Source organism: Rhizorhabdus sp. P4_G6, assembly GCF_056401045.1.
Genome location: NZ_JBFUKC010000003.1, coordinates 168,111 through 277,367 on the forward strand (window position 1 = coordinate 168,111; position 109,257 = coordinate 277,367).

Annotated in this window: 113 protein-coding genes, 1 tRNA gene and 1 pseudogene (2 of these 115 running past the window's edge); 57 read left to right on the forward strand and 58 right to left on the reverse strand. The window is 64.3% G+C overall.

Annotated features, from left to right (window positions below; all coding sequences use genetic code 11):
- Together AC1DPF_RS04935 and moaA are read right to left on the reverse strand one after the other, a co-directional pair.
- Positions 1-622 carry the 5' portion of an NAD kinase gene (locus AC1DPF_RS04935; RefSeq protein WP_477871085.1) on the reverse strand. The gene continues 152 nt to the left of window position 1, outside the view, so only the first 622 of its 774 coding nucleotides appear in the window; it begins with the start codon at positions 620-622; the stop codon falls past the left edge of the window.
- Complete coding sequence (gene moaA, locus AC1DPF_RS04940; protein WP_477871420.1) at positions 619-1,644, reverse strand: GTP 3',8-cyclase MoaA; 1,026 nt, start codon at positions 1,642-1,644, stop codon at positions 619-621. Before moaA ends, AC1DPF_RS04935 begins: the two co-directional genes overlap by 4 nt.
- A 215-nt stretch (positions 1,645-1,859) precedes the next feature.
- Here moaA and AC1DPF_RS04945 point away from each other — a divergent pair, with 215 nt between their 5' ends.
- The gene (locus AC1DPF_RS04945; RefSeq protein WP_477960037.1) at positions 1,860-3,944 is read left to right on the forward strand and encodes a putative bifunctional diguanylate cyclase/phosphodiesterase; all 2,085 of its coding nucleotides are present in this window, start codon (positions 1,860-1,862) and stop codon (positions 3,942-3,944) included.
- Positions 3,945-3,983: 39 nt separating this feature from the next.
- On the opposite strand, the gene mfd is transcribed toward AC1DPF_RS04945, so the two are convergent.
- Both mfd and AC1DPF_RS04955 read right to left on the reverse strand, forming a co-directional pair.
- Positions 3,984-7,475 carry a transcription-repair coupling factor gene (mfd, locus tag AC1DPF_RS04950; RefSeq protein WP_477960039.1) on the reverse strand — a complete coding sequence of 1,164 codons (3,492 nt, stop codon included), beginning with the start codon at positions 7,473-7,475 and terminating at the stop codon, positions 3,984-3,986.
- A gap of 115 nt (positions 7,476-7,590) precedes the next feature.
- Positions 7,591-7,857: an FAD assembly factor SdhE gene (locus AC1DPF_RS04955; RefSeq protein ID WP_477871079.1), complete on the reverse strand. Its 267-nt coding sequence runs from the start codon at positions 7,855-7,857 to the stop codon at positions 7,591-7,593.
- An 82-nt stretch (positions 7,858-7,939) separates the two neighbouring features.
- Here AC1DPF_RS04955 and recG point away from each other — a divergent pair, with 82 nt between their 5' ends.
- A complete protein-coding gene (gene recG, locus AC1DPF_RS04960) occupies positions 7,940-10,000 on the forward strand; it encodes an ATP-dependent DNA helicase RecG (protein WP_477960179.1) in 2,061 nt (686 codons plus the stop codon).
- Positions 10,001-10,110: 110 nt separating this feature from the next.
- Entirely contained in the window at positions 10,111-10,731 is a 621-nt protein-coding gene (locus tag AC1DPF_RS04965) for a class I SAM-dependent methyltransferase (RefSeq protein WP_477960041.1), read from the forward strand.
- A gap of 114 nt (positions 10,732-10,845) precedes the next feature.
- Here AC1DPF_RS04965 and AC1DPF_RS04970 read toward each other — a convergent pair whose 3' ends face one another.
- The 3 genes from AC1DPF_RS04970 to tyrS form a co-directional block, all read right to left on the reverse strand.
- Positions 10,846-11,208 (reverse strand): PilZ domain-containing protein, encoded by a 363-nt coding sequence (locus AC1DPF_RS04970; RefSeq protein ID WP_477871075.1) that lies wholly within the window; start codon positions 11,206-11,208, stop codon positions 10,846-10,848.
- A 287-nt stretch (positions 11,209-11,495) separates the two neighbouring features.
- On the reverse strand, positions 11,496-11,639 hold the full coding sequence (locus AC1DPF_RS04975; RefSeq protein ID WP_477960043.1) for a hypothetical protein: 144 nt from the start codon (positions 11,637-11,639) through the stop codon (positions 11,496-11,498).
- Between the two features lie 27 nt (positions 11,640-11,666).
- Positions 11,667-12,896: a tyrosine--tRNA ligase gene (gene tyrS / locus AC1DPF_RS04980; RefSeq protein ID WP_477960181.1), complete on the reverse strand. Its 1,230-nt coding sequence runs from the start codon at positions 12,894-12,896 to the stop codon at positions 11,667-11,669.
- Positions 12,897-13,063: 167 nt separating this feature from the next.
- Here tyrS and AC1DPF_RS04985 point away from each other — a divergent pair, with 167 nt between their 5' ends.
- Positions 13,064-14,155: an anhydro-N-acetylmuramic acid kinase gene (locus AC1DPF_RS04985; protein WP_477960183.1), complete on the forward strand. Its 1,092-nt coding sequence runs from the start codon at positions 13,064-13,066 to the stop codon at positions 14,153-14,155.
- A gap of 24 nt (positions 14,156-14,179) precedes the next feature.
- On the opposite strand, the gene AC1DPF_RS04990 is transcribed toward AC1DPF_RS04985, so the two are convergent.
- The 3 genes from AC1DPF_RS04990 to AC1DPF_RS05000 form a co-directional block, all read right to left on the reverse strand.
- The gene (locus AC1DPF_RS04990) at positions 14,180-15,355 is read right to left on the reverse strand and encodes a vWA domain-containing protein (protein ID WP_477871069.1); all 1,176 of its coding nucleotides are present in this window, start codon (positions 15,353-15,355) and stop codon (positions 14,180-14,182) included.
- Positions 15,355-16,650, reverse strand: a complete 1,296-nt coding sequence (locus tag AC1DPF_RS04995) for an MFS transporter (RefSeq protein WP_477871068.1) — start codon at positions 16,648-16,650, stop codon at positions 15,355-15,357. The genes AC1DPF_RS04990 and AC1DPF_RS04995 overlap by 1 nt, the downstream gene beginning before the upstream one ends.
- 206 nt (positions 16,651-16,856) lie before the next feature.
- Positions 16,857-17,300, reverse strand: coding sequence for a glycine zipper 2TM domain-containing protein (locus AC1DPF_RS05000; RefSeq protein ID WP_477871066.1), 444 nt, complete (start codon positions 17,298-17,300; stop codon positions 16,857-16,859).
- Positions 17,301-17,589: 289 nt separating this feature from the next.
- Here AC1DPF_RS05000 and AC1DPF_RS05005 point away from each other — a divergent pair, with 289 nt between their 5' ends.
- On the forward strand, positions 17,590-18,204 hold the full coding sequence (locus tag AC1DPF_RS05005; protein ID WP_477871064.1) for a transglutaminase-like cysteine peptidase: 615 nt from the start codon (positions 17,590-17,592) through the stop codon (positions 18,202-18,204).
- Positions 18,205-18,438: 234 nt separating this feature from the next.
- Positions 18,439-19,452, forward strand: a complete 1,014-nt coding sequence (locus AC1DPF_RS05010) for a glycine zipper 2TM domain-containing protein (RefSeq protein WP_477960044.1) — start codon at positions 18,439-18,441, stop codon at positions 19,450-19,452.
- A gap of 390 nt (positions 19,453-19,842) precedes the next feature.
- Here the strand turns inward: AC1DPF_RS05010 and AC1DPF_RS05015 are convergent.
- Positions 19,843-20,151 (reverse strand): annotated as a pseudogene (locus tag AC1DPF_RS05015) (HGGxSTG domain-containing protein); the annotation flags it as partial.
- 233 nt (positions 20,152-20,384) lie between these two features.
- Here AC1DPF_RS05015 and AC1DPF_RS05020 point away from each other — a divergent pair.
- On the forward strand, positions 20,385-21,650 hold the full coding sequence (locus AC1DPF_RS05020; RefSeq protein WP_477871060.1) for a S1C family serine protease: 1,266 nt from the start codon (positions 20,385-20,387) through the stop codon (positions 21,648-21,650).
- A gap of 110 nt (positions 21,651-21,760) precedes the next feature.
- Here the strand turns inward: AC1DPF_RS05020 and AC1DPF_RS05025 are convergent, their stop codons facing one another.
- From AC1DPF_RS05025 to AC1DPF_RS05050, 6 genes are all read right to left on the reverse strand, one after another.
- Positions 21,761-22,072 (reverse strand): GIY-YIG nuclease family protein, encoded by a 312-nt coding sequence (locus AC1DPF_RS05025; RefSeq protein ID WP_477960046.1) that lies wholly within the window; start codon positions 22,070-22,072, stop codon positions 21,761-21,763.
- Between the two features lie 108 nt (positions 22,073-22,180).
- The gene (locus tag AC1DPF_RS05030) at positions 22,181-23,233 is read right to left on the reverse strand and encodes a ribonucleotide-diphosphate reductase subunit beta (RefSeq protein ID WP_477871054.1); all 1,053 of its coding nucleotides are present in this window, start codon (positions 23,231-23,233) and stop codon (positions 22,181-22,183) included.
- A gap of 13 nt (positions 23,234-23,246) precedes the next feature.
- Complete coding sequence (locus AC1DPF_RS05035) at positions 23,247-23,471, reverse strand: hypothetical protein (RefSeq protein WP_477871052.1); 225 nt, start codon at positions 23,469-23,471, stop codon at positions 23,247-23,249.
- Positions 23,472-24,054: 583 nt separating this feature from the next.
- A complete protein-coding gene (locus tag AC1DPF_RS05040; RefSeq protein WP_477960185.1) occupies positions 24,055-26,010 on the reverse strand; it encodes a ribonucleoside-diphosphate reductase subunit alpha in 1,956 nt (651 codons plus the stop codon).
- Between the two features lie 771 nt (positions 26,011-26,781).
- A complete protein-coding gene (locus AC1DPF_RS05045; protein WP_477960048.1) occupies positions 26,782-27,477 on the reverse strand; it encodes a hypothetical protein in 696 nt (231 codons plus the stop codon).
- Between the two features lie 87 nt (positions 27,478-27,564).
- Entirely contained in the window at positions 27,565-27,867 is a 303-nt protein-coding gene (locus AC1DPF_RS05050; protein WP_477871048.1) for a hypothetical protein, read from the reverse strand.
- Positions 27,868-28,093: 226 nt separating this feature from the next.
- On the opposite strand from AC1DPF_RS05050, the gene AC1DPF_RS05055 reads away from it, so the two are divergent.
- Positions 28,094-28,531 carry a VOC family protein gene (locus AC1DPF_RS05055; RefSeq protein WP_477871046.1) on the forward strand — a complete coding sequence of 146 codons (438 nt, stop codon included), beginning with the start codon at positions 28,094-28,096 and terminating at the stop codon, positions 28,529-28,531.
- A 40-nt stretch (positions 28,532-28,571) separates the two neighbouring features.
- On the opposite strand, the gene ppk2 is transcribed toward AC1DPF_RS05055, so the two are convergent.
- Positions 28,572-29,486: a polyphosphate kinase 2 gene (gene ppk2 / locus AC1DPF_RS05060; RefSeq protein ID WP_477960050.1), complete on the reverse strand. Its 915-nt coding sequence runs from the start codon at positions 29,484-29,486 to the stop codon at positions 28,572-28,574.
- Between the two features lie 256 nt (positions 29,487-29,742).
- Here ppk2 and AC1DPF_RS05065 point away from each other — a divergent pair, with 256 nt between their 5' ends.
- Together AC1DPF_RS05065 and AC1DPF_RS05070 are read left to right on the forward strand one after the other, a co-directional pair.
- Entirely contained in the window at positions 29,743-29,919 is a 177-nt protein-coding gene (locus AC1DPF_RS05065; RefSeq protein ID WP_477871042.1) for a hypothetical protein, read from the forward strand.
- A gap of 108 nt (positions 29,920-30,027) precedes the next feature.
- Positions 30,028-32,295, forward strand: coding sequence for a bifunctional diguanylate cyclase/phosphodiesterase (locus tag AC1DPF_RS05070; RefSeq protein WP_477960052.1), 2,268 nt, complete (start codon positions 30,028-30,030; stop codon positions 32,293-32,295).
- On the opposite strand, the gene AC1DPF_RS05075 is transcribed toward AC1DPF_RS05070, so the two are convergent.
- From AC1DPF_RS05075 to AC1DPF_RS05100, 6 genes are all read right to left on the reverse strand, one after another.
- Positions 32,292-33,521: a diaminopimelate decarboxylase gene (locus AC1DPF_RS05075; protein WP_477960054.1), complete on the reverse strand. Its 1,230-nt coding sequence runs from the start codon at positions 33,519-33,521 to the stop codon at positions 32,292-32,294. The genes AC1DPF_RS05070 and AC1DPF_RS05075 overlap by 4 nt on opposite strands.
- On the reverse strand, positions 33,511-33,639 hold the full coding sequence (locus tag AC1DPF_RS05080; RefSeq protein ID WP_477960056.1) for a hypothetical protein: 129 nt from the start codon (positions 33,637-33,639) through the stop codon (positions 33,511-33,513). The genes AC1DPF_RS05075 and AC1DPF_RS05080 overlap by 11 nt, the downstream gene beginning before the upstream one ends.
- Positions 33,640-33,929: 290 nt before the next feature.
- On the reverse strand, positions 33,930-34,586 hold the full coding sequence (locus AC1DPF_RS05085) for a response regulator (protein ID WP_477871034.1): 657 nt from the start codon (positions 34,584-34,586) through the stop codon (positions 33,930-33,932).
- Between the two features lie 328 nt (positions 34,587-34,914).
- Positions 34,915-35,067, reverse strand: a complete 153-nt coding sequence (locus AC1DPF_RS05090) for a hypothetical protein (RefSeq protein WP_477871032.1) — start codon at positions 35,065-35,067, stop codon at positions 34,915-34,917.
- 15 nt (positions 35,068-35,082) lie between these two features.
- Positions 35,083-35,817, reverse strand: a complete 735-nt coding sequence (locus tag AC1DPF_RS05095) for a TorF family putative porin (protein WP_477871030.1) — start codon at positions 35,815-35,817, stop codon at positions 35,083-35,085.
- A gap of 170 nt (positions 35,818-35,987) precedes the next feature.
- Entirely contained in the window at positions 35,988-36,665 is a 678-nt protein-coding gene (locus tag AC1DPF_RS05100) for a GntR family transcriptional regulator (protein WP_477871028.1), read from the reverse strand.
- 65 nt (positions 36,666-36,730) lie between these two features.
- Here AC1DPF_RS05100 and AC1DPF_RS05105 point away from each other — a divergent pair, with 65 nt between their 5' ends.
- From AC1DPF_RS05105 to AC1DPF_RS05115, 3 genes are read left to right on the forward strand one after another with little or no spacing between them, the layout of a single operon-like run.
- Positions 36,731-37,486: an SDR family NAD(P)-dependent oxidoreductase gene (locus tag AC1DPF_RS05105; protein ID WP_477960058.1), complete on the forward strand. Its 756-nt coding sequence runs from the start codon at positions 36,731-36,733 to the stop codon at positions 37,484-37,486.
- A 13-nt stretch (positions 37,487-37,499) separates the two neighbouring features.
- Positions 37,500-38,678 (forward strand): acyl-CoA dehydrogenase family protein, encoded by a 1,179-nt coding sequence (locus tag AC1DPF_RS05110; RefSeq protein ID WP_477871024.1) that lies wholly within the window; start codon positions 37,500-37,502, stop codon positions 38,676-38,678.
- The gene (locus AC1DPF_RS05115) at positions 38,675-39,733 is read left to right on the forward strand and encodes a phosphotransferase (RefSeq protein ID WP_477960060.1); all 1,059 of its coding nucleotides are present in this window, start codon (positions 38,675-38,677) and stop codon (positions 39,731-39,733) included. The genes AC1DPF_RS05110 and AC1DPF_RS05115 overlap by 4 nt, the downstream gene beginning before the upstream one ends.
- A gap of 83 nt (positions 39,734-39,816) precedes the next feature.
- Here the strand turns inward: AC1DPF_RS05115 and AC1DPF_RS05120 are convergent, their stop codons facing one another.
- Complete coding sequence (locus AC1DPF_RS05120; protein ID WP_477871020.1) at positions 39,817-41,073, reverse strand: DUF763 domain-containing protein; 1,257 nt, start codon at positions 41,071-41,073, stop codon at positions 39,817-39,819.
- 98 nt (positions 41,074-41,171) lie between these two features.
- Here AC1DPF_RS05120 and AC1DPF_RS05125 point away from each other — a divergent pair, with 98 nt between their 5' ends.
- Positions 41,172-41,408 (forward strand): hypothetical protein, encoded by a 237-nt coding sequence (locus tag AC1DPF_RS05125; protein WP_477871018.1) that lies wholly within the window; start codon positions 41,172-41,174, stop codon positions 41,406-41,408.
- Between the two features lie 52 nt (positions 41,409-41,460).
- On the opposite strand, the gene AC1DPF_RS05130 is transcribed toward AC1DPF_RS05125, so the two are convergent.
- On the reverse strand, positions 41,461-44,169 hold the full coding sequence (locus tag AC1DPF_RS05130) for an adenylate/guanylate cyclase domain-containing protein (RefSeq protein ID WP_477871016.1): 2,709 nt from the start codon (positions 44,167-44,169) through the stop codon (positions 41,461-41,463).
- 618 nt (positions 44,170-44,787) lie between these two features.
- Here AC1DPF_RS05130 and AC1DPF_RS05135 point away from each other — a divergent pair.
- The 6 genes from AC1DPF_RS05135 (at position 44,788) to dxs (ending at position 49,897) form a co-directional block, all read left to right on the forward strand.
- Positions 44,788-45,459 carry a trypsin-like peptidase domain-containing protein gene (locus AC1DPF_RS05135; protein ID WP_477960062.1) on the forward strand — a complete coding sequence of 224 codons (672 nt, stop codon included), beginning with the start codon at positions 44,788-44,790 and terminating at the stop codon, positions 45,457-45,459.
- A gap of 142 nt (positions 45,460-45,601) precedes the next feature.
- Positions 45,602-46,384, forward strand: coding sequence for a formate dehydrogenase accessory sulfurtransferase FdhD (gene fdhD / locus AC1DPF_RS05140; RefSeq protein ID WP_477871410.1), 783 nt, complete (start codon positions 45,602-45,604; stop codon positions 46,382-46,384).
- Positions 46,381-46,920, forward strand: coding sequence for a molybdenum cofactor guanylyltransferase (mobA, locus tag AC1DPF_RS05145; protein ID WP_477871012.1), 540 nt, complete (start codon positions 46,381-46,383; stop codon positions 46,918-46,920). Before fdhD ends, mobA begins: the two co-directional genes overlap by 4 nt.
- 102 nt (positions 46,921-47,022) lie before the next feature.
- Positions 47,023-47,391: a MerC domain-containing protein gene (locus tag AC1DPF_RS05150; protein WP_477960064.1), complete on the forward strand. Its 369-nt coding sequence runs from the start codon at positions 47,023-47,025 to the stop codon at positions 47,389-47,391.
- Positions 47,392-47,453: 62 nt separating this feature from the next.
- On the forward strand, positions 47,454-47,930 hold the full coding sequence (locus tag AC1DPF_RS05155; RefSeq protein WP_477871008.1) for a Fur family transcriptional regulator: 477 nt from the start codon (positions 47,454-47,456) through the stop codon (positions 47,928-47,930).
- A 47-nt stretch (positions 47,931-47,977) separates the two neighbouring features.
- Complete coding sequence (dxs, locus tag AC1DPF_RS05160) at positions 47,978-49,897, forward strand: 1-deoxy-D-xylulose-5-phosphate synthase (protein WP_477871006.1); 1,920 nt, start codon at positions 47,978-47,980, stop codon at positions 49,895-49,897.
- A 63-nt stretch (positions 49,898-49,960) separates the two neighbouring features.
- On the opposite strand, the gene AC1DPF_RS05165 is transcribed toward dxs, so the two are convergent.
- The 4 genes from AC1DPF_RS05165 to AC1DPF_RS05180 form a co-directional block, all read right to left on the reverse strand.
- Entirely contained in the window at positions 49,961-50,248 is a 288-nt protein-coding gene (locus AC1DPF_RS05165; protein WP_477871004.1) for a FliO/MopB family protein, read from the reverse strand.
- Positions 50,249-50,258: 10 nt separating this feature from the next.
- On the reverse strand, positions 50,259-50,576 hold the full coding sequence (gene fliN, locus AC1DPF_RS05170; protein WP_340317100.1) for a flagellar motor switch protein FliN: 318 nt from the start codon (positions 50,574-50,576) through the stop codon (positions 50,259-50,261).
- On the reverse strand, positions 50,573-51,571 hold the full coding sequence (locus AC1DPF_RS05175) for a flagellar motor switch protein FliM (RefSeq protein WP_477960065.1): 999 nt from the start codon (positions 51,569-51,571) through the stop codon (positions 50,573-50,575). The genes fliN and AC1DPF_RS05175 overlap by 4 nt, the downstream gene beginning before the upstream one ends.
- Positions 51,572-51,865: 294 nt before the next feature.
- Positions 51,866-52,645, reverse strand: a complete 780-nt coding sequence (locus AC1DPF_RS05180; protein ID WP_477871000.1) for an outer membrane protein assembly factor BamD — start codon at positions 52,643-52,645, stop codon at positions 51,866-51,868.
- Between the two features lie 87 nt (positions 52,646-52,732).
- On the opposite strand from AC1DPF_RS05180, the gene AC1DPF_RS05185 reads away from it, so the two are divergent.
- Positions 52,733-53,917 carry a glycosyltransferase gene (locus tag AC1DPF_RS05185; protein ID WP_477960067.1) on the forward strand — a complete coding sequence of 395 codons (1,185 nt, stop codon included), beginning with the start codon at positions 52,733-52,735 and terminating at the stop codon, positions 53,915-53,917.
- Positions 53,918-53,928: 11 nt separating this feature from the next.
- Here AC1DPF_RS05185 and AC1DPF_RS05190 read toward each other — a convergent pair whose 3' ends face one another.
- The 4 genes from AC1DPF_RS05190 to yajC are packed head-to-tail and all read right to left on the reverse strand — an operon-like array spanning position 53,929 to position 57,240.
- Positions 53,929-54,306: an MTH938/NDUFAF3 family protein gene (locus AC1DPF_RS05190; RefSeq protein WP_477870997.1), complete on the reverse strand. Its 378-nt coding sequence runs from the start codon at positions 54,304-54,306 to the stop codon at positions 53,929-53,931.
- A 4-nt stretch (positions 54,307-54,310) separates the two neighbouring features.
- A complete protein-coding gene (secF, locus tag AC1DPF_RS05195; protein ID WP_477870995.1) occupies positions 54,311-55,276 on the reverse strand; it encodes a protein translocase subunit SecF in 966 nt (321 codons plus the stop codon).
- Between the two features lie 13 nt (positions 55,277-55,289).
- Positions 55,290-56,891, reverse strand: a complete 1,602-nt coding sequence (gene secD, locus AC1DPF_RS05200) for a protein translocase subunit SecD (RefSeq protein ID WP_477870993.1) — start codon at positions 56,889-56,891, stop codon at positions 55,290-55,292.
- A gap of 7 nt (positions 56,892-56,898) precedes the next feature.
- The gene (gene yajC, locus AC1DPF_RS05205) at positions 56,899-57,240 is read right to left on the reverse strand and encodes a preprotein translocase subunit YajC (RefSeq protein ID WP_477870991.1); all 342 of its coding nucleotides are present in this window, start codon (positions 57,238-57,240) and stop codon (positions 56,899-56,901) included.
- A gap of 133 nt (positions 57,241-57,373) precedes the next feature.
- On the opposite strand from yajC, the gene AC1DPF_RS05210 reads away from it, so the two are divergent.
- From AC1DPF_RS05210 to AC1DPF_RS05225, 4 genes are all read left to right on the forward strand, one after another.
- Positions 57,374-57,450: transfer RNA gene (locus tag AC1DPF_RS05210), tRNA-Pro, on the forward strand.
- 224 nt (positions 57,451-57,674) lie between these two features.
- Entirely contained in the window at positions 57,675-59,498 is a 1,824-nt protein-coding gene (locus AC1DPF_RS05215) for a methyl-accepting chemotaxis protein (RefSeq protein WP_477870989.1), read from the forward strand.
- An 85-nt stretch (positions 59,499-59,583) separates the two neighbouring features.
- The gene (locus tag AC1DPF_RS05220) at positions 59,584-59,877 is read left to right on the forward strand and encodes a hypothetical protein (RefSeq protein ID WP_477870987.1); all 294 of its coding nucleotides are present in this window, start codon (positions 59,584-59,586) and stop codon (positions 59,875-59,877) included.
- 593 nt (positions 59,878-60,470) lie between these two features.
- Complete coding sequence (locus tag AC1DPF_RS05225; RefSeq protein WP_477960069.1) at positions 60,471-60,869, forward strand: PRC-barrel domain-containing protein; 399 nt, start codon at positions 60,471-60,473, stop codon at positions 60,867-60,869.
- Here the strand turns inward: AC1DPF_RS05225 and AC1DPF_RS05230 are convergent.
- The 4 genes from AC1DPF_RS05230 to AC1DPF_RS05245 form a co-directional block, all read right to left on the reverse strand.
- Positions 60,860-61,531: an aquaporin gene (locus tag AC1DPF_RS05230; RefSeq protein ID WP_477960071.1), complete on the reverse strand. Its 672-nt coding sequence runs from the start codon at positions 61,529-61,531 to the stop codon at positions 60,860-60,862. The genes AC1DPF_RS05225 and AC1DPF_RS05230 overlap by 10 nt on opposite strands.
- Positions 61,528-62,040 carry an arsenate reductase ArsC gene (locus tag AC1DPF_RS05235; protein WP_477870981.1) on the reverse strand — a complete coding sequence of 171 codons (513 nt, stop codon included), beginning with the start codon at positions 62,038-62,040 and terminating at the stop codon, positions 61,528-61,530. The genes AC1DPF_RS05230 and AC1DPF_RS05235 overlap by 4 nt, the downstream gene beginning before the upstream one ends.
- Before the next feature lie 11 nt (positions 62,041-62,051).
- Entirely contained in the window at positions 62,052-62,387 is a 336-nt protein-coding gene (locus AC1DPF_RS05240; protein ID WP_477870979.1) for an ArsR/SmtB family transcription factor, read from the reverse strand.
- Between the two features lie 99 nt (positions 62,388-62,486).
- Positions 62,487-62,831, reverse strand: coding sequence for a hypothetical protein (locus AC1DPF_RS05245; RefSeq protein ID WP_477960073.1), 345 nt, complete (start codon positions 62,829-62,831; stop codon positions 62,487-62,489).
- Positions 62,832-63,133: 302 nt separating this feature from the next.
- On the opposite strand from AC1DPF_RS05245, the gene AC1DPF_RS05250 reads away from it, so the two are divergent.
- From AC1DPF_RS05250 to AC1DPF_RS05270, 5 genes are all read left to right on the forward strand, one after another.
- Positions 63,134-63,844 carry a cistern family PEP-CTERM protein gene (locus tag AC1DPF_RS05250; protein ID WP_477960075.1) on the forward strand — a complete coding sequence of 237 codons (711 nt, stop codon included), beginning with the start codon at positions 63,134-63,136 and terminating at the stop codon, positions 63,842-63,844.
- Between the two features lie 27 nt (positions 63,845-63,871).
- Positions 63,872-64,225, forward strand: coding sequence for a DMT family protein (locus AC1DPF_RS05255; protein WP_477960077.1), 354 nt, complete (start codon positions 63,872-63,874; stop codon positions 64,223-64,225).
- Between the two features lie 62 nt (positions 64,226-64,287).
- A complete protein-coding gene (gene hslV / locus AC1DPF_RS05260; protein WP_477870971.1) occupies positions 64,288-64,839 on the forward strand; it encodes an ATP-dependent protease subunit HslV in 552 nt (183 codons plus the stop codon).
- 62 nt (positions 64,840-64,901) lie between these two features.
- Entirely contained in the window at positions 64,902-66,203 is a 1,302-nt protein-coding gene (gene hslU, locus AC1DPF_RS05265; protein ID WP_477870969.1) for an ATP-dependent protease ATPase subunit HslU, read from the forward strand.
- A gap of 14 nt (positions 66,204-66,217) precedes the next feature.
- Positions 66,218-66,580, forward strand: a complete 363-nt coding sequence (locus AC1DPF_RS05270) for an ArsC family reductase (RefSeq protein ID WP_477870967.1) — start codon at positions 66,218-66,220, stop codon at positions 66,578-66,580.
- A 172-nt stretch (positions 66,581-66,752) separates the two neighbouring features.
- Here AC1DPF_RS05270 and AC1DPF_RS05275 read toward each other — a convergent pair whose 3' ends face one another.
- Positions 66,753-68,015, reverse strand: coding sequence for a GGDEF domain-containing protein (locus tag AC1DPF_RS05275; RefSeq protein WP_477960079.1), 1,263 nt, complete (start codon positions 68,013-68,015; stop codon positions 66,753-66,755).
- 46 nt (positions 68,016-68,061) lie between these two features.
- Between AC1DPF_RS05275 and purT the strand changes: the two genes are divergently transcribed.
- The 4 genes from purT (at position 68,062) to AC1DPF_RS05295 (ending at position 71,170) form a co-directional block, all read left to right on the forward strand.
- Complete coding sequence (gene purT, locus AC1DPF_RS05280; RefSeq protein ID WP_477960081.1) at positions 68,062-69,246, forward strand: formate-dependent phosphoribosylglycinamide formyltransferase; 1,185 nt, start codon at positions 68,062-68,064, stop codon at positions 69,244-69,246.
- Positions 69,246-69,629, forward strand: coding sequence for a RidA family protein (locus tag AC1DPF_RS05285; RefSeq protein ID WP_477960083.1), 384 nt, complete (start codon positions 69,246-69,248; stop codon positions 69,627-69,629). Before purT ends, AC1DPF_RS05285 begins: the two co-directional genes overlap by 1 nt.
- 45 nt (positions 69,630-69,674) lie before the next feature.
- Positions 69,675-70,697: an aldo/keto reductase gene (locus AC1DPF_RS05290; RefSeq protein WP_477960085.1), complete on the forward strand. Its 1,023-nt coding sequence runs from the start codon at positions 69,675-69,677 to the stop codon at positions 70,695-70,697.
- A 158-nt stretch (positions 70,698-70,855) separates the two neighbouring features.
- Positions 70,856-71,170 (forward strand): UrcA family protein, encoded by a 315-nt coding sequence (locus AC1DPF_RS05295; protein WP_477960087.1) that lies wholly within the window; start codon positions 70,856-70,858, stop codon positions 71,168-71,170.
- 72 nt (positions 71,171-71,242) lie between these two features.
- On the opposite strand, the gene AC1DPF_RS05300 is transcribed toward AC1DPF_RS05295, so the two are convergent.
- The gene (locus tag AC1DPF_RS05300) at positions 71,243-71,605 is read right to left on the reverse strand and encodes a hypothetical protein (RefSeq protein ID WP_477960089.1); all 363 of its coding nucleotides are present in this window, start codon (positions 71,603-71,605) and stop codon (positions 71,243-71,245) included.
- A gap of 192 nt (positions 71,606-71,797) precedes the next feature.
- Here AC1DPF_RS05300 and cysD point away from each other — a divergent pair, with 192 nt between their 5' ends.
- Genes cysD through AC1DPF_RS05315 form a run of 3 tightly spaced genes read left to right on the forward strand, consistent with a single transcriptional unit; the run spans position 71,798 to position 75,365 of the window.
- Positions 71,798-72,703, forward strand: a complete 906-nt coding sequence (gene cysD, locus AC1DPF_RS05305; protein WP_477870953.1) for a sulfate adenylyltransferase subunit CysD — start codon at positions 71,798-71,800, stop codon at positions 72,701-72,703.
- A complete protein-coding gene (gene cysN / locus AC1DPF_RS05310) occupies positions 72,703-74,628 on the forward strand; it encodes a sulfate adenylyltransferase subunit CysN (protein ID WP_477870951.1) in 1,926 nt (641 codons plus the stop codon). The genes cysD and cysN overlap by 1 nt, the downstream gene beginning before the upstream one ends.
- Positions 74,628-75,365: a 3'(2'),5'-bisphosphate nucleotidase CysQ gene (locus AC1DPF_RS05315; protein ID WP_477871408.1), complete on the forward strand. Its 738-nt coding sequence runs from the start codon at positions 74,628-74,630 to the stop codon at positions 75,363-75,365. Before cysN ends, AC1DPF_RS05315 begins: the two co-directional genes overlap by 1 nt.
- 65 nt (positions 75,366-75,430) lie before the next feature.
- Here AC1DPF_RS05315 and AC1DPF_RS05320 read toward each other — a convergent pair whose 3' ends face one another.
- Positions 75,431-75,697 (reverse strand): hypothetical protein, encoded by a 267-nt coding sequence (locus AC1DPF_RS05320; RefSeq protein WP_477870949.1) that lies wholly within the window; start codon positions 75,695-75,697, stop codon positions 75,431-75,433.
- A gap of 235 nt (positions 75,698-75,932) precedes the next feature.
- Here AC1DPF_RS05320 and AC1DPF_RS05325 point away from each other — a divergent pair, with 235 nt between their 5' ends.
- Positions 75,933-76,178: a hypothetical protein gene (locus tag AC1DPF_RS05325; RefSeq protein WP_477960091.1), complete on the forward strand. Its 246-nt coding sequence runs from the start codon at positions 75,933-75,935 to the stop codon at positions 76,176-76,178.
- A 218-nt stretch (positions 76,179-76,396) separates the two neighbouring features.
- On the opposite strand, the gene AC1DPF_RS05330 is transcribed toward AC1DPF_RS05325, so the two are convergent.
- Positions 76,397-76,924, reverse strand: a complete 528-nt coding sequence (locus AC1DPF_RS05330; RefSeq protein WP_477870945.1) for a hypothetical protein — start codon at positions 76,922-76,924, stop codon at positions 76,397-76,399.
- An 89-nt stretch (positions 76,925-77,013) separates the two neighbouring features.
- On the opposite strand from AC1DPF_RS05330, the gene AC1DPF_RS05335 reads away from it, so the two are divergent.
- Positions 77,014-77,658: a hypothetical protein gene (locus AC1DPF_RS05335; protein ID WP_477960093.1), complete on the forward strand. Its 645-nt coding sequence runs from the start codon at positions 77,014-77,016 to the stop codon at positions 77,656-77,658.
- Positions 77,659-77,837: 179 nt separating this feature from the next.
- Positions 77,838-79,523 carry a PAS domain S-box protein gene (locus tag AC1DPF_RS05340; RefSeq protein ID WP_477870941.1) on the forward strand — a complete coding sequence of 562 codons (1,686 nt, stop codon included), beginning with the start codon at positions 77,838-77,840 and terminating at the stop codon, positions 79,521-79,523.
- 89 nt (positions 79,524-79,612) lie between these two features.
- On the opposite strand, the gene AC1DPF_RS05345 is transcribed toward AC1DPF_RS05340, so the two are convergent.
- Positions 79,613-80,059, reverse strand: a complete 447-nt coding sequence (locus AC1DPF_RS05345; protein ID WP_477960095.1) for an NfeD family protein — start codon at positions 80,057-80,059, stop codon at positions 79,613-79,615.
- Positions 80,056-81,030, reverse strand: a complete 975-nt coding sequence (locus AC1DPF_RS05350) for an SPFH domain-containing protein (protein ID WP_477960187.1) — start codon at positions 81,028-81,030, stop codon at positions 80,056-80,058. Before AC1DPF_RS05350 ends, AC1DPF_RS05345 begins: the two co-directional genes overlap by 4 nt.
- A 220-nt stretch (positions 81,031-81,250) precedes the next feature.
- Between AC1DPF_RS05350 and AC1DPF_RS05355 the strand changes: the two genes are divergently transcribed.
- The 3 genes from AC1DPF_RS05355 (at position 81,251) to AC1DPF_RS05365 (ending at position 83,726) form a co-directional block, all read left to right on the forward strand.
- Positions 81,251-82,048: a transglutaminase-like domain-containing protein gene (locus AC1DPF_RS05355; RefSeq protein WP_477960097.1), complete on the forward strand. Its 798-nt coding sequence runs from the start codon at positions 81,251-81,253 to the stop codon at positions 82,046-82,048.
- A 99-nt stretch (positions 82,049-82,147) separates the two neighbouring features.
- Positions 82,148-82,576, forward strand: coding sequence for a hypothetical protein (locus tag AC1DPF_RS05360; protein ID WP_477960099.1), 429 nt, complete (start codon positions 82,148-82,150; stop codon positions 82,574-82,576).
- A gap of 22 nt (positions 82,577-82,598) precedes the next feature.
- Positions 82,599-83,726, forward strand: coding sequence for a PQQ-dependent sugar dehydrogenase (locus AC1DPF_RS05365; protein WP_477960101.1), 1,128 nt, complete (start codon positions 82,599-82,601; stop codon positions 83,724-83,726).
- Positions 83,727-83,795: 69 nt separating this feature from the next.
- On the opposite strand, the gene AC1DPF_RS05370 is transcribed toward AC1DPF_RS05365, so the two are convergent.
- The 4 genes from AC1DPF_RS05370 to AC1DPF_RS05385 all read right to left on the reverse strand — a co-directional run bounded on the left by AC1DPF_RS05370 (position 83,796) and on the right by AC1DPF_RS05385 (position 88,004).
- Positions 83,796-84,449, reverse strand: a complete 654-nt coding sequence (locus AC1DPF_RS05370) for a pyridoxamine 5'-phosphate oxidase family protein (protein WP_477960103.1) — start codon at positions 84,447-84,449, stop codon at positions 83,796-83,798.
- 323 nt (positions 84,450-84,772) lie between these two features.
- A complete protein-coding gene (locus AC1DPF_RS05375; RefSeq protein WP_477960105.1) occupies positions 84,773-85,132 on the reverse strand; it encodes a response regulator in 360 nt (119 codons plus the stop codon).
- Positions 85,133-85,318: 186 nt separating this feature from the next.
- Complete coding sequence (locus AC1DPF_RS05380) at positions 85,319-86,266, reverse strand: DUF808 domain-containing protein (RefSeq protein WP_477870927.1); 948 nt, start codon at positions 86,264-86,266, stop codon at positions 85,319-85,321.
- 139 nt (positions 86,267-86,405) lie between these two features.
- Entirely contained in the window at positions 86,406-88,004 is a 1,599-nt protein-coding gene (locus AC1DPF_RS05385; protein ID WP_477870925.1) for an NAD(P)/FAD-dependent oxidoreductase, read from the reverse strand.
- Between the two features lie 548 nt (positions 88,005-88,552).
- Between AC1DPF_RS05385 and AC1DPF_RS05390 the strand changes: the two genes are divergently transcribed.
- Positions 88,553-90,085, forward strand: a complete 1,533-nt coding sequence (locus tag AC1DPF_RS05390) for a phage head spike fiber domain-containing protein (RefSeq protein WP_477870923.1) — start codon at positions 88,553-88,555, stop codon at positions 90,083-90,085.
- Positions 90,086-90,265: 180 nt separating this feature from the next.
- Here the strand turns inward: AC1DPF_RS05390 and AC1DPF_RS05395 are convergent, their stop codons facing one another.
- The gene (locus AC1DPF_RS05395; protein WP_477870921.1) at positions 90,266-91,735 is read right to left on the reverse strand and encodes a CYTH and CHAD domain-containing protein; all 1,470 of its coding nucleotides are present in this window, start codon (positions 91,733-91,735) and stop codon (positions 90,266-90,268) included.
- 187 nt (positions 91,736-91,922) lie between these two features.
- Between AC1DPF_RS05395 and pip the strand changes: the two genes are divergently transcribed.
- From pip to AC1DPF_RS05410, 3 genes are read left to right on the forward strand one after another with little or no spacing between them, the layout of a single operon-like run.
- Positions 91,923-92,870, forward strand: a complete 948-nt coding sequence (gene pip / locus AC1DPF_RS05400) for a prolyl aminopeptidase (RefSeq protein WP_477960107.1) — start codon at positions 91,923-91,925, stop codon at positions 92,868-92,870.
- Between the two features lie 9 nt (positions 92,871-92,879).
- Positions 92,880-94,274 carry an amino acid permease gene (locus AC1DPF_RS05405; protein ID WP_477870917.1) on the forward strand — a complete coding sequence of 465 codons (1,395 nt, stop codon included), beginning with the start codon at positions 92,880-92,882 and terminating at the stop codon, positions 94,272-94,274.
- Positions 94,275-94,326: 52 nt separating this feature from the next.
- Positions 94,327-95,022, forward strand: coding sequence for a 2OG-Fe(II) oxygenase (locus AC1DPF_RS05410; RefSeq protein ID WP_477960189.1), 696 nt, complete (start codon positions 94,327-94,329; stop codon positions 95,020-95,022).
- Positions 95,023-95,030: 8 nt separating this feature from the next.
- Here the strand turns inward: AC1DPF_RS05410 and AC1DPF_RS05415 are convergent, their stop codons facing one another.
- Positions 95,031-95,393: a PilZ domain-containing protein gene (locus tag AC1DPF_RS05415; RefSeq protein ID WP_477870915.1), complete on the reverse strand. Its 363-nt coding sequence runs from the start codon at positions 95,391-95,393 to the stop codon at positions 95,031-95,033.
- A gap of 180 nt (positions 95,394-95,573) precedes the next feature.
- On the opposite strand from AC1DPF_RS05415, the gene AC1DPF_RS05420 reads away from it, so the two are divergent.
- Complete coding sequence (locus AC1DPF_RS05420; RefSeq protein ID WP_477870913.1) at positions 95,574-97,247, forward strand: MFS transporter; 1,674 nt, start codon at positions 95,574-95,576, stop codon at positions 97,245-97,247.
- Positions 97,248-97,274: 27 nt separating this feature from the next.
- Here AC1DPF_RS05420 and AC1DPF_RS05425 read toward each other — a convergent pair whose 3' ends face one another.
- Entirely contained in the window at positions 97,275-97,436 is a 162-nt protein-coding gene (locus tag AC1DPF_RS05425) for a hypothetical protein (RefSeq protein ID WP_477870912.1), read from the reverse strand.
- 296 nt (positions 97,437-97,732) lie between these two features.
- On the opposite strand from AC1DPF_RS05425, the gene AC1DPF_RS05430 reads away from it, so the two are divergent.
- Complete coding sequence (locus AC1DPF_RS05430) at positions 97,733-98,236, forward strand: hypothetical protein (RefSeq protein ID WP_477960109.1); 504 nt, start codon at positions 97,733-97,735, stop codon at positions 98,234-98,236.
- A 38-nt stretch (positions 98,237-98,274) separates the two neighbouring features.
- Positions 98,275-98,529 carry a hypothetical protein gene (locus AC1DPF_RS05435; protein WP_477960111.1) on the forward strand — a complete coding sequence of 85 codons (255 nt, stop codon included), beginning with the start codon at positions 98,275-98,277 and terminating at the stop codon, positions 98,527-98,529.
- Here AC1DPF_RS05435 and AC1DPF_RS05440 read toward each other — a convergent pair.
- The 4 genes from AC1DPF_RS05440 to AC1DPF_RS05455 all read right to left on the reverse strand — a co-directional run bounded on the left by AC1DPF_RS05440 (position 98,526) and on the right by AC1DPF_RS05455 (position 101,019).
- Positions 98,526-99,167: an ATP-binding cassette domain-containing protein gene (locus tag AC1DPF_RS05440; RefSeq protein WP_477960113.1), complete on the reverse strand. Its 642-nt coding sequence runs from the start codon at positions 99,165-99,167 to the stop codon at positions 98,526-98,528. The two genes, AC1DPF_RS05435 and AC1DPF_RS05440, sit on opposite strands and share 4 nt — an antisense overlap.
- Positions 99,164-99,829 carry a molybdate ABC transporter permease subunit gene (modB, locus tag AC1DPF_RS05445; RefSeq protein ID WP_477870904.1) on the reverse strand — a complete coding sequence of 222 codons (666 nt, stop codon included), beginning with the start codon at positions 99,827-99,829 and terminating at the stop codon, positions 99,164-99,166. Before modB ends, AC1DPF_RS05440 begins: the two co-directional genes overlap by 4 nt.
- A gap of 3 nt (positions 99,830-99,832) precedes the next feature.
- Positions 99,833-100,582, reverse strand: a complete 750-nt coding sequence (gene modA, locus AC1DPF_RS05450; protein WP_477870902.1) for a molybdate ABC transporter substrate-binding protein — start codon at positions 100,580-100,582, stop codon at positions 99,833-99,835.
- Positions 100,583-100,644: 62 nt separating this feature from the next.
- Positions 100,645-101,019 (reverse strand): winged helix-turn-helix domain-containing protein, encoded by a 375-nt coding sequence (locus tag AC1DPF_RS05455; RefSeq protein WP_477870900.1) that lies wholly within the window; start codon positions 101,017-101,019, stop codon positions 100,645-100,647.
- 128 nt (positions 101,020-101,147) lie between these two features.
- Between AC1DPF_RS05455 and epsC the strand changes: the two genes are divergently transcribed.
- The 3 genes from epsC (at position 101,148) to AC1DPF_RS05470 (ending at position 103,087) form a co-directional block, all read left to right on the forward strand.
- Positions 101,148-102,122: a serine O-acetyltransferase EpsC gene (gene epsC, locus AC1DPF_RS05460; RefSeq protein WP_477960115.1), complete on the forward strand. Its 975-nt coding sequence runs from the start codon at positions 101,148-101,150 to the stop codon at positions 102,120-102,122.
- Positions 102,112-102,723, forward strand: coding sequence for an RBBP9/YdeN family alpha/beta hydrolase (locus AC1DPF_RS05465; protein WP_477960117.1), 612 nt, complete (start codon positions 102,112-102,114; stop codon positions 102,721-102,723). Before epsC ends, AC1DPF_RS05465 begins: the two co-directional genes overlap by 11 nt.
- Before the next feature lie 121 nt (positions 102,724-102,844).
- A complete protein-coding gene (locus AC1DPF_RS05470) occupies positions 102,845-103,087 on the forward strand; it encodes a hypothetical protein (RefSeq protein ID WP_477871401.1) in 243 nt (80 codons plus the stop codon).
- Between the two features lie 12 nt (positions 103,088-103,099).
- On the opposite strand, the gene AC1DPF_RS05475 is transcribed toward AC1DPF_RS05470, so the two are convergent.
- The 3 genes from AC1DPF_RS05475 to AC1DPF_RS05485 all read right to left on the reverse strand — a co-directional run bounded on the left by AC1DPF_RS05475 (position 103,100) and on the right by AC1DPF_RS05485 (position 105,611).
- A complete protein-coding gene (locus tag AC1DPF_RS05475) occupies positions 103,100-103,366 on the reverse strand; it encodes a hypothetical protein (RefSeq protein ID WP_477960119.1) in 267 nt (88 codons plus the stop codon).
- Positions 103,367-103,457: 91 nt separating this feature from the next.
- On the reverse strand, positions 103,458-104,687 hold the full coding sequence (locus AC1DPF_RS05480; RefSeq protein ID WP_477870893.1) for a dicarboxylate/amino acid:cation symporter: 1,230 nt from the start codon (positions 104,685-104,687) through the stop codon (positions 103,458-103,460).
- 21 nt (positions 104,688-104,708) lie between these two features.
- Positions 104,709-105,611, reverse strand: a complete 903-nt coding sequence (locus tag AC1DPF_RS05485; RefSeq protein ID WP_477870891.1) for an iron-containing redox enzyme family protein — start codon at positions 105,609-105,611, stop codon at positions 104,709-104,711.
- Positions 105,612-105,770: 159 nt separating this feature from the next.
- Between AC1DPF_RS05485 and AC1DPF_RS05490 the strand changes: the two genes are divergently transcribed.
- From AC1DPF_RS05490 to AC1DPF_RS05505, 4 genes are all read left to right on the forward strand, one after another.
- Positions 105,771-105,968, forward strand: coding sequence for a hypothetical protein (locus AC1DPF_RS05490; protein WP_477870889.1), 198 nt, complete (start codon positions 105,771-105,773; stop codon positions 105,966-105,968).
- Between the two features lie 162 nt (positions 105,969-106,130).
- A complete protein-coding gene (locus AC1DPF_RS05495; RefSeq protein WP_477870887.1) occupies positions 106,131-106,595 on the forward strand; it encodes a DUF3617 domain-containing protein in 465 nt (154 codons plus the stop codon).
- A gap of 13 nt (positions 106,596-106,608) precedes the next feature.
- Positions 106,609-107,064 (forward strand): NUDIX hydrolase, encoded by a 456-nt coding sequence (locus AC1DPF_RS05500; RefSeq protein WP_477870885.1) that lies wholly within the window; start codon positions 106,609-106,611, stop codon positions 107,062-107,064.
- A 100-nt stretch (positions 107,065-107,164) separates the two neighbouring features.
- Positions 107,165-109,257: the 5' portion of an HAD family hydrolase gene (locus AC1DPF_RS05505; protein ID WP_477960121.1), read on the forward strand. The gene runs 283 nt beyond the window's last position; only the first 2,093 of its 2,376 coding nucleotides appear in the window; it begins with the start codon at positions 107,165-107,167; the stop codon falls past the right edge of the window.

Genomic DNA, 109,257 nt, shown 5'->3' on the forward strand with positions numbered 1-109,257 from the left:
TGACCGCATCCAGCACCCGGAAGGAGATCGCGTTCTTGTTCGGCAGGATGGCGCCCCGCCAGCGGCGCGGGCGGAACGGGCTGATCGGGGTGAGCGCCAGCAGCGATGATTCCAGCGGCAGGATCGGTCCCTGGGCAGAAAGGTTGTAAGCGGTCGATCCGGCCGGGCTGGCTACCAGCACGCCATCGCATACCAATTCCGGAAGGACGACACGGCCATCGACCGACACTTCGATCTTTGCAGTCTCGCGGGTCTCACGCAGGAGCGAGACCTCGTTGATCGCCGGCATCGACAGCCGCTGCCCTTCCACGGTGACCGCATCCATGCGCAGTGGCAGTACGGTAATCGCCTTCGCGTGCTGCAGCCTCAATTCGAGCAGATCGGGCCGCCAATCGTTCATCAGAAAGCCCACAGTGCCGAGGTTGACCCCGAAGACCGGCAATATGCGGTGCCGATCGAGCATCCCGTGCAGGGTGCGCAGCATGAAGCCGTCGCCGCCCAGCGCCACGATCAGCTCGGCCCGTTCGACGGGATGCCATTCGTACAGCTTGCGCAGTTCGGCGGCCGCCTCCTGTGCCGCGTCGGTGGGGGAGGCGACGAGCGCCATCCGCTTTTCGGTCATCCGCCAGTGACGCTCATGTGGCGTGATACCGCGGGCGCCGCACCCGGGCGATCGATGCGGAAGGCGTGGCGGGCGGGCTTCAGCTTCATGGCCTGATCGAGGAGATCGTCGATCTCGCCGGGCTGCCCTTCGCGCAGTGCCCGACGCAGGTCGAGACGGTCGTCATGGCCGAGGCACATGTAGATCTGCCCGGTGGCGGTCACCCGCACCCGATTGCAGCCATCGCAGAAATTGTTCGTCATCGGCGTGATGAAGCCGAGCTTCGCGTCGAGTTCTTCGACGCGCACATACCGCGCCGGACCGCCTGTACGGTAGTCAAGCGGGGTTAGCGTATAGCGGGCTTCGAGTTCGCGGCGGACCCCATCGAGCGGCAGGTAGCGGTCGGTGCGATCGTCCTCGACCTCGCCAAGCGGCATTGTCTCGATCAGGGTCAGGCCATGGCCTTCGCTGGCGCACCAGCGCAAAACGGGCTCGATCTCGTGCTCGTTGAGTCCCTTCAGCGCCACCAGGTTTATCTTGATCGCCATCCCGGCTTCGCGCGCGGCTGCAATTCCGTCGAGGACGGTGGCGAGTTGCCCACCCCGCGAGATGAAGGCAAAACGCTCAGGGTCCAGACTGTCGAGGCTGACGTTGATCCGGCGAACGCCGGCATCCGCCAGCGTCGCGGCATGTTGGCGCAGCTGGCTGCCATTGGTGGTCAGCGTCAGTTCGTCCAGTCCGTCGCCGATGCGCCGGCCGATTGCCTGGACCAGCTGGTCGATGCCCTTGCGGACGAGCGGCTCGCCGCCCGTAAGCCGGATTCGCTTGATGCCCCGCGCGATGAACGCGTCGGCGAGCGAGGTCATCTCCTCGAGCGTCAATATCTCCCGTTTGGGGAGAAACTGCATCCGCTCCGACATGCAGTAGCGGCACCGAAAGTCGCAGCGGTCGGTGACCGAAAGACGCAGATAGGATATGCGGCGGCCGAAGCTGTCGGCGAGCACCGCGCCATCCGATCGCCGTGGTTGATCGATGCCCGTCATCCGCATCACTCTAATCCCTGATTGCCGCTGGTGGAAGCGGCATTGTCTTCGCCAGATGGGGCGGTGCGCGTCCTGGATTCGCAGCGCATCCTGTTCGAAGATAGGGACTCGCAGGCCATCGCAAAAGGGGGGGCGCAACGCCAGTCTGTAAAAGCTTTGCGATTGGCCTGAGCCAGACGATACGGTAACAGCTGACGAATGAATGGGAAAATGGCGTGAGCGAAACGGCTGCCCCGATCGGCTCCGGCAGGGCAAAGCTGCCGCTCTTCCTGTTGTCTTTCCATAATCGAGACGATTTGGGCGGCCTGGTCGAAGCCGCCGGCTGGCAGGTGATCGCTGCCCGGCGCGCCGATGCGATCGAACGGCGTTTCATCGCGTCTAGTGCGACGATTGCGGTCATCGATGCACGCCAGGCCGGCGAGGAGGCGGTCGCCGCATGCGCCACGGTTTCTGCTGCGGTAGTCTCGGCCGGGGCGGCATTGCTGGTGATCGTCGACGATACCGGAGCGCTTGAACGCTATCATGCGGCGGGTGCGACCCATTATCTGGCAGCGCCCTTCGACGCAGCGGAACTGCGCATGGCCTTGCGCTTCGCCGATCGATATGTGGAGCGACTGGCGGGCGGCGACCGTGCCGCATCGGAGCGGGCTTCGCTGCGGCTGGCCGAGTCCGAAGCCTGGATCTGGAAGCCGGGCGACCGCATGGTAAGGCTCAGCTCGGCCTTCGCGGAGCGGATCGGTGCGGGCGGCGAGACTGTGCCGATGTCGACGCTGTTCAGGCTGATGGACCGGCCAAGCCGACGCCGCGCCCGGGATGCAATCGATCGTCTGCTCACCACCGGCCGCGCCACCGCTTTCGCGCACCGCAGCGCGCTCCACGGCGACCGGATGGCACACCATATCTCGTTCGACGAAGATCGCGGCGCAGTGGTCGGCTGGCTGGAAATTACCCGACACGACGCCGAACCGGATAGCGCTGGAACGGATACGCTGACGGGCCTGCCCAAGGCGGAAGGGATCCGCAGCTGGGTCGAGGAGCGGCTCGCCGATGAGACCGCGCCCGATCCGCGTTGTGCATTGCTGGTGCTGGGCGTGATGCGATTCGGCCTGGTCAATGCAGCGTTCGGGCGGACAACCGGGGATGCGGTGCTGCAAGGCGTCGCGCGACGGATAGAGCGGGTGATCGATCGGGTCGGGCTCGGCAATGCGATGATCGCCCGCACCGCGGGTTCGGAGTTCGCGATCGCGCTTGCGCCGCCGGTGACCGCGGACAGCGCGGGGCTGATCGCCAATCGCCTCGTCGAGAGCGTAGCCTGGCCGTTCGTGTCGGGGGAATCGCTGATTCCCCTGTCATGTCGGGTCGGGATCGCCGCGGCCGACGCTGAAGGGCGGCGCGACGCCGGTACCTTGTTCCAGCGCGCGGCAGCGGCGCTGGCCGTGGCGAAGCATGGCGATGCCGGGCTAGTCCGCGCGTTGGATGCCGATAGCGAAGCCGAGGCCAATCGCCGCAACCAGCTCGAGATAGATCTGCGCCGCGCGCTCGACCACGACCAGATCGACATCCTCTTCCAGCCGCAGGTCGATATCGGAACCGGCCTGATCATGGGGGTCGAAGCGCTCGCCCGCTGGCGCCACCCGCAGCTCGGCGAACTGGGTGCGGTGCCGCTGTTCGCAACCGCCGCGCGATCCGACTTCGTCGTGCAGCTCTCCGCCCATGTCCAGCAGCGCGCGCTCCAGCTCGCTGCGGCATGGCCCGGGAAGTTGCGCGAGCTGCGCCTGTCGGTGAATGTTACCGCCGCCGACATAGCGCGCTCCAATTTCGTCGAGGACTTCCTCGGCCGCGTCGACGAGGCAGGATTCCCGCGCGATCGCCTGACGGTCGAGGTTACCGAGAGTGGGTTGATCTCGGACCTGGCACGGGCGGCCGAACTGCTCGCCCGCCTGCGTCGAGAAGGCCTGCGCGTGGCGATAGATGATTTCGGGACCGGCTATTCGAGCCTCGCCTATCTCAAGGCGCTGCCGCTCGACTATCTCAAGATCGACAAGACTCTCGCCGAGGATATCACCGGGTCGACCCGCGACCGGATCGTCGTGCGCGGCGTGATCGACATGGCGCGCTCGCTGGGCTTGTCGGTAATCACCGAAGGTGTCGAAACCCAGGCCCAGCTTACTTTGCTCGCGCGCGAGGGCTGCAACTATTATCAGGGCTATCTCTGCTCACCGCCGGTCGACAGTACGACACTCGAGGCGATGCTGCCCGATCGGGCCGAGATGGCGACGGCCGAACAACCGCTGGTGTAAGGTGACTGCCGAGCGGCTCGGCGGTGCCCAGACCCTTTTTCAGCCCAATATCTTCGCCAGCCCCCGCGACAGCTGCAGCGCGCCGTTCAGTCGCGCCTTGGCATCGGGCCAGGGCCGGGTGATCACCAGCCTGCTGTCGGGGCGCAGCTTCGCGCTGTCCTTCAACCGGTCGACATAGGCAAGCAACCCCGGCAGGTCCGGAAAGCTGTCATTGTGGAACGCCACCAGCGCACCGCGTGGACCCGCGTCCAGCTTGGCGACACAGGCGTTGCGGCAATTCAGCTTCGTCTCGATGACCGTCAGCAGATTCTGGGTGGCTTCCGGCAGCGGGCCGAAGCGGTCGATCATCTCGGCGGCGAAGGACTCGATCTCCTGCTTGGTCTCCGCTTCGTTCATGCGGCGATACAGGCCCATGCGCAGGTCCAGATCGGGGACATAATCTTCGGGTATCAGGATCGGCGCATCGACATTGATCTGCGGTGAGAAGGCTTCGCGCGGCGGCTGGGCAAGGCCGTCCGCCCTGGCCTCCAGGATCGCCTCTTCGAGCATCGACTGGTAGAGTTCGAAGCCCACCTCCTTGATGTGCCCCGACTGCTCGTCGCCCAGCAGGTTGCCGGCCCCGCGGATATCGAGATCATGGCTGGCGATCTGGAAACCGGCGCCCAGCGTATCGAGATTCTGAAGAATATGGAGCCGCTTTTCCGCAGTTTCCGTCAGGCTGCGTGTGCCGGTGGTCAGATAGGCATAGGCGCGCGTCTTTGCCCGGCCGACGCGACCGCGCAGCTGATAGAGCTGGGCAAGGCCGAAGCGGTCGGCGCGGTTGACGATCAGCGTGTTGGCCGAAGGGATATCGAGCCCGCTCTCGATGATCGTGGTCGATACGAGCAGGTCGAACTTGCCGTCGTAGAAGGCCGACATTCGTTCCTCGACCTCGCTCGGCGCCATCTGGCCGTGCGCGACGACATAGCTGATCTCGGGCACTTCCTTGCGGAGATATTCCTCGATGTCGGGCAGGTCCTTGATCCGCGGCGTGACGAGAAAGCTCTGCCCGCCGCGATAATGTTCGCGCAGCAACGCCTCGCGGATCACCACGCCGTCCCAAGGCGCGACATAGGTGCGAACCGCCAGCCGGTCGACCGGCGGCGTCTGGATCACGCTGAGTTCGCGCAGGCCCGACATCGCCATCTGCAGCGTGCGCGGGATCGGCGTCGCCGTCAGGGTCAGCATGTGCACGTCGGTCTTGAGGGCTTTCAGCCGCTCCTTGTGGGTGACCCCGAAGCGCTGCTCCTCGTCGACGATGACCAGCCCCAGCCGTTTGAACTCGATGCCCTTGGCGAGCAGCGCATGGGTGCCGATGACGATGTCGAGCGTGCCGTCGGCCAGGCCGTCCTTCACCTTCCGTGCATCGCTGGCGGTTACGAGCCTCGAGAGGTGGCCGACCTTTACCGGGAAGCCGTGGAAGCGCTCGACGAAGTTCCGATAATGCTGCCGGGCTAGCAAAGTCGTGGGACAGATCAGCGCGACCTGCATGCCCGCCAATGCCGCGACGAACGCCGCGCGCAGCGCGACTTCGGTTTTTCCGAAACCGACGTCGCCGCAAACCAGCCGGTCCATAGGTTTGCCCGCGCCGAGATCCTCGATCACGTCGGCGATGGCGCGATCCTGATCGTCGGTCTCCTGGTAAGGGAAGCGGTCGACGAACTCGTTATAGCCGCCTTCGGGCTGGATGACCTCTGCGGGCCGCAGCGCTCGCTCGGCGGCGGTCTTGATCAGCTCGCCTGCGATTTCGCGGATGCGCTCCTTCATCTTCGCCTTGCGCGACTGCCAGGCGACCCCGCCCAGCTTGTCGAGCTGGACGCCCTCGGTCTCGGCGCCGTAGCGGCTGAGCACGTCGATATTCTCGACCGGGACATAGAGCTTGTCGCCGCCCGAATAGCTGAGCGCGACGCAATCGTGCGGCGAGGTGCCGACAGGGATCGACGTCAGTCCCTCATAGCGGCCGATGCCATGATCCATATGGACGACCAGATCGCCCGGCGTGAGGGTGGCCAGCTCCGCCAGGAAGGCGTCGGCCGATTTCTTGCGCTTCTGCCGGCGGACCAAACGGTCGCCGAGCATGTCTTGCTCGGTGAGCAGTGCGATATCGCCGCTAGTAAAGCCGTGGCCGAGTGGAAGGACGGCTAGCGCGACTTTGGCGACTCCGGAACCCAGCGAACCCTTTGCGTCGAGCGCTTGTCCCAGGGCTTCCTGCCAGCTTTCGGCAAAGCTCAGCCGTTCCAGCCCATGATCACGCAGCAGTCCGGCGAAGCGTTCGCGTGCGCCGCCCGAATAGCTGGCGAGAACGACGCGCTTTCCGGCCTTGGCCAGCGCGTCGACATGCTCGATCACCGCATCGTAGATGTTGACGCCCTGGGTCCGTTCGGGCGCGAAATCGCGCGCGGCTTCGACGGCCATGTCGAGCACGGTCGAGCTCTCCGGCTCGTCGAACGGCGTGACGAGGTGGATCGGGCGGTCGGTGATCGCCGTCGCCCATTCGTCGCTGGTCACATAGAGCTCGGCAGGCTCGAGCGGGCGATAGCTGCCGGGATCGGCGCTGCGCGCGCGGACACGGTTGGCGTGATAATCGGTGATCGCTTCGAACCGGGCCTCGGCGGCCTTGCCCGATCCGGCCTCGCGGATGATCAGATCCTCGGGCGCGAGATGATCGAACAACGTCGTCAGCCGCTCCTCGAACAGCGGCAGCCAATGGTCCATGCCCGCCAGTCGCCGACCGTCCGATACCGCCTGATAGATGGGATCCCCGGTAGCGCTGGCGCCGAAGCGCTCGCGATAGCGGCTGCGGAATCGCTTGATCGACTCCTCGTCGAGCAGGGCTTCGGAAGCAGGCAGGAGCGTGAAGCCCTTGACGGTGCCGATGGTCCGCTGGTCGGCGGCGTCGAACTGGCGGACATTCTCGATCTCGTCGCCGAAGAAGTCGAGCCGCAGCGCGTGCGGCTCACCCGACGGGAAAAGGTCGACGAGTCCGCCGCGCACGGCATATTCGCCGGGATCGGTGACGGTGTCGGTGCGGACATAGCCGTTCGCCTGAAGGAGCGCGGCGAGCTTGTCGCGGTCGATCCGCTCGCCGGGTGCGAGCCGGGCCACCAGCTGGCGGATTCGGAATGGGGTCAGCACCCGCTGGGTGATCGCGTTGACCGTCGTCGCGATCAGCAACGGCCCCTGCGGCTTCGTCTGGAGCGCGTGCAGCGTGGCGAGCCGGTCGGATGTCGCGCGCAGCGCCGGGCTGGCCCGATCGTAAGGAAGGCAGTCCCAGGCGGGGAAGTGCAGTACCGACAGCTCGGGCGCGAAATAGGCGGCGGCGTCGACCACCGCCTGCATCGCCTGGTCGTCGGGCGCGACGAACACCAGCCGGCCGTCGCGGGCGGCGGCGGCGCGGGCGAGGTCGGCGAGCAGCCATGGCTGGAAGCCGATCGGCGCGCGGGCGAGCGTCAGGGGGGCGCCGGCTTTGAGGATGCGTTGGAGGTCGGTCATGCAATCCGGATGATGTGAGAGGCCGTTTGATTCATGCGACGTCGAAGGCTGCTCGCCGCGACGCAGAGGCGGCTCTCGACTCCGCCCAAACCAAACGGAAAAGAAGAGTGTGAGTTCAGCTGGGGATGTCGATGTAATCGATACGCTGCATCCGCTCCATCATGGCGCCCTGCCATTCGGGCGGCACCGCGATGGTGCCGATCGCCCAGCCCATGATGTCGACATCCTCCTGGTTCAACAGGCCTTCGAACCAGTCGAGCGCGATATCGTCCCAGCCCTGGTGAAGCCGGTCGAAATAGCCGCCGATCATATAGTCAGCCTCGCGGGTGCCGCGGTGCCAGGCGCGGAAGCGCAGGCGTTTCAGGCGATCTTCGCGGTTCATGGAAATCCTGTCTTCAGCAAATACGAATTAGCCCACGGGCGATTGGCAAGCCCATCGGCGGAACGTTAGAAGCCATCTAGTGATGCGTCCCGATATTCTCAATCCGTTGTTCGCCGAAGTCGAGGCGCTGAAAGGCGTGGGGCCGACGCTCGCCAAGCCGCTCAAGAAGCTGCGGTTGGAGCGGATCGTCGACATGCTGTTCCACCTGCCGACCGGCACGATCGAGCGCAAGCCGGTCAACACGGTCGAGGCGGAAGACAGCGGCCGGATCGTCACCGTGCGGCTCGTGCCGGTCAGCTATCGCGCTTCCGGCGGGCGCGGGCCGTTCCGGGTGGGCGCAACCGACCAGGCCGGCAATGTCGTCAGCCTCGTCTATTTTGGCGGTAATCCAGGCTGGGCGAAGAAGCTGCTGCCGATTGGCGAGCCGCGAATCGTCTCGGGCAAGCTCGAACTGTACGGCCAGGAATTGCAGATGGTCCATCCCGACCATGTGCTGCCCGTTGCCGAAGCGGCCGACCTGCCGGCGCGCGAGAGCGTCTATCCGCTGTCCGAAGGACTGACCACGCGCCGCCTTGGGCAGCTCGCCGAGCAGGCGATCGCTCGCGCGCCCGACTTGCCCGAATGGATCGAGCCGAGCCTGCGGGCAGCGCGCGGCTGGCCGGGCTGGCGCGAGGCGATCGTCCGCGCCCATGCCGATCCGGCCGACGAGCTGGCGCGCGCGCGGCTGGCCTATGACGAGTTGTTCGCCAACCAGCTTGCACTGATGCTGGTCCGCGCCTCGTCGCGCCGCCGGCGGGGAATGCCGCTCGTCGGCGATGGCCGGCTGCGCGACGCGCTGAAGCTGCCCTATGCGCCGACCGGTGCCCAGCAGCGCGTGGTGGCCGAGATAGAGGGCGATCTCGCGCAGCCGGTGCCGATGACACGGCTGCTGCAGGGGGACGTCGGATCGGGCAAGACGCTGGTCGCGACGATGGCGCTTCTGACCGCCGTCGAGGCCGGCGCCCAGGGCGCGCTGCTGGCGCCGACCGAGATCCTCGCGCGGCAGCATTATGAGACGCTGAGCCGCACGCTCGCCGGCCTGCCGGTCAATGTCGCGATTCTCACCGGGCGCGAAAAGGGCAAGGCGCGCGAAGCGACTCTGATGGGACTGGCAGACGGCTCGATCGACATCCTGATCGGCACCCATGCGATCTTCCAGGAGAAGGTGGGCTATCGCAATCTCGCCCTGGCGGTGGTCGACGAGCAGCATCGCTTCGGGGTCGCCCAGAGAATGCTGCTCCAGGCCAAGGCTGAACGGCCGCCGCACATGCTGGTGATGACCGCCACGCCTATCCCGCGCACGCTGACGCTCAGCCATTATGGCGAGATGGACGTCAGCCGCCTCGATGAGATGCCGCCGGGCCGACAGCCGATCGAAACGCGGGTGATCGCCGGCGAACGGCTCGATGAGATCGCCCAGGCGCTCGGCCGCCACATGGCCAAGGGCGGCCAGGCCTATTGGGTCTGCCCGTTGGTCGAGGAAAGCGAGCAATCCGATCTTGCGGCCGCCGAGAGCCGCGCCGAAAGCCTTCGCCAGCTGTTCGGCGACAAGGTCGGCGTCGTCCATGGCAGGATGAAGGGCCCGGAAAAAGATGCGGTGATGAGCGACTTCCAGTCGGGCGCGCTCGGCGTCCTCGTCGCGACAACCGTTATCGAGGTGGGCGTGGACGTGCCGAATGCCACGTTGATGATCATAGAGGGCGCGGACCGCTTTGGCCTGGCCCAGCTTCACCAGTTGCGCGGCCGGGTCGGGCGTGGCGACCAGCATTCGATATGCCTGCTGCTACGCGGCAATGCGCTCTCGGAGACATCGCGCGCGCGCCTCGCGCTGATGCGCGAAACCAATGACGGCTTCCGCATCGCTGAGGAGGATCTGCGGCTGCGCGGCGCGGGCGAGATATTGGGGACGCGCCAGTCGGGCGAGGCGGAGTTCCGGCTCGCGGGGCCCGAACGGACCGCAGCGCTGATCGAAGCGGCAACCCAGGACGCCCGGCTGCTCGTCGACCGCGACGGCGGATTGGAGGGGGAGCGCGGGCAGGCGGCGAGGACGGCGCTATATCTGTTCGAGCGCGATGCGGCGGTGGGATTGCTGCGGGCGGGGTGATGGCGGCAGCGCTCCGGTCCAGCGTTCGCCACCCATGGCCGCAGCAGCCATGCTTGTATTTTGGACAGATTGATGGAAACCTGATCGCTCAAAGGCAGGGAGAGGTCGCAATGTCGGGCTGGTGGGAGCGCGCGATAGTTCCCCATATCATTAGACTCGGCTGCGGCTGTCGGATGATGGCCGAGCATCGCGCCGGGCTGATTCCCGAGGCGGCGGGCCGGGTGCTCGAACTCGGCATGGGGGCGGGGGCCAATCTGCCCTTCTATGATGTCTCGAAGGTATCGGAGGTGATCGGCGTCGAACCATCGCCCGGGTTGCGGGCGATGGCCGCGCAGGCGGCACGCGCCGCAGGGCTGACGGTGGGGATCGAAGATGGCGTGGGCGAGGAACTACGCTTCGACTCGGGGGCCTTCGATACGGTGGTGTGCACCTTCACCCTGTGCTCGGTTGATGATCCCGAGCGGATGCTGGCCGAGGCGCGGCGAGTGCTGCGGCCTGGTGGCGTGCTGCTGTTCCACGAACATGGCAGCGCGCCGGATCCCGGGGTCGCCACCTGGCAGCGACGGATCGAGCCGCTGTGGAAGCCGGTCTTCGGTGGATGCCACCTTAGCCGGCCGGTCGGCAGCGCAATATCGCGGCATTTCACGATCGACCGGATTGACGGCTTCTATCAACCGAAGACGCCGCGTTTCGCGGGCTGGATGGAAACGGGCCGGGCGCTGGCGAGCTGATCCGGATGGTCGCCGTCCCAGCCTCTCGCCGGTATTGCAGGCGGTGAGGCTGGGACAGCGTCCTTTGGAGGACTGTGGGAGCAGCGCGCTGGAGGCCGCGCTGCTCCCGGCCTCTCACCCCATTGGCCAGCGCTGACGCTTGGCGCGCGCGGCATTGAGCATCGCGGTATAGGCATAGCTGTCGATCGGTTTGATGAATTCAGCGCCGACGCGGCCGCCCAGCGACCACATCACCTTGGCGGCGACCTGACCGAGCCGCGGCAGCGCCAGCCGGACGATCGTGCCCTTGGGCGTCTCGCCATATTCGCGCACCATGAAGCCGAGCGGCGAGATGTTGACGAGCAGCACGTCGCTGGCGTGATCCTGCGTGAACATTCGTGTCGGCAGCGCGACCTCGTCGCGCGGTGCCCGTCGCTGCTCGACGTATTTCGCATCCTCGTCGACGCCGGGCGTCGGTGTCTGGGCAATCTGGCTCATGGTTTCATGTCCTTGTTTCAATACAAGAATTGCCCACAGACCTTGTGAACTCCTTACTCGTTACGGTGAACCAAGGGTTAAGCCGTATTTCCCCTGAGCGACGATCTTCCGGAAGTTAGCCACCTTCGTCCCTGCCGTCAGGGCTTCAGATCCGTGGGGAGGATCGGCGAGGAGATTATCGCCTCCACCCGGTGCCAGCGCGCGGCCGCCGAAGCGCCGGAAGCCGCCAGATCTGCCACCATCATGTCCTGATCCAGGCCAGGCCATAGTCTATGACGTAGCTGCGATCATGCTCGGTGAAGGGCAGCGACTGCTCGGCGCTTGCGGCTGACCAACTGATAGGTCTGGATCGGGTCCAGTGCGGCGTCGCGGTTAACCTTGAAGTCGAGGTACATGGCGGCGATCGTCCGCTTGCCCCCCATCTGGTGCAACAGGTCGAGCAGCTGCGAGCGTAAAGGTTAGCTGATAAGAAGGCCGTGCTTCTTCTTGCCCAGGCTGAGCTTCAGCGTCGGTGCCTGCGAAGGCATGACGATATATTGCGGATCGCGAACCACTTCATCGTTCAACCGGATGGCGCCTTCTTCCAGCTTCCGCTTTGCTTCGCCCCGCGACGCAGCGAAGCCGATCTGCACGTTCGCATCGAGGATGTTGATCCCACTTGCGCTGATCGCGAGCGTCGGCAAATCCCCGCCTGCCGCGCCTTCCTCGAAAGTCCGCCGCGCCGTCTCGGCCGCCGCCGCCGCCGCCTCGGTGCCGCGACACATCGCCGTTGCCTCGTTGGCGAGGACGATCTTGGCCTGGTTGATCTCCTGGCCATCGAGCGTTTCGAGCCGCTCGATCTCCCCGAGCGGAAGATCGGTGAACAGCCTCAGGAAGCGGCCGACGTCCTTGTCGTGCGTGTTCCGCCAGAACTGCCAGTAATCATAGGATGGCAGCTGCTCCTCGTTGAGCCACACCGCGCCTGACATCGTCTTGCCCATCTTGCCGCCGTCGGCGGTAGTGATCAGCGGGGTCGTGACGCCATATACCTCGGAGCCGAGCATCCGCCGGCTCAGTTCGATGCCGTTGACGATGTTGCCCCACTGGTCCGATCCGCCCATCTGCAGCCGGCAATTGCGGCGGCGGGCAAGCTCCATGAAGTCATAGGCCTGCAGGATCATATAGTTGAACTCGAGGAAGCTCAGCGATTGCTCGCGATCCAGCCGCAGCTTCACCGAATCGAAGCTCAGCATGCGGTTGATCGAGAAATGCTGGCCCACTTCGCGCAGGAAGGGGATGTACTCCAGCTTGTCGAGCCAGTCGGCGTTGTCGACGATCACCGCATCGGTGGGACCGTCGCCGAAGGTCAGGAAGCGCTCGAACACCCGCTTGATCGAGGCGACGTTCGACGCGATCGTCTCGGTCGTCAGCAGCTTGCGCGCCTCGTCCTTGAAGCTGGGGTCCCCGATCTTGCCGGTGCCGCCACCCATGAGCACGATCGGTTTGTGGCCGCTCTGCTGCATCCGCCGCAGCAGCATGATCTGGACGAGGCTGCCGACGTGAAGCGACGGTGCCGTTGGATCGAAGCCTATATAGCCGGGCACCACGGTCGACGCGGCGAGCGCATCGAGCGCACTGGCGTCGGTCACCTGATGGATATAGCCTCGACTATCGAGGAGGCGCAGCAGATCGGAGCGATATTCGGTCATGACGCGCGAGCGATTAGCATGCGGGGCGGTGATCGTCATGCCCCCTTCTTTCGTCGCCCCGGCGGAGGCTGGGGCCTATGTCTCTTTTCACGACAGGTGTCATCTGAGAAGGAGGCAGACATCGATCCCAGCCTTCGCTGGGATGACGGGAGTAGATAATGCCCATCATGCTCGCGATCGGCCTGATGTCGGGCACCTCGCTCGACGGGATTGACGCGGCGCTGATAGAGACAGACGGTGCCGGGCATATCCGCCCTATCGCGTTCCGCTCTGATCCCTATAGCGCCCAGGCGCGCGAGCAACTGCGCGAGGCGGCGGTGCTGGCGCTCAGCTTCGAGAAGCCGCGGGCCAGCCCGAAGATCGTGGAGGCGGAGCGCATGCTGACTAACCGCCATATTCTGGCGGTGCGCCAGCTGCTCGCGGCGGCGAACCTCAATCGGACGGATATCGACGTGATCGGCTTCCACGGGCAGACCCTTGCCCACCGCCCCGACCGCGGCTGGACCTGGCAGATCGGAGACGGCGCCGCGATGGCGAAGGCGCTCGGTATCCGCGTCGTCAACGATCTGCGTTCGGCCGACGTCGCGGCCGGCGGGCAGGGCGCGCCGCTGCTGCCGGTCTATCATCGCGCCCTGACCGCCGGCCTCGATGCTCCCGTCGCCGTGCTCAATCTCGGCGGAGTGGGCAACATCACCTGGCTAGGGGCGGGCGCGGCGGAGGTCATCGCGTTCGATACGGGGCCGGCCAACGGCCTCATCGACGACTGGATGCTGGCGGAGACCGGATCTCCCTATGACGCCGGGGGCGCCTTCGCGGCGCGTGGTACCGTCGACAAGACGGTGCTCGGCGCGATGCTCGACAATGGCTGGTTCGATCTGCCGCCGCCGAAGTCGCTCGACCGGGCGGACTTCACCATCCAGCCGGCGCGAGGCCTGTCCGCCGCCGACGGCGCGGCGACGCTGACCGCCTTCACCGCCGAGACGGTGGCGCTTGCACTGCGCCACCTACCGGAGCGGCCGAAGCGGCTGATCGTCGCGGGTGGCGGGYGGCACAATCCGACACTCATGGCGATGATAACGGCCGCGACCGGCACCGCGGCCGAGCCGATCGAGGCGCTCGGCTGGAATGGTGACGCGACCGAGGCGGAAGGCTTCGCCTATATGGCGGTGCGCGCGCTGAACGGCGAACCGATCAGCTTTCCGGGTACGACGGGCGTTCCGAAGCCGATGACCGGGGGCGTGGTCCACGATGTCCCCTGAGCTCTCCTGAGCGGGGGCGGAGGATCACTTCTTCCTTGCCAGGCTCCGCATCGCGTCGTCGAGGCCGGACAGCGTCAGCGGGAACATGCGGTTGTCCATCAGCTCGCGGATCATGCGCGTCGACTGGCTGTGCATCCAATGGGATTCGGCTGACGGATTGAGCCATACCGCCGACGCGTAGACATTGGTCAGCCGCTGCAGCCAGACCGCGCCCGGCTCCTCGTTCATATGCTCGACGGATCCGCCCGGATAGCTGATCTCATAAGGGCTCATCGCGGCGTCGCCGACCAGCACCAGCTTATAATCATGGCCGAATTTGTGAAGCACGTCCCAGGTCGGCGTGCGTTCCTGGAAGCGGCGGCGGTTGTCCTTCCACACGCCCTCATAGACGCAGTTGTGGAAGTAGAAGAATTCGAGATGCTTGAACTCGGCGGTCGCGGCCGAGAACAGCTCCTCGCACAGTTTGATGTGCGGATCCATCGAGCCACCGACATCGAGGAAAAGCAGCAGCTTTACCGCGTTGCGCCGTTCGGGCCGCATATGGATGTCGAGGAAGCCGCGCCGGGCGGTGCCGTCGATCGTGCCGTCGAGGTCGAGCTCCTCGGCTGCGCCTTCGCGCGCGAAGCGGCGCAGGCGGCGCAGCGCGACCTTGATGTTGCGGGTGCCCAGCTCGACATCATTGTCGAGGTTGCGGAACTCGCGCTTCTCCCACACCTTGATCGCGCGCTTGTGCATGCTCTCGCCGCCGATGCGCACGCCTTCAGGATTGAAGCCGGCATTGCCATAGGGGGAGGTGCCGCCGGTGCCGATCCACTTGTTGCCGCCCTGGTGCCTGCCCTGCTGCTCCTCGAGCCGCTTCTTCAGCGTTTCCATGATCTCGTCCCAGGAGCCGAGCGATTCGATCTTCGCCATCTCCTCGGGCGTCAGATATTTCTGCGCGACCGCCTTCAGCCATTCCTCGGGGATCTCGTGGCCCTCGGCTGGTGCGTCGAGCACGCCCTTGAAGACCTTGGCGAACACCCGGTCGAACCGGTCGAGCAGCCCTTCGTCCTTCACATAGGTCGCGCGGGCGAGATAGTAGAACTCCTCCGCCGACAGGCCGATCACGTCGCGCTGCATCGCTTCGAGCATCGTCAGATGCTCCTTGAGGCTGGCGGAGATGCCCGCAGCGCGCAATTCATCGAGAAAGCCGAAAAACATCAGGCCGCTATAGCGCGTTTGTCGTGGTGGCGCGACCACCAGAGCGCGAGCAGGCTGACCAGCGCCGACGCGCTCAGATAATAGCCGACGAAGCCCAGCCCGCCGCGTTCCGCCAGATATTGCGCTACCGCGGGCACGGGCGCGGCTCCGAGGATGCCGGCGATGTTGAACGTCATCGACGCGCCGGTATAGCGCACCCGCGGCGGAAACAGCGACGGCAGGAAGGCGCCGAGCGGGCCGTAGACGAAACCCATCATGAACAGCGCGAGCGCCAGCCAGGTGAAGATCGGCGGGAGATCGCCACTCGCGAACATCGGCCCGAGCAGGAGCCCGGTCAGCGCGGTGCCGATGCATCCGGCGATCAGCACATAGCGTGGCGACTTCACGTCGGACCACCAGCCCGCCAGCAATATGCCCGCCGCCATGAACAGGATGGTGACGAGCTGTACGCTCAGGAAGGTTTCCTTGGGAATCCCGAGCGTCTTGGTGGCGTAGCCGAGCGCGAAAGCGGTCGCGAGATAATAGGTGGCGAAGCAGGCCACCGCAGCGAATGTGCCCGCGACGGTCGGCACCAGATGCTCGCGAAACAGCTCCGCAATCGGGATCTTGGCGGGTTCGGACGTGGCCAGCGCGGCCTGGAAGGCCGCCGTCTCGGTCAGTTTCAGGCGCACCCAAAGCCCAACCCCGACGAGCAGCGCCGAGCCGAGGAAGGGCAGGCGCCAGCCCCACTCCATGAACTGCTGCTGGGTCATCGCCACGCCCAGGATCAGGAACAACCCGTTGGCGGCGATGAAGCCGACCGGCGCGCCGAGCTGCGGGAACATGCCGTAGCGCCCCCGCATGCCCGGCGGCGCATTCTCCACCGCGAGCAGCGCCGCGCCGCCCCATTCCCCGCCGAGGCCGAAGCCCTGGCCGAAGCGCAGCACTGCGAGCAGCAACGCGCCGATCCAGCCGGCGGTCTCATAGGAGGGCAGGAAGGCGATCAGCAGCGTCGACATGCCCATCACCATCAGCGATGCGACCAGCGTGGACTTGCGGCCGATCCGGTCGCCGAAATGGCCGAATGCCCAGGCGCCGAGTGGGCGCGACAGAAAGGCAAGGCCGAGCAGCGTGTAGGACCAGATCAGCTGGGTGGAGGGCTCGAACCCGCCGAAGAACAGCGGCCCGAACACCAGCGATGCGGCCGTCGCGAAGATATAGAAGTCGTAGAACTCGACCGAAGTGCCGGTGAGACTGGCTAGCAGCACCCGGCGCGTGGATGGCCGGTGCTCCTGGATCTGCTGATTGTCGCTCATGGTCCGGTCCCCTCGTTGCGCCGGGGGATGGCGCGGCGAGGGGGCCGGGTCAAGAACAACGCAACTCGCAACTACTCAACGCAACATACTTGGCCAAGGCGTCGTCCGGGGGGAGGCCGGGACCTCGGGCGGCAGGGGCGAATTTGCATACATCTGCCACGCCTGAGATGTCGGCCTCCGCCGGCATGACGAAGTTCGAACGCGCTTTAACGGCACTTCACCTCGCCGCGATCGATCGAGCGGCCGATCAGCGCGCCGCCGCCGGCGCCGAGGATCGTGCCGAGCGTCGAGGAGCGGCCGTTGTCGAGGGCATTGCCGAGCAGGCCGCCGGCCACCGCGCCGATGATCAGGCCGGTGGTGCCGTCCGAACGGCGGCAATAATAGCGTCCGTCATTGCCGCGATAGATCCGGTCGTTCCGGCTGAGCCTGCGCTCCCGGTAATAGCGGCCATCGCGATAATAGCGGGCTGGATCGTAGCTGCGGCCGTAGCGCGTATCGGGGCGGTTATAATCATAGCGGTTCCAGTCGCGCCGATCATCGCGGTCATGCGCGCGGCGGCCATGCGCCGGTGCCCAGGGGGGCGGATCGGCCATCGCGACGGAGGGGACCAAGGTGGCCGCCAACGCGGCCGCGAGAATGAACTTACGCATGACTGTCTCCCTCTGGGTTCGATGCAAGAACGGAACGGACCCGGAAAGGTTTCGTGAACCGAAAACTACGTCACGTTCATCGGAGCGACAGCTTCCGGGCCTTGCAAGGCGACCGGCAAGCCCGCCTTCATAAGTAACTCGTTGTTTTTCCATAACGATCAACGCTGCTCGACTCGTCGCGCCTGCCCGCTGCTGTCCGTCGCAACGGCTGCACAACGGATGGAACGCAGAGCGCGCTGTTCCGTCGAAGCTGCGGTTCGGGGGGCTGTAATGGCCTTCGGAGCAGTTCATGCGTCGCCTTGCCATGCCCGCATGCGCCGGCTTGGCGCTGACGCTGTCGATCCTTTCCGGTCTCTCGCCGGCACGCGCGCAGGATGATGTCCCGCGCTCCGGCCAGCCGATCCGCGATGGCGGCATGGTGATCCCGCCGGATGGCTGGTTGCGCTATTGTGACGGTCATGCCGAGGATGTCGGTTGCCGCGCCGGGGCGGACGGGCCGGCATATGTCACGCTCGACGACTTGCGCTGGCGCCAGCTGAAGGCGGTCAACGATGCGCTGCGCAGCATCCGCCGCGTCGAAGACCGCAGCCCTGCCTGGCGCGACGACTGGCGCGTCGCCGACAGCAGCGGCGACTGCGAGGATATCGCGCTGGCGGCACGGATGCGGCTGATGGCGCAGGGCTGGCCCGCCACGGCGCTGCGCCTTGCTACGGTATGGACAGAGCAGCGGGCGCTCCATACCGTGCTGACCATAGAATCGTTGCGCGACGGCCGGCGGGGCACCTGGGTGCTCGACAGCCGGATGGGCCGAGTGCTGCCGTGGCAGCGGCTCCGGACGCTGGGCTATCGCTTCGCGACCCGGCAGGCGGCGCGGTTTCCCGGCTGGGTCGCGGTCGCCTCGTGACGCAGATTTTGCCGCATGTTGGGCCTGTTCCGATATGCACTCTCCACAAGCTATGCAGCAGTGAAAGAGCGAGTCGTGAACCGGTCCAAAGCGCCGAAATACTCGGCCAATCTGAACGAAATGTAAGACTTGATGATTTGTATTTATCAACTGGTCGTATGCGGAACCATTAGTGCCATCCAAGCGTCTTTGCTGCGTGGAACGGCAATAAGCCGATATTCCAGGAGAGACACCATGCGTAACTATTTGATCGCGGCCAGTATCGCCGCGTTGGCCGCAAGCAGTGCGGCCCAGGCGGAAACCGTCTGCAGGCAGGACAGTACCGGCCGCACCGTCGCTACGGTCGCCGGCGCCGGCATCGGCGCGGTCCTCGGCCGGGTGATCGACGGCGGTCGCCACAAGGAAGTGGGCACGATCGGCGGCGCCATCGCCGGCGGCATTGCCGGCAACCAGCTCGCCAAGGGCGGCAACGATCGCTGCGAAGTGTCCTACGGCTATTATGACGAGAGCGGCCGCTGGCATGCCAACCGCATCGATGCCAGCAGTGCGCGCGGCTATTATGACCGCGACAATCGCTGGGTCGAAGGCGCGCCGACCGGCTATTATGACAGCAACAACCGCTGGGTAGCGTTCAACGGCGACCCCGTGAATTACGGCTATCGCGATCGCGACGGCCGCTGGGTTCCGGTCGGCGTGAGCGGCTATTATGCCGCCGACGGCCAGTGGGTGTCGGCCAACGCGCCCGGCTATTACAGCAACGGCCGCTGGGTATCCGGCCCCGCCGCCGGCCGCTACGACGCCAATGGCCGCTGGATCGCCGACAGCAACCGCTATGGCCAGCCGACCGGCTATTGGCAGGCACAGACCCAGCCCGGCTATTATGACGAGCGCGGCCGCTGGGTGCGTGGCGAGACCACCGGCTATTATGACGCGCGCGGCCGCTGGGTCTCGACCGGGATGAGCGCCGGCCGTCCGGGCAGCGTCGCCTATGGCCGCGACCGCGATGTCCGCGCCCGCGAGGCGCGGTTCGAGACCCGCATCGAGCGGATGCGCGAGCGCGGCACGATCAGCCGGAGCGAAGCCCGCCGCGCGATGAACCAGCTCGCCTCGATCCGCCGCGACGAAGACCGCATGCGCCGCTCGGGCGGCCGCTTCACCGCGAACGAGGAGTCGGTGATCCACCAGCGCCTCGACCAGCTCGGCACGCAGCTGCGCGCGGAGCGGGACGGCGATAACTGGGTCGGCTAAGGCCGGGATCGGTGGAGGAAGAAGTGGCCGGGCAGCGATGTCCGGCCATTTTTTCGCCGCCGTCCCTGCTTGCGATACGGAGAGGGTGTCGAACGCAACCTGTCCGCCGCGCGCCGGGAGCGGGCAGAAATCCGGGTGCATGGGGTTGATTGCCCCTTTTTTGATTTTCTCGGCTGGGCAGCGTTCGGGTCGAAGCGGATCGCCGCCTCGAACGGGGCGCGGAACGGCCTGGTTTTCCCGGCGCCTCGCCATCGTGTGGGTGCGGAGGATCAGGCCGGCCATGCGCAGCGTGACGCTGGTTCCCCGCACATAGCGCGCTATTGCCCGGAACCGGGCGGAATAGATGCCGTGCTTCCGGGCGTTGCTGTTGCCGCGCGGCGCACCGCTGCCCTTGCCGCCGTGCATCCGGCACCGCCGATGGCCCGCGACCGCCGGTGAACGGCAGGGATCGCCGGAGCGCGTGCGCGCACCGCAGCGAGGCGCATTGGCGAGGATTTCGGGCTGCATGGGCGGTGCTCGGGTCCGTGAGGGGGACCTGATCAGGTGGCAGAAAATCGCCGAAAATGCAAGAACAAAACAGAAACAGAATAGGTGTTTGGGCAGGGGAGAGGTGTGTTCACGGCTGGCTGAGGCCGAGATCGGGGGCGAAGGTATGGCCGGTCGAGCGATTATCCGGCCTGTTTTGGCTATGTCCGTCATGCTGAACTTGTTTCAGCATCCACCTATCCTCGCGCGCGCCCCGCATGTGAGGGGAGCGGCCGATACACCGAGCTACCAGGAATCACCGTTACCATCGGAGGTGCTTCGGGGTGGATGCTGAAACAAGTTCAGCATGACGAGCGAGGAAAAATACCACTCTTGATGCCTAATAGATCGCTGGCTAGCCTGTTCGGCGCGGGGCCGGGCTAGCCCCGCGCAAGGGGGCTTTGTCGATGGTCAGGGGGATAGCGGGCGCGTTTCTGTGGATGGCGGCGCTGTCGGCGCCGGCAATGGCCCAGACGACGAATATCTTCGGACCCGGTACGCCTTCGTCGGTTCAGCGGAAGCCGGTTCAACTGGCCAAGATCGTGATCAACATCAAGCGTGGAGACCCCATCGGCCGGGCGAAAACTGGGTTTTTTTGCCAGTGGCCTGAGAATCTGACGTGGAGGGCGGATCCCGGTGGTATCGCTCTCGACAGGTTCGATGCGATCTTCCGGGAGGAGATCACGAAAGCAGGCTTCGACGCCATCGGCGATCCCGCGAAAATGTTCGAGACGGCCGCTGAAAATCCTGCCCGATATCTCGTCGGCGGGGCCATCAATCGCATCGACATGCACGCCTGCTATCGGGGGGTGAACCCTTACGGCAATAGCTATGAAAAATCGAGCGGCCAGGCGTCGCTTGACGTGGAGTGGCAGATATATTCGCCGATCGAACGCAAGGTAATCGCGGTCATCCAGACGACCGGCACCGCCAGCCGGCCTGACAGCCAGGCGGGCGGCGCCTTCGGGCTTATATTCGATGCCTTCGGGGGCAGCGTCCGCCAGCTGGCGTCAAGCCCCGCGTTCATCAAATCTTTCAGCGGGCCGGCCCTCGATGCGTCGGTCGCGCGTTCGCCGTCGCGCGAGATCGTGCCAATCGCCATCAAGTCGGGCCGGCGCGCGCCGGTCGCGCTCAACGAGGCCGTTGCCTCGACGGTGCTGATCTTCGCCAATGGCGGACAGGGCAGCGGCTTTCTGGTCGGTTCCGAAGGCTATCTGATCACCAACCAGCACGTCATCGCCGGCAGCCAATATGTGAAAATCCGCTGGTCGGACGGGACCGAGGGACTGGGCGAGGTGATCCGCAGCGACAAGGCGCGCGATGTCGCGCTCGTCAAGACCGACCCCAAGGGGCATCGGCCGCTGGCTCCGCGCGGCAGCGGGGTGACCATCGGCGAGGATATCTATGCGATCGGCGCACCGACCGGCGAGCAGTTCCAGTTCTCGATGACCAAGGGCATCGTCTCGGCGACCCGCGTCATGGACGGCTTCAACTTCATCCAGAGCGACGTCGGCGTGACCCATGGCAATAGCGGCGGCCCGATCGTCGACAGCAAAGGCCAGGTGGTCGGGCTGACCGTCAGCGGGCGCGAAGATCTGCCCATGCTCAATTTCTTCATCCCGATCGGCGAGGCGCTCGGCTTCCTCGGCGTTCAGATGGTGCAGACTGAGTGATGATATGACGATGAGGGCTTGCAGCCCGGTTGCGATAAGCCCGCAGGTGTTTTCCGGAACGCCCGTCATGCTGAACTTGTTTCAGCATCCACTCATCCCCGCGCGCATCCCTAACGTGATGGAAGCGGCCGATACCCGAGGCCGATCGCCAGATCTTCCCAGCTGGGATTATCCTGTTCGATCAGGTTCAGTTTCCACGCTCTATGCCAGCGCTTGAGCTGCTTCTCGCGAGCGATGGCGGAAAGCATGTCTTCGAACAGCTCGTAACGGACGAGCTTCATGACCCGATAACGGGATGTAAAACCTTCCACCGCACCGCTGCGGTGTTGGTAGAGCCGCTGCATCAGGTTGGACGTCACGCCGATATAGACCGTGCCGTTCCGATCGCTGGCGAGGATGTAGACGCATGGCTGACGTTCCATGCATCATCGCTACCATGGAAAGTGCTTCGGGGTGGATGCTGAAACGAGTTCAGCATGACGATCGATCATTACTATGTCTCGCCACGCTAAACGATACGAGAATGCTATTTACTCCGCCGCAACCCCCGCATGCCCGAACAGTCCGCCGTCCCCCGCATCCTCATTCGCCGCGACGCTCTGCTTCGCCACCTTGCGGTTGTCGAAGGCGTCCCACACGTCGGACCACTGGCCGCGCGTCGCCGCCTTCGAATATTCGGTCGCGCGGGTCTCGAAGAAGTTGGCGTGTTCGACGCCGTTGAGCATCGGGGCGAGCCAGGGGAGGGGGTGGTCGTCGATCATGTAGATCGGCTTGAGGCCGAGCTGGCCCAGCCGCCAGTCGGCGATGTAGCGGACATATTTCTTGATGTCCTTCGGCGTCATGCCGTTGACCGGGCCCATCTCGAACACCAGGTCGATGAAGGCGTCCTCGATCCGCACCGTCTTCTGGCACATGTCGAGAATGTCTTCCTTGACGCTGGCGGTCAGGCAGTCGCGTTCCTTGCAGAAGGCGTGGAACAGCCGGATGATGCCCTCGCAGTGCAGCGTCTCGTCGCGGATCGACCAGGTGACGATCTGGCCCATGCCCTTCATCTTGTTGAAGCGCGGGAAGTTCATCAGCATCGCGAAGCTGGCGAACAGCTGCAGCCCCTCGGTGAAGCCGCCGAACATCGCCAGGGTGCGGGCGATGTCCTGATCGCTGTCGACCCCGAAGGTCGCCAGATAATCATGCTTATCCTTCATTTCCTTATACTGCATGAAGGCGCTGTATTCGGTTTCGGGCATGCCGATCGTGTCGAGCAGATGGCTGTAGGCGGCGATGTGCACCGTCTCCATGTTGCTGAACGCGGTCAGCATCATCTTGATCTCGGTCGGCTTGAACACCCGGCCATATTTGTCGTGGTAGCAATCCTGCACCTCGACATCGGCCTGGGTGAAGAAGCGGAAGATCTGGGTCAGCAGGTTGCGCTCATGATCGCTGAGCTTCTGCGCCCAGTCGCGGCAATCCTCGCCCAGCGGGACTTCCTCGGGCAGCCAGTGGAGCTGCTGCTGGCGCTTCCAATATTCGAAGGCCCAGGGATATTCGAACGGCTTGTAGGTGCGGCTGGCCTGGAGAAGCGGCATGTCGACGGACCTTTCAACTATAACTGAAGATAATCGCGGCGAGCGCGAACATGACGACTGCGCTCAGGCCCTGCCTGATCGCGAAACCCTTGAGCTCGGCCGGCGTCTCGCCCGCGACGCCCTTGCCCTTCTTCGCCTTGCCGAGCCGCAGCAGCGCGACGACCGCCAGCCACAGGCAGAGCAGGCCGACCAGCAGCGACGCGATGGCGACAATCGGGATGATCGGGACATCGTCCATCGGTCAGCCTCGATTCGCCCGTTCGGGAGCTTCACTCATCACCGCACCACCCTGTAGATCGGGGCTGCGGGCCCCATATTCAACCTTTTCCACGGGACCGTCCCCACGTCGCCGGGCAGGGCGCCATCCTATGTCAGACGCCATGGTTCACCAAATGATTTCGCGGGTTATCCACCGGAAAAATCCGCGGAATTCTACAAGGGGTTGTGGTGCGCTGCGGCATGGAGCCACAAGGGGTGCTCTTTTCTCGATGGCAGGCTATGGCGCCGACACATTTTTCCTTTGTTCGTCATCCCAGCGAAAGCTGGGATCTCTCTTGGCGCTTTTCCAAGCAAGTCAGGTGCAGAGAGATTCCAGCTTTCGCTGGAATGACGGGGTTGGGTAAGTTGCTGTGTTCGAGGGGCAGGCGCTCAGGATAAACTTCAGCTGAAGGCTGGAGGCCGGGATCTCAGGAGAGGTTCGCGACGTCCATTCGGTCCCTGACGACCGAGATCCCGGCCTCCGCCGGGATGACGGAGTTGGGGAGATGGCGGCCGTTCACCTCGCTGGCAGGTCAGAGTGGCGGGATCGCCAGTGACGGGTGTCACTGGCAGGCCAGGCACTCGTCATAATCCTTCACCTCGAGCTCGATCTGCTTGAGGTCGGGCGTGTTGTCCGCCTCGACGCCGCCGGCGAAGCCCGCGCGCTGGACCGATTTCGAGCGGAGATAATAGAGCGACTTGATGCCCAGTTCCCAGGCGCGGAAGTGGAGCATCAGCAGGTCCCACTTCTCGACATCGGCCGGGATGAACAGGTTCAGCGACTGGGCCTGGTCGATATAGGGGGTGCGATCGGCGGCGAGTTCGATCAGCCAGCGCTGGTCGATCTCGAAGCTGGTCTTGTACACGTCCTTCTCTTCCTGGGTCAGGAAGTCGAGATGCTGGACCGAGCCGCCCTTTTCGAGGATCGAGTTCCACACCGCGTCGCTGTTCTTCGCTTTCTCGGTGAGCAGCTTTTCGAGATAGGGATTCTTGATCGAGAAGCTGCCGGACAGCGTCTTGTGGGTGTAGATGTTGGCGGGGATCGGCTCAATGCAGGCGCTGGTGCCGCCGCAGATGATCGAGATGGAAGCGGTCGGCGCGATCGCCATCTTGCAGCTGAAGCGCTCCATCACGCCCTGGTCCGCGGCGTCGGGGCAGGGGCCGCGCTCGCTGGCCAGCAGCATCGAGGCTTCCTGCGCGCCGGCGGCGATATGCTTGAAGATCTTGAGGTTCCAGCTCTTCGCCATCGCGCCTTCGAACGGGATGTTGCGCGCCTGGAGAAAGGTGTGGAAGCCCATCACCCCGAGGCCGACCGAACGCTCGCGCGCGGCGCTGTACTTGGCGCGCGCCATCTCGTCGGGTGCGCGGTCGATATAGTCCTGCAGCACATTGTCGAGGAAGCGCATCACGTCTTCGATGAAGCGCTTGTCGCCGTTCCACTCGTCCCAGGTTTCGAGGTTGAGCGAGCTGAGGCAGCAGACCGCGGTGCGATCCATGCCATGCTGGTCGCGGCCGGTGGGCAGGGTGATTTCCGAACAGAGGTTCGAGGTCGACACCTTGAGGCCGACATCGCGGTGATGCTTGGGCATCGCCCGGTTCACCGTGTCGTTGAACACGATATAGGGCTCACCGGTGGCGAGACGGGTCTCGACCAGCTTCTGGAACAGCGCGCGCGCATCGACCGAGCCGCGCTTCGATCCGTCCTTCGGGCTGACCAGCTCCCACTCGGCGCCATCGCGCACCGCTTCCATGAAGGCGTCGGTCAGCAGCACGCCATGGTGCAGGTTGAGCGMCTTGCGGTTGAAGTCGCCCGACGGCTTGCGGATCTCGAGGAACTCCTCGATCTCGGGATGCGAGACGTCGAGATAGACCGCGGCCGAGCCGCGGCGCAGCGAGCCCTGGCTGATCGCAAGGGTCAGCGAGTCCATCACGCGGACGAAGGGAATGATGCCCGAGGTCTTGCCGTTGAGGCCCACCGGCTCGCCGATGCCGCGCACCGAGCCCCAATAGGTGCCGATGCCGCCGCCGCGCGCGGCCAGCCAGACATTCTCGTTCCAGGTGTTGACGATGCCCTCGAGGCTGTCGTCGACCGAATTGAGATAGCAGCTGATCGGCAGGCCGCGCCCGGTGCCGCCGTTCGAGAGAACCGGCGTGGAGGGCATGAACCACAGCTTCGAGATATAGTCGTAGATGCGCTGGGCATGCGGCTGATCGTCGGCATAGGCCGAGGCGACGCGCACGAACAGGTCCTGATAGCTTTCACCCGGCAGCAGATAGCGGTCGGTCAGCGTGTCCTTGCCGAAATCGGTAAGCAGCGCGTCGCGGCTGTGATCGACCTCGATCGGATAGAGCTGCGGCGTGATCTCCATGCTGTCGATGCCGGGCTTCTTCGCCTTGGGCTCCGCCGCCGGGGCCTCGGTTGCGGCCGGTGCCGCATTGGTCCGGGGCTCCTTGGCCGGAGAATCGATGATCGTCGCCACGTCGTTCGAGCCCACTTCGCTGCTGCCAGAAAGATCCATCACGCCCGTCTCCCGCGCACTATAATAGAACCGGCCGCAAAAGGCCATGTTCGTGATACGTTCGACTCGGGGCGTTCGTTCAAGATAGTGCTTCCGCGGTGCTATTCCAGCGCCGAATTGGCGTTATCCCCAGTTTAACATGCCGCTGTGGATCATTCGCCCGGAGCCAAGCTCCCGGACGCCAGCCACCACTACTAGCGTTGCCCCTGTTGTCTTACACCACCTATAGTGCCTCATCTGAATCTGGACGCAAGAGTCAAAATGACGGTTCGGGGACTCCGCCCATCGCAAAGCGCGAAACGGGCGAGCAAATGCGGGCGGAAAAATCTTCTCGTCCTGCCGGGCGGCGAATGGAAAAGGGGCAGTGGGCCGGCGGCTGCGGGCTCCGAACCGCCCGCCAAGGGATATGTGCCCACCCCACCCTCCTGAAAGGAGGAGAGCGAGCCTAGCGCGTCCCGCCTTTAATATGAACCGCTCATCCTGAGTAGGGGCTGAGCTTGCCGAAGCCCCGTATCGAAGGACGTCCTTCGATACGCCATTTCGACTTCGCTCAATGCCTACTCAGGATGAGCGGGAAGTGCTTCAGATTAAGAGCACGCGACTCTAGCGCGTGCTATCGAACCATGGGAGCAAGACCACGACCGCCACCCCCAACCATCGAGGCAACTCGCCGACCCCGGTCTGACGATGCTCGCGCTCGGCACGGCCGGCGCGACCTTTATGTTCCTGCGCTGGACGGGGTTCATGCGGCGATAGCATCCGCGAACCAGATCAGGGGGCGCCACCGTTCACGAACGGCTGGACCCGCAAGGGAGGAAAAACCACCTCAAGCGGCTTGGTGTCGGGCAATATATAGACATATCCACCTTTTTTCCGAAAAAGGGGACGCACATTCCTGTTGTAGAAGGCCAAGGGCACGTTGATGCACCCGAATGTTATGCGATTGTCGTCGATAGTCGGAGAGAGCATCCGCTGACGCCGATGTTCCTGCTTGCTGGCTCCCTTCGGGATCGGATGGAGTGCGACGGACATGGCGTAGTCGACCCAGAGCACCTTTTGCCTTCCCGCGGCCGATCCGAATCTGGCAAGGAAGCGTCCCGCAGGCGTTGTCTTTTCCGCGGGGCCGATCTGGGCAAGATTTTTGTTGCCGATGCCGGGGCTTGCGTCATCGCCCAGGGCAACTCCGATCAATACCGGAACACTGCCGAGCGATTTCCCGCTCGAGTCGAACAACAAGAGGGAAGCAGCCTTCTTGTCGACGATGATATAGGGCAGCGAGCTATTGTCCCCTGACGCGGCGACCCAATCGGCAACGCGCGTAGCCGCCGCCGATCGGCTCACCTCATCCTCAGCTTCCGTGCCGGCCGGCTGCGACGACAGTGCCCCTGACGGCTGGGCGCTCACCTCCGCCCCTGCAGGCAGGGGAGTGGCCAGCGCAAGTCCAAGCGCTAGAAAGGCATCGATCATCGGGTGAGGCACTCGAAATGAAACAGGCGTCGCCTGCAAAGGCGACGCTGCAAATCACAATCTTATCGGCATTTGCGTGTCGTGGCCTCAGTTGCGAGGGCGCTTCCGCTGATTTTCCTGCATCCGCTGCTCGATGCCGTCCACCCGCGCATTGAGTTGATCCAGACGCTGACCGTCATTCTGCGCCTGCCCCGATGCGGCCTGTGCCTGTGCCAATGCGGACTTCGCCGTGCCATCGGTCTCCTGCAGTTTCGCCTCGAGTGCATCGACGCGCTGGCTCACGGGAGCGATCTGCTCCCTCACAAAGTCCTTCGTGGCGCAGCCACCCAAAGTCAGTGCACCAACCAAAATCATAGCCGCGGGGGCAATTTTCGTCAGAGAGGGCGACATGGCATTCTCCAATCCTTAAAAACGATACAACCCAAGACCGAGCGCTCATGTTCCGACAATTCGTTTCTGTCCGGCTGTGCATCTGCTCAGGTGAGTGGATGGCCTCCGCATCCTGATCCTCCAGGGCAGTGGATTGCTGCTCTATCGGTGTATGGAGACGCCTCAAGCGTCTGCTGTGGGCCTAGGCGACACTTGCGGTTGAAACGATAGCTGACGGATTCGAAACATGGCGCTCAAGCGGATGGACAACGTGGGAATCGTCGTCGCTGACCTCGGCAAGGCGATGGATTTCTTTCGCGAACTCGGCCTCGAACTCGAGGGGCGCGCCACGATCGAAGGAGAATGGGCCGGACGTGTGACTGGACTCGGCGACCAGCGTGTCGAGATAGCCATGATGCGTACACCGGACGGCCACAGTCGGATCGAGCTCTCCCGCTTCCTCACGCCGCCTGTCGTCGCAGATCACCGGAACGCTCCGGTCAACGCCTTAGGCTATCTCCGCGTCATGTTCACCGTGGACGATATCGACGAGACACTTGAAAGGCTCCACGCACACGGAGCGGAGCTTGTAGGCGAAGTTGTCCAGTATAAGGACGCGTATCGCCTCTGCTATCTTCGCGGACCTGAAGATATCCTCATTGGACTTGCCCAAGAGCTAGGCTGAGAGCAGCATCACCCGCCGGTTTAGCTGGCCAGGATCAATCCTAGTACCGCTCCGGCACGTACATGTCGTCGGGAACGGGGTGGCGTTCATAGTCGTCATGGCGGACGCGTTCCGGCAGGATGACCTGCGACTTCGGTACGTCCTCGTAGGGGATCTGGTCGAGTAGATGGGCGATGCAGTTGAGCCGCGCCTTCTTTTTGTCGACCGCTTCGACCACCCACCAGGGCGCCTCGGCTATGTGGGTGCGCTCGAGCATCGCTTCCTTGGCGCGCGTATAATCCTCCCAACGGCGGCGCGATTCCACATCCATCGGCGACAGCTTCCACTGCTTGAGCGGATCGTGGATGCGCATGTGGAAACGAAACTGCTGTTCCTCGTCGGTGATCGAGAACCAGTATTTGAGCAGGACGATGCCGGAGCGCACGAGCATCCGCTCGAACTCCGGAACCGAACGGAAGAACTCCTCGACTTCTTGTTCGCTGCAGAAGCCCATCACCCGCTCGACGCCGGCGCGGTTATACCAGCTGCGGTCGAACAGCACGATCTCGCCAGCCGCCGGCAGGTGCTGTGTGTAGCGCTGGAAATACCATTGCGTGCGTTCGCGCTCGTTCGGTGCCGGCAGTGCCGCAACCCGGCAGACACGCGGGTTGAGCCGCTGGGTGATGCGCTTTATGGCACCGCCCTTGCCGGCGGAATCTCGTCCCTCGAACAGCACGACGATCTTCAGGCCCTTGTGCTGGACCCAATCCTGCAGACGGATCAGTTCATGTTGTAATCTGAACAGCTCGCGAAAATAGATGCGCCGTTCGAGGTGCTCGCGGTCGGGATGCTCCTCCATGTCGGCGAGCATGGTTTCGAGACGGCCCTCGTCGATCTCCATCTCGAGTTCTTCGTCGAAGCTGTCGGCCAGTTCCTGCCGGATACGCTCCACCTGGGATGTTTCGAAAAGGGACATGGCTGTTTCCGGACGCGAGAGCGAAAGTCTGCGTTTGGCGCCCGCTGATGACAGGCGTATGACGCCGAGGCTGCGAGAAGGTCCAGAATGGACGAAAAGCAGCGATTGTGTCGAGTTCGCGACATGCTTAACAGGCATAGCCAATGTGCTGTCGCGAGGGGGGAGAAAACATGCACGGTGAGATCCAGCGGTATGAAGCGGACGGGCTGTATATGGAGAGTCGCCTCCACATCGAGCCGAGCTTCCACTGACCGCCATGGTCGACGCGTCAAGCGGAAGCGCCGCGAAGCTGCGGCGGGAAGCGGCAAAGGCACGGCTTCTTGCGCATAACACGACGAATGAGGAAGAGCGTGAGCGGCTCAGCGCCATCGCTGCGATGCTCGATCGCGAGGCGCTGGCGATCGATGCGGCATTAGGGGCCCGCCCCAGCTAAGCCGCATCCGCGACACTGTCCCGCTCCCGGACAGATAGTTGCATTGGCCAACTGGCGCGATCCACGTTAGAAGGTCGCCGAGGGGGCTGCAATTTTGCTAACGTCGTTGTGTGTGGTTTCGGAGTCGTGCTGACCGGAGGCATTTTACGCGGTCAGCGTTTGGCCGCGTTCGAATGGCGCGAGACGTTCCTTGTCCAGATCGTCCTCCGAACGCTCCTGATCGTCGCGCTCCTCGGTGGCCTGCTGGCCGCGTTCATCCTGATCGCCGCCGGCAAGGCCGATGAATTAGCGGTCGACCGGCAGCAGCACCTTATCGCGACGGTCATCGAGCAGAGCTTTCGCACGATCGAGCATGATCAGGAGGCATCGACCGTCTGGGACGATGCCGTCGAACAGATGAACGCGCCGACACGGGACGACGACTGGATCGATCGTAACCTCGGGATCTGGTTTTACACCTATTATGGGCATGACGAGGTGTTCATCGTCGATGGCGCCGATCGGATCATCTACGCAATGCGTTCCGGACGGCGCGAAGGCGTTCCGGCCTATGCCAAATCGATCGGCACCACAGTTACGCCGCTGATGTCCGAGCTGCGCGGCAAAATGCGCAACAGTGACAACAGCGGAAATGATGCGACGGTGCTGAGCCCAGGCGCCAGCGACCTCGGTACGGTTCACGGCCATCCGGCGATGATCAGCGTAAAGCCGATCGTTCCCGAGACAGATGACATCGTGGTGAAGCCGGGCAGTCAATATCTTCACGTCAGCATCCGATATCTCGACCGCAGTTTCGCCGCCGCTCTGGCACGGCGCTATGAACTTGCCGATGGCCACTTCGCCAAGGCGCCTCCCGACGACTCCAAATATCGACAGATTCCGCTGCGTGCCCGAAGTGGGAGCCTGCTTGGATATTTCGTGTGGGAACCATTCCGTCCCGGGACAGCCATGCTCGGTGAATTGGCACCGGCGCTGATCGTCGCGCTGCTGTTCGTGTTCGTGATCGTTGCGTGGTTGCTGCATCGGATAAGCCATCGCACGCTGCAACTCAGCGTGGCGAAATCGCATGCCCTGCATCTTGCCAACCACGACCCGCTGACGGGTCTAGCCAATCGTGCGCTGTTCGACAGGCGCCTTGGCCGCGAGCAGGCCCAGCTCGATCTCACCGGTCGATCCCTCGCTCTGCTGTATGTCGATCTTGATCACTTCAAGAATGTAAACGATCATCTCGGCCACCCCACGGGAGACCTACTGATCCGCGCGATGGCGCGGATATTGCTCGATCTGGCGCCCGGCGATGTGGTGGCCAGGCTGGGCGGCGACGAATTTGCGATCATCCATGTCGCCGACGATGCCGCGTCATCGGCTGAGCAGCTTGCCCAGAGCATCCACCGGGCGCTGGCCCGTCCGATCGACCTTGGCGATGGCGAAGTGCTGATCGGCGCAAGCATAGGTATCGCGGTAGCGCCCGGCGACGGCCATGATCCGGTCGAACTGGTTCGCAAAGCGGATATTGCGCTCTATGACGCCAAGCTGACGGGCCGGCGGCGTCACAGCTTTTTCACGCCGGAAATGGGTGATCGCATCCGCGAGCGCCACGAGATCGAAGCCGAACTGCGCGAAGCGATGCGCGCCGGCGAGGGCCTTAGGGTTGTCTATCAGCCCTATTTCGGTGCCCGATCCGGCGAAATGATCGGCGCAGAGGCACTGATCCGGTGGGACCATCCACTGCGCGGCCCAATGCTGCCCGAGCAGTTCATCCCTACCGCCGAGGAGTGCGGACTGATCGAGACGCTCAACGAATGGGTGCTCGAACAGGCGTGCATCGCCGCCGCGCGGTGGCCTGCTGGAATCATTTCGGTCAATCTGTCGGCGGTGCAGCTGCGCAACCCTACGCTGGCGGAGCGGATCTACACGATCGTCAAGCGGGCCCGGCTATCGCCGAGCCGGCTCGAACTCGAGATCACCGAGACCAGTTTCCTCGAAAGCAGCGAGAAATGCCGCCGCAACCTCGGCTGGCTGCGCGACATCGGGGTGCGGATCGCACTGGACGAATTCGGCACCGGTTATTCTTCGTTCAAGCATCTGCGCGGCTTCGAGATCGATCGGATCAAGATCGACCGGAGTTTCGTCTCGACCATCCAGCTCGGGCAAGGCGGAAGCCCGGTGATCCAGGCGATCATCGATCTGGCGCGGGTGAGCGCTTTGTCGACGATAGCGGACGGCGTCGAGACGGAGCAGCAGCAGCTCTTCCTGACAAGCATAGGGTGCGATGCCCTGCAGGGCATCCTGCTGGCCGAGCCAGTCGAGGCGGCCGATCTTGAGGCGCGCTTTATCGGTGTGCCGGCCCGGCCTCGCCTGGAGCCGGAAGCCTAGACAGCCTCCAGTGCGTCGGTCTCGATCATCGCCTCGACGAACTCCCCGCGCATGCAGTGGTTGGAACTCATTGCCGAACCATAGCCGCCCGCGTTGATCAGCGCGATCCGGTCGTCCTCGACAAGAGGAGGCATCGCATGATCTTCGATCCACAGGTCGAGCGCCTCGTTGATATTACCGGCGATGGTTACCCTCTGCCATCGGCTTCGGTCGGTTTCGCGCAGCCGGCACATGACGGGTTCGCACGGCAGCCCGTAATGCGCCGGCTCGGGCGCAAGGTTGAAGCCGCCATCGACCGACACGAACAGGGTCTCGCGCTTGTGCTCGACGCCCGTCACCGACAGCAGCAGGATGCCGGCATCCTTGACCAGATAGTCGCCCGGCTCGATCGCTATGATGAGGCGGCGCCCGCCGAAGTGGCGCGCGACGATGGCGGACCAGCGATCGAGATCGAGCGGCGCCTCGCCGGCGCGGTGTGGAAGGCCGAGCCCGCCGCCGATATTGACGGTGGTGACGTCCGGCAGGTCATCGAGGAACGGCGTCGCTGCGGCAAGTGCGACTTCCCAGGCATCAAGCTGCTGCGACAGATAGCCGCAGCCTACATGGAAATGGACGGTGGTGACCACAAGCCGATGATGCGCTGCGAGCGCGATCGCCTCAGCCCATTGCTCGCGATAAATTCCGAACTTGGTCGTGCGCATTCCGGCATAGGTCAGCCGGGCGTCGTCGCCATAGCCGGTACCATGGCCGGGATTGATGCGGATGCCGATGGCGCGGCCCGGCGCGCGCTCGCCGATGCGGCGGATCTGGCTGAGCGAATCGCAGTTGATATGCATCGCTGGCTGGGCGAGCAGCCTGTCGAGATCGTGGTTGGAGACACCGGTGCCGGTGTAGCTGATCTGTCCCGCGGCGAACCCGCAGGCCAGGGCATGATCCATCTCGTTCGGCGAGCAGATATCGACGCCGATGTCCCGCTCCATCGCCAGCATGCGCAGCAGTGGCGCGAAACGGTTGCATTTCATCGCATAGTAGAGGCGGTGATCGCACCCTGATCGCGCCAGTGCCGCACGAAGCCGCGCCACATTGGCGCGGATGCGCGCACCGCTGTAGAGAAAGAGCGGGCGATCGTGCTGTCGCGCCAGCGCCTCGACATCCTGTCCCGCGAAGATCAGCCTGCCATCTTCATCATGGTGAAGATCGTCGCGAGCCCACCAGTCAGCCGTCATCGCGCATCGCGAGCCAGGTGCGGCCCGCGGCATCGGGCTGTTCGCTGCGACCGGCGGCAATCCGCGGCCCCGCATCTGCACGCGAACTGGCGGTGAAGCTGGTCCTCGGTGGCGGCATAGTCGATTTCCTCGAGGAGGGTTGGGGCTTCATCTTCGTTCCTTCGTCACTACGATGAAGCCCAACTCTCCTTAAATCACAATCTCAAATCTGTGCCATTGGTGCTGACGGCGGACAGGGCATGGTCGTGCCCATGGGATTTCCAAGCGCGACGATGGTCCGCCGGCTGCGCGCTATTCAACCTTCATCGATCGCGCCGGATTGGTGCCGCGGTGAAGGGATCGGTTGGGGCCATGGAGATCAGGACGAGGTCTGACGCCTCGACAAGCCGGAGTTGTTCCGGCGGAGGGTCATGCCGATCCGAGGATGGGGGAATACAGCGATTGGGGCGTACCGACCTTGCCGTCCGGTCTTGCCGAGTTCTTCAATGCCTCGTCCACCCTTCGCGAAATGCCGACCCACTTGGCTATTTCCGCCGTATCGCCCTGCAGCGTCGCAAACCCCACCCGCTCGGCGATCAGCTTGACGAGGCCGTCGCCATGCTCTGCGATCAAGCGCTCGACCAGAGCCGAACTGGCTACGGTCTGTTGGCTATTGGCGTGATGCTCGGGGTCCGCGGGTGAAGGCCTATGTTGTGCCGCCTCCTTGATGAGCTTCAAAAGTTGGCCAGCATCGCGAACCGCGTTCGCTTTATCGAAGCAAGCAAAGGCGCCTCGTCCGAGGGCCTCCTCTCGCACACCGGATCCGTCCGCAGTGTGCCCTGACAGCATCACTACGGGGATCCGTTTCTTGGTAAGCACTTGAAGATACTCTAAGCCACTCGTACCGGGCATTTCTATGTCCAGAGTTACAACATCAACAATCGTCTCGGACAATATTCGTGCCGCTTCGGAGGCGGAGGATGCCGCCCCAACTACAGTTACTTCTTTATCCTTTTCGAGAACGCCAGTCATCATGGCGCGAATAACGAGGGAATCGTCGACAATTAGGACGTTGATTGATGCCATGTCGACGAATTCCCACGTTACCCTGTCATTATCGCCACTTTATGCGGGAAGGCTGCATAAGCTGGTCTCACTTAAATGGGCGGAAAGTCATAATTTAATATGAATCTCGGCCGAAAAGGGGGGTTATACTTTAGTATATAGGTAGAAACCACTATTATACTTTAGTCCAATAAGATCGATGGAGTATTTCACCGATAGTAGCGCCAGCATTGCCTGCTCCTGTAATGGGCTCCTGCAAGCTGCTATTCTGCGGCGCCGAGCGTCAATCGCGGCCGTTGCACCCCCGTGCATCTTGCGCAGATAAAGGCGCATATCGCCGATCGCCTGCTCAATCTCGGACAAGGAAAGCGAAGCCGATCTGACCGGCCAGCATCAGCGGGAAATTGGTGAAGAAGGTGTTCAGCCAGCTGCCACCATCGGTGAACCGCGCCTTGAACTGGGTGGACCCGGCCATGTCGACCGAAAGGAACGGCCTGACCATGGCTCGCAAGCTCCCCTAGAAGGTGGCCTTCGCCGAGAGGATGGCACCAGCCCCGCCATTATGGCCGGCTTCGAGCGCGCCCTTGTAGTTGCTGTCGACATAGAAGGCCGAGATTTCGAGCAGGTCGAGCTTCCAGGTCAGGCCTGCCGACCAGTCCCACTTTTCGTCATAGCCGCCATTTTCGCGACCAATGGCGAAGGAGGCCGTCAGCGGCAGGCTGCCGATCGCTACATCCGCACCGAGCGCAGCGTAGAAATTGTCGCGCGTCGTGTTCGACTGGTCGGGCGTGTAGGCCAGCGTGAGTGTCGTCGTCACCGGGCCGATTGTCTTTGCAAGCGTCGACTGCAATTCGATATAATTCGCGTCGTTGCCGCCTGGATAGAGATAGGCATAAGCGCCGGCCGAGTAGCTGAGCCCTGCCACTTCCCCGCCATAGCCGCCATAGACGTCGATCTCGACCTTGGAACCGCCATAGTCGGCTATGTTCGATGCCCAGGCGCCAGCGAAGAACCCCGAGCTGGATGCGACATCAACACCGCCTTGCACGGCGGGATCGCGATTAGTGAGGCTGAGGCCGCGGAAACGATAGTCTGACACGATGGCCAGATTATAGGAAATCGTTATCGGCGCGGCCGAGTCCGCGGCCTTTGCCCGCGCCTCGGCTTCTGAGTCGAGAGATGTTTCGGCACGAGCCATGGCTGGCGCGAGCGCGATTCCCACCGCCAGCAATGAAGTGATGTGCCCCCGCATGCGGGATCTATGGTCTGTCGCCGTTGCCGCTGCAACCGGCTTCTCGCCTGGAGCCTGATTGTTTAAGGTGGAAGCGCTACGCGCGTCCACCCCGAAGCGTGAATCAGGCCCTCGTATATGGGTTAGACCTTGATTCACGGTTCAGGCCATCCAGCCGGACCGATCAAGATTTAGCGCCGTCCGGTAGCCAACTCCCGCACCACCGCGCGCACTGCGTCGACATGGGCGACTGCGGCATCTTCCGCCGCTGCGGCATCGCTGGCCGCAACGGCGGCGGCGATCGCGCGATAGTCGGCGATGCGGATACCGCGAAGCTTGGCCGATGGGAATTGCGCGTGGATGATGTGAACGCCTATTGCGGGGAACAGCCGCTGTAGTTCGCGATTGCCGCCGATCAGCAGCAGGGTACGGTAGAAGTTCCGGCGTGCGGCGCTGAAAACCGCCGGCTCATCCGCTGCGGCTCCGATCAAGCCGTCGATTGCCGCCTGAAGCGGCGTGGCATGCTCGGGACCGTAACCGATGGCGGCGGTGCGCGCGGCGAGCCGCGTCAGCGCCTCTGCTACGTCCAGCACTTCCAAGCTTTCGGGCAAGTCCAGTTGGCGAATCGCCGGCGAGCGGTTCGGACTGAGATCGACGACGCCGCGCGCTGCGAGATGCTGCATCGCTTCGCGCACGGCATTCCGACCGACGGCGAAACGGCTGGACAGGTCCGTTTCAGCCAGGCGCTGGCCCGGCACCAGCCGGCCCAATTCCAGATCCTGGAGAATGCCCAGATAGACCCGACGGGCGGTGCCCGCCGGCTCGGCGCCGGACCAGTTGCTGTCGTCGAGGGTCGGATCGTTGGACATCGTCGGATTGATTGTTCCACAATATTGTTCTATAGTCGATGGAAATCGATAGCGTAGCAGGTGAAATGACGGACTTGTTGAACCTAGAGGGCAAAGTGGCGTTCGTGACCGGCGCTTCGGCAGGGCTAGGGGCGCATTTTGCAGGCGTGCTGGCCCGTGCTGGTGCCGAGGTGATCGTCGCCGCGCGACGGGAGGGGGCGCTCGCGAAGGTGGCGGAGGAAATCCGATCGGCCGGCGGTCGCTGCAGCACCGCTTCGCTCGACGTGTCGAGCGCAGCCAGCATCACCGCAGTCGAGCCGCTGCTCGCCAGCGCCGACATTCTCGTCAACAATGCGGGCATCGCGATCGAAAAGCCTTTTCTCGCGCAGGAGGAGGCGGATTGGGACGCGGCGATGGACACCAACGCCAAGGGCATGTTCCTGCTGACCCAAGCCGTAGCGCGCGGGATGATAGCGCGGGGCAGCGGAGGTTCGATCATCAACATCGCCTCCATCCTGGCTCTGCGCCAGGGTACGCACCTCGCCACCTATGCGATTTCGAAGGCCGCAGTGGTCCAGATGACCAAGGCTGCGGCGCTCGAACTCGCCCGTCACGGAATAAGGGTCAATGCGATCTGCCCTGGTTACATCTCCACCGACATCAACAAGGGGGTGTGGGAAACGGACGGCGGCAAGGCGATGCTCAAACGCATTCCACAGCGCCGGACCGGCGAATTGTCCGAACTGGACGGGCCGCTGCTGCTGCTCGCCTCCGACGCTTCCACCTACATGACCGGATCGGTGATCGTTGCCGACGGCGGCCATCTGCTCAGCTCGCTTTGATAAGGAAAACACGGTGACCGAACGCGCTCTTGCCATCGCCTCCAAGGTCGAGACCTTTGTGCGGGACGTCATCATTCCCTATGAAAATGACCCGCGCGCGGGAGCGCATGGCCCATCCGAGGATCTCGTGCGGGAAATGCGCGCCAAGGCGCGCGTGGCCGGCGTGATGACGCCGCATATTCTGGGCGACGGATCGCACCTCACCCAGCGCGAGACCGCGATCGTGCTCATCAAGTCCGGCCTTTCGCCGCTCGGGCCTGTCGCGGTCAACACCATGGCGCCGGACGAGGGTAATATGTACCTCATCGGCAAGATCGGATCGCCCGAACTCAAGGCGCAGTTCCTCGATACGCTGGTATCGGGCGAGGGCCGGTCGGCGTTTTTCATGACGGAACCCGCGTCGGATGGTGGGGCCGGTTCGGACCCGTCGATGATGAAGACGACCTGCCGGCTCGAGGGCGACCATTGGATCGTCAATGGTCGCAAGGCCTTCATCACCGGTGCACAAGGTGCAAAGGTGGGCATCGTCATGGCGAAATCCGAAGCCACGGATGGCACCGGCGGAGCGTGCATGTTCGTCGTCGACCTGCCGGATCCCGCAATCCGCATCGAGCGGCTGCTCGACACGATCGACAGCTCGATGCCGGGCGGCCACGCGGTGGTTACGATCGACAACCTGCGTGTGCCGGCAGGGCAGATGCTGGGACGCAGCGGCGAGGGTTTCAAATATGCCCAGATCCGGCTGTCGCCGGCGCGACTGTCGCACTGCATGCGCTGGCTGGGCTGCTGTATCCGCGCGCAGGAGATCGCCACCGATTATGTCTGCCGCCGCGAGGCGTTCGGCAAGAAGCTGATCGACCATGAAGGAGTCGGCTTCATGCTCGCCGAGAACCGGATCGAGCTCAAACAGGCCGAACTGATGATCGACTGGTGCGCCGGCGTGCTCGATGGCGGCTCGCTGGGCACGATCGAAAGCTCGATGGCCAAGGTCGCGGTGTCGGAGGCGCTCTATCGCATCGCCGATCGCTGCATCCAGGTGATGGGCGGCACCGGGGTCTCCGGCGATACGGTCGTCGAGCAGATCTTTCGCGAGATCCGCGCCTTCCGCATCTATGACGGTCCGACCGAGGTGCACAAATGGTCGCTCGCCAAGGCGATCAAGCGCGAACATGCCAAGGCGCACGCGCAATGAGCACCAGCCAGGACGAGAATAGCGGGACTACAGCGGTTCGCGAGGGTTTCGCCTTCGACGAGGCGAGCCTCGTGCGCTGGATGGCCGACAACGTCCCGGGCTTCCAGGGGCCGCTGAGCGTCGAGCAGTTCAAGGGTGGGCAGTCCAACCCGACCTACAAGCTGGTGACGCCCGCCAAGGCCTATGTGCTGCGCCGCAAGCCGCCCGGGCAGATCCTGAAGGGTGCACATGCCGTCGAGCGCGAGGCGGCGGTGCTCGCCGGGTTGGAAAGGGCCGATTTCCCGGTCGCGCATGTCTATGGTCTGTGCACCGATGATGCCGTCATCGGCACATGGTTCTACGTGATGGACATGGTCGAAGGGCGGGTGTTCTGGGACGCGAGCCTGCCAGAAGTGCCTCGCGCGGAACGTCCGGCCTACTTCGACGCGATGAACGCGACCATCGCCGCGCTCCACAGCGTCGACTATGCCGCGGTGGGACTGGGCAACTATGGCAATCCGGGCAATTATTTCGAGCGGCAGATCGGCCGATGGTCGCGCCAGTATCTCGAGGACGGCGAGGCAGGTCGCGATCCGAACATGGACAAGCTGATCGAGTGGCTGCCGGCGAACATCCCGCCAGGCGAAGAGACAAGCATCGTCCACGGCGATTTTCGTATCGACAATATGATCTTCCATCCGACCGAGCCGCGGGTGCTGGCGGTGCTCGACTGGGAACTGTCCACCCTGGGGCATCCGCTCGCCGACTTCGCCTACAACGCAATGATGTACCACATGCCGCCGCACATCGTGGCTGGCCTGGGCGGTGCCGATCTGGCGGCGCTGAACCTGCCAAGCGAGGAAGACTATATCGCCGCCTACTGCGCGCGGACCGGACGAGTTTCGATCCCCGGATACCATTTCTACACCGCCTTCAATTTCTTCCGCATCGCCGCGATCTTCCACGGCATCAAGGGGCGCGTGATCCGCGGCACGGCGGCTTCGGCCCAGGCGGCAGAACGTGCGCGTGTCTTTCCCGAGCTGGCGCAGATCGCCTGGGCGCAGGTGCAGCGGTAAGCGCACTCTTTGCGGTGGCCCCCGAAACGGTTCTCAGCCACGCCGGGATGCCAGGCAGGAGAAATCGCAGCCTTGCCGCTGGCTCAGAGGGCCGTCTTCCGGTCACGTGTGGCCGGCTCCCAGCCGAATACCGATCGGCCGCCGAGCGCGTGCGACTGGCGCCGTTCCTGGGCGAGGAACGCCTCAAAGGATGGGCCATGCGCGGTCGCCTCGAGCGCGCGTGCCTGGGCGTCCAGCCTGCGGATCGCGCCGAGCTTCTCGTCCTGGCCGAGCTTTGCCGCCTCGACCGCCGATTTGAGAACGCCGATCGTCTTGTCATAGACCCTGATCGGCACCGGGAAGGGATGGCGATCCTTGCCGCCGTGCGCGAGCGAGAAACGCGCCGGATCAGTGAAGCGGCACGGCGCACCATGGAGGATCTCGGCGACCAGCGCCAGCGAGCGGACAGTGCGGGCGCCGATGCCTGGCACGAGCAGTAACTCGGTAAAGTCCCGCGGCCCGGCCTCGGCCGCGGCGGCGAGCGCGCCGTGCAGCCGCCGGATCACGACATCCTCCGCCCGCACATCATGATGATCGGGCAGGATCAGTTGCGGCAGTAGCGGCTCGGCGCTGGCGGCGGGACATCGGTTCTCGCGACGCAGGATGGCTGCTTCCCTGGCGATCCCATCGGGACCCATGCTCCCAAGCAGATCGAGTTGCGTCGCCCGCGACACCGCCGCACGACGATCGGCAAGGTTGACGATTTCCCCGCCGCCGCGTCCCTCGATCGCGGCATGCGGCGCGTCGACGAAGCTCTCCAGCCCTTCGGATAGCCAGTGATACCGCCTGGCGCGACGGGTCGCGTCGTTCATGCCTTGCTGAACCACGACCCATGCGCCGTCGTTGGCGACAACGAAGCCATGAAGATAAAGATCGAAGCCGTCCTGAACCGCCGCGCTGTCGACCTTGGCAACGAGCTTGCTGGTGCGCGCCAGCGCCGCACCGTCGAAGCCGCCCTGCGTGCCGGCCAGCAGCAGTTCCGCAGGGGTGCGTCGGCTCTGTTTTCCGCGCCCGCCGCAGACATGCAGGCCAAGTTCGCCGCGCAATGGCTCCAGCCCGCGCTTCAGCGCGCCGATCACGCTGGTGGTGATGCCTGAGGAATGCCAATCCATCCCCATCACCGCGCCGAACGACTGGAACCAGAAAGGGTTGGCCAGGCGACGCAGGAACTCGTCGCGGCCATAATGGTGTACGATGGCCTGGGCCATCACTGCGCCAAGCCGGGCCATGCGCTGGCCCAGCCAGGCCGGCACGCGTCCACCATGCAGGGGAAGATCGGCACTGCCGGCACGTTGAGGCATGATTCGGAATAGAACGAAACACGAACGACTGCAAGCCGCCAGCGCATCCAAGGAACAGCGCGCGGCGCCCTTCGTTTTTGACGCGAAGGAGAAAGATAATGGCAGATGACAATCTGGCGAACCGCCCGTCCGAAGCCGGAGCCGCTGCTGGCGGGCCCGCCGAGAACGGCGTGGATGACGCAAACCTCACCGAAGAGCAGCGGCTGGAGATACGCCGGCGCCGTGCCATGGCGAGCGCGGTCGATGATGCCGATGCCAGCCATCAGGGCGGAATGGGCGCCCAGGGCGGCGCGGCCGACTTCGGCAGGCCCAAGAATTTCGGACTGCCGGAGTAGCGCGATAGTCAGGCCGGCCGGGTGAAGCTGCCCGGCCGGCCGAGCGCGGCTTCTATTTGGACGTCAGCGTCCACACGCCATCCCAGTCCGCGCCTGGTGGCGTCTGCCCGAACGCACGGCATCGTTCCACATACATGGCCGACGGACCATCGCCCGGCATCGCCTGCAGCGCCTTCAGGAATGCCTGCTCGGCATCCCCCCATTGCATAGCGCGATACGCAGTGAACCCCGTCGCATAATGTTCGAGCATCGCGCCCAGGCCCCTGTCGACCTCGGCCGCACGGTAGCCGAGCGATTCATGCACGCCGACGGGGAAGTCCTTGCCCTTCACGCGGATCAGATCGATCTCGCGGGTCAAGCTGGGCGAAGCGAGCCGCGCGTGAGTGAATTCCGAAAACAAGATCTTCGAGCCATAGACTTTGTTGGCGCCCTCCAGCCGCGAAGCCAGGTTCACGCTGTCGCCGATCACGGTATATTCCATGCGCTTGATGGAGCCGATGTTGCCGACGATCACATCGCCGGTGCTGATGCCGAGTCCGATGTCGATCGGTTTCTCGCCCATCGAGCTGCGCTTGAGATTGAGCGACGCCAGCTCGATGAGCATCTTGTTCGCCGTGGCGATCGCATTGTCCGCGTCGTTCGGGCCTGCGAAGGGCGCGCCGAACAGCGCCATGATGGCGTCGCCGATATATTTGTCGAGTATGCCCTTATGCTCGAATATGACGTCGACCATTTCGGTGAAGTAGCTGTTCAGCATCGCCACCGTCTCGCGCGCGCCGATGGCTTCGGCGATGGTGGTGAAGCCGCGCACGTCGGAGAACAGGATGGAGACGGTCTGGTCCTTGCCGATCAGTTCGCTCTCGCCCGCCTCCAGCAGCTGATCCGCGACTTCCTTCGACATATAGCGCGCCATGGTCGAACGGACGCGCTTCTCGCTGGTGATGTCCTCCATCACCAGCATCGATCCGATCACCGCATCGTTCGCGTCCAGCAGCGGTGCGGCAGTGAGATTGATCGAAGCGGAGTTGCCGTCGCTGCCGACCAGTTCGGCATCGACCGCCAGATAGGCTTCGCGGTCGCGATCGGTGCGCTCCAGCCGCTCGGCGATCCAGGCGTTCTTGCCTGAGAATGCATCGCGGGCGCTGGTGCCGATCAGTCCGTCCGCGGCGTTCATCAGCTTGCGCGCGGCTTCGTTGCTGGTGACGATCCGCGTATCCTCGTCGAAGGTGATGACGGCGTTGGAGGTGCTCTTCAGGATGCTCTCATTGTAGTTCTTCATATAGAGCACGTCGTCGAACAGCCGGGCATTCTCGAGGCAAACCGCGATTTGCGCCGAGAAGGCGCGCAGCCGGGCCTCGTCCTTCTGCGAGAAGCCCGAGCCGTCGCGCTTGTTGAGGATCTGCGTGACCCCGATCCGGCCGCCATGCTTGTCGAAGATCGGCTGGCACAGGATCGAACGGGTGGTGAAGCCGGTCGAGCGGTCGACCTCCGGATTGAAGCGCGGATCGGCATAGGGGTCGGCGATATTCTCCGCCACCCCGCTGGTGAAGACGGCGCCGGCGATGCCGCGGTTCGACGGCAGGCGGATCTCCCGGATGAGGTCGCCCTCCGCGAACAGCGAGAAGAGTTCATCGGTCTTGCGGTCGTAGACGAACAGGCTCGATCGTTCGGCGTTGAGCAACTCGGTGGTCGCGCGCATTATCCGCGCGATGAGGATCTCGAGCTGTAACTCGCCGGCCAAATCATTGCTCATCTCCAGGATGAGCTGCTCCTCGCGCAATGCTTCGAGCATATGCTGGAAGCCCCGGAAGATGTCGGCATATTCGTCGGTCGAAACCACCTCGAGCTTGACCTGGTCGAGCTCGCCGCGCTCGACCAGTCGCATTCCGTCGATCAGCTGGCTTGCGGAGCGCGACACCTCGTGCGCGGTGAGCAGGGCCATCATCACCGAGCCCAGCATGCAGATGCAGACGACGCCCGTGATCCAGACATAGAAGGGCATCATCATCGACACGCTGGGTTCGATGCCCTGCTGCACGAACATCCGCTGGACCTTGAAGATGATCGACGCGGCGAAGAAAATGAGCGGCAGCGCCGCGACAAAGATCGTCAGGTAGAGCAGCTTGCTCTTCAGCCGGATCGCGACCAGCTGGCGTTGATATTCAGGGGGCAGGCCGCCCTCGAGCGCCTGCGACAGCCGGATGATGGTTGGGACGAGCGTTCGGCTTACGCCGAAATATTCGAAGATCGCATGGGTCGGCGAGGCGAAGAACAAGGTGGTCGCGGCGAACACCGTCACCTGCCACATCTGGTAGCCGGCACCGACGACCAGATTGCCCAGCGGCAGCACGATGCACACCAGCATCGTGACCAGCGGTCCGTGCAGGAAGGTGACGCGCAGGAAGGAATAAAAGGGCAGGTTGAGCGCGCGCACCACCGCTTGGGCGACGACGTCGGGCGGTGGCTTCGCGCCGCTGTCCAGTGCGCGCAGCGCCGTGTCGACCGGGCGGAAATGACGGACGATCAGATAGACATCGCTGAGATTATAGATCGCCACGACGATCGGCATCATCACCAGCATGATGATCCACTGCCGCAGGGTGAATTCGAGCCCGAACAGCACCAGCGCGAGGGTGATGATGATCGCGGTCGTGCAGCCGCCCTGGTATAGCCAGACGAGCCGCCAGAACAGCGCGCGTGCCGAGGACCGTCCGGGCGGTGGCGCAGCGCTGCCGGCCGAGATGGGCTTCAGTTCGGTCATGATAGCGGGCGGAGCGGTCGGTTCATCTTGCCGTGCCTCTCCTTCGTCCCTGGTCCCCTGAAGGCTGCCCCCGGTGCGAGCCTTCCCGGCGCTGGTTTGCCGCCCTAGCCAAGGCTTTGTCCAGAGGAGTTTCATATAGCCGCGCCAACCACTCGGATGGCGCTGGCTGGACCTGAGTGAGCGCGCGCGACTTGCAGTTGCGTGCGTCGTCGGCCCTGGCGTCAGTGGATGATATAATAAACAGGAAGTATAGTTGTTCAGTAAATCTAAGATTAACCTTAAATATCCGAATATTATCCCGACGTTTATGATGTATTATAGCTTGGACGGTAGATGTGGTGAGCAATTTTGCTTCATATATCGATTGAATGGGTACGTATATCTGCCCGGAGATCGTGACTGCAGGGTTCGAAGATGCCTGTTGTTCGATTGTCGTGCAATGTATTGGCGTTGCCGTATCGGAAATTGTTGTCGCTGCTGGTCCTGCTGACGCTTCCGCTGCTATTGGCCGAACCTGTGGTAGCCATGCACCTCGGGCGGCTTTCGGCATCCGCGAAAGCCGCGGCATCCGATGGGGTAGGGCGCTTGACATGCCGCGCCGGCGACGGCCGGGCCTCGGTGGAAGAGGCCACGGGTTGGATCGTCGGATCCGCCGACACCGTGATGACGGCGGCGCACCTGTTCTATTCCCGCGACAATGCCATCGATCCGCGCGGGTGCGTGTTCCGGCTGTATGAGGCCGACGGCACCGTCCGGCAGGCCGCGCGCATCCGTTATGCCCGTTCGCCATGGCAACAAGAGCGCTATCGCGACGACAGCGCCCATGACTTCGCCGTGCTGAAACTCGACCGCGCGATGGCGGTGGGCCTCGTCCCGGCTATCGCCGCAGGAGGCCGTGGAACCCCGACTGCCGTGCTGTTGCTGTCCTTCCCCATCAGCGCAGCGGACCGCCTCGCGCGGAGGAGCGCCGGCGAAGCGCGGCCGTTCCCCTTCGGCATGGCACGCTACGGCCCCAACGAGATACGCATCTCCGATCCGTCCCGGCTATTCGCGAGTTCGGTCGATTCGGACTCCGGTTCGTCCGGAGCGCCTTATTACTCGGCAAGGGGCGGTCAACCGATAGGTCTACACCTGGGCTACGCCTGTGCAGGCGCCGAAGGCTGCATAAATTTCGGGCTGAAGCTCGATACCGATATGCTCGCGGTTATCGCCGCCGTCGCGGCCGATCGCGCCGACGATCGGGCACTGCAGCTGGCGGAGGCCGGCACAACCGGTCCGTTGCAGTACTGATCTGGTGCGAATGAAATGAAGCGTCCGCGCCCGCAGAATGGCGAGTGACGCCGATAAGCGGCTGATCTACATGCAACCCTGATGCCGTCATATTGCGGCGCTGGGACATGATGACGCCGTGACCGCACCTCCCGATCGAGACATGACGTTGCGGGCGGCGCGCCAACGGCCGTTCGTCCGGATAGCGGCAACGGGGGCAGCCTCGGGCGTAGATCGGCCGGTCGCGGACGAGACGCCGGTGGCGATAGAGTATAATGGCCTGGGCTATGCAGTGCTGATGGCGAGCCCGTCCGATCTCGACGACCTCGCCTTTGGCTTCAGCTGCTCCGAACGTCTGATCGAGGCGCCCGGCGATATCCTCGATGTCGATATCCATCCCGTCGAGCGCGGCGTGCTGGTCAGGATCACGCTCTCGGAGTCTCGCGTCGGCCTCGCCGCCGACCGCGTGCGGCATCGCGTCTCGGAATCGTCGTGCGGCCTCTGCGGTATCGAGAATCTGGAACAGGCGCTGCGCCCGTTGCCGCGGCTCGAAGCAGGGCAGCCGCCGGCCGCTGCCGCGATATTCGCCGCGCTCGCTGCGCTCGCCGACCACCAGCCCCTGAACGCCGAAACCGGGGGCGTCCACGCCGCGGCGCTGTGCGACCGCGATGGGCGGATTGTCCTGGTCCGCGAAGATGTTGGTCGGCACAATGCGTTCGACAAGGTGATCGGAGCGATGCTGCGCTCGGGCATTGCGTGGAATGGCGGTTTTGCGCTGCTCTCGTCGCGCTGCTCGTTCGAACTGGTGGAGAAGGCAGTGCTGGCCGGATGTCCGACCCTGGTTACGGTCTCCGCACCGACGGCGCTGGCGATGGAGCGTGCCCGCGAGGCTGAACTGCGACTGGTCGTGCTGGCCCGGTCAGATGCGATGCTGGTGGTGTCGTGAGCCGGCGCCTGCTCGGCGCTGTCCTCGCCGGTGGGCGATCGAGCCGCTTCGGGACGGACAAGGCCGAGGCGCTGTGGCAGGGCAAGCCGCTGGTCCAGCATGCGCTCGATGCTCTGCGGCCGCTGGTCGATGACGTGGTGCTCTGCGGCCGGGCCTATGGCGGCGCGCTCGCGATACCAGACCGGCCGGAGGCTGGTATGGGGCCGCTGGCAGGCCTCAATGCCGCGCTCCATCATGCCGCGGCGCAGGGGTTCGCCGCCGTGCTGTGCGTCGGCTGCGACACCCCGCTGCTACCGGCGGTGTTGCTCGAGCGGCTCAGCATGTCGCCTGGTCCCTGCTATGTCGCCGGGCTGCCCGTCATCGGCTATTGGCCGGCCGCCCTCGCATCGCAACTCGACGTCTTCCTGAGCGAAGACCGCAAACATGCCGTCAGGGCGTGGGCCGCATCGGTGGCCGCCGCTGCGGTCGACTGGCCGCCGCTGCCCAACATCAACGAACCGGGGGACATCGGCGCCTTGCCTAAGGCACCGCGCTGATCCGCCTCATGCGGGAGGCTGGGCACGCCGGATCGCGCGTTCGAAATGATATATTGTATCTTTGGACCGATCGTGCCATTCGGCCTGTCGAGAGGAAGAATCGTGATCCGCTTTGCTCCCGCACGTGACTTGTTCGACCGCCTCGCCATCGGCGTGTCGGCGCTGTGTCTTGCTCACTGTGCGGCGAGCGTCGTCCTTGTCACCATGCTCGCTACCGCAGGCGGTGCCCTGCTCCATCCGGCGATCCATGAGATGGGGCTGGCCCTGGCCATCGTGTTGGCGATCGCGGGCCTCGGCCGCGGCTACCTGCAGCACCGGCGGCGCGTGCCGATGATCCTGGGAACGGCGGGAATCGCGTTGATGGCAACCGCCCTGAGCGTGCCGCATGGGCTTCTGGAAGCGGGCCTCACGATGCTCGGCGTCTGCGGTGTCGCCACGGCGCATCTGCTCAATGGCCGTGCCCATAGCTGACGGGTTGATCGGTCGGGTTCACCATCATTGCCGTTTGGTGCGGTAAGCCCTAAATTGCCGGCATGGCCACTGCACATGATCACCGCACGCACAAGGGCGAGTCGCTTGCCGACGCGGCGCGACGCGCGTTCGAGCGGGCAGGCGAGCAGTGGACGCCGATGCGTGCGGCGATATTCGCGGCCCTGAGCGCGGCGGAACGCCCGGCTTCCGCTTATGACCTGGCCGAGACCGTTTCGCGGTCGAGCGGCCGCCGCGTTGCCGCCAACAGCGTCTATCGTATCCTTGATGTGTTYGTTGCGGCCAACCTCGCCCGCCGGGTGGAAAGCGCCAATGCCTATATCGCCAACGCCCATCCCGACTGCGAGCATGATTGCATTTTCCTGGTCTGTGATGCCTGCGGGCGGGTGAGTCATCTGGACGACGACGGCCTGTCCAGTGCGGTGCGGCGCTCGGCCGAGAAGGCCGGATTTTCGCGGCTGCGCCCGGTAATAGAGGTGCGCGGAAGCTGTGCGGAATGTTCCGAAGGCGACCCCGCCTGACGTATCTCCGCTAGCTACGGTCCGGCAATGACGTTAAGGCGAGCAGGATGACCGACCGTCCCGTGACCCCGTTGCTTGATAGTGTCAGCACCCCCGCCGACCTGAGGAAGCTCAAGCCTAGCCAGCTCACCCAACTCGCGGACGAACTGCGCCGCGAGATGATCTCGGCGGTTTCGGTAACCGGCGGACATCTGGGGGCCGGGCTCGGCGTGGTAGAGTTGACGGTCGCGCTGCATTATGTGTTCGATACGCCGCGCGATGTTCTGATCTGGGATGTCGGCCACCAGGCCTATCCGCACAAGATATTGACCGGCCGGCGCGATCGCATCCGCACCCTGCGCCAGCCGGATGGCCTGTCCGGCTTCACCAAGCGCTCCGAAAGCGAATATGATCCGTTCGGGGCGGCGCACAGTTCCACGTCGATCTCCGCGGCGCTGGGTTTCGCGGTGGCCAACAAGCTGTCCGGCACATCGGGTCGTGCCATCGCGGTAATCGGCGACGGCGCCATGTCCGCGGGCATGGCCTATGAGGCGATGAATAACGCCAAGCAGGCCGGCAATCGGCTGATCGTCATCCTCAACGACAACGACATGTCGATCGCGCCGCCGGTCGGCGCGCTATCGGCCTATCTTGCCAAGATCGTCTCGTCGCGCCCGTTCCTGTCGATGCGCAGCCTTGCCAAGCGGGTGGCCCAGAAGCTGCCGCGCCCGCTCCATGACTTCGCCAAGCGGTCCGAGGAATATGCCCGCGGCATGGCCACCGGCGGCACCTTGTTCGAGGAGCTGGGCTTCTATTATGTCGGCCCTGTCGATGGGCATAATCTCGACCACTTGCTGCCGGTGTTCGAAAATGTTCGCGACAGCGATCATGGCCCAATCCTGATTCACGCCGTGACCAAGAAGGGCAAGGGCTATGCCCCGGCCGAGGCGGCCGCCGACAAATATCACGGCGTTCAGAAGTTCGACGTGGTCTCGGGCGAGCAAGCCAAGTCGCCGCCTGGTCCGCCCAGCTATACGGCGGTTTTCGCCGACGCTCTGATTCGTGAGGCTGCCCGCGACGAGACGATCTGCGCGATCACCGCGGCGATGCCGTCGGGCACCGGACTAGACAAGTTCGGCGCCGCCTATCCAGCGCGCAGCTTCGATGTGGGCATTGCCGAGCAGCATGCGGTCACCTTTGCCGCCGGCCTGGCCGCGCAAGGCTATCGCCCGTTCTGCGCTATCTATTCGACCTTCCTGCAGCGCGCCTATGACCAGGTCGTCCATGATGTCGCGATCCAGAACCTGCCCGTCCGCTTCGCGATCGACCGTGCGGGACTGGTCGGTGCCGATGGGTCGACCCATGCCGGCAGCTTCGACATCACCTATCTGGCGACCCTGCCCAATTTCGTGGTGATGGCGGCGGCGGACGAGGCCGAGCTCTGTCACATGGTGCATACCGCCGCGCTCCATGACAGCGGGCCGATCGCGCTGCGCTACCCGCGCGGCAACGGCGTCGGCGCGGCCTTGCCGGCGGTTCCCGAACGGCTGGAGATCGGCAAGGGCAGGCTGGTGCGCGAAGGCAAGACCGTCGCGATCCTATCGCTTGGTACGCGGCTCGGCGAGGCGCTGCGCGCGGCCGACCAACTCGAGGCGCTTGGCCTGTCGACCAGCGTGGCCGACCTGCGCTTCGCCAAGCCGCTCGACGAGGTGATGATCCGGCAGCTGCTGACCAGTCACGAAGTGGCGGTGACTGTCGAGGAAGGCGCGATCGGCGGCCTCGGCGCGCATGTGCTGACACTCGCGTCGGACCTCGGCCTGATCGACAACGGACTGAAACTCAGAACGCTGCGCCTGCCCGACGTCTTCCAGGAGCATGACAAGCCCGAGAAACAATATGCCGATGCCGGACTTGATGCCGAGTCGATCGTGGCCACGGTGCTGGCGGCGCTTCACCGCAACAGCACCGGACTGGAAGTGCGGGCGTAGCGGCTAATCAGCTGGGAGCCGTAATGCTGAACTCGTTTCAGCATGACGGTGGGCGTGTAAGGCCTAAACGTCCTCGTCCGGCAGCACGAACACGCCATCGGCGGGTGCTTCAGCCAGCTTTTCGATCCGGCCGCGCGAGACGGAAACCAGGATATGGCGGTTGGCGAACTCGACCACGGCCAATCGGCCGGTGGCGCCCATCGGAATTGCGTCGACGATCTTGAGCGATCGCTGCCTGTTGCCGATGGCGATGCCCGGCTGGACCTTCCGCCACAGCCACAATGATCCGTATGCCAGTCCACCGACGAGGGGGACCAGCAGGAACAGTTTCAACAAATAGTCTATCATCATTGGCGAAGCATCATTGGCGGCGTTCTATCCCCGACAGCCGCGCATCGGCAGCGACCACGTCGACCACCCTTATTCCGAATTTTCCGTTGACTGTCACTACCTCGCCCTTTGCGACGAGCGTGCCGTTCACCATGATGTCGAGAAGCTCGTTGGACTGGCGATCGAGCTCGACCACGCTTCCCGAGTTCAGATCCATCAGCTCGGCGAGACGCAACGAGGTGCTGCCGACCTCGACCGAGAGCCGCAGTGGGATATCTGCGAGCAGCCGGTAATTGGCGCGGCTCGACAGATCGCCCGGGACAGCGGGAACGTCGGACATATCGCTCATTTCAATAGACCCTTGTTGAGATTCTCTATCATCATGGCCGCGCGGCCTTCCTGCTCGCCGATGGTACCTTCGGCAAAGCGGCGGTTGCCGACGAGCAGCGGCACGGTCTGCGACAGCGTGATCGGTATGACATCGCCCGGCTTGAGCGCCAGCAGCTGGGCCACCGTCATTTCGGGGCGAGCCAGCACCGACCGCACCGGAAGCGCCACATTATCGAGCGCGCCGAGTAGCTTGTTCTTCCATTCGTGGTCGTCGCCGCCGGCACCGGCCTGGGATCGCGACGCGATCGCATCCTCGATCGGCTGGAGCATCGCGAGCGGATAAAGGATCTCGATGCGGGTCGAGCGGGACATGCCGGCCTTGATCGTGAAGCTCTGCGCGACGACGGCTTCGTCGGGACGCACCATGTTCGCGAAGTCGGCGTTGGTCTCGTGGGTGGCGAACTCGAACTGCAGCGGATGGGTTTCGCCCCAGCTCCTGGTGAGCACATCGGCAATGGCAGTGATCAGGCGTTTCTGGAGCCGTTGCTCCGAAGGGGTGAACTCGCCGCCCTTGGCGGCGAGGCCGCTACCGGTGCCGCCATAGAAGGCATCCACCATGTTGGTGATGAACGCCGGATCGATCGCGATCATCATCATCCCTTTGACGGGGCGGACGCGAAAGAGGCTCAGGCTCATATAATCGGTCTGGTTGCGCTGCCACTCGTCGAAGCGGCGCGTCTCCAGCGGGATGGCGTCGACCTTGGCGCGGGCCTGGGCGATCGGCTCTATCACGTCGCGCAGTCGTCGGGCTATCCGCTCGTTGGTGCGCTCCAGGTGCGCAAGCTGGGCAATCGGCCGATCCTTGCGCTGGCCGAGCGCGAAAGACTCAACGGCCTGCGGCTGCAGGGCGAGCGGCGCTTCCGCAGCGTCGGCCTGGTCGAACGAGATATCGCTGAGCTCATCCATCAGCGCGGCGACCTCGTCACCCGAAAGACTGGAAGCTGCGCGCGTCATCTGATTTGCGAATGCCCTAAGACGAAAGCCGGTTCTGCCGGTGGAATCGGTATAGAGCTGAGGTGGTTAACGAAACGTCGAGACGCGGTTAGGCTTTTGTTGAAAGGAGGCTTCAGGTTCACGTCGTCAACCCGCCGAGGGGCTCCCCGGTGAACCTTGAGCGCGGCGACCTGAAGACAGTCATCCCAGCGAAAGCCGGGATCTCGCTGCCTTTGAGCCCCCTGTACGAGCAAGAAAAAACGAGATCCCAGCTTTCGCTGGGATGACGGCGTGGCTGGAGAAGCCCCTAACGACCTATGCCGCGCCCTTCTTGCGGATGAGCTGATAGGCATGCTCATACCATTTGCTGCCGGGGTAGTTCGTACCCAGCACCGCGGCAGCGCGTTCGGCCTCGACCGGGATGCCCAGCTCCAGATAGCTTTCGGTCAGCCGCATCAGCGCCTCCGGGGCGTGGCTGGTCGTGTCATATTGGTCGATCACGGTGCGGAAACGAATGACCGAGGCCAGCCAGTCGCCACGCCGCTGATAGAAGCGGCCGATTTCCATTTCCTTGCCGGCAAGATGATCCTTGATCAGATCGGTCTTTACCCGCGCATCGGCGGCGTAACGCGATTCGGGGTAGCGGCGGATCAGCTCATTCATCGCGTCGAGCGCCTGCTGGGTCAGCTTCTGATCGCGGGTGACGTCCTGGATCTGCTCATAATAATCTATGGCGATCAGATAGAGCGCATAGGGCGCGTCGCGGTTGCCCGGATGGATCGCAACGAAGCGCTGCGCGGAGCCGATCGATTCGGTGTACTGGCGGGCCAGATAGTAGGAAAAGGCACTCATCAGCTGTGCGCGGCGAGCCCAGACCGAATAGGGATGCTGCCGCTCCACCTCGTCGAACAAGGCGGCCGCCAGCTTGTACTGACGGCGGTCGAGCCGTTCCTTGGCCGCATTGTAGAGCGTGTCGACATCCCGGGCGACATATTTGGTATCGCCCTTGTTCTTGCTGGTGGCGCAGCCGGCCAGTGGAGCAACAAGGGCGGCAGCGATCATCAAGGCGATCGGACGGGTGGCTTTACGCAGCATAGGCGGTTTCTTTAGGGCCCAATCGCCACCGCCGCAATGGCCGCGAACAGGGGGTGCGCCGCGGCGCCAAGCGGCTAAGATGATCCGATGCTGCGCGTGCTGACATTATCGACCTTATTCCCGGATCACACCCGTCCCGGCTTTGGAGGATTCGTCGAGCGGCAGACCCGCGCTCTGGCTGCGCACCCGGATGTCGAGGTGAAAGTCGTGGCGCCGCTGGCAATGCCGCCGACCGCCCTGGCGCGGCGCCATCCGGCCTATCGCGCGCTGGCGGCGCTGCCGCTGCGCGAGGAGTGGGATGGATTGGACGTGCGCCGGCCTAGCTTTCCTGCGCTGCCCCTGATCGGTGGACGAATCAATCCATGGAGCCTGTGGTGGGGCCTTCTCCCGGTGCTCGACGCGCTGAGGGAGGAATTCGCGTTCGACGTGATCGACACGCAATTCTTCTATCCGGATGGACCGGCGGCGGTGCGGCTCGGTCGGCGCTATGGCGTACCGGTCTCGATCAAGGCGCGGGGCAGCGACATTCACCTGTGGGGTCATATGCCGGGCTGCCGCGGCAAGATCGTCGCGGCCGGGCAGGCGGCTGACGGGATGCTGGCAGTGTCGGCGGCGCTGCGCGAGGATATGATCGCCATGGGATTGCCGGGCGACAGGATCAGCGTCCACCATACCGGTGTCGATCAAGCGATGTTCCGCATTCAGGATCGCGTGACCGCCAAAGCGCGGTTGGGTGTGGAGGGACCGCTCGTGGTGACGGTCGGCAATCTCATTCCGCTCAAGGGGCAGGCGCTGGTGATCGAGGCGCTGCGCGCTCTGCCGGATGTGAGCCTGTTCATTGCCGGGCGTGGTCCCGATCGTGATGCGCTGGGCGCGCAGATCACCGCCTGCGGCCTTCAGGATCGCGTCCGGCTGCTCGGGGCGCTTCCGCACGCCCAGCTGCCGGGCTTGCTGGCTGCAGCAGACGTGATGGCGCTGCCGTCGGCGTCGGAAGGGTTCGCCAATGTCTGGGTCGAGGCGCTCGCCTGCGGCACGCCGATCGTGATCACCGACGTGGGAGGCGCGCGCGAGCTCGTCGATGGTCCGGCGGCAGGGCGCCTGGTCGAACGAACACCGGAGGCGGTCGCCGCTGGCATTGCCGCGGTGCTGGGGAATCCGGCGTCACAGGCCGAGGTGGCGGAGGCGGCACGGGGCTTCACCTGGAAGCGCAACGGCGACGCGCTCTACGCACATCTGAAGCAGTTGGTGGAGAGGCGCCGCCAGCCCGGGTGACGCTGGTGGTTCTACAGGGGCATCAGCGCCGCAACCACCCAGCGGTCTTCGCCGCGCAGCACATTCCAGGCGCGGGCGGCGGCACGGCTGTCCATCGCCTCGATGCCGAAGCCGAGCGCTTCGATCGCGGCGGCGAAGGTGGGCGAGGGGCGGCGCATCGACGGGCCGGTGCCGAGCAGCAGGAACTCGGGCGGCGGATCGATCGCCAGCAGGCCTGCGACGTCGGCGGCGGTCAGCGCTTCCAGCGCAGGAGGATTCCAGTCGCGCGCATCATCCGGGGTCAGCCAAAGGCCCCCCGGCACGATCCGGTCCTCGACGCGGAATGCCGTCCCCGCGAAGCCGCGGACGGTCGGGCCGCTCGCGGGGAGTTCGCGATCGAAGCTGACCATGGCGTCAGGCCTTGGGGCCGACCCGTTCGGCGTTCGGGCGGGCGTTGTCCGGCCTGGCGGCGAAGCGCTGCGGTTCGAGGCCCAGCGTGATCAGCAGCGAAGAGGACACATAGACCGACGAATAAGTGCCGACGATGATGCCGAGCATCATCGCCGCCGCGAAACCGCGCAGCACATGGCCGCCGAACAGCAGCAGCGCGCCGAGCGCGAGCATGACCGTCAGCGACGTCATCACGGTGCGCGGCAGCGTCTCGTTGACCGAGAGGTCGATCAGCGCCTTCATGTCCATCTGCCGGTATTTGCGCATATTCTCGCGGATGCGGTCGTCGATCACCATCTTGTCGTTGATCGAATAACCGATGATCGTCAGCACCGCCGCGACGATGTTGAGATCGAATTCCATCCAGGTGATCGCAAAAAAGCCCAGCGTCATCAGCACGTCGTGGACGATCGCGATGAAGGTGGAGACGCCGAACTGCCATTCATAGCGCAGCCATGAGAAGATCGCGATCCCGACCACGGCTAGCACCACGGCCAAAAGTCCGTTGCGAATCAGCTCGTCGGAGACCTTGCCAGAGACGGTGTCGTAGCGGGGGAAGGTGACGCCCGGGAATTCCGCGCGAAGAGATGCCGAGACCTTGTTGACCACCGCATTGGTGGCGCCTTCGTCAGTGCTCGCCGGGGTGGGCAGGCGGATCGAGACGCTCTTGGGATCGCCGAACTGCTGAAGCGAGCCCTGGCCCACTCCGAGCTTGTCGACATTGCGGCGAACCGCGTCGAGGGASGGGGGGGCGGGGAACTTGGCCTCGATCATCAGGCCGCCGACGAAGTCCACGCCGAGATTGAGGCCATGATAGGCCACCGCACCGATCGACGCGATCGTCAGCAGGGCCGTGAGGACGAAGGCGACGATCCGGACGCGGACGAAGCCGATATTGGTATTGTCGGGAACGAGCTTCAGCAGACGCATGGGACTGTTCCGATCATATGTGCAGCATCGTCGGGCGCGTGCGGCGCAGCCACATCGCGACCATCATGCGCGTGAAGACCACGGCCGTGAACACCGAGGTGGCAATGCCGATCAGCAGCACGACCGCGAAGCCCTTCACCTGGCCCGAGCCGAGCACGAACATGATCAGGCCGGCAATCGCGTGGGTTACGTTCGCCTCGAAGATCGTGCGGCTGGCTTCCTTATAGCCGAACTCGACGGCCTGGGTGGGATTGCGCCCGCGCCGCAGCTCCTCGCGGATGCGCTCGTTGATCAGCACGTTGGCATCGACCGCGGTGCCGATCGTCAGCACGAAGCCGGCAATGCCGGGCAGGGTGAGGGTCGCGTTCATCAGCGCCATGACGCCGAGGATGATGAAGATGTTTATCACCACGGCAAGGTCGGCGTAGAAGCCGAAGCGGCCATAGCTGACCAGCATGAAGATCACCACGCCGACCGCGGCTATGACGCTGGCGAGCGTGCCGGCGCGGATCGAATCGGCGCCCAGGTCAGGTCCGACGGTGCGCTCCTCGACCACCTTCAATGCTACCGGCAGCTTGCCCGAACGCAGCGAAATAGCGAGCTGATTGGCGCTGTCGGTGGTGAAGCGGCCTGAGATCTGCGCCTGGCCACCGAGGATCGGCTCGTTGATGTTCGGCGCGGACAGCACCTTGTTGTCGAGGATCATCGCGAAAGGCTTGTTGACGTTTTCCTGCGTCACCCGCGCGAACTTGCGGCCGCCCTCGCTGTTGAAGGTGATCGAGACGACGGGCTCGTTGGTCTGGCTGTTGAAGCTCGGCCGGGCGTCGATCAGTTCGTCGCCGGTCAGCATCGCGCGCCGCTTGACCGCGATGAACGGAACGCCGCTGGGGCTCTCCGGATAGGGCAGGATTTCACTGCCGACGGGCGCGCGACCCTTGGCTACCTCGGCGGGATCGGCGGTCAGGTCGACCAGCTTGAACTCGAGCTTGGCGGTCTTGCCGATCAGCGCCTTGAGTGCAGCCGGATCCTGAAGGCCGGGCACCTGGACGATGATCCGGTCGCTGCCCTGGCGGATGATGGTGGGCTCCTTGGTGCCCATCTCGTCGATGCGCTTGCGGACCACTTCGGTCGCGACCTGCATCGCGCTGTCGGTCGCCTGGGTGAGGCCGGCGTCGGTGGGGGTCAACACGATCCGCGTCGAATCGACGACCTGGACGTTCCAGTCGCGCTGGCCGCTCATGCCCGAAGGCTGGGTCAGCGTGCGGATTCGCTCGACCGCGGCGTCGAGCTGGGCGCCATTGCGCACGAAGAAGGAAAGGCGGCCGCCCGTCGTCGAGATATCGCCGATCGCGATCGGGGGATCGGCGCGGCGCATCTCGGTGCGCACCTGATCTTCCATCTTGGCTATGTTCTGCTTGGCGAGATCGGTGGTGTCCGCCTCGAGCATCAGATGGCTGCCGCCCGAAAGGTCGAGGCCGAGATTGATGCGTGGCAGACTGCCGAGGCCCCAGCGCTCTATCGTCGCTTCGGGCACGAAGCTTGGCAGCGACAGCAGCACGCCGAGCGCCATCGACAGGACGATCGACCAGATCTTCCAACGCGGGAAATCGAGCATGTGAGTCTCAGTCGTTGGCGGGCTTGCCGGAGCCCGCGCGACGGACCTCGGAGATGGTGCCCTTGACGATCTTCACCCTGACGTTGGGCGCGATCTCGGCCTCGACCTCATGTTCATCGACCTTGACGACCTTGGCGACGATGCCGCCCGCGGTGACGATCTGGTCATTCTTCTGGACCGCGTCGATCGCCTGGCGGTGCTCCTTCATCTTGCGCTGCTGCGGACGGATCATCAGAAAATAGAAGATCACGAAGATGAAAACCAGCGGCGCGAACTGCATGAGCATCGCGGCGCCGCCGCCGGCGGGTGCCGCGCCTGCGGCCTGTGCGTAAGCGGGTGAAGCGAACATCGATCAAGGTATCCCGAAAGAGGGCGGGCACGAACCAGCCCGAAGTGGCCGCGCGCCTATCACGTTCCGCATGGACGGCGCAACCGGGCGCTTGCCAAGCACGAAAGACCTGCCTAAAGCGCGCAGCCTTGGTCGGGGCGTGGCGCAGCCTGGTAGCGCACTTGACTGGGGGTCAAGGGGTCGCAGGTTCGAATCCTGTCGCCCCGACCAGATATCGCAGCGGCTTTACCCCCCTCGCGCTGCTCACACCGCCTGCCGCGCGTAAGCCTCTGTTTTTCGACGGAGGTTATCCGCGTCGGCGGTTGTGGTTAACATTTTGGTGAGATGCGGCACCGCATAGATCGCGCATGTCAATGCGACCGATCCCCTGTCCCGTCTGGCTGCGTCGATCCCTAGCGTGGCTGCGCTCGTTCGTTGCCGGCCAGCCGCCTGCCTTGCTGCCCTTCGCCGTGCTGGTGGGCGTGGGAATCGTCGCGACCGCCATTCTGCTCGGATCGTTGATGATCCAGATGGACGCGAACGCTGCCGACGAAAAGCTGCGTATGGTTCGCGGGGCGCTCGCACAGGAGGGTGCGACGCTGTCGGGCTCGACCATGGACTATGCGCGATGGGACGATGCCGTCGCGCATGTCTATGGCCAGGTCGACCGGCGCTGGCTCGACACCAACTTCCTCGGCACCATCCCTCTCTATGTGATCGATGAGCAGGGCAGGACGCTCTATGCGGTGCGCCCCAACGCAAGGTTCGCCGTCGACTTCCGCTCGGAGGCGCCGGAGGTGCTGCCGCGTCTTCTGCGCCGGCTGCCGCGCCGCGCCGTGGACGCCGCCGCCACGGGGCCCGTGACGATGGCCGGCAAGCGGCACGGCGAGCTGGCGATCTTCTCAGCCGCGGCGATCCTGCCTTTCACCAAGGGGGTAAGCCTGCCGCCGGCGCCGTTGCGCTATGTGGTTCTGATCAAGCCCGTTAACCCAACTCTCCTGGCCAGGTGGGCCAGGAGCTTCGCATTGCCGGACATCACATGGCAGGGCATCCCGCCGCAGGGCGACGCCCGCAACGAGCTGACGGTGAACGATGCGGATGGCCGGCCACTCGGGCATGTCCAGTGGGAGCGGGTGTCCCCGGCCGGCCTGGCGATCCGGGAATTGTCGTGGCTTATCCTGGCGAGCGCCGCGGCGTTCGTCGGGCTGTCCTGCTGGTTGATCCGATCGGTGCTTGCGACCCAGCGCTCGCTGGAGAGCAAATCCCGGCTGTCCGAGGAGAGCCTCGCAGGGCGCGAGGTCGCACTGGAGGAAGCGCGCACCGCCCACGCTTCGGCGGAGAGCGCGCTGGCCCAGGCGGAGGAGGCGAATCGGCGGCTGCAGTTGATCGCGCAGAAGGAGGCCGAGGAGCAGGCACAGCACCGCCAGCAACTCAGCATGATTTCACACGGCGTCGCCGATCGGCTCCACGCCCAGATCGGCACGCTCATCGAGCAGCTCATTATCAGCGCCGACGAGCTCGATCGTAGCGCGGCGGTCACGCTCTCTTCGGTCGAGACCCAGAAGCGCGCGTCGGAGCTGGCACAGACCCGCAGCGCAGCATCGGCATCGGAACTCCGGCTGATCGAGAATAACGTCGAGGAGCTCGATCGCGCGACGCGTCATATTCGCGAACAGTCGGAACATATGGCGCAGGCCATGCGGCTCGCGGATGCCGAGTCGGGCGCGGCTACCGACGCCAATGGCGACCTGCGGGCTCAGATCGATTCGATCGGCGCCGCCGCGCGGCTGATCGAGGATATCGCCGCGCAATCCAAGCTGCTCGCGCTCAACGCCACGATCGAGGCTGCTCGGGCGGGCGAGGCGGGCCGCGGCTTCGCGGTCGTGGCCAGCGAAGTGAAAGGGCTTGCGATGCAGACCCGCCGCACCACCACCGACATCCATGAGCGGGTTGCGGGCGTCGAAGTCGCGGTCCACGCCACCACCTCGCTGGTCGAGAAGGTGCACGGTCTGCTCCAGAACCTGAACGCCACGATCAACAGCACCGCCAGCGCGGTCGTCCAGCAGCAATCGACTGCGGCTGCCATCCTCGAAGCCAGCCAGCTTGTGGGCCGGCACGCCAGCGACACCCATGATTCGGTGGAGACGATCGCCCGTTCGCTATCGGCGGTACGCGACAGCGCCGACGGAACGCGCTCGATCGGTGCGCGGGTGCGCGACCATGCGGGCAGGCTCAACGCGGAGCTGGAGCGGATCGTGGCCCAGTTGCGGGCGGCGTGAAGCCGCGGCCTTCTGGGGCATCTGGCGGGGAACCTTTCGCAGAAGCGAGCGCTCATGATCCGGTGCAACGACCGGAGTGACCATCATGCACATCCTGAAGATCGCTGGACTGACGGCGGCCTGCCTTGGGCTCGCGGCCTGCGGAGGCAAAGGCGATGACAAGCTGGGCGATCAGGCCAGGCAGGCCATGGACAACCGGGCCGACGCCATGGACGCCGCAGCGGACAACTTGTCCGGCACCGCCGAGGACATGATGCAGGCTCGTGCCGACGCGACGCGCGAAGCCGGAGAAGCGAAGGAAAAGGCGATCGACAAGTCGGACGTCAATGCGGACGCGATGACGAACGCACAGAAGGCGGCGATCGTGAACGGGATGTGATCCCGGGCGGAGCGGCAGCCGCGAGCGTATCCGCGCTCGCGGTTCCCCCAGCGCTTATCCTCCGAGCGCGTGCTCTTCAGCCGTTACGGGAAGGCCGCGCTGTGGATGCGAGAAGGTCGCACCCGTGATCCATATTGCGGACAGACCTAGTATCGCGAGAAGCAGGCTTATCATCAGTACATATCGGACGATGTGTGGCGTGTCGCCGCCACGGGCCTCTCGGGTGTCGAGATGTATTTCGTCGCCTATTTTTTTCATGGCTACTCTCCGGGGCGCTGCCATTTCTTCGCATGTGGCAACGACCGATCATCGTGCGGTTTGGGGCCACATCGCCGACGCGCATGGCTCCTCAAAAGGCTGTTGGCCTCCTGCGCCACCTTCTTCCAGCGGACGCGCCAAGCAACCACTTGACCTATATCACTTCAGCCCGCGTCGAACCAGATCAACTATGTCCGGCGACGGAGCCGTTCCGGCCGTTTCCCAGCCGAAATCAGCTGGAACGTTCGGCGATGCACTGTGTTTATGGAAGGCGCGCGATATCGCCCCGCCACTCGATCATCGCTCTACGCGGTTGGGGGCAGGAGGATGGAATCATGGAAGAGCCTATGTCCGAGGCCGGCGCCAATCCGAGCCACCGGCTTATCCTGGGCAGTCGTGTTCAAGGCGCCGCGGTCTTCAATCAAGAAGGAGAGGCGATCGGCCATGTCGACGACCTGTCGATCRAGCGGGTCAGCGGCACGGTGATCTACGCGATCATGTCGTTCGGCGGTTTCCTGGGCATCGGAGAGAAATTTCACCCGATACCCTGGTCGATGCTCGACTATGATCCTGCCCGCGGCGGCTATGTCGTCCCGCTGGACCGGGCTGAGCTGAAAGGCGCGCCGCATTATGGGCGCGACGAACTCGTCTCGCTGGGCGGCCCCAGCCATCGCGGCTATGAAGAGCAGATTTTCCAATATTATAGTGCCTATGGGCCGATGCCCTATTGGTGACGCGGAGAACCGGCTTCGATCAGCCAGCCGAAAAAGAGGATGCCGCCGAGCGTGCCGACGATCTGGCCGGCGACGAACATCGGTGCCGATACGGGGGCTATGCCGGCGAAGCTGTCCGACAGGCTGCGGGCAACCGTCACAGCGGGGTTGGCGAAGGATGTCGATGCGGTGAACCAATAGGCCGCGGTGATATAGAGCCCGACCGCGGCTGGCGTAAACTCTGGGCGACTTCGCTGGGTGGACAGGATCGTCCCAATCAGGCCGAAGGTGGCGACCGCCTCGGAGAGGCCCTGCGCCGGACCTGCGCGCAGCTTGGCTGAAAGCTGGAGCAGCGGTTCGGCGAACATGGCGTGGGCCAGCCAGACCCCTCCGACGGCCCCGGCGAACTGCGCAACCACGAAGGCGATCGCCGCGCGGGGCGCGATTTGCCGCCGGACCAGAATTGCCAGCGTCACGACGGGATTGAAATGTGCGCCGGAGATCGGGCCGAACATGTGGATCAGCACGATCAGTCCGGCCCCCGTGGCGATGGTGTTGCCGAGCAGGGCTATCGCATCGTTGCCGCCCGCCAGCCGCTCGCCCATGATGCCGGAGCCGACGACGATCGCGAGGAGCAGAGCGGTGCCGGTGAACTCGGCGGCTAGCGGGCGAGCGAGGTTCATGCCGTCGTGGGCATGTCGCTCGCGACACCGATATCGTCCATGTGGCGCTGCATCGACAGCCGATCGAGACTGTCCATGGGCAGGCTGGCAAACAGGCTGACGCGGTTGTGGAGTTGGCGATAGGCCTCGGCGAAGGCGAGCGCGATAAGGGAATCCGATCCTTCTGCCGCCGCCGGATCGGCGATCCCCCAATGTGCGCGGATCGGCTGGCCCGGCCAGACCGGGCAGGCTTCGCCCGCGGCATTGTCGCAGACCGTCATGATGAAATCGATGGGCGGCGCGTCTGCGCCCGCGAATTCGTCCCAGCTTTTCGAGCGGAGACCGGCCGTCTCGTAGCCCAGGCTGTTCAAGAGCCTGATCGCGTGCGGGTGCACCACGCCCTTGGGGAAGGAGCCTGCGGAAAACGCCGTGAACTTGCCCGCGCCGATCCGGTTCATGATGCACTCGGCGAGGATCGAGCGGGCGCTGTTGCCGGTGCAGAGGAACAGCACATTGTAGGACGCGCTCATGCTTATGCCTTTCAGTTTCTGGGAGAGCAGGCGAGTTCGGTTGCCGGTCCGCAAATTTCGGGGTGGCCGGCACAGCAATCCTCGACGAGAAACCCAAGCAGGGCGCGCATGCCTACATAATCGGCGGCGTAGATCACCGAGCGGCCTTCGCGACGCGAGCGGATCAGGCCCGCATGGCCGAGGATGGTCAGGTGCGTCGACAGGGTGTTGGGCAGGGCGCCGATCTCGCGGGCAATGTCACCGGCGGCAAGGCCATCGGGGCCTGCGCGGACGAGCAGGCGAAAGACGGCGAGACGGCTGCCATGGGCCAGCGCGGAGAGGGCCTCCACGGCATCAGGGAATTGCATAGGCCACCATGCCTCGATTCGATAATTCGACTATTGCCGAATAGACGAATTATATGTCGATGCAATCAGGCGATTGTGATCGGGAGTTCGGCGTCGCGTTCAGTGTCCGTCGGCGGCGATCGGGAGCGTCGCGCTATCGCTGGCCGGCGCGACGCTCGCCATGGCGGGGCCGGCTGGCGTGCAATGGTGGCGTTCGAGCATCTTGGCATGGATATAGGCGGCCTGGCGGTATGTCAGCCGCTTGGGCCCGACCGAGGCGATGGCGCGGGAGAAGGCCAGCATGTCGGCGCGGCGAGCGGCGTCGTCCGGGAGGAATTCGGGGCAGGTGAATCGCTGGTCGATCTCCGCCAGCACCACGGGAAGGTCCGCGGCAGCGGCAGGCACAGCCGCGGCAAGCGCCATCATTCCAGCCGCCATGACGTCCCACCCTTGGTTGCCCACCATCGTCACTCCCTGCACATGCATGGCAGCGCGGCCAGCGGCGATTGAACGCTGGAGCAGGCTAGCGGTTCATTATGATATTCCGATGAAACGAGAATTTTTGAGGTTGAGCCGGGCGGCGCGCGCTGGTCACCAAGGCTTCAGCCGCAACGACACCCGGAGGTGCGCGCGTTGTTGGAAAATCGTAAACTATTGTCCGGCTATGCCGGGCCGATGCGGCGCAAGGATGGTATTTGTTACGGCGATGTGCTAGTCAGCGAGCAACCATTGGCGATGGGAGCCCGTGGCGATGTGGGGCATGTGTTATGATGCGTAGCGTGAAGGCAGCGGTCGCGGCCGCGATGATGTTCGCCGGCATGGCCGTTCCGGCGGCTGCCGCAGTGGTCGTCAACGCCGCCAACACCGGCTATAATTTCGTCGTCGATTATACCGGGCAGGTCGGCGGCTCGACCACGAACCTGATCGGATCGCTCGGGAGCTTCACCTTCACCGGCGTGAGCGGCAACGGCCTCACCTATAATTTCAACTATTCGATGCTGAACGATTCGAGCGTGTCGTCACGCCTGACTTCGTTCGGTTTCAACACCAACCCGAACATCGCGTCCGGAAGTTCTACCGGCACCTTCGCCAGCACCAATTTCAACAATAATTTCCCCGAAGGCTTCGGTACCGTCGACATCTGCTTCGAGGCGGACGGCAACGGAAATTGCACCGGCGGCAGCGGCGGCGTGAACACGAACGCGACCGGAACGGGTACGTTCGCGCTGACCTTCGCGAATGTGATGCAGTCGGTGTCGCTCGACAGCTTCGTGAGCCGCTACCAGTCGATCAATCCCTCGATCAACGGCTCGAGCTCCGGCATCGGCGTCGGCGCGCTGGTCTCGTCGACGGGCGGTGGCCCGGTCTCGACCGCGCCGGAACCCGGCACCTGGCTGATGATGCTCGGCGGCTTCGGCCTGGTCGGCTATGCGCTCCGTCGGCGCCGGGTATCGTTGCCGCTTCCGCAACTCGCCTGATCATTCCCAGTACGCGGTTTGGGCGTTATGGCACCGGCCATGACGTTTACGCCGCTTGTCCTGCTGGTCTGCTCCAACATCTTCATGACGGTGGCCTGGTACGGCCATCTCAAGTTCACCGATGCCAGGTTGTGGATCGTCATCCTCGCCTCATGGGGCATCGCCCTGATCGAATATTGCTTCGCCGTGCCGGCCAACCGGATCGGCTATCTCCACGGCTGGAGTGCCGGGCAGCTCAAGATCACCCAGGAAATCGTTACTCTGCTGGTGTTCGCGGTCTTTGCCGTCGTCGTACTGGGCGAGCCGCTGGGCTGGCGTCATGCCGGTGCCTTCGCCTGCCTGATCGGCGCGGCGGCGTTCATGTTCGCGGGCAAAAGCTGATCGCGATTGCGCAGCCGTAAGCAGCACCCCATATCCGGCCTCGGCAAAGCATCAGGACGGATATGAGCGAACTTCCAAAATGGCATGGCACCACGATCCTGTCGGTGCGCAGGGGCGGCAAGGTTGTGGTGATCGGCGACGGCCAGGTCTCCATGGGCAATACGGTGATGAAGCCCAACGCCCGCAAGGTGCGTAAACTCGGCGATGGATCGGTGATCGGCGGCTTCGCCGGGGCAACCGCTGATGCCTTCACCCTGTTCGATCGGCTGGAGCGCAAGCTGGAGCAGCATGGCGGGCAGCTGCTGCGATCGGCCGTTGAGCTGGCGAAGGACTGGCGCACCGACAAATATCTGCGCAATCTCGAGGCGATGATGATCGTCGCCGACAAGGAGGTGACGCTGATCCTGACCGGCAATGGCGACGTGCTCGAACCCGTCGGCGGTGTCGCCGCGATCGGATCGGGCGGTAATTTTGCGCTGTCGGCGGCACGGGCGCTGGTCGATTACGAGGCTGACGCCGAGACCCTCAGCCGCAAGGCGATGGCGATTGCCGCCGAGCTGTGCGTCTTCACCAACGAAAATCTGACGATCGAGACGCTCGACAGCGTCGCCTGACCTTCTTCCTTCCCGCACAGAGCGCCGCGGTTTCCTGCCGCGCGTCGAAAGCATAGAGCGATATGAACGACAGTCTGACACCCAAAGCCATCGTCACCGCGCTCGACGCGCACATTGTCGGCCAGGCCGATGCCAAGCGCGCCGTCGCCGTCGCGCTGCGCAACCGCTGGCGTCGCCAGCGCCTGCCGGAGGCGCTACGTGACGAGGTCACGCCCAAGAATATCCTGATGATCGGGCCGACAGGGTGCGGCAAGACCGAGATCAGCCGGCGGCTGGCGAAGCTGGCGGATGCGCCCTTCGTGAAGGTCGAGGCGACCAAGTTCACCGAAGTCGGCTATGTCGGCCGGGATGTCGAGCAGATCGCCCGCGACCTGGTCGAGGAAGCGGTGCGGCTCGAGAAGGAGCGCCGCCGCGCGGCCGTGAAGGACAAGGCGGAGGAGGCGGCGATGGCGCGCCTGCTCGACGCGCTCGTCGGCAAGGATGCCAGCGAGGCGACCCGGCTGAGCTTCCGCCAGCGCTTCGATGAGCATCAGCTCGACGACAAGGAAATCGAGATCGAGGTCGAGGATTCGGGCGGCACACCGTTCGAGATGCCCGGCATGGGTGGCCAGATCGGCATGATCAACCTGAGCGACATGATGAGCAAGGCGATGGGCCAGAACAGGACCAAGCGCCGCAAGATGACGGTGCGCGCGGCCTGGTCCAAGCTCGTCGAGGAAGAGGCCGACAAGCGGCTCGACCAGGATGAGGTCAGCCGCGTCGCGCTGCAGGATGCCGAGCAGAACGGCATCGTCTTCCTGGATGAGATCGACAAGATCGCGGTGTCCGACGTGCGCGGAGGATCGGTGAGCCGCGAAGGCGTGCAGCGCGACCTGCTGCCGCTGATCGAGGGCACCACCGTCGCGACCAAATATGGCCCGCTCAAGACCGACCACATATTGTTCATCGCCTCGGGCGCCTTCCATGTAGCGAAGCCGTCCGACCTGCTGCCCGAGTTGCAGGGCCGCCTGCCGATCCGGGTCGAGCTCAAGGCGCTGACCGAAGCCGACTTCGTCCGCATCCTGTCCGACACCCGGGCCAGCCTGACCGAGCAATATCGCGCGCTGATCGGCACCGAAGGTGTCGAGATCGGCTTCACCGAGGACGGCATCGCCGCGATCGCGAAGATCGCCGCCGAGGTGAATGGGCAGATCGAGAATATCGGCGCGCGGCGGTTGTCGACGGTGATGGAAAAGCTGCTCGAGGAGATCAGCTTCAACGCGGAAGATCGCCTCGGCAGCACGCTCACCGTCGATGCCGCCTATGTCAACGGGCAGCTGAGCGAGATCGCGCGGAACACCGACCTGTCGAAATATGTGCTGTAGGGAGGAGCGGGACGATGGCGATCACCATGTACGGCATCAAGAATTGCGACACGATCAAGAAGGCGCGCACATGGCTGGAGGAGCGGCGCCTCGGCTATGACTTCCACGACTACAAGGCATCGGGCATCGATCGCGAGACGCTGCAGGGCTGGGTGGACGAGCTCGGCTGGGAGGTGCTGCTCAACCGGGCGGGAACGACCTTCCGCAAGCTGCCCGATGCCGATCGTGCCGATATCGACGCGACCAAGGCGATCGCACTCATGCAGGCACAGCCTTCGATGATCAAGCGGCCGGTGCTGGAAGCGGACGGGCGGTTGCTGGTAGGCTTCAAGCCCGACGCCTATCAGGCGAAGCTGGGCGAGCTTAAGACCGGCTAAACCGGATCTGCAGCCTAAATCAGCACGTGTTAAACCTGACGCATTAACCATTCTGTCATCCCAGCGACGGCTGGGATCCCGGGAGGATATGAGCGCCCCTCGACACGCACGAGACCCCAGCCTTCGCTGGGGTGACGGTGGAGGGAGTGAGCCCGATTAAAAGCGCTTGGCTCTAGATGACGGGTGCGGCCGTGCGATCGATGGTGGTGCGGTTGCGGCCGCCTTCCTTGGATGCGTAGAGCGCGCGATCGGCACGCTTGAGGATGTCTGCCAGGATCCGGTCCCCGAGCGTCATGCTCGCCATCCCGAAGCTTGCCGTGAGCAAGGCCGCCTCTTCGCCGATCCGCATCGTCATGATTCGTTCGCGCAACGCCTCGACCCGCATATGTGCCGCTTCGACTCCGCAGTCGGGGAAGAACAGGACGAACTCCTCGCCCCCGAACCGGCCATGGAGATCCGGGCCGACCTGCTGCCCGAACAAGGCGGTGAGCCGGCAGAGCACCTCGTCGCCATGTCCATGGCCGTAGAGATCGTTGATGTACTTGAAGTGATCCACATCGCAGATGGCGATCGTCAGCGGCCGTCTGGTGGCGCGCGCTTCGGCCATCAGACGGCTGCCGGTCGCGTCGATCGCGCGTCGATTGGGGGCTCCGGTGAGCGAGTCCGTGTCGGCTGCGGCGCGCAGCTTCTCTGCAAGGTCGCCGGCCAGCAGGTACAGCGAGAAGATGCCGGCGGCGACGGTCATCGCTGGCAGGCCGAGGAAGACGATCAGCTTATAGGCTTGTTCCAGCCCCGGCGAACTGGTGTCGCCCATCGCCGCCAGCACAAGTCCTCCGCTGAACTCGACCGCCGCCATCGCCACGCTAGTGAAGATGATCGGACGTTCGCCGAGCCGCATCTGTCGGCCGGGCCGCCACATCGCAGTGATGCCGAACAGCAGCACGCCGGACGCGTAGATCGGAACGACAGCGGCGCGGAAGCCGCGATTGGGCTCGGCGATGCTGAACCACAGGATGAGGAGCAATGCGAGGGCGTGGCTGGCGGCGAACCGGCCCAACAAGAGGGGCAGGCGCCCCCGCAGCCGATAGGCGAGCGCCGCAGTGATCGGGGTCGCCATCGCGATGGCGCTGACGAGAAGGTTGAAGGCGATGCTGCCGCGGAACGCGAATATATAGATCGCGTCGGTGATGTAGAGCAGTACGTTGCCGCCGAATGCGCCTGCCAGCACATAAGTAACGCGCGGCTGTCCCAGGGTGCGCGCCGCGAGAAGCATCGCAAGCGCCATCAGCGTGTTGATCAACAGCAACACGGAAAAAATGAAGACGTCGGTCGACACAGACCTTTGCTCCCCAAGCCCCGCGCCACCATAAGCCGCGCCCGACACGGCGGAAAGCAGATTGCGATTTGCGATGCCTGCGCTGCGCCCGCGCTTCACGTCGGCTGCTTTTCTGTCTATCGGCCATCGCCGAGGAGATACCTGGATGACCCCTATCGCGAAGATCCTGCTGCTCGGCTCGGGTGAACTGGGCCGCGAGTTCGTGATCGCGGCCAAGCGCCTGGGCGCGCATGTGATTGCCTGCGATTCCTACGCCGGGGCGCCGGCGATGCAGCTTGCCGACGAGTGCGAGATATTCTCGATGCTCGATGAAGAGGCCCTTGCCGCTGTCATCGAAAAGCACAGGCCGGACCATATCGTCCCCGAGGTCGAAGCCATCCGCACCGAGGTGCTCAAGACCTTTGAGGATCGCGGCTTTTCCATCGTGCCGTCCGCGCGCGCGACGATACTGACAATGAATCGCGACCGCATCCGCGACGTGGCTGCGAACGAACTGGGGCTCACCACCTCGCGCTTTCTTTATGCGGAAAGCCTGGATGAGATGCGTGACGCCGTGCATGAAGTCGGAATTCCCTGTGTCGTCAAACCGGTGATGTCGTCGTCCGGCAAGGGCCAGAGCATCGTCTCCGCCGCCGGTGCGATCGATGCGGCTTGGGACTATGCGGTTGCGGGAATGCGGGGCGACCGGCAACGCGTGATCGTCGAGGCGTTCATCGCGTTCGACTACGAGATCACGCTGCTGACGATCCGTACCCGCGACGGCGTGCTGTTCTGCGATCCGATCGGGCACAGGCAGGAGCGCGGAGACTATCAGGAGAGCTGGCAGCCGACGCCGATGTCGCCGCGCGCGTTGTCCGCGGCGCAGGACATGGCGCGCAAGGTCGTCGACAATCTCGGCGGGTATGGGCTGTTCGGGGTCGAGTTCTTCGTGGCGGGCGAGAAGGTGATCTTTTCGGAGCTGTCGCCGCGCCCCCACGATACCGGCATGGTGACCTTGATCTCGCAGAACCTGACCGAGTTCGACCTCCACGCCCGGGCGATCCTGGGACTGCCGATCCCGCATGTCCACGCACTTGGCGCCGCCGCATCGGCGGTGATCCTCGCGGATCGCGACGCCGCGGACTTCCGCTTCGAGGGCCTTGCCGAGGCGCTGGCGCCGCGGCCTGGAATCGAGACCGACGTCCGGTTGTTCAGCAAGCCGGTGACGCGACCGAACCGACGCATGGGCGTCGCGCTGGCGCTCGCCCGCAATGGCACGACCGACGATGCCCGGGCGGCTGCCCGGGCCGCCGCCGAGAAGATAGTGATTTGTTATGGAGACGAAAGCTGATGCCCCGTACGTTGATTTCCTCGGGTTCGCCGTTCGAGAAGCAGGTGGGCTACAGCCGCGCCGTAGTGGATGGAGATTGGGCTTTCGTGGCGGGCACTACCGGCTACGACACCGAAACCCGGATCATGCCGGAGAGCGCGGCCGATCAGGCCCGCAATGCGCTGGGCCTGATCGCGCGAACGCTCGAAGGCGCAGGCTTCGCGATGGCGGATGTGGTCCGCGCCACCTATTATTTCACCGAAGCGGCCTATTGGGATGAAGTTGGCCCGGTGCTGGGCGAGGCGTTCGGCGAAATCAGGCCGGCGGCCACCGCGTTGGTGGTCGGGCTGGTCAGGCCCGAGATGAAGGTCGAGATAGAAGTGACCGCACTTCGGCGCGGTTGAACCGCAGCGCGGCTTTCCACTGCTGATCCTGAAGGAGAGATGTCCATGCGCTACAAGAAGCTCGGCAATACCGGCCTGCTCGTTTCCCAGCTCTGCCTGGGTGCGATGACCTTCGGCAGTGGCACCGAAGGATTAGGGGCATCGGTCGGAAACCTCCAGCAGGATGATGTCGACGCGATGGTGCGGCAGTCGTTCGACGCGGGAATCAATTTCATCGACACCGCCAACGTCTATGGTGCCGGCCGTTCCGAGGAGATGGTTGGCCAGGCGATCCGGAATCTCGGCCTGGCGCGCGATCAGCTGGTCGTCGCCACCAAGGTGATGGGACCGATGGGACAGGGGCCGAACCAGCGCGGCCTGTCGCGTTATCATATCATGGACGCGGTCAAGGCGAGCCTGAAGCGGCTGCAACTCGATCATATCGACCTCTATCAGGTGCATGGCGTCGACGCTGTGACGCCGATCGAGGAGACCATGGAGGCGCTCGATAGGCTCGTTCGCCATGGTCATGTCCGCTATATCGGCGTGTCGAACTGGGCGGCGTGGCAGATCGCCAAGGCGAACGGCGTTTCGGCGCGCCTGAACCTCGCGCGGTTCGCTTCGTTGCAGGCCTATTATACTATTGCCGGCCGCGACCTCGAGCGGGAGCTCGTGCCGATGATGCGCTCGGAAGGGCTGGGGCTGATGGTGTGGAGCCCGCTGGCGGGCGGTCTTCTTTCGGGAAAGTTCGCGCGTGGCGAGAGCATGCCGGGCGGGACGCGCCGCGCCACCTTCGAATTCCCGCCGGTCGATCACGACCGGGCCTATGCGATCATAGATGCCATGCGGCCGATTGCAGAAGCCAGGGGCGCATCGGTAGCGCAGATCGCGCTCGCCTGGCTGTTGCACCAGCCGGTCGTGACCAGCGTCATAGTGGGCGCCAGGCGGGTCGATCAGCTGGCGGACAATATCGCCTCGACCGAGGTTGTGCTGAGCAGTGATGAACTGGAGGCGCTTGACGCGATCAGCTCGCTTCCCGAGGAATATCCGGGATGGATGTTCAAGATGCAGAGTGGCTATCGCTCGTAATTGTAGATTTTGCCATGGATTGGCAATGTGAACAAATATTCAGGAAATTATGGGCTGCGATCCAATAAGAAATCTCATATTTTTCTGGGAAAATCCATTTGGCACGGTTCCTGCTGAGTGATGTGCATCGACAACGCACACTCGAAAGGGATCTTAAAATGAACAGCTTCAAGAACGCCGTCGCCGGCAGCTTTGCCCTCGTCGCCACCTTCGTCACCGTCGCTGCGGCGACGCCGCTGCGTGCCGCGCCGGTCAGCGTTGCCGTCGCCTATGGCGATCTCGACCTGAGCAGCGATGCCGGCGCCTCGGCGCTGCGCACCCGCATCAGCCGCGCCGCCCGCTTTGCCTGCGATCAGGATGCCGGCGGAAATCGCCTGAACGCAGCAAGCTGCCGCGACGAGGCGGTGAAAGCCGCACAGGCGCGGGTCGCGATGAAGAATGGCGAGACGAATGTGAAGCTCGCAGCGCGCTGAACCGGCATATGCCGGACTTCGGAACGCCGCCGGCCGAGCGTCTTCGGACACTCGCTGGCGGCTTCCCCCATATCAGAAACTGAAGGCCAGGGGCTGGTCACCCAACATTCCCGTCCCGCTGCCATGCTTCACGTTGCGCAGTGTGAAGCGGAAGGGGCCGGAGCGACGGTCGTCGCAGATCAGTGTGCCGATGCCGCCCCGAAACCTGTTGGTCTGCCGATATTGGAAATTGCCGACGCAGTGGATGCTTGCCGCGCCGTATAGTTCGATCGTTCCCCCGTCGCTATATTGGGTTATCGAGCCGGACAGGGGCGTGCCATCGTCCAGCGTGCCGGCGAGTTGCATCGTGGCGTCGCAGCTTGTCAGCAGGAACAGCGGCAGCACCAATAATATCCTGTAGCAATTCACGACCAACTCCCCCCAGTTGCCGTTCAAGGCGCAGCATATCATGGCCGAAACAAAAGAGATATCGCGGGCGATCCAGCTAATTTTTGCTAAGACTTGGTGATTGCCGCGCCCAAGTTACCCAGCCCGGCCGTCGCTGCGCGTGCAAACCCGCACATTTCCTTAGCGCTATCCAACATTTAATTTGGGGCGTCTGGTGCGCGGCTCCGATACTGACGACGCATGGCAAATAACATGACACATCTCGAGCGGCTCGAGGCGGAGAGCATTCACATCCTGCGAGAGGTGGTGGCCGAGTGCGAGCGTCCGGTGATGCTCTATTCGGTCGGCAAGGACAGCGCGGTGATGCTGCATTTGGCGCGCAAGGCCTTCTATCCGTCGCCGCCGCCCTTTCCGCTGCTGCATGTCGACACGACGTGGAAGTTCAAGGCGATGTACGAACTGCGCGACCGGATGGCGCGCGAGAGCGGGATGGAGCTTCTGGTCTATCACAACCAGGAGGCCAAGGACCGCGGCATCAATCCGTTCGACCACGGCGCGCTGCACACCGACATGTGGAAGACCGAGGGGTTGAAGCAGGCGCTGGATCTCTATGGTTTCGATGCGGCGTTCGGCGGCGCACGGCGCGACGAAGAGAAGAGCAGGGCCAAGGAGCGGATCTTCTCGTTCAGGACCGCGTCGCACGGCTGGGACCCGAAAAACCAGCGGCCCGAGCTGTGGAACCTCTACAATGCGAGGAAGGCCAGGGGCGAGAGCATCCGGATCTTCCCGATCTCGAACTGGACCGAGCTCGACATCTGGCAATATATCCAGCTCAACGACGTGCCGATCGTGCCGCTCTATTTCGCGGCCAAGCGCCCCACGGTGGAACGCGACGGCATGCTGCTGATGGTCGACGACGACCGCTTTCCGCTGGAACCCGGCGAGGTGCCGGTCGACCGCTCGATCCGGTTCCGCACCTTGGGCTGCTATCCGTTGACCGGCGCGGTCGAGAGCGAAGCGGCGACCTTGAGCGAGGTGATCCAGGAGATGCTGCTGACCACCACCTCCGAGCGGCAGGGCCGTGCGATCGACAAGGATGCCGGCGGCGCGGGCATGGAGAAGAAGAAACAGGAAGGCTATTTCTGATGACCGGGACGCTTCAGGACGCCGAGAGCGCCTATCAGGTCGACAAGCTGATTGCCCAGGACATCGATGCCTATCTCGACCAGCACCAGCACAAAACGCTGCTGCGCTTCATCACCTGCGGATCGGTCGACGACGGCAAGTCGACGCTGATCGGGCGGCTGCTGTACGACAGCAAGATGATTTTCGAGGACCAGCTGGCCGCGCTCGAAGCCGACAGCAAGCGGGTCGGCACCCAGGGCCAGGAGATCGACTTCGCCCTCCTCGTTGACGGACTCGCCGCAGAGCGTGAACAGGGCATCACCATCGATGTCGCCTATCGCTTCTTCTCGACCGAGAAGCGCAAGTTCATCGTCGCCGATACGCCGGGCCATGAGCAGTACACCCGCAACATGGTGACCGGCGCCTCGACCGCCGATCTCGCGGTGATCCTGATCGATGCGCGCAAGGGCGTGCTGACCCAGACCCGCCGCCACAGCTATCTGGCGCACCTGATCGGTATCCGCAACCTGGTGCTCGCGGTCAACAAGATGGACCTGGTCGGCTATGATCAGGCGGCCTACGACGCGATCGTCGCCGACTATGGCGCGTTCGCCAAGTCGATCGGCATCGAGCATTTCACGGCGATGCCGATCTCGGGCTTCAAGGGCGACAACATCACGCTCAGGAGCGAGAAAACGCCCTGGTATGCCGGGCCGACGCTGATGGAGCATCTCGAGACGGTCGAGCTCGACGTCACCTCGGCGCAGGGCGGGCCGTTCCGCATGCCGGTGCAGTGGGTCAACCGCCCCAATCTCGACTTTCGCGGCTTCGCCGGGCTGATCGCGAGCGGGACGGTCAAGCCCGGCGACAAGGTGCGGGTGCTACCATCGGGCAAGACCAGCAGCGTGGCACGGATCGTGACGCTGGGCGCCGATCTCGACGAGGGGATCGCCGGCCAGTCGGTGACGCTGACGCTGGCCGACGAAATCGACTGCTCGCGTGGCGACGTGATCGCGCTGGCGGACAATCCCCCGCAGGTCGCCGACCAGTTCGAGGCGACGGTCGTGTGGATGGCCGACGACGCGATGCTGCCGGGGCGGCCCTATTGGCTGAAGCTGGGTACGCAGACCGTCACAGCCAGCGTCCAGGCGCCGAAATATCAGGTCAACGTCAACACGATGGAGCATCTGGCGGCAAAGACGCTGGAATTGAACGCGATCGGCGTCGCAAACCTGTCGACCGACCGGCCGCTGGTGTTCGAAAGCTACGCCGACAACCGCGCGCTGGGCGGCTTCATCCTGATCGACAAGATCACCAATGCGACGGTAGCCGCCGGGATGCTGCACTTCAGCCTGCGCCGGGCGCAGAACGTCCATTGGCAGGCAACCGAGATCACGCGCGAGAAGCGCGCCGACCTGAAGAACCAGAAGCCCGCGGTGCTGTGGCTGACCGGCCTGTCGGGGGCGGGCAAGTCGACCATCGCCAACATCGTCGAGCGCAAGCTGACTCGGATGAACCGCCACGCCTTCTTGCTGGACGGCGACAATGTCCGCCACGGCCTCAACAAGGACCTGGGCTTCACCGATGCCGATCGGGTCGAGAATATCCGCCGGGTCGGCGAGGTCGCGAAGCTGATGACCGACGCCGGGCTGATCGTGATCACCGCGTTCATCTCGCCGTTCCGCGCCGAGCGCGACATGGTGCGCGCAATGATGGCGCCCGGCGAGTTCGTCGAGGTGCATATCGACACCAGCCTGGACGAAGCCGAGAAGCGCGACGTAAAGGGCCTCTATAAGAAGGCCCGCGCTGGAGAGCTCAAGAATTTCACCGGCATCGACAGTCCCTATGAAGCCCCCGAGCATCCCGAGATCCGCATCGACACCACGGCAATGTCCGCCGAGGATGCCGCCGATGCCATCATCGTGCAACTGCTGGGCGAGGCATGATGAACGACGTCGAACTGGCGATCCACATCGCCGAGACCGCAGGCCGCCTGCTGCTCGAGACGCGCCAGTCGGGCCGGTTCGAGGGCTCGGCGCTGGGGGCAGAGGGCGACCGTATCGCCAACGACTTCATCATGGAGACGCTGCGGCGCGAGCGGCCGGCCGATGCAATCCTCTCCGAGGAGGAGACGAATGACGTGTCGCGCTGCTCGGTCGAGCGCGTCTGGATCGTCGATCCGCTCGACGGCACGCGCGAATATGGCGAGGGTCGGACCGACTGGGCCGTGCATGTCGCGCTGGCGGTGGGCGGCGAAGCCGCGGCAGGCGCGGTGGCGCTGCCGGGGCTCGGCGTGACGCTGGACTCCGCCAGGCCGTTGCCGCTGGCGCCCACTCCCGCCAAATTGCGGATGCTGGTCAGCCGCACCCGGCCCGCGGCGGAAGCCGTCGCTGTGGCCAAGTCGCTCGGTGCCGAGCTGGTGCCGATGGGCTCGGCCGGCGCCAAGGCGATGGCGGTGGTGCGCGGCGAAGCCGATATCTATCTCCACTCGGGCGGGCAATATGAATGGGACAATTGCGCACCTGTCGCGGTTGCGCAGGCCGCCGGACTGCATTGCTCCCGGATCGATGGTTCACCGCTGCGCTACAACCTGCCCAATCCATGGCTGCCCGATCTGCTGATCTGCCCGGTGGAACTGGCCGATGAGGTGCTGCGGCTGGTGAGCGAGGTCACGCCCGCATAGTCGCGGCGATACGCACGCGTCGAGCAATTCTGCAGCAAAGGCGACGGTCCCGCTTTGATCGGCGGTTACTCGGGACGTCCTCCCGCGTCGATCCAGCTGTCGTGGATCGCGTCTATCTCGAATAGTCGATAGGCCGCGCAGAGGCTGCTTATCCAGGCTTCTTCGCGCTGTCGTGCGGCGGTCGCGTAAAGCCGTCGTCCCTGATCGTCGCGATAAGCTTTGCGCGCAGCGGCACTGGCCGACCAGTGGCGCAGATCGCCGAGGGCGCGCAGCAGCGCGTCGATCTCCACGACCTCGCGATGGGCAAGGCCTACCGGTTGAAATGCGGTCATCGCAGCTCCTGGATGAAGATCACATGTGTACAAAAATATTGTACGATGTCAATTGAAATCTTGGTCACATGGTTAATGGCGTCCTTGGGTCAGCAGGCAGGAAGTCATAGATTCATTGGTTTTCCTCCGATGCTGTCAACAATTGTAACTTCGGTGCTCGTCCTATTTTCTTGGGCGCATGAAGAGCGCAAGAAGGCGCGGGGGCATTTCGTTCCCTGAGTCGATGGTGGGCATCATGGCAACGCGCATGTTGGAACTGGACGAATATCCCGTCATCGAGGGGGGAGCCCGCCCTATGCTGAGGCTGGTGGAGCGCACGCCGCCAGCCAGGCTGCCGCCCCCTGCCTGGATGGTCGCTCCGGCGTTCCGCACCGAGATCGCTGCCGTTGTCCGCGAAGAGCGGGTGCCCTATCGAGCACCTCTGATGGAGCCGGCGCAGGGGCCGTATCGCAGCATCCGCGAGGTACCGCGGGTCGGCTGAATATGTCGCCGGTCGAATAGTCCGGGATTCCATACCCCCATCCAAGCCGCTGCGACCGCCTCATCGCCCGCCGAGTTGCGCGCGCGATAGGAAAAATCCTAGACATGTAGGATAGTCCAGCTAGAACATAACAAGAACAATAATAGCCGAGTCGATCATGGGAAAACCCGTCTTCCGCGCCTCGCCTGGATGCGAGATCGCGTGCATCGCCTGCGACGTCAGATGCGCGATTCTGGCCGGCGAGGCCGACGACGCCTGGCGGCGGGTGGAATATCTGCGCCGTGAGCATGGGTTGGATCCCGCACCGGGACAGGCTGAGAGCCTGAAGCGCGCTGAAGCGCTGCTGGCAGGCGCAGAGCGAGATTTCGCGCGAGCGCGTCCCGCCGGCTTGCTGGGACATGCTCTTCCAGCATGGTCTCGAACATCCGGGTCAACGCGTCTGCATTAGGGAGGGCGACATCGAGACGGACATATTGCACCGACGGTCCGGCGACGATTGGTCCGGCCTCTGCTTCGTCGGCCGAAAGGCCGGCCAGCGCGAGGACCTCCTGAGGTTCCACTCCGTAGGGCTGCAGCGCAGCGGCGATCCGGCGCGCGGTATCGATGGGGATCAGGCCGGTGAAGCGCTTCTCCTCATAATAGGCGTAGCGCGTGTCGAGCGGGCTGCCGAGCTGCGCGGCGAAGGCGCGCATCGACAGACCCGACCGAGCCCGTAACGCGCGCATGCTTTCATAGGGATGCGCCATGGGACGCCTTTACTGCTGGTTCAACCGCAGGTGTCAGTAAATCTTGTTTTATTATGTGCAACAGAATTGTGGGAAAGCGAGGCGGAGCGATGGCAAGGGCAGGACGGAAACGCAAGGCCGGGGCGCGCACCAAGGCGGGACGGCTCATTGCCACCACCCGTCCGCGGGCGGATGGTGGCACCGCAGAACTGCGGCTGCACCGCGCACGGCGGGCCGGTGCGCTCGACCCGCTGACGACGCGGTTGTGGCAGCAGGGCAAGGCCGAGGAGGCAGCCGAGGCAATCGGCGGTGGCGATCATGGCCAGGGGATCGACGCGATCGGCCGGGCCTGGCTCGCCGGGCTGCTCGAGCATCCGGCGCGTGGCGCCGAGGCGATGCGCGACGCCGGGCGCGTTCTGTTCAAGCTCTACTGGTCGCATTATGCCGAACTTGCGCCAAGCGGAGGGCTGTATCGCGAACTGTCTGGACGCGGCGTGGTGCGCTCGGACGCGAATGATGATATCGAGCGTTCGGCCCAGCTCGAGCGCGCGCTCAACCGCCGGCTCGCGATCCTCGACGATTGCGGCCGCGACGTGCGCAAGGCGGTCGAGAGCCTGTGCATCGACCATCATTTCGAGTTTGGACCATTATGGCTCGACCGGCTGATTGCCGCGCGGCGAGAGAAGCAGGCGGCGGATGCCGAGGCGGCGCGCCGGCTGGAATTTGCGCTGTTGGGGCTGGCGGCGCTGACGTAGAAGTGGAAGCCTTTCTGTTTCCCGGCCGATCCGACCCGCTTCGTATCGGCCGGCCGACGATCGAGAGCGGCGGATAGCGAAAGCCTTGGCCTATGTGGCTCTGGCCCGCGCTGAGCGCGGCTGATAGATATACAGCATTGTAAAGAGGCAAATTGCAGATGCCCATTTTCGATCGATTCTTGACGCTGTCCCCTGACCTGCTCGCCGTGGCCGATATCCGCGATGGGCTGCTGACGCGCGTCAATCCAGCCGCCTGCCGCATTTTGGGGCGCAGTGAGGCCGAACTGCTGTCCCTGCCGTTTTTCGAACTGGTCCATCCGGACGACCGTGACGACGCAGTGGCGGCGACGGCAGCGGCGGTGACGGCAGCGGCGGTTGGGGCACGCCAAACTGACGTCCGCTTCGAATACCGGTTCCTCCGCAAGGACGGCAGCCATTTCTGGGCCGAGGCGCACGGCACCTATTACCCCGACGAGGGTCTGCTCTACGGCATCGCGCGCGACATCACCCAGCGCAAGCAAAACGAGGCCGCACTTGCCGCCGCCCAGGCCGAGCGGGATGCGGTCCTCGAAAGCATCAGCGACGCCTTCTACTCGGTCGACGCCGAGTGGCGGATCACCTACGCGAATGCGCGAGCGGCCGAGATACTGAACAAAAGCCCCGAGGCCGTGCTGGGGCGGCGGCTAACTGACGTCATTTCTGCGAAGGTCGCCGCGTCGCCCGAGTTCCAGCTCCTAAAACTGGCAATGTCCGAGCGCCAACCGCAGGATATGGATTTCAGCGAAGCTGTAGGGCGATGGGCCTCGTTGCGGACCTATCCGCGCGACGATGGCGGACTTTCTATCTATATTCGGGATATCACCGAACGCAAGCGTATGGAAGAGGCGCTGCAGGCCAGCCGTGCGCACTTCGAAGCGGTCGCCAATCTCGTACCCGACATGCTGTGGCGCAGCGGACCCGATGGAACCGCGACCTGGTTCAATCAAGGCTGGGTAAACTATCACGGACGCCCTCTCGAGACGCTGCTGGATGCGGGTTGGAGCATCTTGCATCCCGATGATGTCGAGACCGCCCAGGCGACTTTCGAAGCCGCGCTTCGTGGCAGACAGCCAGTGACCCATGAACAGCGCTTCCGGCGCAGCGATGGCGTGTACCGCTGGTGCCTGGTGCGTATCCAGCCCCTGCTCGACAGCGATGGCGAGATTACCGCCTGGTTCGGCGCTGCGACCGATATCGACGACCTGAAGCGCTCCCAGGAATTGCAGGAGCTGCTCATCGCCGAACTCCAGCACCGGACGCGCAACCTGCTTGGCGTGGTTCGCTCGCTCGCGGCGCAGACCTTGGCAGGCAGCGCCGCGCTCGATGATTTCTCCGAACGGTTCAACCGTAGGCTGGGGGCGCTGTCGCGCGTCCAGAGCTTTCTCTCGCAGGCGGCCGCGACAGGAATCCGCGAACTCGTGTGCACCGAACTCGCGGCGCATGGCATCGAGCCGGACGAGACGCGGGTTGTCCTTGATGGGCCGTCGGTCGAATTGCCGATGGGTCACGTCCAGTCGCTCGCGCTGGCCGTGCATGAACTGACCACGAACGCCCTGAAGCATGGCGCATTCGCCACGCCTTCGGGGCGCCTCGCCCTCCGCTGGTGGATCGAAGGTGAAAAAGGCTCGTCGCTGTCGCTCGAGTGGCGCGAAAGCGGGGTTGCGATGCCGGATGGGGCAAGCCTGCGCCGGGGATTTGGACTCGACCTGATCGAACGGAGTTTGCCCTATCAGCTCAAGGCGAAGGTCAAGATATACTTTTCACCCGACGGTGTGGTCTGCAATCTCGTGCTGCCGCTTTTCCAGGCTAATTCACTGGAGGTTTAGAGCGATGAACAATCAGGCTAAGTAGCCACCATTCTGGGCAGGCCGTCTGATCTAAACAGCCCGTCGGCCTGTGCTTTCATCGCGGCCTCTCAGTCCCCCGGCTCCACCACCAGCGTATTCCCTTCCACCGCTGTCACCTTCGCAATCGTTCCCGCCGCCATGTCGGGTCCCCTTGCCGGCCAGAAGCTGTCGCCATCGGTTGCCCGGCCCTGGCCAGCGACGATGGGTTCGCAGATCGTCACGCGCATGCCGATTGTGCGGGCGGCGCGGTTGTTGAGGAGGGGATCGGAAGGGCTCGCGGCACGGCGGTAGAGGATGCCGCCGATGTAGATGGAAGCGACCGAGGCGCAAGCGAAGATGGCGAGATCGACAGCCAGCGGCGGATCGAACAGCAGCGCGACGATGCCGGTGAGGATCGCCGCCAGTGCCAGCCAGATCAGGAAGACGCCTGGCACGAAGATCTCGGCCGCCGCGAGCAGCACGCCGGCGACCCACCAACCCCAACGCAGGTCGATCAGGGCGAGGACGTCGTTCATGCCGGTTCGGCCGGCGGCTGCGGCGTGGTGGTCGGAACGCTGGTGCGGGTGCCGCTGCGCGACGGCGCCTTTGCACGCGGCGTTATGACGGAGGCGGGCGTGCCATCATCGCCGAGCGCGGCTTTGGCCAGCGCGCCGATGCCGCCGAGAGTGCCGATCAACTGGGTGGCTTCGACCGGGAACAGGATCGTTTTGGCGTTGGGTGAGGTCGCGAACTTGCCGACCGCCTCGACATATTTCTGCGCGACGAAATAGTTGATCGCCAGCGCCTCGCCGCCCGCGATTGCATCGGACACGACACGGGTCGCGGTCGCCTCGGCCTCGGCGGCGCGCTCGCGGGCTTCGGCATCGCGGAAGGCGCTCTCGCGACGGCCTTCGGCCTGGAGGATCTGGCTCTGCTTCTGCCCCTCCGCCTTGAGGATTTCCGAAGCCCGCTGGCCCTCGGATTCGAGGATCAGCGCGCGCTTCTCGCGCTCGGCCTTCATCTGGCGGCCCATAGCGTTGACGATGTCGGCGGGCGGACGGATGTCCTTCAGCTCGACGCGGGTGAGCTTGACGCCCCAGGCGACGGTGGCGTGATCGACCACGCTGAGCAGCCGTGCGTTGATCTCGTCCCGCTTCGACAGCGTCTCGTCGAGGTCCATCGAGCCCATCACCGTGCGCAGGTTGGTGGTGGTGAGCTGGAGCAGCGCGCGATAGAGGTCCGACACCTCATAGGCGGCCTTCACCGGATCGAGCACCTGGAAGAAAACGACGCCGTCGACCGACACCATCGCATTGTCCTTGGTGATGATCTCCTGCCCCGGAATGTCGAGCACCTGCTCCATCATGTTGACGCGGCGGCCGACGCGATCGACGAACGGCATGATCAGAGTGAAGCCCGGCGGCGCGGTCTTGGTATAACGGCCGAAGCGCTCGATCGTATATTCATAGCCCTGCCGCACGACGATGACCGCCGAGAAGACGAACATCACCGCCAGCAACGCCAGCGCCGCGAACAAAATGGCTGCGATCGTCATGCTCTGCTCTCCCGATATGCAGGCGGATGATAGCGCGTTGGCGGTGGCATGACAGCGAAACAACGCGCAGTATCATGGGTCGGCGTTCTTTCTTCGCGATGACGCCTCATCGGACGGACATTAACCCACCGGCACGCGTTTATCGATTCTTACGTGAAGGAAACGACCGGCGATGCGCCTGAAAATCGAAGCGGACCTGCAATACCGCATGTCCGAGCCCGTCGATGTGCTGCTGGCGATCGAGGCGGCGCAGCTCGTCGATCAGAAGCTGATCAGCGACCGGCTGACCGTCGATGGCGTCGGGCCGCTGCGCCCGATCGATGGCGAGGACGGCATTGGGCGGCGGACCTGGATGGAGGCGAGCGGCGACGTCCATGCCCGCTACGAGGCCATGGTCGACATCGAGCGGCGACCCTTATCGATCGAGGCTCTGCCGATTACGCCACGACGCGATCTGCCGCCCGAGGTCATCCCCTATCTGTGGCCGAGCCGCTATTGCGAGGCCGACCTGTTCGAGGCGTTCGTCGAGCGGGAGTTCCCCGGTGAGAATCACGGCTCCAAGATTCTCGCCATGTCGCGCTGGATTCACCAGCATGTCGATTATCGCATCGGCTCCAGTGATGCCTCCACGAGCGCGGTGGGCGTGTTCGTCTCGCGCCGGGGCGTGTGCCGCGATTTTGCGCATCTGCTGGTGAGCTTCGCGCGGGCGGCCGGCGTGCCTGCACGGCTGGTATCGGCTTATGCCTGGCGGCTCGACCCACCGGATTTCCACGCGGTGGTGGAGATCTGGCTGGCCGGCGAATGGTATCTCGTCGATCCGACCGAGCTTGCCCCGCTCGATGGAGTGGTGCGGATCGCCGTCGGCCGCGATGCCACCGACATCGCCTTCATGACCGTGTTCGGGACCGCCGAACTGATCGAGCAGAAGGTGTCCGTCATGCAAATCCCGGCCACGGCAGTAGCCGCCTGAGGTCAGCATCGCAGGAGGTGTTCCGCGGCCAGGGGCAAGCGAGGTATCGGCGGTGGCGGTAGCGTCTGGCCAAACTGCTGCTATATCAGGGCGATGAGCATGACCGCTATCGATGTGTGGGTCGGAAAGACCCTGTTCGTCCCGCCAATCATCAAATTCTGCCAACTCACCCGGCAGAGCCAATATGCCGTATCGCGGCTGCTGTGGTTCGTCACCGCGCTCGATCAGTTGCGCATCGCCACATCGCTGACGTCGCAGATCATCGCGGGCCTGTTCAGCCTGTTCATGATGTTCACCGCCTCCTTCCGCGCTGACATGCCCGCGATCAGCCTGATGTGGTTCCGGATCATGGCGCTCCTGTTGCTGGTGCTGGATGTCTTTTCGGGCGTTGTCAGCGGCGCCTGGAAGGGAGTCGAGATATGGATCCTCGTATTATTCGCCGAATATGCCGCGACGATCCGGACGATCCCGCCTAAGGAGCAGGCCAAGGCCGCCCGGACCGTGCGCGCCCGAGAAGCCGGGCGCTGACGCGGCGATCGGGAGGCCAGCCATGCCGAACAGCAGAGCTCTCCTCGCGCTTGCAGTGCTGGCTATGGCGGCTGCCGCGTCGGCTGAGCAGGCGCCGATTACCGGCCAGCGCCCCTTCGCCGCCAAGCCGTTCCAGACCAGTGTCGTCGCGACTTTCGACCGGCCCTGGGCGATGGCGTTCCTGCCCGATGGCCGGATGCTCGTCACCGAGAAGGCCGGGCATATGCTGCTGTTGTCCGCGGATGGCCAGCGCCGCACCGAGGTTTCCGGAATTCCAGCGGTCAATCCGGCCGGCCAGGGCGCCCTCGGCGAGGTCGTGCCGCATCCGGACTTCGCCAGGAATCATCTGGTGTATTTCAGCTATTCCTCACCCGGAGCGCCCAACGGGATCGTGCTGGCGCGCGGCAAGCTGGCCGGCGATGTCGATGACGCACGCCTCGAGGGCGTAACGACGCTCTACCGCGGCTTTCCGCTCCGGGGTGGCGGCAGCCAATATGCCGGAAGGATCGCCTTTTCGCCCGATGGCTATCTGTTCTTCTCGATCGGCGAGCGCCAGAAGGCCACGCCGGCGCAGGACCCCACGGGCGTGCTCGGCAAGATCGTGCGGCTTACGCCGGACGGCAAGCCCGCGCAGGGCAATCCGCTGGTCGGGCAGGGATTCGACCCGGCGGTATGGAGCTATGGGCACCGCAACCCGCTCGGCCTCGCCTTCGATCTGCAGGGGCGCCTGTGGGAGAATGAGATGGGGCCGCGGGGCGGCGACGAGGTCAACCTGATACTGCCCGGGCGGAACTATGGCTGGCCGATCGTGTCCAACGGTGACAATTATGACGGCTCGCTCATTCCCGACCACCCGACGCGGCCGGACTTGGAGGCGCCGAAGGTCAGCTGGAACCCTTCGATCTCACCGTCGAGCCTACTGGTCTATTCGGGCAAGCTCTTCCCGAAATGGCGTGGCAAGGCCCTGATCGGCGCGCTCTCCGGCCGTTCCCTCATCCTGATAGAGCTGGGCCAGGAAGATGCCCGGGAGCAGGCGCGCTATGACATGACGAATCGCATTCGCGCGGTCCAGCAGGCACCCGATGGCGCCGTCTATGTGCTGGAAGACGGCGGCGATGCGCGGCTGCTCAGGCTGACCCCGAAGCATTAAACTCTTTTCATCCAACTTACCGGCGGGACGGCGGCCAGGCGTCGAGGCGAAGAAGCCGCTCTGCAAGCATCACGGGCGGGTGAGCCTGGATGGCATCGGCGGCGCGACGCGACCGGCGGCCCGGGTGGTCGCATCGGGCTGGGGTTCGCCGAACGCCAGGCGAAACGGCGCAATGCCGGCCCAGACCTCGTCGCCCATGTCCTCCTCATCGTCGACGGGATCGCCGGTGCGGATCTTCACCGAGGCTTCGTCGATGGGCATCCACATTATGCTGGTCGCCTTGAACTCCTGCGGCGAGACCGGCCGCAGGCCATCCCAGCGTCCGGGATAGAAGCTTTCCGTCATTGCCTTGAGCCGGGCGAGCTTCTCGTCGTCACCCACCACCAGCCGGCCCTTGCCGAACAGCATCGCGGATCGGTAATTGGCGGAATGGTGAAAGGCGGATCGCGCCAGCACCAGGCCGTCCAGATGAGTGACGGTCAGGCAGACATCGACATCCTCGCTGGCGCGGAGCGCACGACTGGCGCTGGACCCATGCCAGTAGATCGAATCGCCCTCACGCCAATAGAGCGTCGGGGTCACCACCGGGTAGCCCTCGAACACATAGCCGACATGGCAGAGCATGCCGGCGTCGAGAACGGCGTGGAGGGTGTCGCGATCATAGGCGGCGCGTTCATGGACGCGCCTTACGCGCGTGCGTGCGCTCGGTGGTAGAGATGGCAAGCTGTTCCCTCGGCGCTGGTTCTGCGAGCGTGACGCCCCGCCCTGGAGGAGGCGGGGCGGGGCACGCTCAAGCACAAACCGCCCCCGATATGCGCGGCGGTGTACCCTGTCGTTGGGTATAATGGAAAAGCGAAGAAGGTGCCAGTTCGCGCGAAGACCCGCCGGCGACGGGGGGGTGACCGACGGGTCCGCACTCTCCTGAGCCGCGGGTATAAGGGGGGCTTTGCCGGCTCGGAGACCAGAACCGATCGATAGCCGGTAAGTTCCTTTACGGCACCGTTACTGGCCGGGCACCATCGAATGTCGTCGCCGGCCCGTGCCGCTCAGTGGCTTACCCGCTCGAGTTCGGCGATCAGTGCGTTGGCGCGATACGGCTTCTGGAGGAACGGGACCGCCGCGGGCATGTCTATATCGTCGGGGTAGAGGTGCCCCGAGGTCAGGATGACGGGAAGCGTTGGCCAGCGCTCCTGCACCATGGCGGCCAGCGCGAGACCGTCCAGCGCGCCAGGCATCTTTATATCGCTGAACACTATGTCGATGTCGCCGCGATCGTCGAGCACGGCCAAGGCAGAATCGGCGTCTGCGGCTTCGATGGCCGCGTAGCCCGCGTCCTCGATCGCATCGACTGCCATCAAGCGGACGAACAGCTCATCCTCGACGACAAGGACCACCCGTCGTTGCATATCCGGGTTTACGCTACGGCCCATGGCAAAAACTGACCTCCAAAAGGGGAGAATGCAAATCGAAAGCCTGCTCTATTTGCCGCGGGAAATCCACCCGGAAGAAAACGTACCGTACACGAAATGATATGGCGGCCCAGACCGTTACGGCCCCGCCATGTCAGGGAGCTTGGGTACGGCCCCGCCATGTCAGGGAGCTTGGGTCTTGCCGTTCAATCCGCCAACGATATGCATCAGCGTGCCGATCGTCCCTCCCACCAGAAGGCCGACGAGGCCCGACAAGAAGGCGGCAATAATCCAGGGCAGCAGTGCTGGCGCAAAGGGGGCGGCACGAGCGGCGGAATCTGCGAGGTGATGGATCAGCGCCGCCGGCGCGTCGACGCCGAAGACCGCGAGCCCGTGAACGATGATACCGCCGCCGACCCAGATCATCGCGGCGGTGCCGATGATCGACAGCCAGCGCATGATGATCGGCATCGCCTTAACCATCGAGCGGCCGATCGCGCGGGTCGCGGCGAGGTCGCGCCTGGCGAGGTGGAGACCGATATCGTCCATCTTCACGATCAGGCCGACGACACCATAGACGCCGATCGTGATCGCGATGCCGACCGCTGCCAGCACCCCCGCCTGGATCGGCAGCGGTTCAGCGGCGACTTCGCCCAGCGCAATCGCCATGATCTCCGCTGACAGAATGAGATCGGTACGGATCGCCCCGGACACCTGCTGCTTTTCGAGAGTCGCGGCATCGATGCCGGCCAGCGCCTCCTCCGCGTGGTCGTGCCCGCCGATCGCCTCGAGCACTTTCTCCGCCCCCTCGAAGCACAGGAAGCCGCCGCCCAGCATCAGCAGCGGCGTGATCGCCCAGGGTGCGAAGGCGCTAAGCAGCAATGCGATGGGCAGCAGGATGAGCAGCTTGTTACGCAGCGATCCCACCGCGATCCTTGCGATGATCGGCAGCTCGCGATCCGGCGTAAGACCGGTCACGTAGCGCGGCGTTACGGCCGCGTCGTCCACGACGACGCCCGCCGCCTTCGCGCCCGCCTTGCCTGCGGCGGCGCCGACATCGTCGAGCGATGCCGCCGCCAGCTTGGTCAGGCCGACGATGTCGTCCAGCAGCGCTACAAGTCCCGAAGCCATCCGCGTCCTTCCATCTTCATCGAGGGGCGTCCTGTAGAGACCGCCCCGAACAGATCAAAGGAGAAGTGTTTTGGTTGGCGCCTGGGCGGGATAGATCAGGCCGGCGACGTGATGGTCGAGGCATTACCGAACTTCATCGTCAGCCGGCAAGGCTGAGCGCCACCGCTTCCGCCACCTTGATGCCATCGACTGCGGCCGAGAGGATTCCGCCCGCATAGCCGGCGCCTTCGCCGGCGGGATAGAGGCCGCGGACGTTGAGGCTCTGGAAATCCTTGCCGCGGGTGATCCGGATAGGAGAAGAAGTGCGGGTTTCCACACCGGTCATCATCGCGTCGGGATCGTCATAGCGCGGAATTTGCCGACCGAAGATCGGCAAGGCCTCGCGCAGCGCCTCGATGGCGAAGTCCGGGAGGCATGCGGCGAGGTCGGTCAGGTGGACGCCGGGCTTATAGGACGGCACGACCTCGCCGAGCGCCGTCGACGGCCGGGCGGCGAGGAAGTCGCCGACACGCTGCCCCGGCGCTGCATAGGTCGATCCGCCGGCGACATAGGCCCGCTCCTCCCAATGGCGTTGCAAGGCGATGCCGGCGAGCGGGTGGTCCGGATAGTCGCGCTCGGGCGTGATGCCGACGACGAGCCCGGAATTCGCGTTGAACTCCTGCCGCGAATATTGGCTCATGCCGTTGGTGACCACCCGGCCGGGTTCCGACGCCGCGGCGACGACCCGGCCGCCGGGGCACATGCAGAAGCTATAGACGCTGCGGCCATTGGCGCAGTGATGCGACAGGCTATAGGCTGCGGCGCCAAGGTCCGGATGGCCGGCGCAGGCGCCGAAGCGGGCGCGGTCGATCCAGCTTTGCGGGTGCTCGATGCGGACCCCGATCGAGAAGGGCTTCGCCTCGATATGCACACCGCGCTCATGGAGCATGTGAAAGCTGTCGCGAGCGCTGTGCCCGACGGCCAGCACCACATGCTCGGCTTCGAGAAAATCGCCGGTGTGGAGCTGTAGCCCGCGCACGCGCCCCTGCTCGATCGCGATATCCTCGACGCGGTGCTCGAACCGATATTCGCCGCCGAGCGCCTGGATCGTCTCGCGCATGCTTTCGACCATCGTCACGAGCCGAAAGGTGCCGATATGCGGATGCGCCTCGGTCAGGATCTCGGGTGGCGCGCCGGCCTTGACGAACTCGGTCAGCACCTTGCGCCCGAGGAAGCGCGGATCCTTGATCTGGCTGTAGAGCTTGCCGTCCGAGAAGGTGCCGGCGCCGCCTTCGCCGAACTGGACGTTGGACTCGGGATCGAGCACGCCGCGCCGCCAGAGGCCCCAGGTGTCCTTGGTCCGCTCACGCACCACCTTGCCGCGATCGACGATGATCGGGCGGAAGCCCATCTGCGCCAAAATCAAGCCGGCGAACAACCCGCAGGGGCCGGCGCCGATCACGACGGGGCGGGGGGCTCCGGCGGGCGCGCTGGTCACGAAGCGATAGCCGGTGTCGGGCGTCGCGCGGACATGTGGATCGCCAGGGAAGCGTGCCAGAACCGATGCTTCGTCGCGCAGCGCCACGTCGACCGAATAGACGAGCAATATCGCCGACTTGCGACGCGCGTCATTGGCACGACGGGCGATGGTGAAGTCCACCAGCTCGGCCGGCGTGATGCCGAGCCGCTGGATGATGGCTGCACGCAGGGCTTCGGCCGGGTGATCGAGCGGGAGCTTGAGTTCGGAGAGACGGAGCATCAGCGGGGCTTTAGGGCCGTCCCGTCATGGCTGCAATCGAAGGCGTCCTCACAGCACATCTCCAAACATGAAGTAGAGCAGGGCAAGCCAGGCGATGAGTCCGCCGAGCCCGATGATCCAGCCGAGATAGCGCTGGAGGCGATCGGTCCATTCATCCATGGCTGCCACGTAAACTGCTCCATCTCCATGGTCCAGAAATCAGCACGCTGTCTATCATGTTCAGCGAGCGGCCGATGTGATGGAAACGCATGCCGGCGATCGTGGCGCAGTCGCCCAGCTCCATCTGCGCGTAAGGCGATTCAGAGTTGACTTGTAGTTCTTCATTTGTTCTCTCCGACTCACCCGATATGAGTTGAAAATATCCCTGTCTCCGCACTGCGCGGAGCAGGATGCGCTGCCGAGACACCGTGCGATGCTCAGCGTCGGTGGGCGTGGGAACTCGTCTCCGATCGGCCAATCAGAACTACGAAATGTGAGCGTCCTCACGGATAAGATTACCAATTCATTTAAACAGAGAATGCTTTTGAGCTATTTGTAGGAGTCTATGTATGACAGCGAACTATAGTTCCAATAATCCTGCTCTGTCGGCCGCGCGCGACCTTATCATAGCGCAGGGAAATATCGCGGAGTTGGAGGCTTGGCACCAGCAGGTCTCAGGTCCAAAAATTGCGCTGACTAAAAGCTACACCGGAACATTCACCGTGGCCGATCAGTCGGATGCTGACGATCTTGCAGGGACGGCCGTGAAGGGGAAGGTTCTTGTCACGGCAGGCGGCACGCCGTCCAATCCGCTACGTCTTCGAAATTTCTCGGTCGAAGGCGCCGACAATCCAGATAACGTGAACACGATTATCCTGGTTCAATTGCATAACGCATCCTCGACCATATCCAACGTCGTCATCGAGGATTTCACGATAGATGGTATCGGTGAGTTTGCCTATATGGGCATCGGCGGCGATAGCTACGCAAAGAATGTCCTGGTTCAACGCGGAGATATTTTTGCGGTAGGCAATGATCCAGCCCGCATCTTCAAGAACAGCATATTCCGTCACAACTACGTGCATGACTTGCGCGGGTGGACGACGGCTGATGGCACCTATGTGCCGAATGCGTCGGATAACCCATCGCAGACGCCTAACCCGCTCGTCGTGAATCCCCATCTCGATTGCTGCCAAGGTTTATACGGCCAGTCGGTAATCGAAGAGAATTGGCTTCAAAGTACGACAGGAGATTCCTCGACGGCGGTGATCCTCGTCAAGCCCGATTCAAGCGAAGATATTGTCAGCTATCTGATCAGGGCAAATTATATCGAGGGCGGTAAGGATTATCCCATCAAGCTTGTTACCAAGAACATTTCACTTACCAACCCGGGGAATACGGTTTCTGGTGTGGTCGTTCGAGATAATCTTATTAGCAAGAATTACGGAAATTATCCAGCTGATCCGCCTTATTCCGTTGGCAGCATCTACAGCGACTGCGCTACTTTTTCTGGCAATGTGTATGCTGAGGACAGGTCCCCGATCCCGATTCCGTTCATGACGGCTCGACCAAATCTTCTTGCCAGCCCCACCGATCTGTCCAATGCGGCCTGGGTCGCATCTGCTGTCAGCGTCGTGACCGGGCAGACCGGTTCGGGCGGCGGCGCGACAGCATCTTCGGTTAAGGAGACGGCTTCGACCGGTTATCACGATGTGGATCAGTGGATAAGCAAGGCAAGTTCCATCAAGGATTACCGGATGACGGCGCGCGTGAAGGCCAATGGGCGTTCCTTCGCCAAGCTCGCCGTAGCCGGGGCGGCCTATAGCGGCGGAGCGACCTGCTTCTTCGATCTAAGCGCGGGGACGGTCGGCTCTTCCTATAATTATGGGACGATGACGCCGCCTTATCTGGCCAAGATACAGGCGGTCGGAACGGCCGGCTGGTATCAGATCGAAATCCGTTTCAAGTCGGATGCGACAAATCAGCTCAATTATGCGGTGCAGATCGCTTCTGCCGACAGTGTGGATAATTATGCTGGCGACACTACGAAGGGGCTGTTCATAGAGTCACCGTATCTCGCAGAGCTCCCTCCGCATCTGTGAGGGTAAGCATCATCGCAAGATAATCATTCGAGAACGCAGGATCGATCCGGAAATCCTATGAAGGAGGAATGGGAGGCGCTTAATTGTCGCTTCCCATTTTCCCGTTCAGCATGGTTATCAGCTGATCATTGTCGTGCGCACGGTACCGGCTGCATTCAGGCACGGCGGGCGGCACTGCGATCAGGAGCGCCAGAAGCGCTTCGTTTCGACCAGCGCATCGAAGCATCGCTCGGCATCGCACAGCAGGCGCCGGCGAGCCTTCGGTCGTGGGGGGCCGATCTCCGGATCCAGCCCCAGCTTCGCCAGAAGCTCGGGTGCGGCAGCCATGTCGTTGAGCCTGCCAAGTTTGTCCTGCAGCGCTTCGAGCCGGTCGAGCAGCCGTTCCATCCGGCGACGCGCTTTCCGGTCTGGGTAGAGCGAGACGAAAAACTCGGCGGCATAGCGCAGCTTCTTCGCGTCCTTGCGCACCTCATGGCGATGTTCGTCGTCCAGGGTCGCGAGGCACCGACCTTCGCGCCTGATGCGTTTGCGCAGACGATCAAGCCGGTCCGCTGCGAAGACCGAGATCATCTCGTCATGCTGTCCCGGATCCGGGTGCGGCTCCCTCCACGTGCCGATCGCCAGCCATTCGGCAAGCTCGATCGGCAGCAGCCGGACGCGGCTGCTCTCCAGCAAGTTGCGGAGGTGACTGAAGCGGCTTTCACGAATCGTGGCCAGTTTTGCTCGTCCAGATCCTTCCAGCTGCGGCATCAGGACATCGATGTCGCGAACGGCGCCGAGTTCGCCAGCCAACCATCGCAACTCGGCTGCGAGCATGGCGGCGCGGTCGTCGCCAGCGAACAGCGGCTTGAACAGCACGAAGGCGGAGCGGAGCCGACGCAGACCCACCCGCGCCTGGTGGATGGCCTCGCCTGCCTCGGTTTCGAGCAGCAACGTTTCGTTCAGCCGATATTGCTTGAGGCAGGAGCTTGCGATCAAGGTGAAGGAATCGGCGGCGCCCATGTCACGGGCAAGGCGGATGGGTTCGGCTTTGGCGACGCTGGACGGCGCGGCCGCGACCAGCGCGTAGCCGCATCCGGATTTCGAACGAACGCCGAGCCGCAGCGGAACCTCCTCGTTGAGGCTCCGGGCGAGATCGAACAGGATCTGCGGGGAGCCGTCTTTCAGCTCGAACTCGATTTCGGACAGGGCGAGGCACCGCTTGCCAGCGCGAACCTCTCCTGAGTCGATGGAAAATTCTATCGTCGCCCCAGCCCGCTCGATCATTCCTGAGATGCGTTCGACGTCGGTGATGAACAGCGGTTCGACATTGCCCAATGTCGCGGCGTCGACATATTGGATCAGCGGACCTGCTCTTTCGTCGAGGATCGGCCGATTGCCATCGATCGGCCGCTCCCACTCTCCACGGATGAACAGGGCCCCCGCCGTGCTGGTGGAAGCCTTGACCGTCTGGATATTGCGATCGCCCTCGTTGCGGAGGCGCACGGCGTAGCCGGCACCGTGGAGCCGAAGATCCGGCGTATCGAAGTAGGTTGCGATGAATCGCTTGCGCTCCGCGTCATGCGCATCGAGGAGCGCCGAGCCAGTCAGCCGATCGCGCTTGACGGGATCATATTCGAGCTTCAGTTCGATTTCGACTGAATCGTCCATATCGTCCTAGCCGGGGGGCGATCGCATTGGCTGTGTACTATCCTGCAGCCAGGGAGTCATCTCCCATCGCCGCTGCGATGCGGTGGATGCCGGGCCTCCGGCTGGCGCGCATCTTCGGACTCCGCTAGCCTGCAGCGATGTTAGCATTGCCGCCGCGCCGAAGTCATCCAAGCCATCGATCCGCATCATGACCGGTCTGCGCGCACTCTACCCGCCGATCGAGCCTTATGCGACGGGCATGCTCGATGTCGGCGATGGCCACAGCATCTATTATGAGCGAGTCGGCACGCCGGGTGCGAAGCCTGCGGTCTTTCTCCATGGCGGGCCGGGCGCTGGCTGCTCGCCCGATCACCGCCGGCTTTTCGATCCCGCGCGCTACGATGTGCTGCTGTTCGACCAGCGGGGATGCGGGCGATCGACGCCGCATGCCGCCCTCGACGCGAACACGACCTGGCACCTTGTCGAAGACATCGAGCGGCTGCGCGCCCTGATGGGCGTCGATGCATGGCTGGTGTTCGGCGGCAGCTGGGGCTCCACGCTGGCGCTTGCCTATGCCGAGACGCACGCCGCTCATGTCAGCGCGCTGATCCTGCGCGGTGTGTTCACGGCAACGCGAGAGGAAATCTCCTGGTATTATCAGTTCGGCGTGTCGCAGATGTTTCCCGACAAGTGGGAACGCTTCGTCGCCCCGATCCCCGATGCCGAGCGAGGCCGGATGGTGGCAGCCTATAACAAGCGGCTCACGGGGGACGATCCCGTCATACAGCTCGAGGCGGCGAAGGCGTGGAGCCTGTGGGAAGGCGAGACGATCACGCTGCTACCGAGCGCCGACCTGAGCGCGACCCACGGCGACGACCATTTCGCGATCGCCTTCGCGCGCATCGAGAATCATTATTTCCATCATGACTGCTGGCTGGAACCGGAGCAGCTGCTCCGCGATGCAGCCTGGCTGCGCGGCATCCCCGGCACCATCGTCCATGGCCGCTACGACATGCCCTGTCCGCTCCGCTATGCCTGGGCGCTGCACAAGACCTGGGCCGATGCCGAGCTCCACGTGATCGAGGGCGCCGGCCATGCCTATTCCGAACCGGGCATCCTCGATCAGTTGATCAGGGCGACGGACCGGTTCGCATAGGGGAGGGGTATGGCAGGTTTCCTGCGGCGCAAGCCGATCGACAGCGTCGGGCGGCCGCCAGGCGGGCTGACGCCGACATTGTCGTGGCCGCACCTGATGGCGCTTGGGGTGGGCGCCATCGTCGGGACGGGTATCCTGACGCTGATCGGGGTAGGCGCGGATCGCGCCGGGCCATCGGTGTTGCTGTCCTTCGCGATTGCCGGTGTGATCTGCGCCTGCGCGGCGCTGGCCTATGCCGAGCTGGCGGCGATGATGCCGGCCTCGGGCAGCGCCTACAGCTATGCCTATTCGGCACTCGGCGAGATTTTCGCCTGGGTGGTCGGCTGGAGCCTGATCCTCGAATATTCGCTGGTGGTGTCGACCGTCGCGGTCGGCTGGTCGGGCTATGCGTCGCCGCTGCTGATCGGTGCAGGCTTCCCGGCGGCGCTGACCCAGGGGCCGGAGCTTGGCGGGCTCGTCAATCTGCCGGCGATCTTCATCATCGCCGTGGTGACCGGGCTGCTGTTGCTCGGCACGCGGGAGAGCGCCCGGATCAATACGGTGCTGGTGCTGATCAAGATCGCGACGCTGTCGTTGTTCGTCGCAGTGGCCTTGCCCTATTTCGATGTGGGTCACCTGCACCCGTTCATGCCCTATGGCTTTGCCTCGATGCCGGGGCCGGACGGCGTGCAGCGCGGCGTGATGGCGGCCGCGGCGATTATCTTCTTCGCCTTCTACGGCTTCGACGCCATCTCGACCGCGGCGGAGGAAACCAAGCGGCCCGAGCGCGACCTGGCGATCGGCATCGTCGGATCGATGCTGGTGTGCACGCTGATCTATATATTGGTGGCGGCCGCGGCGATCGGCGCAGTGCCGTTCACCGGTTTCGCCGACAGCCCGGAGCCGCTGGCGCTGATCCTGCGCGACCTGGGCCGGCCAGGCGTCGCCAAGGTGATCGCCACGGCTGCCGTGATCGCGCTGCCGACGGTCCTGCTCGCCTTTCTCTATGGGCAGAGCCGGATCTTCCTGGCGATGGCCCGCGACGGATTCCTGCCGAGCGGGCTGGCGGCGATCTCCAAACGCGGAACGCCGGCGCGGATCACGGCGATGACGGCGGTCATCGTGGCGCTCCTGGCGGGGTTGCTGCCGATCGGCGAGATCGCTGCGCTGGCCAATGCCGGTACGCTAATCGCGTTCATGGCGGTAGGCGCGTGCCTGATCGTGCTGCGCCGACGCAGCCCCGAGCTACCGCGGCCATTCCGTGCGCCGGCCGCGACGCTGGTGGGGCTGGGCGCGCTATTCGGGTGCGCCTATCTGTTCGTCAGCCTCCCGGCCAAGACTCTGTTGTGGTGCCTGTTGTGGAACGCCATCGGCCTCGCCATCTACCTTGGCTATGCACATCGACGGAGCGCACTGTGCAAGTGAGCGCAAGGAACGGGAGGCCGACGAGGCGGTCTGCTGTCAGCATCCCCGAATGATGGAGATCGATAGCCCTGACTGGGACGCTGCCGCCGCCGACCTCGACGTGCGAGGCTGGACGATCCTGCCGGGGCTGCTGAGCAAGCGGGCCTGCGGCGAGGTTGCCGCGCTTTACGACGCAGGCGCGGGGTTTCGGAGCCATGTCGTGATGGAGCGGCATGGCTATGGGCGCGGCGAATATCGCTATTTCGCCTACCCGCTGCCGGCCCTGGTGACGGAACTGCGCGGCGCACTCTATCGGCGGCTCGCTCCGATCGCCAATCGCTGGCACGAGCGGATGGGGCTTGAGGTGCGCTTTCCAGCCGAGCACCTGGATTTCCTCGAGCGCTGCCATGCCGCCGGCCAGTTGCGGCCGACGCCGCTTCTGCTTCGCTATGGTGCGGGCGACTATAATTGCCTGCACCAAGATCTTTATGGCGAGCATGTCTTCCCGTTGCAGGTCGCGGTGCTCCTGTCGGCTCCTGGCGAGGATTTCACCGGCGGCGAATTCATCCTGGCCGGACAGCGGCCGCGCATGCAGTCGCGCGTCGACGTGGTGCCGCTGTCGCGGGGCGACGCCGTCATCTTCGCGGTGGCACATCGCCCGCAGCGCGGATCACGCGGCGATTATCGGGTAACGATGCGGCATGGCGTGAGCGGCTTGCGCACAGGGCATCGCCACACCCTTGGCATCATCTTCCACGACGCGGCTTGAGGTCTCCCTCAGCTGGCGAGGCGCAGTGGAGCCCTCTCCGTCTCGCCCTGGAGCGCGCGGCGACCCTCGGCCAGGATCGGATCGAGCCTGGCGGCGGGAAGGCGAGAGTCGAAGGCAAGGCCGAAGCGGTTGCCGCGAACCCAGGCGGTGCGCGCCAGCAGTTCATTGCCCTTGCATACCAGCCAGACGATCTCGCCTGGCGACGGCGGCTCGGCTGCATGGCCGAGCGCACCCTCGCTGGAGAGATCCAGGATGTGGACACGCGCGGGGCGCCCGCCGGCCAGCAACACGGCCGGCAGCATCACCCGCGTTCGCGATCCCTGCCGCGCCTCGGAGCGGCCCTTCAGGCCCAGAGCTGATGCTATCGACATCGCAAGCTACCTCTTCGACTGCCGGAACGTCCGGAGTTCGCAGCATGTCGTTACACGCAGGATCGGTATGATCGGGTTATGGGAATTGGTGAACGCGGCGGCAGGATTTGGCCAGTCCGGAGTTCCACGGGCTAAGGACGGCTATTGGCACAAAGCCGCGCGTCCGGCATTCCGTAGGCGATGACTCTCCACGCCGACAGCGCTTCGCCAGCTCCCCGCGCGGCCTCCCCGCTTACCATTCCGATCTTCAGGGCGGTCTGGATCGCATCGCTCCTGTCCAACTTCGGCGGGCTCATCCAGTCGGTCGGCGCGTCGTGGATGATGACGTCGCTGGTGCGATCGCCGCAGATGGTGGCGCTGGTGCAGGCGTCGTCGGCACTGCCGTTCATGCTGCTAGCGCTGCTGGCAGGCGCGGTCGCGGACAATGTCGATCGGCGCCGCGTGATGCTCACTGCACAGGTGTTTATGCTGCTGGTGTCGGCGGCCTTGGCGATGTTCGCGTGGCAAGGCTGGCTGACGCCTTGGCTGCTGCTGACCTTCACCTTCCTGATCGGCTGCGGCACGGCGATGAACGGGCCCGCCTGGCAAGCCTCGGTGGGCGACATCGTGCCGCGCGCGCAACTGGCGGGGGCGGTTGCACTCAACTCGATGGGGTTCAATATCGCGCGCAGCGTGGGACCGGCGATCGGCGGCGTCCTTGTTGCTGCGGCGGGGGCCGCGGCCGCCTTCCTGGTGAACGCGCTCTCCTATGTCGGACTGATCCTCGTCCTGCTGCGCTGGCGGCCCGACTTCCCGCCTCGCATGCTGCCGCCCGAGCGTCTGATGGTGGCGATGGGGGCGGGGCTGCGCTATGTCGCCATGTCACCCAACCTGCGGATCGTGATGCTGCGCGCGGCATGTTTCGGGATCGTGGCCAACGCGTTGCCGGCGCTGATGCCGCTGGTGGCGCGGAGCCTGATCAAAGGTGGGCCGCTGACCTACGGGACGCTGCTCGGCGCGTTCGGTATCGGCGCCGTCATCGGTGCGCTCGGCAGTGGACGGCTCCGCCGGCGGCTGACGACCGAGATGATGATAAGGATGGCCACGCTCGGCCTCGCGATCGGGAGCGCGGTTGCCGGGCTCAGCTCCAATATCGTCCTGACCACGGCGGCGCTTATCCTGGCCGGTGCCAGCTGGGTGCTTGCACTATCGACATTTAATGTGACCGTGCAGCTGGCCTCGCCGCGCTGGGTCGTGGCGCGGGCGTTGTCGATCTACCAGATGACGGCATTCGGGGGGATGGCGGTGGGCGCCTGGGTGCTCGGCCTCATTGCCGAACATCATGGCGTGGCGGATGCGCTTCTCGTGGGAGCGGCCATTCAGGTGGCGGTGATAGCCCTCGGCTTCCTGGCACCGTTGCCGCAGGTCCAGGACCTGAATCTCGATCCGCTTCGGCATTGGACCGAGCCCGAGACGGCTGTGCCGCTCGAACCGCGTAGCGGGCCGGTCGTGATCACGGTGGAGTATCGCATAGAACCACACAATATCGTGGCTTTTCTGGCCGCGATGACCGAACGGCGGCGAATCCGGCGGCGTGACGGCGCCCATCGCTGGACCCTTCTGCGCGATCTTCACGACGCCGAGCTGTGGATGGAACGCTTCCATCTCGCAACCTGGCTCGATTATGCCCGATACAACCAGCGGCTGACCCATGCCGATGCGGAGACGAGCTCTGCCTTGCATAAGCTGCAGAAAGAAGGCGAGCCGTTCCGGGTCCACAGGATGATCGAGCGGCAGACGGGATCGCTCCCAAGCGCTCGCCGCAGCGATCCGGTGACCGACGATCCCATAACCGATCCCGCCCGTTCGGCCTGAGGTTGTTCGGCGGACCGAAAGCGAAGATCAGGACAGCGAGCGGATCGCGGTCAGCTTGCGCTCGTACATCTCCGCGATCCTGAGATGAAGCTGCCGCACCGCTTCGGTGCTGGCCCTTGCCGCTGCTTCGCGCTCACGCTGAATACACTGCGTGTAGTGACTGAGCGTGGCATCGTTGACTTCGATCATAGCGGATTCTGCGTGACTACAGCGCCCCCCTATCACGGGCCGGTCCATCAGACGCTTCAACAATTGTAACATGACCGCGCCTGCATGCCCGGCTCGGTGTCGCGCTTTGCTATATCGGCCGCTGGATGGGGGGGGGAGAGCTGCTGTCCTCGATCGATGCGATCACGCGGCTCCACGGCGCAACGAAGGCCCGAGCATGAATCATATCGCCCTGAGCGCATCAGTGATGGACGTTTTACTTTCAATGTAGGTATACATATGTTCTTGCTATGTACTTATGGAGGAGTTGCCATGGTATGATCGGGCTCGCGGCGCGTAAGCGAATGGCTGCGCAAAGGGTGCTGAGCAACAGGCTTCCGGATGGCCAGCAAGTTGCGGATAATGTTGCTCTTATGCGAAGAATGTTAGCCGACGGTGAGGCCGATGCTCGCAACATGGGCATGGATCCAGGGGTCGCGGCAAATGTCGCCCCCTCAGCCGCCTTGGGTGTATGGCTTGGATCAGTTTTCCCGGGAGGTCATTGGGATCCAAAGATCCGAGGCAATAGGATTGGCGATGATCATGTCGGCAACATCAACTTTGGCGCGACCGGTTCGACACTTTTCCCAGCCGGCATTTTGACGAGAGCTGCTGGAATCGTGCAGAGATATCAACACCTGGTGGATCCAAAGCGTCATCCGTACGATCCATCATGGGGCAACCCCTTAACCGGGACAGGCACACACGTGGGCGATGATCCTCGGGATACGCGCGACATCATGAAGGGCGTACGGGCGGCCAACGGGCAGCGCCGCAAATGATATATTCGAGGGTGGTGTTGCCGCGAACCTTGTGGCTTGTGGTCAAGATCGGCCTGGTCATGTGGTTACTGGCCATGCTGCCCATATCGCTGATGTGCATGGCCGCGGCTGGGCCGACAACAGGGGACGCAGAGACGGGGCGGCAAATTGCCGGACATCTTGGTCTCTACCTGTCGATCGACGGCCTGACGCTGTTGCTGATCGCACGGAGCCGCCGGCATCGCTGGGTTTGGGTGATGGCCGGATTGGTTGCTTTGCCGCCTGCGGTATTTGCCATTTACATGGTCTGCTAAACCGGTGGGCCCACGACCTGCCCCTGCCGGAGCTTGATCGTTCTGGCGGATAGCCTCTGCGCTTCGCCATGATCATGCGTAACGTAGAAAGTGGGGACATCGACGTCCCGAAGCAGCGCTTCCAGCCAGTCGAGCAGCTCCGCGCGCGCGTCGCTGTCGAGGGCGGAGAGAGGTTCGTCGAGCAGGAGCAGGCGGGGCTGGCTCAGCAGGGCGCGGGCGATGCCGGCGCGCTGGGCTTCGCCGCCGGAGAGGCGCGCCGGGCGGCGGTCGAGCAGATGGGCGATGCCGGCGCGCTCGATGATGTCGTCGCGGGCGAAGCGGCCGGGCGCGGAGCGGCGGGCGGCATAGTCGAGATTGGCGGCGACGCTGAGGTGCGGGAGGAGGCCGGCGCCCTGGAAGACATAGCCGACACGGCGGTGCTCGGCAGGGACGAACGTCCGGCTATCCTGGAACACCTCGCCATCGAGGAGGATCGTGCCGGCGATCCGATCGAGCCCGGCGAGGGCACGCAGCAGCGTCGTCTTACCCGAACCGGAAGGGCCGAGCAGGGTGGTCACGCCGCGCGATGGCACCTCGAACGCGACGCGCAGCGCAAAGCACTTGCCGAGCTTTCCATCAAGGTCGACCGCGATCGTCATGGCTGGACGTTGCCGATGCGCCGCTCGACGAGGAGCAGCGCGAGGAGGGCGACGAAGGAGAACACGACCAGCACGGCTGCAATCCGGTGCGCCTCGCCGAACTGCAGGCTTTCGACCAGCTGATATATGCGGGTCGAGAGCACCTCGGTCTTGCCGGGGATGTTGCCGCCGATCATCAGCACGACGCCGAATTCACCGATGGTGTGCGCGAAGACGAGGATCGCCGCCGACAGGAAGCCGCGGCGCGAGAGCGGAATGGCGATGGTCAGGAAACGGTCAAGCGGTCCGGCCCCCATCGTCGCAGCGATCTCAAGCGGGCGGTCGCCGATCGCCTCGAAGGCGGTGCGCAGCGGCTGGACCGCGAAAGGCAGCGAATAGAAGAGCGAGCCGATCACCAGGCCGGTGAAGGTGAAGGCGAGGGTGCGGATGCCGAACGGCTGGAGGAGCGCCATCAACGGACTGTCGGGCCCGAGCGCGATCAGGACATAGAAGCCGATCACGGTGGGCGGGAGGACCAGCGGCAGCGCGGAGACCGCGCCGATGATTTCCTTCCACCAGCGGCGTGAGCGGGCCAGCCACCAAGCGAGCGGGGTGGCGAGCAGGAGGAGCAGGATGGTGGTGACCAGCGCCAGTTCGGCGGTGGTCGCGAGGACGAGGCCCATCAGCTATCTGACGACATAGCCGTAGCGCCTGATGATCGCGAGTGCCGGGCGGCTCCTGAGATATTTCAGGAAGGCGCGCGCGGCCGGATTGTTTGCGCCGGTCTTGAGCAGTACCGCCTGCTGCTCGATCGGGCTGTGCAGCCGGGCGGGTACGAGCCAGCGCGAGCCGCCGGGAACATCGATCACCTGGCTGAGCGCCACGAAGCCGGCCTGGGCTGCACCGGTCGATACGAATTGATAGGCCTGTGCGATCGAGCTTCCGGTGACGATTTTCGGTTTCAGCGCGTCGTAGATGCCCAGCCGCTGCATCGTCTCGACCGCTGCGACGCCATAGGGGGCGGTTGCGGGATCGGCGACGGCGAGCTTTTCGAAGTTACCGCGCCTGAGCACTGCACCGCGTCTATCGACGAGGCCCGGCGTCGCCGAGTAGAGCGCCAGCTGGCCGATGGCATAGGTGAAGCGTGTACCGGGGATGGCCAGGCCGTCCTGCTCCGCCTTGGCAGGGCGCTCGGCGTCTGCCGAGAGGAAGACTTCGAACGGCGCGCCATGGCTGATCTGGGTGTAGAAGGCGCCCGACGCGCCGAAGGCGAGCACGGCCTTGTGACCGGTCGCCTTCTCGAACCTGGCAGCGATCTGCCTGGCGGGCTCAGCGAAGTTGGCCGCGACGGCGACCTGCGTTTCGGCGGCCAGCACCGGAGCGGCGATCAGGAGCGCCGATGCGACCAGACATCGAATTGCGAGAGAGCGGAGCATGAGCGGCGGTCCTGCAGAGTAGGGCGCTCCGCATGCTATATCCGCGCGTATATGGCAAGGCTCTACAGTTGCGGCAGGGGAGCGTCCCGGAGCAGCGTCGACAATGTGCCGAGATCGGCATCTGCCGCGTTCAGCAGATCGCGCTCCAGCATGCGATAGGCGGCCAGCACCTGCTTGCCGCATCCGGTCACCCGTGCGCCCTTGTCGCGTCCACCGCCGGGGGTGGTGTCGACCAGCTTTTCGGCCCAGCAGCGGTTCATGCTGTCGACGAGCAGCCAGGTTCGGCGATAGCTCATTCCGAGCGCTCGGCCCGCGGCGGAGATCGAGCCCTCGCGCTCGATCGCTTCGAGGAGCGCGGCCTTCCCGGGCCCCATCGCGGCTTCCTCGCCACAGTAGATCTGAGCCTTGAGCTTGAGCGGGCCGAGCCTTGGAACCATGGCTTCGCATAGCAGCCGCGTAGCCGTTTGTCCGCTCGGATATAATTCCTATCATTATGGTAGAGAAAAGTTGCTTTCCCTTGTCGGTAAGGCGGCTAGGCAGGGACGGGCTTATAAACGAGGCGGTTATGCAGGAAGCTTATGAAGAGGCCGTTGCGGCGCCTCCAGGTGAATATTGGGACATAGACGCCATCACAGCCGAACTTCGCGACGCGCGCGAGGCCTGGCGCAGCGCGCATAAGCGCCACGCCGAACTGGGCTCGGTCGGCTTCCCCTCGCGGCATGTGCTCGACAAGATCATGGCTGCGCTGTGCGGCGCTCTGTTCCCGTTGCGGCTGGGGCCCAGTTTCGTGCGGCAGCATAATGAGGAGGCATTCGTCGCGGAGACGCTGCAGACTGCGCTGAGCCGACTCTACGGTCAGATCCGGCTCGAGCTCGGCTATTCGATCGGTGAAAATATGCCCGAACTGGTCGACGGCGAAGCAGGGCGGATCATCGGCCATTTCGCTACGAAACTTCCCGCATTGCGGCGGCTGATCGATACCGATGTCGAAGCCGCTTATGCGGGCGATCCGGCGGCACGCAGCGTCGACGAGGTTCTGCTGTGCTACCCCTGCGTGATCGCGATCGTGCATCATCGGCTCGCGCATCTGCTGCACGGGCTGGGCGCGCCGCTGGTGGCGCGGATCATCTCCGAGATCGCCAACTCCCGGACCGGGATCGACATCCATCCGGGTGCTTCGATCGGCGAGGCCTTCTTCATCGATCACGGCACCGGCGTCGTGATCGGCGAGACGGCGATCATCGGCAAGCGGGTGCGGCTCTATCAGGCGGTGACGCTGGGCGCGCGCAGCTTTCCCGCCGATGCCGAGGGCGCGCTGCGCCGCGGGCTTGCCCGGCATCCGATCGTCGAAGACGATGTGGTCATCTATGCGGGCGCAACGATCCTGGGCCGGGTGACGATCGGCGCGGGATCGACGATCGGCGGCAATGTCTGGCTGACCAGCAGCGTGGAGCCGGGCAGCGTGATCAGCCAGGCCCATGCGCATGACAGCCGGGGCTGGGAACTGGTCAACGTGCTGGAGCGGGCCGATGATCGATGATCGCAAGCCACTGTGTCTGATCGTGCCGGGTCTCGACAATTCGGGCCCGGATCACTGGCAGAGCATCTGGGAAGCGCGGCGTGGCGATTGCCGGCGAGTCGATCTCGGCTGCTGGTCCGAACCTGACCGCCGCATCTGGACCGAACGCCTCGACGCGGCGCTGGCGATGACCGACGGACCGATCCTGCTGGTGGCGCACAGCCTTGGTTGCCTGACGATCGCCTGGTGGGCGCTCGGCGCGGATCATGCCAAGCTGGAGCGCGTGCGCGGCGCCTTGCTGGTGGCGCCCCCCGATGTCGACGCATCCGACGCGCACCCCTTCGTTCGCCGTTTTGCGCCAGCGCCGGGGCGGGTGCTGCGCTTTCCGTCCATCCTTGTTGCCAGCCGGAACGATCGCTATGCCGCGTTCGACCGGCTGGAAGCTCTGGCGAAGGCCTGGGGGAGCCGCTTTGTCGATGCCGGCCATGCCGGACATATCAATGCGAACAGCAAGCTGAAGGGGTGGCCGGATGGAGAGGCGCTGCTGGAAGAACTGATCGAGGTTGCTGCGCCTTCGGTCGCGGCGTCGGTACGCTCGCGCGAGGAACGCCTTGCGAAGTAGGATCTCGATCGGGCCTCGATCCGGGGCGAAAGCCTGATCGTCACCCCCATCGGCGAGCCCACGCGTCGGCTTGATGGCTGGCTACCTGTTCCTGTACGTTGAGGCGACAGGAGAAAATGCTATGCAGAATATGGGTGACGGCAGCTGCCCGTTCGAGTTCAATTTCGACGCGGCGACTTTCAAGCCGGGCGACATAGTCAGCTATCGGGTGACGGGTAGCCTGGAAGGGTTCCCGTTCGTCGGAACGCTGGTCGAGGTTCACGACGATTATGTGATGCTCACATCGGAACCCGACAAGCCCGAGAGCGTGGTGCGTGGAACGCGCGAGAGCCGCCCGGTCGTCCTCGAAGCGGACGTTCTGTAACGTCCGCTTCGATCAGTGCGCGCTGCGGATGGCGAGCCAGGCGCGCGCGCTGCGCTGGGCCTCGGCGATCTCGCGGCCGGTCATTTGATCAGCGATGTCGGCACGGCAATATTGCGCTTCCTGAGATCCGGCCAGTGCGGCGAGATTGAACCACTGGTGGGCCATGACCAGGTCAACCGTGCTTCCCTGGCTGCCGGTCGAGCAGGCGAAGCCGAGGTCGAGCAGAGCATCGGTGTCGTCGGGACGGATCGCGATTTCGGCGGAGAGATTATGTCTCATGGTTGTAGCTCCTTCGCGGAGCAAATTGGTCGGGACTCGACCAACAAATGGTTAATTCGCAGTTAGACATTAGTCGAAGACGCGGGAAGGATCAGGCAGATTCGATGGCCGACTTTTCGGTGCCCGTTACTATGCGCGCCACAGCGAGATCGGCGGTCACGTTGCCCAGGGTGCGGAAGAGGTCTGGGATCGTCTCCACGGCCATGAGCAGCGGCAATGCCTCGATGGGTACGCCGAGTGCGACGCAGATCGGCGCTATGGTCGCGACGAACGACACCTGTGCCGCGACCCCGACCGCGGCAAGGCTCACGGGTACGGCCACCAGTATAGCCACCAGCAGCATCGGCGTGCTGAGATGGACCCCGTGCAAGGCGGCGAGATAGATTGCAACGGCGACATTGGCGGCCGCGCTGGCGGCACGAAACAGCGAGACCGCAAGCGGCAACACCACGCCCGCTGCGCTGGGCTGTAAACCGAGCGCCGGCGTGGCTTCGATCATGACGGGCAAGGTCGCGAGCGAAGACTGGGTGCCGAGCGCCACCGCCTGGGCGGGAACAGCAGCGCGCGCGAAGCGGATAGGCGATATGTTGCCGGCGATCGCGGCGGCTACATAGGCCATCAGCGTCGCGGAAAGGCAGGCTACAGAGGCGACCACGATATATTGGCCGAGCAAGCCTGCGGCAGTGGCGCCCATGTTGATGCCAGCGACAAAGGCCAGCGCTGCGATGCCAAGCGGCGCCAGCCACAAGATCCAGTTAACCAGCACCAGCATCGTCTGAACGATCGCTGCCGTGATCGTGACCATTGCGGTGCGCAGGCCCGCTTCGATCCGGGTGAGCGCAAAGCCGAACAGCAAGGCGAACACCACCAGCGGCACCATAGCGGTTTCGGCGGCGGCCTTGATCGGATTGGCGGGGATGACCGCATCATACCATGCGCCGCCGTTTCCCGCAGCGATGGCAGGAGGGGCGGCATGGCGAAGAACTTCGGCTTGCGGAGACACAGGCCATAAATGCAGCAAGCTGGTGGTGACGATGGCGCTGATTGCGCAGGCAAGGGTAAGCAGCAGTGCGAACCAGAGCAGCGAGCGCTGCGCCGCCTGGCTCGCCGAAGCCTCCCGTGCAGCTGCGGCGATGCCGTTGACGATCAGGCCGAAGACCAGTGGGACGATCGTCATTGTGAGAGCATTGAGCCAGAGCGACCCGATCGGCCGGGCGATGCCCAATACGGCGAGCGTTACCGGACCTTCGTTGCTCGCCATGGCGATGCCGCAGCCCAGCCCGACCAGCAGGGCCAGGAACAGGCGCAGCGGCAGGCTCATCGCCGCGTGGCTGCCATCCGCTTATCGATCGGCCCAGAGCGCTTCGCGATAGCGATCGAAACAGCGCGCGCCGCAACGCAGGCGCATCAGCGCGCCTTCGGCTATCGCCGTGGCGCGGCGGGGATCTTCCTCGACCAGCGGCCGCAGCGCTTCATGGTTCCAAGCGGCGCTGTGCTTGATGTCGAGGACGGCGTGGAGATCGAAATAGCGGCGTTCCTTGTCGGACAGCCCGATGCGGCGGAGGCCCTTGGCGACCATCGCCGAACGCCCCGGCGCCGTCAGCTCGATGACGCCGAGCGCTCCTACGGAATGCCAGGCATAGTCGCGGCTGGTCGCCATGCCCGTCATCGCATTGGCGAGGGCAAGGCTCTGCCACACCGTGTTCTCGATGACAGGCGCGACCGCCAGCGTCTCGACCAGTGCGTCGAGCATTGGGCCATGCATGCCGGCGCGGTTGCCGCGGCCCATCTCATCCCAATAGTTGCGGGCGAGTTCCAGCTTCGCCGGGACGGGGAGCTTGACCTGCGTATAAGCGACGAGATCGTCGAAGCCGGCTTCTCCGGCCGCCTCCTGCTCGAAGAACCAGCGAAGCTGATCGCTGCTCGCTCGTTCGGCAAGCCAGGGGAAGAGCGGGTCGCCCTGTCCGGGGCCGACGATCCGGAGATGTTCGAACCACGCGATAAAGGCGTCGGGATCGCGTGGCGCCGCAGCGGCGTCCTCGGCGATCTCGGCGCGGAGCTCATCGAGGAAGGCGCGCTCCAGGCGAAGCATCCGGGTATCGCGCTCAAGCCGGCTGTGCCAGTCGGGCGCCGGGAATCGCGGGCCGAGCCGCTCCCGGTTCCAATGGGCCAAGCCGCGCTGGAAACTGTCGGTATGAAATTGAGATCCGTTTTCGGAAATCCGTAGGGTGTAGCGGCTGGCCATTTTTCTTCCTGCAAATTCAAATTCTTTCGTTGGATATAGAACGGCGGGTCCATGGGTGGAGTTCCGTGATCAGGCCCTGTCGCGATCAGTCGAGCGGCCGGCATGTCAGATTGACACTATCGGGACAGCGTCTTCATCGCTTGCTAAGCAAGGCCTGCGATGGTCGCACGGATGCGGTATAGTTCGCTTTTCCGGAGCCGTTGGCTTGCGCTCATCTGGAGCGCCGGAATTCTTTGGACGGCTGTCAGCTTCGTCGGCTCGCAGGAGCCGGAAGACGGAGTCGCCGCGAATGGCGCGGCCGATGAAAGCGCGAACCTCTCCGAACTCCAGGCGCTGGTGGCCAAGCTGAATTCCTGAGGCGGCACGCCGGGACGGGTTCGCGTTCGCCCGTCCACAATATCATCCGCCGCCGGTTGTCCGCCGCAGCACTGTCTTGATGCGAATTGTAGCAACCGAATCCGCCTTTTTGGAGTATCTACAGGCGTTCGCCACAACGCCGTCCGGACAGGGAGAGGTCGCATGAAGGGTTACGCGCGTAGATTGTTCATCGCTGGCCTGCTGATCGCGGGCGCAATGTCGACGGCGCAGGCCGCGACGCAGATCCAGCCGGGACAGTGGGAGACGACATCGACGGTCGAGTCCGTCGACATGCCCGGCGCGCCACCGCAGGTTTCGAGGATGATGAGCGGGAAGACAACCCGGGCGAGTTATTGCATCACCCCCGAACAGGCTGCCAGGGGGCCGCAGGAGATGTTCAAGCAGAACCCATCCTGCCGCTTCACCAAATTCGCGATGACGGGCGGGACGATCTCCACCGAGATGAGCTGCTCGCAAAATGGAGCGACGATGATCGCCCGATCGCAGGGCAGCTATACGCCGACATCGTACAGCGCGACCGCGACGATGACCATGAGCGGCAAGATGAGCATGCGCATGACGAGCCGCAGCACCGGCCGTCGGCTGGGGCCGTGCACCGGTAAATAGCGGCCGAGGCCAGATGGGGCAGCGAAGCGCAGGCCTGCTGATCTATCGTCGGCGCGGCGAAGCGGTCGAGGTGCTGCTCGTTCATCCGGGGGGCCCCTTCTGGCGCAGGAAGGATGCGGGTGCCTGGCAGATCCCGAAGGGGCTGATCGAGCCCGGAGAGGATGCGGCGACCGCCGCACGGCGCGAGGCGGAGGAAGAATTGGGACTGCCGCTGCCGGGCGCGCTGGCGCCGCTGGGCGAGATACGGCAGGCTGGCGGCAAATATGTCGACGCATTCGCGCTCGATCGCGAGATCGATGCCGGGGCGATCCGGAGCAACATGTTCGAGATGGAATGGCCGCCCAAGAGCGGGCGGATGCAGGCTTTTCCGGAGGTCGATGCGGCACGGTGGTTTGGGCTGGACGACGCGCGAGCGATGATCCTGGCGAGCCAAAGGCTGTTGCTCGAACGGCTTGTTTCAGCGCTGTAAACCGACTGTCCGGGCTGACATGACGGCGCCCGTTCATGGTTAACGCGATAGTAAGACCCTTCGGCGATAGCGGGATGACGACCCATGCCGGATGGAAATCATGAAGATCAGCGTGACCGCGCAGAATATCCCGAGCCTCCTCGAACAGGCGCCGCAGGGCGTGAGCATATTGTCGCTCGACTGTTTCGACACGTTGCTGTGGCGCAACGCGCAGGCACCTTCGGACATCTTCGCGGAACTTGCGATCCAAGGCGGTGCCATCGAGCCGCGGGTGATTGCCGAGCGGAAGGCGCGCAAGACGCAAGCCTTTCGCGAGGGGCGGAATGAGGTCTCGATCGAGGCGATTCATGCGAGACTGCTGCCGCCGTCGGCGGATGCGATGGCGATTTCCGCTTCGGTGCAGGCGGAGCTCGACGCCGAGGCGAGACATTGCTTCGGCTTTGCGCCGGTTGTCGCGCTGATCCGCGATGCCAAGGCGCGCGGCCTGAATGTCGTCATCGTCAGCGACACCTATTTCAGTGCGGCGCAACTCGGCGAACTGATCGCGCGGGCCGCAGGCGTCGAGGTCGCCACGGCGATCGACCGGATCTTCACGTCTTCCGACCATGGGCTGAGCAAGACCGAAGGACTGTTCGAACCCGTCATGGCGGCGATGGGCGTGCAGCCCGGCGCAATCCTGCATCTTGGCGACAATCTTCATGCGGATCAGTCGGCGCCATCGGCGCTGGGCATCCATAGCGCGCATTTCGAACAATTCGACCCGGCCTCCGAAACCCGGCTGCGCCATGAGGCGATGGCAGCGGTGTTGATCGATGCGACCACCCGTCAGACAGTGCCGGCGATGCAGCCGCACCGGCCGCTGGTGTCGCTGCGCAACGAGCAGGATCCGGCCTTCATCCTGGGCCACGAGGTCATCGGGCCGATGCTGCACGGCTTCGCGCAGTGGGTGCGGGACGAAGCCGAGGCGTTGGCGGCAAGCTGCGGCCGGCCGGTCAAGACGCTGTTCCTGATGCGCGACGGCTATCTGCCGATGAAGATGTTCGAGACGCTGGGATCAGACCTGGCGGTGGGCGAGATCGCGATCAGCCGGCTGACCGCCGGTCGCGCCGGGCTGATCGACCAAGCGGCGGTGGCCGCGATGATCGAGCAGGATTTGGGCAAGCACCGGCTCGACGTGCTCGCGGGGTTGCTCCTGCTCGAGCAGCATGAAGCGCGCAAGCTGGTTGGGCCGCGGGGCGATACCGCCGATCTCGAGCGGCTGGCCTGCGAGGGGCCGACCGCTGAGCGGATCGTGCGGCGATCGGCGCGCTATGCCGAGCGGCTGATCGCGCATGTGCGGCGGGCAGGGCTGAACGATGGCGACATGGCGATGATCGTCGACCTTGGCTATCACGGCACCGTCCAGGACCGGATCGCGCCGCTCCTCTCCGCGCGCATGAATGTCGCGCTCGCCGGGCGTTACCTGCTGCTGCGCGAGAATGAGCCGAGCGGGCTCGACAAGAAGGGCTATTTCGACAAGCGTCATTACGGCCGGGAGGCGCTGTGCACGTTGGGATCTTCGATCGCGATGATCGAACAGATCTGCACCCAGGCCAAGGGTTCGGTGGTCGACTATCATCCGAACGGCAAGACGATCCACGAAAAGGCGACGGAGAAGGGCGCGCAGAGCGCCACCCGCGATCGCATCCAGGCCGCCGCCATCGCCTTCGGCACGGCGGCAACCGCAATGGGCCAGGGCGCCCGATCCGACGATGCCGAATGCCGCCGCCGCAACGCCGCCGCAATCCTGGCGCGATTCATGTACCTTCCGTCCGCCGAGGAAGTGGCGGTGATCGGAGACTTCACCCATGACGCCAATCTCGGTTCGTCGAGCCACCTGAAGATGCTCGACGCATCGAGCTCGACCCGCGGCCTGCGCCGGCGCGGCCTCCATTATGTCCAGAGCACCGAGCGCATGTACCTGCCCGGCGAACTGCAGGACCAGGGGCTCGCGCTCAACCTCGCGCTGTTCGGGATCGTGCGCAGCGGGCTCGACATGCGCGAGAGCGATTTCCAGGCGGGCGGCGTCCCGGTACCGGTGATCCTGGCCAATGCCCAGGAGGATTGCCTGGTCGATATCGAGGCCTTTCCGACCCATGACGGCTATTACCGGCTGGCGATCCCCGCACGCGGCGACCTGACCGTCGCGGTGCT

Excerpts from the sequence above, each read along its gene's own strand:
- AC1DPF_RS05045 (WP_477960048.1), bottom strand. The coding sequence starts at position 27,477 with ATGATCGATGCCTTTCTAGCGCTTGGACTTGCGCTGGCCACTCCCCTG.
- fdhD (WP_477871410.1), top strand. The coding sequence starts at position 45,602 with ATGACGTTGCGGGCGGCGCGCCAACGGCCGTTCGTCCGGATAGCGGCA.
- AC1DPF_RS05165 (WP_477871004.1), bottom strand. The coding sequence starts at position 50,248 with ATGATGATAGACTATTTGTTGAAACTGTTCCTGCTGGTCCCCCTCGTC.
- AC1DPF_RS05465 (WP_477960117.1), top strand. The coding sequence starts at position 102,112 with ATGATCGATGATCGCAAGCCACTGTGTCTGATCGTGCCGGGTCTCGAC.
- AC1DPF_RS05385 (WP_477870925.1), bottom strand. The coding sequence starts at position 88,004 with ATGCTCCGTCTCTCCGAACTCAAGCTCCCGCTCGATCACCCGGCCGAA.
- AC1DPF_RS05185 (WP_477960067.1), top strand. The coding sequence starts at position 52,733 with ATGCTGCGCGTGCTGACATTATCGACCTTATTCCCGGATCACACCCGT.
- hslU (WP_477870969.1), top strand. The coding sequence starts at position 64,902 with ATGAACGACAGTCTGACACCCAAAGCCATCGTCACCGCGCTCGACGCG.
- AC1DPF_RS05440 (WP_477960113.1), bottom strand. The coding sequence starts at position 99,167 with ATGACGATCGCGGTCGACCTTGATGGAAAGCTCGGCAAGTGCTTTGCG.
- AC1DPF_RS05010 (WP_477960044.1), top strand. The coding sequence starts at position 18,439 with ATGCGTAACTATTTGATCGCGGCCAGTATCGCCGCGTTGGCCGCAAGC.
- AC1DPF_RS05295 (WP_477960087.1), top strand. The coding sequence starts at position 70,856 with ATGAACAGCTTCAAGAACGCCGTCGCCGGCAGCTTTGCCCTCGTCGCC.
- AC1DPF_RS05420 (WP_477870913.1), top strand. The coding sequence starts at position 95,574 with ATGACTCTCCACGCCGACAGCGCTTCGCCAGCTCCCCGCGCGGCCTCC.
- AC1DPF_RS05365 (WP_477960101.1), top strand. The coding sequence starts at position 82,599 with ATGCCGAACAGCAGAGCTCTCCTCGCGCTTGCAGTGCTGGCTATGGCG.
- modA (WP_477870902.1), bottom strand. The coding sequence starts at position 100,582 with ATGCTCCGCTCTCTCGCAATTCGATGTCTGGTCGCATCGGCGCTCCTG.
- AC1DPF_RS05030 (WP_477871054.1), bottom strand. The coding sequence starts at position 23,233 with ATGCCGCTTCTCCAGGCCAGCCGCACCTACAAGCCGTTCGAATATCCC.
- AC1DPF_RS05485 (WP_477870891.1), bottom strand. The coding sequence starts at position 105,611 with ATGGCCAGCCGCTACACCCTACGGATTTCCGAAAACGGATCTCAATTT.
- modB (WP_477870904.1), bottom strand. The coding sequence starts at position 99,829 with ATGGGCCTCGTCCTCGCGACCACCGCCGAACTGGCGCTGGTCACCACC.
- AC1DPF_RS05315 (WP_477871408.1), top strand. The coding sequence starts at position 74,628 with ATGAACGACGTCGAACTGGCGATCCACATCGCCGAGACCGCAGGCCGC.
- purT (WP_477960081.1), top strand. The coding sequence starts at position 68,062 with ATGACCCCTATCGCGAAGATCCTGCTGCTCGGCTCGGGTGAACTGGGC.
- AC1DPF_RS05055 (WP_477871046.1), top strand. The coding sequence starts at position 28,094 with ATGGCGCTCAAGCGGATGGACAACGTGGGAATCGTCGTCGCTGACCTC.
- AC1DPF_RS05005 (WP_477871064.1), top strand. The coding sequence starts at position 17,590 with ATGCGTCGCCTTGCCATGCCCGCATGCGCCGGCTTGGCGCTGACGCTG.
- dxs (WP_477871006.1), top strand. The coding sequence starts at position 47,978 with ATGACCGACCGTCCCGTGACCCCGTTGCTTGATAGTGTCAGCACCCCC.
- AC1DPF_RS05115 (WP_477960060.1), top strand. The coding sequence starts at position 38,675 with ATGAGCACCAGCCAGGACGAGAATAGCGGGACTACAGCGGTTCGCGAG.
- AC1DPF_RS05335 (WP_477960093.1), top strand. The coding sequence starts at position 77,014 with ATGGCAAGGGCAGGACGGAAACGCAAGGCCGGGGCGCGCACCAAGGCG.
- AC1DPF_RS05430 (WP_477960109.1), top strand. The coding sequence starts at position 97,733 with ATGATCGGGCTCGCGGCGCGTAAGCGAATGGCTGCGCAAAGGGTGCTG.
- AC1DPF_RS05410 (WP_477960189.1), top strand. The coding sequence starts at position 94,327 with ATGGAGATCGATAGCCCTGACTGGGACGCTGCCGCCGCCGACCTCGAC.
- AC1DPF_RS05065 (WP_477871042.1), top strand. The coding sequence starts at position 29,743 with ATGGTCGACGCGTCAAGCGGAAGCGCCGCGAAGCTGCGGCGGGAAGCG.
- AC1DPF_RS05190 (WP_477870997.1), bottom strand. The coding sequence starts at position 54,306 with ATGGTCAGCTTCGATCGCGAACTCCCCGCGAGCGGCCCGACCGTCCGC.
- AC1DPF_RS05330 (WP_477870945.1), bottom strand. The coding sequence starts at position 76,924 with ATGGCGCATCCCTATGAAAGCATGCGCGCGTTACGGGCTCGGTCGGGT.
- AC1DPF_RS05290 (WP_477960085.1), top strand. The coding sequence starts at position 69,675 with ATGCGCTACAAGAAGCTCGGCAATACCGGCCTGCTCGTTTCCCAGCTC.
- AC1DPF_RS05270 (WP_477870967.1), top strand. The coding sequence starts at position 66,218 with ATGGCGATCACCATGTACGGCATCAAGAATTGCGACACGATCAAGAAG.
- AC1DPF_RS05080 (WP_477960056.1), bottom strand. The coding sequence starts at position 33,639 with ATGCCGCCACCGAGGACCAGCTTCACCGCCAGTTCGCGTGCAGATGCG.
- AC1DPF_RS05220 (WP_477870987.1), top strand. The coding sequence starts at position 59,584 with ATGCACATCCTGAAGATCGCTGGACTGACGGCGGCCTGCCTTGGGCTC.
- moaA (WP_477871420.1), bottom strand. The coding sequence starts at position 1,644 with ATGACGGGCATCGATCAACCACGGCGATCGGATGGCGCGGTGCTCGCC.
- AC1DPF_RS05415 (WP_477870915.1), bottom strand. The coding sequence starts at position 95,393 with ATGTCGATAGCATCAGCTCTGGGCCTGAAGGGCCGCTCCGAGGCGCGG.
- AC1DPF_RS05075 (WP_477960054.1), bottom strand. The coding sequence starts at position 33,521 with ATGACGGCTGACTGGTGGGCTCGCGACGATCTTCACCATGATGAAGAT.
- AC1DPF_RS05350 (WP_477960187.1), bottom strand. The coding sequence starts at position 81,030 with ATGTTCGTCTTCTCGGCGGTCATCGTCGTGCGGCAGGGCTATGAATAT.
- AC1DPF_RS05470 (WP_477871401.1), top strand. The coding sequence starts at position 102,845 with ATGCAGAATATGGGTGACGGCAGCTGCCCGTTCGAGTTCAATTTCGAC.
- cysD (WP_477870953.1), top strand. The coding sequence starts at position 71,798 with ATGGCAAATAACATGACACATCTCGAGCGGCTCGAGGCGGAGAGCATT.
- AC1DPF_RS05050 (WP_477871048.1), bottom strand. The coding sequence starts at position 27,867 with ATGTCGCCCTCTCTGACGAAAATTGCCCCCGCGGCTATGATTTTGGTT.
- AC1DPF_RS05000 (WP_477871066.1), bottom strand. The coding sequence starts at position 17,300 with ATGCGTAAGTTCATTCTCGCGGCCGCGTTGGCGGCCACCTTGGTCCCC.
- AC1DPF_RS05255 (WP_477960077.1), top strand. The coding sequence starts at position 63,872 with ATGGCACCGGCCATGACGTTTACGCCGCTTGTCCTGCTGGTCTGCTCC.
- AC1DPF_RS05020 (WP_477871060.1), top strand. The coding sequence starts at position 20,385 with ATGGTCAGGGGGATAGCGGGCGCGTTTCTGTGGATGGCGGCGCTGTCG.
- AC1DPF_RS05495 (WP_477870887.1), top strand. The coding sequence starts at position 106,131 with ATGAAGGGTTACGCGCGTAGATTGTTCATCGCTGGCCTGCTGATCGCG.
- AC1DPF_RS05130 (WP_477871016.1), bottom strand. The coding sequence starts at position 44,169 with ATGACCGAACTGAAGCCCATCTCGGCCGGCAGCGCTGCGCCACCGCCC.
- tyrS (WP_477960181.1), bottom strand. The coding sequence starts at position 12,896 with ATGACCGAATATCGCTCCGATCTGCTGCGCCTCCTCGATAGTCGAGGC.
- AC1DPF_RS04990 (WP_477871069.1), bottom strand. The coding sequence starts at position 15,355 with ATGTTTTTCGGCTTTCTCGATGAATTGCGCGCTGCGGGCATCTCCGCC.
- AC1DPF_RS04970 (WP_477871075.1), bottom strand. The coding sequence starts at position 11,208 with ATGAGCCAGATTGCCCAGACACCGACGCCCGGCGTCGACGAGGATGCG.
- AC1DPF_RS05035 (WP_477871052.1), bottom strand. The coding sequence starts at position 23,471 with ATGGACGATGTCCCGATCATCCCGATTGTCGCCATCGCGTCGCTGCTG.
- AC1DPF_RS05125 (WP_477871018.1), top strand. The coding sequence starts at position 41,172 with ATGGCAGATGACAATCTGGCGAACCGCCCGTCCGAAGCCGGAGCCGCT.
- AC1DPF_RS05235 (WP_477870981.1), bottom strand. The coding sequence starts at position 62,040 with ATGAGCGCGTCCTACAATGTGCTGTTCCTCTGCACCGGCAACAGCGCC.
- ppk2 (WP_477960050.1), bottom strand. The coding sequence starts at position 29,486 with ATGTCCCTTTTCGAAACATCCCAGGTGGAGCGTATCCGGCAGGAACTG.
- AC1DPF_RS05320 (WP_477870949.1), bottom strand. The coding sequence starts at position 75,697 with ATGACCGCATTTCAACCGGTAGGCCTTGCCCATCGCGAGGTCGTGGAG.
- AC1DPF_RS05095 (WP_477871030.1), bottom strand. The coding sequence starts at position 35,817 with ATGCGGGGGCACATCACTTCATTGCTGGCGGTGGGAATCGCGCTCGCG.
- AC1DPF_RS05380 (WP_477870927.1), bottom strand. The coding sequence starts at position 86,266 with ATGGCTTCGGGACTTGTAGCGCTGCTGGACGACATCGTCGGCCTGACC.
- AC1DPF_RS05240 (WP_477870979.1), bottom strand. The coding sequence starts at position 62,387 with ATGCAATTCCCTGATGCCGTGGAGGCCCTCTCCGCGCTGGCCCATGGC.
- AC1DPF_RS05085 (WP_477871034.1), bottom strand. The coding sequence starts at position 34,586 with ATGGCATCAATCAACGTCCTAATTGTCGACGATTCCCTCGTTATTCGC.
- AC1DPF_RS05490 (WP_477870889.1), top strand. The coding sequence starts at position 105,771 with ATGGTCGCACGGATGCGGTATAGTTCGCTTTTCCGGAGCCGTTGGCTT.
- AC1DPF_RS05355 (WP_477960097.1), top strand. The coding sequence starts at position 81,251 with ATGCGCCTGAAAATCGAAGCGGACCTGCAATACCGCATGTCCGAGCCC.
- AC1DPF_RS05250 (WP_477960075.1), top strand. The coding sequence starts at position 63,134 with ATGATGCGTAGCGTGAAGGCAGCGGTCGCGGCCGCGATGATGTTCGCC.
- hslV (WP_477870971.1), top strand. The coding sequence starts at position 64,288 with ATGAGCGAACTTCCAAAATGGCATGGCACCACGATCCTGTCGGTGCGC.
- cysN (WP_477870951.1), top strand. The coding sequence starts at position 72,703 with ATGACCGGGACGCTTCAGGACGCCGAGAGCGCCTATCAGGTCGACAAG.
- yajC (WP_477870991.1), bottom strand. The coding sequence starts at position 57,240 with ATGTTCGCTTCACCCGCTTACGCACAGGCCGCAGGCGCGGCACCCGCC.
- AC1DPF_RS05480 (WP_477870893.1), bottom strand. The coding sequence starts at position 104,687 with ATGAGCCTGCCGCTGCGCCTGTTCCTGGCCCTGCTGGTCGGGCTGGGC.
- AC1DPF_RS05285 (WP_477960083.1), top strand. The coding sequence starts at position 69,246 with ATGCCCCGTACGTTGATTTCCTCGGGTTCGCCGTTCGAGAAGCAGGTG.
- AC1DPF_RS05390 (WP_477870923.1), top strand. The coding sequence starts at position 88,553 with ATGACAGCGAACTATAGTTCCAATAATCCTGCTCTGTCGGCCGCGCGC.
- AC1DPF_RS05475 (WP_477960119.1), bottom strand. The coding sequence starts at position 103,366 with ATGAGACATAATCTCTCCGCCGAAATCGCGATCCGTCCCGACGACACC.
- epsC (WP_477960115.1), top strand. The coding sequence starts at position 101,148 with ATGCAGGAAGCTTATGAAGAGGCCGTTGCGGCGCCTCCAGGTGAATAT.
- AC1DPF_RS05375 (WP_477960105.1), bottom strand. The coding sequence starts at position 85,132 with ATGCAACGACGGGTGGTCCTTGTCGTCGAGGATGAGCTGTTCGTCCGC.
- AC1DPF_RS05455 (WP_477870900.1), bottom strand. The coding sequence starts at position 101,019 with ATGGTTCCAAGGCTCGGCCCGCTCAAGCTCAAGGCTCAGATCTACTGT.
- recG (WP_477960179.1), top strand. The coding sequence starts at position 7,940 with ATGCGTCCCGATATTCTCAATCCGTTGTTCGCCGAAGTCGAGGCGCTG.
- AC1DPF_RS05120 (WP_477871020.1), bottom strand. The coding sequence starts at position 41,073 with ATGCCTCAACGTGCCGGCAGTGCCGATCTTCCCCTGCATGGTGGACGC.
- AC1DPF_RS05090 (WP_477871032.1), bottom strand. The coding sequence starts at position 35,067 with ATGGTCAGGCCGTTCCTTTCGGTCGACATGGCCGGGTCCACCCAGTTC.
- secD (WP_477870993.1), bottom strand. The coding sequence starts at position 56,891 with ATGCTCGATTTCCCGCGTTGGAAGATCTGGTCGATCGTCCTGTCGATG.
- AC1DPF_RS05175 (WP_477960065.1), bottom strand. The coding sequence starts at position 51,571 with ATGACGCGCGCAGCTTCCAGTCTTTCGGGTGACGAGGTCGCCGCGCTG.
- AC1DPF_RS04955 (WP_477871079.1), bottom strand. The coding sequence starts at position 7,857 with ATGAACCGCGAAGATCGCCTGAAACGCCTGCGCTTCCGCGCCTGGCAC.
- AC1DPF_RS05360 (WP_477960099.1), top strand. The coding sequence starts at position 82,148 with ATGACCGCTATCGATGTGTGGGTCGGAAAGACCCTGTTCGTCCCGCCA.
- AC1DPF_RS05230 (WP_477960071.1), bottom strand. The coding sequence starts at position 61,531 with ATGAACCTCGCTCGCCCGCTAGCCGCCGAGTTCACCGGCACCGCTCTG.
- fliN (WP_340317100.1), bottom strand. The coding sequence starts at position 50,576 with ATGAGCGATATGTCCGACGTTCCCGCTGTCCCGGGCGATCTGTCGAGC.
- AC1DPF_RS05025 (WP_477960046.1), bottom strand. The coding sequence starts at position 22,072 with ATGGAACGTCAGCCATGCGTCTACATCCTCGCCAGCGATCGGAACGGC.
- mfd (WP_477960039.1), bottom strand. The coding sequence starts at position 7,475 with ATGACCGACCTCCAACGCATCCTCAAAGCCGGCGCCCCCCTGACGCTC.
- AC1DPF_RS04965 (WP_477960041.1), top strand. The coding sequence starts at position 10,111 with ATGTCGGGCTGGTGGGAGCGCGCGATAGTTCCCCATATCATTAGACTC.
- AC1DPF_RS05395 (WP_477870921.1), bottom strand. The coding sequence starts at position 91,735 with ATGGACGATTCAGTCGAAATCGAACTGAAGCTCGAATATGATCCCGTC.
- pip (WP_477960107.1), top strand. The coding sequence starts at position 91,923 with ATGACCGGTCTGCGCGCACTCTACCCGCCGATCGAGCCTTATGCGACG.
- AC1DPF_RS05405 (WP_477870917.1), top strand. The coding sequence starts at position 92,880 with ATGGCAGGTTTCCTGCGGCGCAAGCCGATCGACAGCGTCGGGCGGCCG.
- AC1DPF_RS05500 (WP_477870885.1), top strand. The coding sequence starts at position 106,609 with ATGGGGCAGCGAAGCGCAGGCCTGCTGATCTATCGTCGGCGCGGCGAA.
- AC1DPF_RS05245 (WP_477960073.1), bottom strand. The coding sequence starts at position 62,831 with ATGGTGGGCAACCAAGGGTGGGACGTCATGGCGGCTGGAATGATGGCG.
- AC1DPF_RS05180 (WP_477871000.1), bottom strand. The coding sequence starts at position 52,645 with ATGCTGCGTAAAGCCACCCGTCCGATCGCCTTGATGATCGCTGCCGCC.
- AC1DPF_RS04995 (WP_477871068.1), bottom strand. The coding sequence starts at position 16,650 with ATGAGCGACAATCAGCAGATCCAGGAGCACCGGCCATCCACGCGCCGG.
- AC1DPF_RS05105 (WP_477960058.1), top strand. The coding sequence starts at position 36,731 with ATGACGGACTTGTTGAACCTAGAGGGCAAAGTGGCGTTCGTGACCGGC.
- AC1DPF_RS05425 (WP_477870912.1), bottom strand. The coding sequence starts at position 97,436 with ATGATCGAAGTCAACGATGCCACGCTCAGTCACTACACGCAGTGTATT.
- AC1DPF_RS05345 (WP_477960095.1), bottom strand. The coding sequence starts at position 80,059 with ATGAACGACGTCCTCGCCCTGATCGACCTGCGTTGGGGTTGGTGGGTC.
- AC1DPF_RS05325 (WP_477960091.1), top strand. The coding sequence starts at position 75,933 with ATGGCAACGCGCATGTTGGAACTGGACGAATATCCCGTCATCGAGGGG.
- AC1DPF_RS05100 (WP_477871028.1), bottom strand. The coding sequence starts at position 36,665 with ATGTCCAACGATCCGACCCTCGACGACAGCAACTGGTCCGGCGCCGAG.